This window comes from Pseudoalteromonas sp. R86517 (assembly GCF_042466295.1).
GTDB classification, from domain to species: Bacteria; Pseudomonadota; Gammaproteobacteria; order Enterobacterales; family Alteromonadaceae; genus Pseudoalteromonas; species Pseudoalteromonas atlantica.
This window is the reverse complement of sequence record NZ_JAXHCB010000001.1, coordinates 3,412,844-3,528,186: the sequence shown is the minus strand read 5'-3', so window position 1 is coordinate 3,528,186 and position 115,343 is coordinate 3,412,844. Positions and strand designations below refer to the sequence as shown.

Below are 115,343 nucleotides of genomic sequence, written 5' to 3'. Positions count from 1 at the left end.
ATAATAGCGCGTTGGGTAAGCGGTTTATCTAAATTCTCAATTGGCATAACCGGAAACAACTGCTCAATGCCCCATACATCAGGTAACGACTGAAACAGTGAAAAATTAACAAATAGCTTATCGGCTAGCTTTTCGTGTAAATCGTCAAGTACCTCACGGTGCGCACGCGCGTTATTGCTAAGTGATGCGCGTACTCGGTGCAAAATAGTAAAGTATAATTGCTCTATTTTCGCCCACTCTAGCATGCTTACTAACCCATGCACGTATTGGTCGTGCGCTTCGCTAAATAAATGCATCGCATCGTGGTATATCTCTAGCGCCATACGCGGGTTTAAACGCTGTAAACACTGCCACATTTCATCAAGCACTAACGCACTATTTTGAAGTGGTGGCTCAGGGTTTGGATGATTTGGCGCTTTTTCTACGTCTATTACATCGGTAATTAACACCGCGTGGTGCGCTGTTAAAGCACGCCCTGATTCGGTGATAATGGCTGGGTGCGTAAGTTGATGTTGGTCGCACACCTCAGCAAAAGCATTAACCACATTACGTGCGTATTCTTCAACGGTGTAGTTCATCGAGCAAGCACTGCGTGAGCCTGAGCCTTCGTAATCTACCCCTAAGCCACCGCCTACATCAACTGTATTAAGCGGCACTCCTAGCTGGGTAAGTTCAGCAAAGTGGCGCGCGCATTCACGCAGGGCGCGGTGTATGTCGCGTATATTGGCAATTTGAGAGCCAATATGAAAATGCACCATTTGCATTAAATGTAATTTATTATGCTTTTTAAGCACCTCAACAGCACTAAGTACTTGGCCTGCGGTTAAGCCAAATTTGCCTTTTTCGCCGCCGGTATTTTGCCACTTACCTTTGCCTACTGAGTTTAAGCGAATACGTATACCAATGGCAGGCTCTATGCCTAGGTTATCTATTTCTTCAAGTAAGGTTGTCAGCTCTGAGAGTTTTTCGACGACTATTTTAACGCTGTGTCCCATGGCTTGACCAATACAGGCTAAACGTAAAAATTCACTGTCTTTATAGCCATTGCACACAATAGTAATGGGTTTATCGGCTACCCCTAAAATTGCCATAAGCTCAGGCTTTGAACCAGCTTCGAGGCCAACTAAACCACTTGGGTGCGCCAATAGTTTACTGACCACCGAGCGCTGCTGATTTACTTTTATAGGGTATACACACGTGTACTTGCCTTGGTACTCGCGGCTGCTGCGCGCTAAGGTAAATGCATGGGTGAGTGTATCTACTCTATTTTTTAAAATATCGGTAAAGCGCACCAACACCGGCAATGTTAAACCTTGCTGCTTAAATTGCTCTGTGAGCTGCGTTAAAGAAATCGCATTTTTAGATTGGTCACCATCTGGGTAGGCAACCAGCTCGCCTTGTGCGTTAATATCAAAATAGCCATCGCTCCAATGAGCAACATTATATGTAGCGCGTGCTGTTTCTAAACCCCAAGTCATGGCAACTCTTCTTTAATCAATTAGCTATAAAGGCGCATTTTAATACGTCACTACCCCCTACGCTAACAAAAATTGAACTTTAACTCGATACTGGCTAACTTTATTGGCAAAGCAGTTAAAATTTCATTGAGCAAAACGCGAAGCACTGGCAGAATTGCCCCTTTTTCATACTCAACTTAAAAAGTGTAAAAGCAACTATGGCAAATTTAGATCAAAGTAAGTGGTTTACAGAAATTAGCGACCGCGATGGCAGCGCATTTTCATTACGTATCAACAAAAAGTTGGATGAAAAACAGTCTCCTTTTCAAAAGGTAGAAATGTTCGAAACCACAGACTTTGGTAATTTAATGATCATCGATGGCTGTACTATGGTAACTACCCGCGAAAACTTTTTTTACCATGAGATGATTAGCCACCCTGCACTTTTAGCGCACCCAAACCCTAAAAACGTGGTAATTATTGGCGGCGGCGATTGCGGTACATTACGTGAAGTTTTAAAACACCCAGGTGTAGAAACCGTAACGCAAATAGATATAGACGAAGTAGTCACGCAAATGTCGTTAAAATACTTCCCAGAGCTTTGTGAGTCTAACAACGATGCACGCGCAACTGTTATGTTTGATGATGGTATTAAATACATGCGTGACGCTGCGGGCGAGTCTATTGATGTTGTTATTGTTGATGGTACAGACCCTGTAGGCCCAGGCGAGGGATTATTTAACCACGCGTTTTACACTAGCTGCTTAAATGCATTACGCCCTGGTGGTATTTTAGTGCAGCAAAGCGAATCGCCATTAATGCATATGCCACTGCTAATAGAAATGCGTGAGGCCATGCTAAGTGTGGGCTTTAACGACTTACAAACACTGCCATTTCCACAGCCAATCTACCCAAGCGGTTTATGGTCAGTAACGCTTGCTCGTAAATCACAAGCATTTAATGGCTTTAGAGAAGCCGATGCTGAGCAAGTTGCACAGCAAAGCGAATACTACAACAGCGGTATTCATCACGGCGCACTTGCTACACCAAACTTTATGAAACGCGCATTTGATAAAAAATAATTCACACTTTTTTTGAAACTTAAAGGGAGCTTTAAAAGCTCCCTTTTTTTGTACTTTAAAAGCGCCATTGAGCGTTAGCCATAAGTTGCTGCTGCGATATTCGCTGAGCAAAGCCACTACCCGGCCTATTTTGTACAAAGCTATGCAGCGCCGAGCCTTCAACACCTATTTGTACCGTATCGGTTAATTGGTAACGCCACGTAGCTGTTAAGCCTTCGCCGTGGCTGGCGTTAGGGTCAAATGCGGTGGTGTCATCGTCATCTACTTTAAAATAATCATACCTAAGCGATAACCTATGCTTACCCGCTTTATGGCTGAGCATTAAATAATGGCTATAAAAACGGTTATAAATAAGCTTATTAGCCCCCATTTCGGTTCTACCATCGAGTAGCTGGGCAATCAAACGGGTTTTACCTGTAAATTTATATAACCACGCTAAGCTGCTAAAGCGAGTATGCCAAGCATACTGCCCTGTTGTGCGATTAAAAATGCTGGGATCGGCGTTATTATCGTAATAATAAAACCTAAACTGCGAGCGTTTTAAATAATCCCAATGCACACCGGCATAGTAGCCAAAGCGGCCATCTACTTCTTCAAAAGGCAGCACTTGGTTAGCTTGCCAACGTAATTCGTCACTATTTAATGCCGCAATAGGTGCAAATTGTACACTTTCGTTAAATGTTGTTTGCCTGTCGTGCAGCGCAAAGCCGCGCCACGAAAGCAGCGTCCCTGTTGGGTCGTTCCCTTTATAAATAGCAACGCTCACACTAAAACTATGCTTAGAATTAAAACGTTTACCTGGGCGCTTAATGCTAAGCTCACCACCTATGGTGCGAAGCTCTTCGCCAAGCCAACTGTTTATGGCCGAATTAGTATAATTGTAAGGCGAGGTCCAGCCTATATCGGGGTTTTCTAGCGACATACTAGGGTAAAACCCACCAAGCTTTACATGCCATTTATAACGGCTGTTTACTAACGGCTGATACTGGAAATACGCTTGGCTTAAACCTAATGTGGTTTTCGGCTCTTGATTAGCATTAACAACGGCATGTGCGCTCCACGCACTACTTAAATCGGCCTTAAAGTCTATAATTCCTTGCGATAACAAAATGCTATCACTGCTATCTCCATGGCGATATAAACCAATACCGCCATCTTGAAAGCTTTGTGTATCATCGCTTGTAACCGCACGTACCTGAATAAGCCCTTTAACTTGCGAAAAAGCCGGTAGGCTCATAAAAACTAAGCCAAGTAATACTGTATTTTTGCGCTTAATAGTCATCAAATTCATCCGTAGCAAAGTCTATTTGCTCGGCTATGGCCTGCTTTACGGTGTAGTGTATAGGTGAATCGCTTACATTAACGCTGTGGGTTTCTACGTTGCTTATATCGCTAAAGCCAGAATGCCATACACTCATGCTGTATTGCCCATTAGGGGCAGTTAAATTAACCATACCGTTGTCGTCGGTAATTGCAAAAACGGTGCTATCAACCACCACAATATAGCCCAGCATCCAGTCATGAATATTACAGCCAAGCTCAACCACCCCTGTTTGATCAAACGTTATGGGCGCTTTAGGCTGCTCTTTGTAAAGTTTCAACTCAAAGGTTTTAGCTTTAGAAAACGAATAGACGTGGTGCATGATAGAGTCGGCATTAGGAAACTCTACCTTTGCATTTTGCGGAACAACTAACGTACGCGGCGTAAACTCGCGGTTTTGTTGGCTCATTGCATAGGTTTTACTTTCTTGATTGCCGGCCTGAATTGATGCCCCGCTTAGCCACACTACCGCATTTGCTAAAGGCTGATTATTGGCATTTTTTATAGTTATTGTTGTTGCTGCTGCGCAATTACTCATACATAGCAGTAACACACTTAGTAAGGGTTTTATCATGGGGCTAATCGCTATTATCAATTTGTTTACATTATAGACCGATTAAACCGTTAAATTCTTTCTATTTTTTAAAACATTGAATACGTATGTATACAGTCGTATTAACAACTCACTGCCATTATCCTTAAAGGTCACCACCGACTCATCAAAGGACACACAATGAGAACATCCGCACTTTTACTACTGGCGTTTGCTGGCAATAGCTTTGCACAAACCGCTGTAGTTGAATCACCAAACTCACAAATAAAAGTGACTATTTCAGATGAAAATAGCACACCCAGCTACGCTATTAGCTTTAAAAACAAACCAGCCATAAACGCATCGCGCCTGGGTTTTGAATTTAAAACCCAAGCCGCATTTAGCGATGGTTTTAAAATTACCCATGTTAAGCAGCAAAGCGTAAATACCCAGTGGCAACAACCTTGGGGCGAGCGACAAACGGTTACTGATAAACACAACGAAGTTGCGGTTACATTTACAAAAAGCGAGCCTAATGGTGCAACCTACACAGTGCGCTTTAGAGCTTTTGATAGTGGCGTTGGCTTTAGATACGAAGTACCAAAACAAGCAGGCTTTGAGCAAACACACATTACCAAAGAGCTCACCGAATTTGCCATTAACAATAACAACAATGCCACCGCATGGTGGATCCCCGCCCGCGGCTGGAACCGATACGAATACGTTTACAACACCACCGCATTAAATGACGTCCCCCTTGCACACACGCCGTTTACCTTAAAAACCAATGACGGTACCCATATAAGCATTCATGAAGCAGCCTTAGTTGATTACGCAGGCATGGTGCTTAATCAGCGCCGCCCAGGCACTTTTAATGCCGATTTAACACCGTGGTCAGACGGCATTGCCGTTAAAAAACAAGGTGCGTTTAATACCCCTTGGCGCGCCATTCAAATTGCCGACAGTGCGGTCGGCTTAGTCAATTCAGACATAATATTAAATTTAAACGAGCCGAATAAACTAGGCGATGTGTCGTGGGTAAAACCTGGCAAATACGTGGGTATTTGGTGGGGCATGCATATAAATACGCAAACCTGGGGCAGCGGCGAAAAACACGGTGCCACTACACAAACCACTAAGTACTACATGGACTTTGCCGCAGAATATGGCTTTGATGGCGTACTAGTAGAAGGCTGGAACATAGGCTGGGACGGTGACTGGTTTTTTAATGGCGATGTATTTAGTTTTACACAACCCTACGACGACTTTGATATAGCGGCCCTTACTCAATACGGCAAACAAAAAGGTGTGCAGTTAATTGGCCACCACGAAACATCGGGTAATGTAAGTAACTATCGCGACCAAATGGACGAGGCCTTTGCCCTTTACGAAAAATCAAACGTAAGCCAAGTTAAAACGGGCTATGTAGCGGATGGCGGTAACATAAAACGCATAGACGAAAACGGCATTGCCCGTCATGAGTGGCACGACGGCCAATTTATGGTTAACGAGTACCTTTACAACGTAAAGCTGGCTGCTAAACATAAAATTAGTATTAACACCCACGAGCCAATAAAAGACACAGGCCTGCGTCGTACCTACCCAAATTGGATTGCCCGCGAAGGGGCACGCGGCCAAGAGTTTAATGCATGGGGCACGCCGCCCAACCCACCAGAGCACATTCCTATGCTGGCGTTTACCCGAATGCTGGCAGGGCCTATGGACTTTACCCCTGGTATTTTTGATATGGGCTTTAATGGCTTAGGCGATGATACAAACCGCCCACAAACAACGCTTGCCAAGCAGCTTGCACTTTATGTTGTGCTGTATAGCCCGATTCAAATGGCCGCCGACTTACCTAAAAACTATTTAGCCAAGCCTGATGCATTTCAATTTATTCAAGACGTACCAACCGATTGGCAGCAAAGTATTGCGCTTGATGGCGAAGTGGGCGACTTTATTGTTTTTGCCCGTAAAGAGCGCAAACGCGATAAATACTCAGGAAACGATTGGTACTTAGGCGCCGTAACCGACGAGAAAGCCCGAACTATTGAGGTAAAACTCGACTTTTTAGAAAAGGGTAAAAAGTTTGAAGCGCACATATACCAAGACGGTAAAAGCGCTGAATGGAAAAACAATCCGTACGATTTAGATATCGAAAAGCGCGTAGTTAGCGCAAACGATAAGCTAACTTTAAAACTAGCAACAAGTGGTGGTACAGCAATCCGCTTTAAAGCACTTTAAGTTTTAATACTATTAACGTTATGGAAATAGCCAACTCTGCACAGCTTACTGTGCAGAGTTTTGTATTTTTATAGGTAAATAAATTTGTGCACTTAGGCCGCCTTCTGGGCGGTTTTTTAGCTTAACTTTACCATCGTGCATATCAATAATACGCTTAATAATGGCAAGGCCTAAACCACTCCCCTCACTACCACGCGCAGTGTCACCTTGTTTAAAAGGCTCAAACACCGATTCTAGTTCGCTTTCTGGTATACCGGGGCCGCTATCGTTTACCGCTATCACAACGTATTTTTTGTTTGAATTAAAGTAGCTTAATACTTCTATATCGCCATCTGAATAACGCAGCGCGTTTTCAATCATGTTAGTAATTACACGCTTAATAGCCACACTACTTAACGGAACAAGCCCCACGCTGGGGTTGCCTTTAAAGGTAATAACGCGTTGCTGTTTAAGCTCACAATTAACCACTTCAGTCACTAGCGCGTTTATATCTTCGCAAGCAAGCTCATCTGTTTTGTGGTGGCGTAAATACTCAATAAATTGATCGATAATGCCATTCATATCTTCAATATCGTAAATAATGCCTTCGCGAAGGTAGTCATCTTCATCGTTCATCATTTCGGTGGCAAGGCGGATACGAGTAAGCGGAGTGCGTAAATCGTGAGAAACACCGGCCATGAGTAAACGGCGATCGTTTTCAAGAGCGGCAATACCCCGCGACATTTGGTTAAATGCACGGGTAACTTCTATTACTTCACTGGAGCCTTCTTCTTCAAGCTTGCTACTAAAATCGCCCTTACCCACTTTCACGGCTGCTTGCTGCAACGCCTTTAATGGGCGGTTTAAGTGCCGAGCAAATAGCCAGCCGCCTAACACACTTAAAAAACCAATACTTGATAAGTAAAACGTTAAAAATTCAAGGTTGTTTTCTTGATACCCGCTAAGCGGTACTTTTACCCAATAACCGGGTGCTTGCGGCGCTTCTACCCAATAAATCAGCGGGTCGGTTTGACTAATACGCACCCGAGCAGAACCATTTAATTGCTCAGACATACTACGCGACAGCATCGAGTATTCTCGGGTTTGACCCAGCCCTTGGCGCATTGCCTCGCGCTGCGTCATCACTTCTATACCTGTAATTTCAAAAAACTTTTCAGATACTTCGTCGTTTATTTCTACGCCGTCTTCCCAGTCTATAAATACCGTTTTAATTTGCTTTGCGAGCATTAAATTTACTTGCTCTATGGTTGGTTTTACAACGTAAAAGCTCACCGTTACATACGACACTATTTGGTTAATTAGCAGTAAAGCGGCCACTAAAAATACAGTTTGGCCAAACGCACTACGCGGAAAAAATCCCATATAAACTACTTATCACCGTCAGGAACAAATACATAACCCAAACCCCATACAGTTTGAATATAGCGCGGGTTGGCGGCATCTACTTCTATCATGCGGCGCAGTCGCGATACTTGCACATCAATACTGCGCTCAAGCGCACTGTAATCTCGCCCTCGGGCAAGGTTCATTAGTTTATCGCGGCTAAGTGGCTCGCGCGGGTGCGATACAAGGGCTTTAAGTACGGCAAATTCACCACTGGTGAGCGAAATGGTTTTATCGCCCTCGCTCATTTCGCGCGTGGCTAAATTAAGCGTAAATTGCCCAAAGGCTATTAAGTTTTCTTCCGCTGCGGGTGCGCCCGGCACTTCTTTGGCGCGGCGGCGTAAAATAGCTTTTATGCGAGCCAGTAATTCGCGCGGGTTAAACGGTTTCGGGATGTAGTCGTCTGCGCCTAGTTCAAGGCCTATAATACGGTCGACCTCATCGCCTTTTGCTGTCAGCATCACAATAGGGATTTCGTTTTCTTTTTGGCGTAGCCGGCGGCAAATAGATAAACCATCTTCGCCTGGTAGCATTAAATCAAGCACCATTAAGTGAAAGTTTTCTCGCTCAATAAGTCTATCCATTTGCTCTGAGTTTGCGGCGGTTCTAACAATAAAGCCTTGCTCTACTAAATAACGCTCAAGTAAGCTGCGCAGGCGCATATCGTCATCTACAACTAATACTTTTGTGGTTTCGTGTCCCATTGCGTGTTTCTTATTTTTATTTCCAATTAATAGTTAATATAAATGAAAAACTTAATAATCAAAATCTAATTGCGCGCTTAGATTGTTACTGAACATTTCAAAGTTATAATATTAAATTTTACACTCGACAAATTTTAGCAATTTTAATAACGTGCACAGCATTAGAGTTAATGAATAAAAGCCCATGAAAACAAATTTAATAACCCGCGAAGGTTACTTACAATTACAGCAAGAGCACGACCATTTATGGAACGTTAAACGCCCTGAAGTCACTAAAATAGTGAGCTGGGCAGCAAGCCTTGGCGATCGCTCAGAAAACGCAGACTATCAATATAATAAACGCTTACTGCGCCAAATTGATCGTCGTGTTCGGTATTTGCGCAAACGCCTACCCGATTTAAAAGTTATTGATTACTCGCCGCAGCAAGACGGTAAAGTATTTTTTGGCGCATGGGTAGAAATAGAAAACGAGCAAGGCGAGGTTAAAAAATTTAGAATTGTAGGGCCTGATGAAATATACGACCGTAAAGACTACATATCAATTGACTCACCTATGGCGCGCGCCCTGATAAAAAAACAAGTAGACGATGAGTTTGAGGTACCTACACCGCAAGGTAAAAAAGAATGGTATGTAAATAGTATTGAATATCAAAAATAGTCCCCCATAACATTATTAATAGATAACTACTTTGATTCAGATCAGGTAAATTTTTTATTGTGTAATATATCTCATTAGGATATATATTGGTTTAGCAGGTTTATCTTTAACCTGATTTTTAAGGTAGTGGCTATGTCAAACTTAGTACAGCGCATATGTAGTAATGCCGTATTGTTTGCACTTTTAATGAGTGTGAGTTTGACTCTGCATGCCAATACCACCGAAGTAAGTATAGATAACGCCAGTATATCTAATCATTTTATCGCTTGTGAATTTCCTGACCAAGCAACCCCCGACATTGACTTAGATTCTCATGTTAATGCATTTGCTATTAGGTTGTTTCAACCGCTACCTAATGCTGTTTCATCTTTTTACCAAAGTACAAACCTAAACCGTCCTTTTAGTACGGCATATCAACGTGGTCCACCTAGCTATTTAATTTAATTCACAATTTTACTTTTTGATTAAATTTTATAACTAATAAGGTGACTACTATGTCTAACTTTAAAGAATTACGTACCCAAAATATTTCTCATGGCGTTATTGCAAGCACGTTTGAAGATCAACAAGCCACTATTGATTTAACATCTCCGGCTTTAACCGTAATCAATAACTTTACCCAAAAAACGCCAATTCGCGCTCAATACGACACTCCTATCAGCGAGGCGCTTAAACAAGTACTAGCAGAGCATTCTGACTATGTATTGGTGACTGATGATGCGCAAAAATTAATTGGTATTGTTTCAAGTGCCGACCTACAAAGCGCTAAAATTACGGCCATTGCACAGCGTTTAGATACCAGCCGCAATGAAGTGAGCTTACGCTACATTATGACACCTATTAGCCAACTTAATGGCGTAAGTATGCAAAGCCTAAGCTATGCAAGTATTGGCGATGCACTACAAACAATGGAGCATCAAGGCAGCATGTTTTTATTAGCAACAACCACTAATAACGAAATATGCGGGTTAATTTCGGCGCGTCAAATAGCTAAAACGTTACACATTCCAGTGCATATTACCCCTATTGCTCACACGTTTAGTGATGTTTTAGAAAGCGTAGAGCACCCTCACTAAAGCGCGCTTTTACGCTTTGTAAGCTCAGCCAAGCCAACCATCTTAAAGCAAGCAAAATTGCTTGCTTTAAGAGCTTTTTATTACAACCTGCTGTGATATTATTCAACTAATAAATACCTACCAAACTCATTAAATAGTAACTTTAATAAGCTGGGTATAACAGTACCAGAGGGATTTTCTGGTTTTATTTTTTGTATTAAAAGGTTTATGCATGAGCGATATCTCTGCACGTTTAGCCACTGAGCTAAATGCACAACAGCAACAAGTTGTTGCTGCTACAAAATTACTTGATGAAGGCGCAACGGTTCCTTTTATTGCGCGTTACCGTAAAGAAATTACCGGTGGATTAGACGACACGCAATTACGCCTTTTAGAGCAACGTTTGTCGTACTTGCGCGAGCTTGAAGAGCGCCGCAGCTTTATTTTATCAACCATCGAATCGCAAAATAAATTAACGCCAGCACTTAGTGCCGATATTACCAGCGCACAAAGTAAAACTGAGCTTGAAGATTTATACCTTCCTTATAAAGCTAAGCGTCGTACCAAAGGGCAAATAGCCATTGAAGCAGGCCTTGAGCCACTTGCCAATGCGCTATTTAACGATGCAAACTTAGAGCCAGAGCAACAAGCGCAGCAGTTTATAAATGCCGACAAAGGCATTGCTGATACCAAAGCAGCCCTTGATGGCGCTAAATTTATTTTAATGGAACGCTTTGCAGAAGATGCCAAGTTATTAGCTAAATTTAGAAGCCACATTAGCCAACACGGCGCTATACAAAGCACACTTATTGACGGCCAAGAGCAAGCCGGTAGCAAATACCGCGACTACTTTGACCATCAAGAACCTCTTAAAAAGGTCCCTTCTCACCGCGCGCTTGCTATGTTGCGCGCGCGTAACGAAGGTATTTTACAGCTGAGTATTAACCCAGAGCCAAGCAGCGAAAATGCAGCCCAGCTATGCGCGCAAATGATTGCTGATCACTACCGCTTAGATGTGAAATATAAAGCAGCTAGCGCATGGCTATTAAGTGTTGTGCAGTGGGCATGGAAAATAAAGCTTGGCCTACACCTAGAAAATGAATTTTTAGCAGCTATGCGAGAAAAAGCCGAAACCGGCGCTATAGATGTATTTGCTAAAAACTTAAAAGACTTACTTATGGCCGCCCCTGCTGGGCCACGTACCACGCTTGGTCTAGATCCTGGTTTGCGAACTGGCTGTAAAATTGCCGTAGTTGATGGCACAGGTAAATTGCTTACAACCCAAACTATTTTCCCCCACGCACCACAAAATCACTGGGAAAAATCATTACGAACATTAGAGCAACTATGTCGCCAGCATAAAGTAGAACTTATTGCGATTGGTAACGGAACCGCATCACGCGAGTCTGACAAGCTAGTAGGCGAACTTATTAAGGCCAATGCTGAGCTCAAATTAAACAAAATTATGGTAAGCGAAGCCGGCGCGTCTGTTTACTCTGCGTCTGAATTTGCAGCGAATGAATTTCCTAACTTAGATGTGTCTTTACGTGGCGCGGTATCTATTGCGCGTCGCCTGCAGGACCCACTTGCCGAGCTTGTTAAAATTGAGCCAAAATCAATTGGTGTAGGCCAATACCAGCACGACGTATCGCAAAGCCAATTAGGCCAAACACTAACCGCAGTGGTAGAAGACTGTGTAAACTCTGTGGGTGTTGATTTAAATATGGCCTCGGTACCGCTTCTTACTCGCGTATCGGGGTTAAATAAAACCTTAGCGCAAAATATAGTAAATTACCGCGACACTAACGGCACGTTTACTAAGCGTAGCGAACTTAAAAAAGTTGAGCGTTTAGGACCAAAGGCGTTTGAACAAGCAGCAGGCTTTTTGCGTATTAATCAGGGTAAAGACCCACTTGATAACTCATCAGTTCACCCTGAGGCTTATCCTGTTGTTAAACTTATTTGTGAGCGTAACAACCTTGATGTAAATAGCTTAATAGGCAATAGCGAGTTTTTAAATAAGCTGGTTGCTAATGACTACACCGACGAGAAGTTTGGTTTACCTACCGTTACCGACATCATTAAAGAGCTAGATAAGCCAGGGCGCGATCCTCGTCCTGAGTTTAAAACTGCTGAATTTAAAGCCGGTGTAGAAAAAATCACAGACCTAAAACCCGGTATGATTTTAGAAGGTGTGGTTTCTAACGTTGCTAACTTTGGTGCGTTTGTTGATGTAGGTGTTCACCAAGATGGCCTAGTGCATATTTCGGCAATTACTAATAAGTTTATCTCTGATCCGCGCGAAGTAGTAAAAGCCGGTGACATTGTAAAAGTAAAAGTGGTTGAGGTAGATGCCCCACGTAAACGCATTAGCTTTACTATGCGCTTAGATGATGAAATAGACACAAGCAATAAACCCGCTGCCGCGCCACAAAAGCAACGCAGTAATCAGGGCCAGCAACCGCGTGCAGCAAAACCAAAGCGCGATAACGGTAACGCCATGATGGGTAATGCCTTTGCCGATGCATTTGCTAATGCAAAAGTAAAAAAATAATACCCTTTTGCTTCAGTAAGTGATGTCTCCTCAAACTAAAAAGCCGCTCATTGAGCGGCTTTTTTAATTATGCTTAGCTGGTTTTAACCAAACGCAGAAAAACCACTCTCGTTTTGGGGTGAGCTAGTCATTTGATAAAAATTAGCTATACGGCCAGCTCGTGCGTCTACTTCTGGGTCGCGTGATTGCTCGGTATTAGTATCGTTTTGAGACTCAGCAGTGCTGGTTTCGTTTATTGATAACGCACTTTGTGGCTCTTGTGCTTGCGCTTCATCGTCAGCAGGGGCTGATAATTCAGCTTGCGCTGCGGCCATTTTTTGGGTTGCATCAGCGGCAATAGCTCTATCGGCACTAGAAGGTTCAGCAGGGGCAAGTGCGGCTGCACGTACCGTTTGCATTTTATCTATAGTGGCTTGCGGATCGCCGGGGATTTCAGATACATCAATTTGTACCTCACCGCCAACAGCGTAATTAGTGCCATCTGGTCCACGTTGGTATTCATAACTTGGTGAGCCTGCATACTGACCACCCACCGATGCATGAGCTTGTTCGTGCACACGCACTTCAGTATCGCGCGCTTTAAGCTCTTCGATTTGCTGTTGTTCTAATTCTAGCTGTTGCTGATCTTGCTCTTCTTCGGGGGTGTCTTCGCTTGCTTGTTGGTTTTGTTGCTGTTCGCTATCTGAATCTTCGCTGCCTTGCTGGCGCTGCTCAACAGCTTGCTCATCACTGAGTTTACCGGTTGCATCATAGGTGGCGGCTTCTGCACTGCTTGGCAGTTTTGCTTTATCAGCATCGCTTTGTGCTTTGGTTTCGGTATTACTGGCGCTATTGGGTGCAGGGGCAGGAATAACTTCGCGCAGTTGGTTGTCACGCCGAGCGGTTTCCGTATAAACATTGGCAGTGTTTATATTGATAGACGGAAATGGCGTGACAATATTCATAACGTTTAAACTTTAATATCGATTAGCGTACCAAGCACTTCATCTGCAGTTTGAATAGATTGCGTGTTTGCCTTGGCATTAAACTCTTCAACTTTTAAATTAACAAGCGCTTCGTCAACCCGGGCTGGTTGTGCAACAGGCGCTGTTACAGCCTCTTCAGGTCGCGCAGCTGTTAACTGGCGCTGTTGGGCTAGTTGCGTATCGTCTTGCTCTTCAATGGTGGCACGGTTTATCTCTGCGCTTGCTCGTTCTATACCTTGGCTTGCACGATTAAACCCTTCTACACCACTATTAAATACTGAACCAATAGCCATGCTGTACCTCCAAAAAATAAATATTGTTTAATTATCGCTCACTTCATGGGCAAAATAAAGCTTTAAACAGTACCTTTCTTTAGGCTATTTTAAAGCATTGATTTAACGGCAGATAAAAACTCTTTTTTATGAGAAATAAACGGTGCATGGGAGGCTTTGTCTAGTACTTCGTATTCAAACTCAGTATTTAGTGCTGCCATTTTATTAATTGCTTTGTAAGGTACCAGCGCATCTAAACGGCCAAATATCGCTTTTACAGGCACTGGGCAATGCGCAAATACATTGCGTAAATCATCATTTTGTAAAATATTTAAGCCCGCACTTAATGCCTCACTTTTAGGCGCGCTGTACTGATTTAGCAAGTGCTTTAGCTGCTTTATATCATCGCGTGCCGACTCACTACCCATGGCCTGAATAGCTAAAAAGCGCTCTATAGTTTTTTCTCGGTGATTAACTAATTGCTCTTTAAATTGCTCAAGCACGCTGGTTTTTATTCCGGGCCAATCATCTGCCTCGGCAAAAAAAGGGCTTGAGGCAACTAAAATTACTTTTGCTACTTTATTTGGCCAATGTTTAGCAATATAAAGTGCAAACAATCCTCCTAGCGACCAGCCCATTACAATAGAGCCAGGGCTAAGTTGCTCGCTTACGATTTCAGCCGCATCGTGTAAATTATAAGGGCTTGGGCAGCTATTGCTGTTGCCAAAGCCAGGCAGGTCAATACTGCGCACCGAGCCACTGTATAAAAGCGTTAACTCTGGCTGCACTAATTGCCATACGCCTTGGTTCATGCCCCAACCATGTAATAAAACTAACTCGCTTTGCATATTTGCCTAACCTTAACCAAACTTAGCCACATCATAACGCTTACATTGACGAAAGCAACGCAAGGAGCAGCCAATGCAACACTCATTTTTTAATTGGTTATTTCCCTCTTATTGCGTGCAATGTCAGGGAGTTATTAGTGCTCAAGAGGGGTTGTGCGACTATTGCTTAACGGATTTAGGCGTGTTTGATTTAAATAAACACAGTAATTTATTGCACCGCCCGGATATTGTAGAAATGTTTCCGCATTGCGAATTTGATAAGCTCTTTGCCTGTGCTTTTTATCAGCCCCCTTTTGAGCATTGGCTTAAACGGCTCAAATTTAATAATCAAATTCACTATAAAAAAGCATTGCAACAAGTAATTAAACGCCAGCTAACGGTGTTTTTTGAAAATTTAACTACCCAGCCCGACATAGCGATTATTTTACCTTTGCACCGAGGGCGCTTTTTAACGCGCGGGTTTAATCAGGTAAGCCAAGTGTGGCAACCGTGTTTGGCAAAACATATTTGTATAAGTAATGCGCTAATACGCAATAAAGCCACGCAAGCACAGTCACAATTATCAAGATCCAAGCGGATTAAAAATGTAAAAAATGCCTTTGTATGTACACAAGATATGAGCGGTAAAACGGTGGTTATTGTAGATGATGTAATGACCACAGGCGCCACGCTCAACGCGGCTACCCGAGTATTAAAGCAAGCGGGCGCTAAACAAGTCTGGGCTTTTGCTACATGTTTAACGCCACTTTAAAGGTGTAGTTAATCACCTCTTACTCTAAATGTGTGGCCAAAAAATAAAGCATTACTGAGTAATCGGCTTGTGCCGTACCAGTATCCTCTAAATACAGGGTTATCTGTCATCGCAATAACACTGCCACGCCCGTATGAGTGGGCCATCATGGCTGCTGCACCGGCAATTTGCTGCTCATTTACACCATCGGTAAACCCTGCTAATAGTGGTTTTTGCGGGTAAGTGAGTATGTTTACAAACGGGGCGGATGATTTTTCTAATAACCAGGTACTATTTTTAAATACAGGCAGCGTTTCACGATTAAGTGAAAATGTTAGTGGATGCGTGGTGTCTACATCGGTATTAAAAATAGCGCCGGCTATACGTTGTCGCCCTGCTAAATGGTCTTTATCTGCGTAATTTAGCCCTTGAGTATTAAAAGCGCTGGCTACATCTTGCCTAGATAAATAATTAGCCTTAAGTAATTGCTGATCAGCTAAAAATTTAGCGCCGCCTTTGTGGCCCCAAATTACGCCGCCTTTTCTTACCCAGCTTTTAATAGCAACTTTATCACTATCGGGTAAGCCCGAATAATTGCCATTAGCTAGTACAATGTGGCTGTAATTATTTAAATCTAGGCTACCTAAACGCTCCATTTCTACTATGGTCGGAGAAATACCAACAAAGCGGTCAAGGTAATACCATACTTCACCCGCTTCGTATTGGCTTACGCCTTTACCGCCCACAAGCAGTACTTTTGGCTCGTTTAATACCGCCATAGTGCGCGAGCCTAAATCGGCGCCTTTCCCTGTAAGGCCCGTGGTAATAGGCTTTATCGCAATACCAAACTGGGTTTGAGCATCGTTTAAAATAGCCACCCAATCAGGGTTTGTTTGCAGCCCTGCGGGGACAATAATGCTGCCAGGTGCAAAGTCTATTTCGGTGGTGCTGCTTTTAGCTGTTAAGGCGCTTAACGCGACACGCGCTTTAATGCCTTGCTTTAGCAAGCTATTTAGCATTTTAGGCGCTAAGTAATCGTCCCAGGCAAAGCCAAATGCATAACTTTGCTTTAACGCAGCAAATGATGGTTTAACTGCTCTTTGCCACGCAGTGCTGGCTACTTCTAAGCCCCAACTACTTTTTACTTGTGCAAACTCTAAATTAAAAGCGTGGGCGAGTGTCCAGCCCGACACATCATAAAATGTGTTATCGGCAAAACTTTTTTGCTCACTAAAAATAGCTTTTACTAAACGAAACTGTGGCTGAGCTAACGGCACAAAATAACTCTGGGTGCTAAAGTTTTTGCCATTGGCTTTTAGCGCTTTTGTAAGTGGATAGGCATTAATTTGATGCTGCTTTAACAGGTTTAAAAATAGTTTAATCCGGGTGTTGTCTTTAGCGCCCTCAACCACATAGCCTTCAAAACTTTCATCATGTGCTAAATCAACTGCTTGGTTATAAAATTTAGCCTGATAGGTTAATAGCGCCTCGCGGTTATCTACAGCTGCTTTAAAGGTTGATAGGCTTGTTAATAACTGATTTTTAATAGTAAAAGGAAACGTAAGCGTACCATTTATGGTTTCTTGTACATGCCCACGTGAGCTGGCTTGCTCAAATAAAATACCTATACCGCCGTTTACATCGGGGTAGGTTGAACCCTTGCCGTAATAAAAGTCGTCAAAGCTTTCTTCGGTAAAATAAAGGGCATTATTTTTATCTAAAGTTTTAGCATGGTAATTGGCTATAGCTTTAGTAAGTGTTACGTTTTCATCTGGGGTAATTGGGTGCTTGCGACTGGCAATGCCAGGTTGAAAAAAGTAGCTGCTGTTTGGGCCCATTTCATGAAAGTCAGTAAGAATATTTGGCTTCCATTGATGAAATTTAGCAATGCGTGCACGCGACTCTGGGTGTTGTAGTAACAACCAATCGCGGTTTAAATCAAACCAATAGTGATTTGTACGACTACTTGGCCAGCTTTCTACGTGTTCACGCGTTTTAGGGTCGCTTGATAAGTTCATCCCCCGATTACTATTAGCCCAATTGGCAAAGCGAGCCAAGCCATCGGGGTTGAGTGAAGGGTCGAGCAAAATAACGGTATTATTTAATAGTTTTTCTATTTCTGGGCCTTGCGCTGCAGCAAGGTAATACGCAACCAATAAAGCGGCATTGCTGCCTGATGACTCATTGCCATGCACACTGTATCCCATCCAAACTACAGCAGGCTCATTTTGTGTGTTTTTAGCTTGCTCACTGTTTGTTAAACGGGCTAAGTGCGCTTGGCGAATTTGCTCTAAGTTAGCTAGTTTTTCAGCGCTGCTAATACTTAGCATCACAAGCGGACGTTGCTCGTGTGTGCGCCCTATTACTTCAAAATTTATACGATTACTTTTTTGCGCTAGAATTTCCATGTAACGCACCAGTTGGTCGTGCCTTACATGCCACTCACCTACTTCGTAACCAAGTACGTCTTGTGGGGTGGGTATTGTTTTATCAAACTCTACATCTTGTTCAAAATAATACGAAAGTGGTTTTGCCATACTTGAAAAGCTAAGTATTGCCACCATTATAGTTACTATCCAGCGCATATAAATCACTCTAAAAATGTTTGTTATTTGCACGCTAGCATTGCTTAAAATAGATGCCAACTTTTTACGCTCAACACTAGCCGCAACACGATGAGCGGAGTATGATATGCAGTATCCGAGTAATTTAGTCAAGTATAGACGGTTTTATGATTTCTATTTCCGAAACAGCACAAGCGCATTTTGCTAAACTTTTAGCAGATCAAGCACAACAAACTAATATTCGTGTGTTTGTTGTAAACCCTGGTACATCACAAGCGGAATGTGGTGTTTCTTATTGCCCAGAAGACGCCGTAGAAGACAGCGATATTCGTCTTAACTTTAATGGTTTTGATGCCGTAGTAGATACAGAAAGCGCTCCTTTTTTAGAAGAAGCTGAAATTGATTTTGTTACCGACAAAATGGGCACTCAGTTAACTTTAAAAGCGCCTAATGCAAAGGCACGTAAACTAGGCGATAACGCATCGCTAAATGAGCGTGTTCAACACATGCTAGAAACCGAAGTAAACCCGCAGCTAGCTAACCACGGTGGCCAAGTAAGCCTAGTTGAAGTAACCGCTGAAGGTATTGCAGTACTTCAATTTGGTGGTGGTTGTAATGGCTGTTCTATGATCGATGTAACGCTTAAAGAAGGCATCGAGAAAGAAATGATTGCAAAGTTTGATGAAATCACCGGTGTTGCCGACATTACCGAGCACCAGGCGGGCGATCACTCTTATTACTAAGCAATAATGTTAAAGCCGCTTATTTATCGCTTAGGGAGTAACCCTAAGTTGAGTTTAACGCGCTTTTTTCGCGGCTTAGCACTGTTTGTGCTAGCCGTGATATTTATTGCCCTTGGCTACTACACTCACTTTAGTTTACAAATTATAGGTGTAGTTATTTTAATCCCGGCATTATTTTTTGCTGCATGGGGTTATAGCGGTATTTTTGCCAATCGTTTCTCGCAAGTTTTAAAAGATATGGGGCCAAAAGATCACGACCCCGACCTATGGAAATGACACATTCGCTTAATCTAGCAGCTGATTAGTTGCTTTTAACTGCAAATACTTAATAATTAACGTAACGCCGCGCATAAGCATAAAGCAACTCATAGCCAGCCATAACGCATTATTTTGCCACTCTATAAACACCCAAAACACCCCAAAAAAGCCAACTGCAGCCGAAAGAATCATACTGTTACGCATATTTTTTGCCCGTGTAAGCCCTACAAATACGCCATCAAACAAAAAACAGCTCATTGCTAACATAGGCAATACTATTACCCACGGTAAGTAATTTGTCGCAGCTTCTATCACCTCGGGTACATTGGTTAAAAGCTTAATAATAGCGCTGCCAAACACAGCAAAAAATACGCTGTATAACACGCCAAAAAGCATTCCCCAAAACACACTTATTTTTACCCATAATCTAATGTTATTAACGCTTCGCTGGCCTTTAGCTTGACCAACTTTGGCTTCGCTTGCATAGGCTATTCCATCAAGTGCAAAGCTTACTAACATTAAAAAATTAAGTAACACGGCATTTGCTGCAAGCGTTGTTTCGCCTATGCGGGCGCCATAAAAGGTCATAAAGCTAAAGCATAATTGCAAAATTAAAGAGCGAATAAATATATCTCTATTTAAACTAAGTAGCTCTGCCATTTTGCTAACACTGAGCCAGTTGGGCACGCTTAGCTCCACGCCTTGCTTTTTAGCGAGCTTAATCACTAGTAGCAACGCAAAAGCCAACGCGCTGTAATCTGCAATTAACGACGCCCACGCTGCTCCCGCTACTGCCCAGTCTAAATACACCACAAAATATATATCGAGCACTATGTTGGTAATATTGGTCACTAGCAGCAAGTAAAATGGCCCTCGCCCATAATGTACGCCAAGCATCCAGCCAAGCAGCACTAAATTACAAAGTGCGGCAGGGGCACTAAATATACGAATACTAAAATACTGATATGCTTGAGCAAGAACCTCACTATTTGCGCCTGATAAAAATGCAATGGCTTGTTTTATCAAAGGCGATAAGGCAATAAGCGCTAACGCCACACACACGGCAAGTAATAAGCTGCGTTTTAAAAGCGCTGCTAACTGTGTTAAGTTATTTTGCCCGTATGCTTGGGCCACTAACCCTGTGGTGCTCATACGTAAAAAACCGGCGAGCCAAAATAAAATAGAAATAACAGCTGAGCCAAGTGCGATGCCCGCTAAGTAATGTGCGCTACCTAAGTGGCCAATAACAGCGGTATCAACAATTCCTAACAGTGGGACAGTAATATTTGATAATATCATTGGACCCGCTAGCAACAGCAAGCTTTTATGGTGTGCCTTATTATGTTTAAGAAATTGTTTCATTTAGTTTTAATTACTCTCATTTGTTTATCAGTACGTGCTCATGCGGCGGTTATTTTACAGTATCACCATGTAAGCGAAACCCTTCCGGCTGTGACCAGTGTAAGCGCAAATACGTTTACCAAGCATTTGAGCTACTTAAAAGAGCATAATTTTAATGTTATTGCACTAAATGAGCTAATAAGCGCTATACAACAAGGCAAAACCTTACCTGAGAAAACAGTCGCTATCACCTTTGACGATGGTTACAACAATAACTACGAACAAGCAGCGCCTATTTTAGAAAAATTTGGTTATCCCTATACTATTTTTGTAAACCCTACCCTTATTGATAAAGGCAAAGGCTACGTAATGGGGTGGGATAAATTAAAAGAGCTCGCAGGCAAAGGGGCGTTAATTGCCAATCACACTGCTCAGCATGACTACCTGCCTATTAAGCTAAAAGATGAGAGCGATGCACAGTGGCAAGCACGTATTAAACAAGATATTTTGCATTCTCAACAGCGTATTAAAGAAGAAATAGGCCACGATTATAAATACCTAGCGTACCCGTATGGGGAGTTTAATAACAAACTACAAGCGCTTGTAAAAGAGCTTGGCTTTATTGGCATTGGTCAGCACTCAGGCGCTGTAAATAAAAACGCTAACTTTACCCGCTTACCGCGTTTTCCAGCCTCTGGCTTTTACAGTAAATTAGATACGTTAATTACAAAATTAAACTCTCGGGCGTTTAGTATTAAAAACCTAGATTACCAAGACAGTGTAACCTCACAAAACCCACCAACGCTCAGCATTGAGTTTGAAATGGGTGATTTTCATAAAAGTCAGTTTGCGTGTTATGTATCAAGTGTAGGGCAGGCTAAGTTAACTTGGATAAACGACACAACTGTAAAAATTGATTCGCCAAAGGCGCTAAATAAAGGCCGTTCACGCTTTAATTGTACCGCCCCTTCTATTGAGCACCCTGGTAGTTACTATTGGTTTTCGCAGCCGTGGGTTATTCAGTAGCAATTACACCTTTATAGCCTGATGCAATAAGCGTTGGGTTACTTTATCAAGCGCAACAATTTCGTGAGCGGCGCCTAAATCAACCGCCGCTTTGGGCATTCCCCACACCACAGAAGAAAACTCATCCTGTGCAATGGTGTAACCACCCGCTTGTTTAATGCTAAGTAAGCCCTTTGCTCCATCGCTCCCCATACCGGTTAGTAACGCTGCCACAATGTTTTTTGCGCCGCACTCAAGTAACGAGTTAAATAATACATCTACTGCCGGTTTATGGCGGTTAACAGGCTCAGAATCATCAAGCTCGCAATATAAACTTGCCCCTCTTTTTTTTATGCTTAAGTGCAAACCACCTGGGGCTATATAAGCCCATCCCGCAGTGAGCTTGTCGCCGTGCTGCGCTTCTTTTACGTTAATTGCACAGGTGCGGTCCATACGCTGGGCAAACGAGGTACTAAATACCGGAGGAATATGCTGGGTAATCACAATCGCAGGGCAATTGGTCGGCATTTTTATAAGCACTTCTTTTATTGCTTCTGTGCCCCCTGTTGAAGCCCCTATCGCTATTACCTTGTTTAATAAAAATTGTGCATTGCTAGGTAAAGGCTCGCTCACTGTGCTTACCTTTTTAAAACTTCTTACCCTTGCACCTGCCGCCACACGCACTTTTTGCTGCACAACATATGCATATTGACTCATTTGCTGCTTAACATTCACCGTTGGCTTGGCAATAAAATCCACGGCACCAAGCTCAAGTGCTTCTAAGGTGATAGGCGAGCCTTGCTGGGTTAGTGTAGAAATCATCACAACGGGCATAGGTCTTAAGCGCATTAGGTTTCTTAAAAAGCTAATGCCGTCCATTTTTGGCATTTCTACATCGAGGGTAAGCACATCCGGATTGAGCAATTTAATCATTTCTCGTGCTTGATAAGGGTCTTCAGCACAGCCAACAACCTCGATATCGCTAGCCTGAGATAATATTTCGCTCAGCAAACGCCTTATCAGGGGTGAATCATCTATTATCAGAACTTTAACCATTACGGCTCCTAAAACAGCTCTATGTTAGTCTCGGTGGCTTTATCTTGTTGCTTAAGGTTTTGCAGGTAGCGCACTTCGCGTTTTTCAATTGTATTGTTGTGCAAATTCTTCAGCTTTTTTACGTGGACTTTGCCCGTATGCGGATGAAAAAAAATTTTTCGAGGCCACGGCCCCCCCATATCTTGTGCGACAAGATTGAGCGACTCTTCCTGAATATACGCATTGGCAAAGCTAATATTACCTATCCCTATGTCGGTCATTGCGCTAATTATTTTGCCGCCACCAAAGAGTTTTATTTTTAAATTTTTTCGCGCAGCACCACCTTTGAGTACTTCGTTGATCAGGTATTCCATTGCCCAATTTCCGTAGCGGCAGCTCAAACTATGGGCACTGTTTAATTCTAGGCCTTTTTTTACCGGCAACATAAAATGATTTACGCCACCTATACCGGCTTTTTCATCGTAAACACACGCGGCTATACACGACCCAAGCACTGTAGAAATAAGCTCATCATTTTTTGATACATAAAATTCGCCAGGTAATATTTTTGCCACCACGCTTGTGCGCCCTGCATCCCAGTAACGTTTTATATGTTCAAACCCTGGGAGCACCGGCCTAAACTGTGCGTGCATTGTGTTGCTTTTGATACATGGTTTTCCCTAAATTTTTAAACTCAGAATGCTCTTTTCCCATACTCTCTGAGTGCCCTAAAAACAAATAACCGTCACGATTAAGTGCATTTGCATAACGTTTAAACAAGGTGTCTTTTGTTTCTTTATCAAAATAAATAACCACGTTACGACATAAAATTAAGTCAAACTGCCCTTTCATGGGCCATTCTTGTAAAAGGTTAAGGCGTTTAAAAAAAATGTGCTTATTTAACTGTGGTTTTACTTTATATGTTTGCCCATCTTTGCTTTTTAAAAACCACTTTTTAAGTACATTGTTTTCTAAGCCATTTACATTAGCCGCGGTATAAATACCCGCTTGTGCTTTGGCTAATACATTAGAATCTAAATCGGTTGCTAAAATTTTTACATCCCAAGAACTTGGGAATAAACCGGCAAGGGTTATTGCTAAGCTATAAGGCTCTTCGCCTGTAGAGCAACCCGCTGACCATACGCGTACTCGTTTTGTTACTTTGTTACTGCTAAGTAACTGCGGCACTATGGTGTTTTTTAAAAACTCAAAGTGGTGGGGTTCTCTAAAAAAGGAGGTTAAGTTAGTGGTAATAGCATTAATAAATGCGTCAAACTCAGCCTCTTTATTATTGTGTAAGTACTCTAAGTATTGAGAAAAGTTTTTAAGTTTATGCTCTCTTACCCTTCTTGCTAAGCGGGAATACACCATTTCGCGTTTATGATCGCCAAGCACAATTCCGCACGCGTTATAAACTAAAGTGGCAATGTCTTTAAAATCTTTATCGGTACATAAAAATTCTTTCATTGTCATACCATCCCTTGTAAAGCAGGCTTGCTAGGGTATTAACTAGCAAGCCAGTAATGACTAAAACTCTTCCCATTCATCTGCTGAGTCTATAAAGTTTTCGCCTTTGGGTTGGGTATTTTTTAAATAGCCACTAGGTTGGCGCGCAGGGGGCGCTGAGCGTTCAAAGTGTGTATTTGGCAATGTGTTCATGCCTTGCTGCCCGAGTGAAAAAAAGTGCAATAACTGACGCATCTCGTTTGCTTGCTCAGCCATTGACTCGCCCGCCGCAGACGCTTCTTCTACAAGGGCCGCATTTTGCTGGGTCATTTCATCCATTTGGGCAACCGCTTTATTAACTTGCTCAATACCTGCGCTTTGCTCTTCAGAGGCTTCGGTTATATCCGAAATCATTTGCGTAACACGTTGTACGCTTGAAACAATTTCTCTGAGTGTTTCGCCCGACTCATTTACAAGCACAGAGCCATCGGTCACTTTTGCAACGCTGTCTCTAATAAGCTCTTTAATTTCTTTGGCTGCTCCAGCTGAGCGCTGCGCTAAATTACGCACCTCACCAGCAACAACGGCAAAGCCACGGCCTTGCTCACCCGCTCTAGCTGCTTCAACGGCGGCGTTAAGTGCCAGTAAATTAGTTTGAAAGGCAATTTCATCAATCACGCCAATAATGTCTGCAATTTTTTTACTCGACTCGTTAATGGCCGACATACTCGTTACAGCTCTATTAACTACTTCACCACCTTGAATTGCTTTCTCGCAGGTTTCTTCGGCTAAATCGTTAGCGACTTTTGCGTTATCTGCATTTTGTCTTACGGTACTGGTCATTTCTTCCATACTTGACGCGGTTTCTTCAAGTGATGAAGCTTGTTCTTCGGTACGCTGGCTTAAATCGGCGTTGCCTTGCGAAATTTCCTCTGCGCCACTGGCTACTAACGTGGCCGATGAGTTAATTCGATTAATCACATCGGTCAATTTATCTGCTGTGGTATTAGCATCTTGCTTGAGCTTATCGAACGAGCCTTGATACTCTTTTTCTATGCGTTTTGATAGGTCACCATTGGCCATTGCATCAAGCATTTGCGCGGTATCACTAACGGCATCATCCACAATTTCAACTAAGCTGTTTAAGCCTTGCGCTAAGCGTAAGAAAAAGCCTTCTTTACCTTTTTCATCTACTCGGGTTTCTAAATCGCCATTACCTGCATCGCTGACTAATTGTGCAATTTCTTTTTCTATTGCAACTTCGCCCGTTCTATCTTCCCACTCAACTACGGTGCCTATGCGTTCTTGTTCTGGTGTAAAAATAGGGTTTGCAACTAAACCAAACGTGCGCCCGCCTACTTTTATTTCGGCTCGGTAAGTTGTTGTAAGCTTAGCTAGTAGGTTTTGTTGATGAGCCGGATTTTTATGGAATATATCAATGTTTTGCTGCATTAAATTGGTGCTATCAAAATTTGGCAGCTCCTTTTTCAAATCATCTTCGGCAATACTCATCATCGATTTAACCGCGTTGTTCATGTATACAATTACATTTGAAGCATCGGCTATCATGGTGTTTGTTGCTACGGTATCAAGGGCTTGTTTTACTCGTAAGTTTTCTTGTGCTTCAGCACGTTCTTGCTCTGCTTTTGCTACGCTATCGGTAATATCTTCCCACTCAACAATGGTGCCTAAATGCTTACCTTCATGGTTTATCCACGGTGTAGCAATTAAACTAAAAATAAGCCCCGCTAAACGTAACTCAGTTTTATAAGGTTGTTTTAAGTTTTTTAATAGTTCGCGTTGATGAGCTGGGTGCTTATGAAAATCATCAACACACGTGCCTATTAAATTATCAACAGAAAAACTAGGTAGCACACCTTGCAACTCAGTTTCTCGCGCTTTGAGCATTAACTTAACCTGATCGTTTACAAATACAATATTTAGGTCTTTATCGGCAATCATCACATTGGCTTGGCAAACAGTTAACGCACTTGCTAAATCGGCAGCCTTTTTAGACTCGCGCTCTAGCTGTTTTTGCGCGGTGATATCACTGGCGTATTTAATAACTTTATAAGGCTTGCCGTTTAAATCGAAAATAGGGTTATAAGAGGCTTGAATCCATATTTCTTGCCCTTGTTTGCCTATTCGCATGTACTCGCCCGAGTCGTACTCGCCTCGTCCTAACTTATCCCAAAATTGTTTATACTCGTTTGTTTTAGCGTATTCTGGGTCGACAAATAATTTATGATGCTGGCCTTTTATTTCGCTAAGTTGATAGCCTAAACCATTTAAAAAATTGTCATTGGCAGTAATAATTGTGCCATCAAGATTAAACTCAATCACCGCCTGAGATTTACTAATTGCCTCAAGTTGGCCTTGCGCCTCAGCGGCCTGCTTCTTTTGTTCGGTAATGTCGGTAGCAAATTTAATTACTTTTAGCACTTGCCCTTGGCTATCAATAATTGGGTTATAGGTAGCTTGGATCCATACCTCTCGCCCTCCATTAGCAAGACGCTTAAACTCATTAGAAATAAACTCACCACCGCGCAAGCGTTGCCAAAAATTTTTATACTCGCTGCTTTGTGCTTCGTCTGGTTCAACAAACATAGAGTGGTGCTGCCCTTGCACTTCCTCTAAACGGTATCCCATTGCATTTAAAAAGTTTGAATTAGCCGTAATTATTCTGCCACTGGGTTCAAACTCAATAACCGCTAATGATTTATTTAATGCATTAACGATTAAGTCATTACTTGATTCTGACTGCTTCGGATTACTAAACCATCCCATGCCCATCACCACCTTTATGTTTGTTTTTGTTGCTACATAGCGCTGTGGCTATATATCCATTGTTCTTTGTAAATCTATCAACGAGACCATTTTTTCGCCCACGTTCACCAACCCTGCGACATATTCACAATTACTCGAATCAGACAGGCTAGGGACGGGCTTGGCGTCTTGCTCTGCAATGCTGTAAACATCTGACACCGCATCTACTGCGATGCCCATTATTTTTGAATCGTTTTCAAAAATAACTTTTACAACAATAACAACTGTTAATGGCCCATATTCAGTGCTTGGCAGGCCAAAACGTAAGCGTAAATCTATTATTGGCACTATGGTGCCGCGAAGGTTTATCACTCCTTTAACAAAATCCGGTGCGTTGGGTAGTACGGTAATTTCTTCCCAGCTCCTGATCTCTTGCACGGTTAATATATCTACGCCGTATTCTTCGCCAGCCATAATAAAGGTTAAAAACTGCTTAACGCCTTGCTGTTGCCCTAAATCAATTTTGTTGTTTAGCTCGCTTTGCTCACTAATCATGAAGCCTCCAGAGGTGTTTTAGATTCTATGATTAGCTCTTGGCTACCTGGTTTTTTAAGCCCTGATAATTTTATTAAGCCGCTAATATCAACAATTAACGATACACGCCCGTCGCCTAAAATAGTTGCTCCAGACACCCCATCCACTTTTTGGTAATTGGCCTCTAAACTTTTTATGACTACCTGCTGCTGCGAAAGTAAGTCATCTACCAGCAAACCCACTTTTTGGTTGTCGGTTTCAACAACCACCAGCAAGGTTTTGTCTAATGACTCTATGGCGTTTTGATGATTAAAAATTTGATATAAGCGTAAAATAGGAATGTATTCGTCACGCAGCCTTAGTACATCTAAGTCTTTACCCACTCGGCTTACTTTAGTGATATCAATCTGTAGTGATTCAACAATAGAAATAAGCGGAATAATATAAGTATGCTGGGCAACTTTAACTAATTGACCATCTAAAATGGCAAGCGTAAGGGGCAGCCTAATTGTAAAGGTAGAGCCAACGCCAGGCGCTGATGAAACCTCAACCGAGCCATTTAAAGATTGAATATTGCGCTTAACAACATCCATTCCTACACCACGCCCAGATAAGTCGCTAACCGCATCGGCGGTAGAAAAGCCGGGCATAAAAATAAGCTCGTTAATTTCATCATCTGTTAAATTACAATCAGCGGTGATCAGCTCATTAGCAATGGCTTTTTCTTTAATTTTTTGCGTATTTAAGCCTTGCCCATCGTCCATTATTTCTATCACGATATTGCCGCCTTGATGAAAGGCATTTAAGGTCACAGTACCCACTGGGTCTTTACCTGCGGCAACCCGCTGTTCAATTGTTTCAAGACCATGGTCAAGCGAATTTCTGACAAGGTGCACCATAGGATCAGATATTTTTTCCATTACCGTTTTATCTAGCTCGGTTTGCTCGCCTAATAATTTTAACTCCACCTGCTTATTTAGTTTTTGCGCTATATCGCGCACTAAACGCGGAAACCGGCTAAATACAAAGTTAATCGGTAACATACGAATACGCATAACATTTTCTTGCAGGTCTCGGGTATTGTGCGCCAGTTGTGCCAAACCTTCTTGTAATGACGTAATGGTTGATTCGCTAATTTCTTGCTCGCTCAACTGATTTAACATGGCTTGTGTTATCACCAGCTCACCAACCATGTTTATTAACGAGTCTACTTTGTCTATTCCTACTCTTATGGAGGTAGACTCTGGTGCTGATGTTGGCTTTTTATCGGCTGTGGGTTTGCTTTTAGGTTTGTCGGGTGCTTTTTGAGCATCGCTAATAGGCGGTGTTTGAGCTGTGCTATCGCTGCTCTTTTCATCAGCGTTTGCGGTGTGAGAAGTGTCTTCATCAAATAACCCGCCACAGAGCTCTATTTTTATATCGGCATCATCTTCTACCCATTCAAATACCTCTTTAATGGCGGCTTCTTTTTCGCTGGTATTTAAAAAAAAGCGCCAGTGTAAATAGCACTCGTCACTGCTTAAATCTTTAATATCTGGGATATCGTCTAAAAATGCCTGTGTTTCAAGCTCGCCGAGTTCAGCTAATTCGCTGATCATAAATAAAGGCTCGTTGCCTGTTTTAAAAAGGTGATGATGCGGTTTAAAATCAATTTGAAAGGTATTTACCTCAGCAGCAACCGTGACTTCGCTTGCCTCGCTTGGGGCTGAATCGGCTTGCATTTCCAGTACAATTTCAAACTGTTTTTTTAAGGTTGCAGCGTGTGATAAATCAGGCTCTTGCTCTGCTTGCAGCTCACCGAGTAACCCACGCAAGCAATCAACAGCTTTAAGCAATAAATTAACGTGCTCGGTGGTGAGTTCGCGCTCACCTTGGCGTATTTGATCCAGTAGGGTTTCTAGCACATGGGTAAACTCAGCAACAGAGTTAAAGCCAAAGGTGCCACTGCCCCCTTTAATTGAGTGCGCAGCTCTAAAAATAGTATTTATTGTTTCTAAGTCTTCTTCGCCGGGCTCTAAATTTAATAGCTCGGCCTCCATTGTATCTAGGCCTTCAAAACTTTCTTCAAAGAACACTTCAAAAAATTGACTTAAATCTATACTCACGCCGCACTCCTCAGTTAACGAATTACTTTTTTAAGTACCGCTAGTAACTGATCCGGGTTGAAAGGCTTTACAATCCAGCCTGTTGCGCCAGCTGCTTTACCTTCTACTTTTTTATCTAATCCTGACTCTGTGGTTAGCATAAGTAGCGGCGTAAATTTGTAATCAGGAAGGCCTCTGAGCTCTCTGATAAGTGTAATGCCATCCATAATGGGCATATTTACATCTGAAATTACCGCATCAAAACTTTGCTGCTTGGCAATCGCGAGGGCTTCGCTGCCATCTTTTGCTTCGGTAACATCAAAACCTGCGGTTTTAAGCGTAAAGCTCACCATTTGACGCATTGACGCAGAATCATCAACCGCTAAAATTTTCTTCATATAAACCTCTAACCTTTACTTTCAAGTGTTAAATATTGACTTAAGCCAAGTTGATTAATGGCGTTTTGAAGTGCATCACTGCTGCCTACCCATACAATTTTATGATGTATGGTAAGTAGGTGTTTTTGTAAGGCACACAAAAGTTGAATTGACGCGGTATCGGCTGAAACAACCTCACTGACATCTAAACAAATATCGTTGTTGCTATTGAGTTCTTGTAATAAATCTTGGTGAAGAGTCTCTACTTGCATAATCGCAAGTTCGCTTGGAAGTTTTAGCATTTTTTCAGGACTTTCCCTGTCAATTCAATTCATAACAAAAGCTTAGCCTTAGTTATTAAAATTGCCATAAAAGGCTCAAAAAAATTAATAAAACTTTTAAAAGTGGCGCTAAAAAGCAAAAAAGGAGCCTAAGCTCCTTTTAAAATTCGTGAAAAGTTTAAAACTAGTTTTTATAGTAATCCGCTATTTGTTTAAATTCGCTAATAAGTTGAGTGGTATTAATAAGGGGCACATTTCCTTGTTGGAATTCAGGCTTAAATATGGCTCTTACCGCTCCATTTGCATCAACTAAAGCCACCGAAGCACTATGATCGACCGCATATTCTGATTCTTGCGAGTCACTAATGGCATAAATTAGACCAAGCTCTCTAACCACCGGGAATAGGTTTTTGTGCTCACCCGAAACAGCTAAAAAGTCAGGGTTAAAATAATCAATATACGCTTTGCGTTTTACCGGCGTATCGCGTTGAGGGTCTACCGACATAAACCAAATTTGCAGTGGGTATTCGTTATGTAACTTTTTATACACGCTGTTTAGTTTAGCAAGCGTTAATGGGCAAATATCTGGACAACTGGTATAGCCTAAAAACACTAAGTTCCACTGCCCCAAAAATTGCGCTTTGGTGACTAACTCACCGTTTTGGTCGTTAAGAGTAAAATCAGAAAGAGGCTTTGCTTGCTCATACACTAAGGCTTGCACATCGGGTGCACTATTTTGCTCTGAGCAAGCGACTAATAAAAACGAAAAAATTACAACTAAGCTAATCCGTAACTGCTTCATAAAGGGAGCCATTTATCTATAAATAAGATCACGAAGAGTACCATTAAATGCACAATTGAAAAGCGAAATAAGTCCATTGCGGTGTCATCGCTAGGGGCTAATTTAAGCTTAACTGCTTTATACAAAAAGAGTGCGTTGAGTACACATGCGCCGACTAAATAAATACCGCCCGACATACCAATTAAATAAGGTAATACACATACAAGCGTCAGTAATATGGTGTAAGCCACAACACACGTTTTACAAAAGTCGATACCGTGAGTTACTGGCAACATAGGAATTTTAGCGCGTTCGTAATCGCTTTTGCGTGCTATTGCCAGTGCCCAAAAATGCGGTGGGGTCCACGTAAATATAATCATTACGAGTAACCATGGCGCGGCTGCCATTTGATTGGTTTCAGAAACCCAGCCCAATAAAGGCGGCATTGCCCCAGCTAAGCCACCAATTACAATGTTTTGCGGTGTGGCACGCTTTAAAAAAGAGGTATAAATAAAAGCATACCCAACTAATGCAAACAAAGTAAGTACGGCTGTTAGAGTGTTTGCCCAAAGCATTAGCATTATAAAACCAGCAACCCCTATCACGCCTGCAAAGCTTAGCGCATGGGTTTTACTAAGCCGGCCTTTGGCTACAGGGCGGTGGCGTGTACGCGCCATTTTTGTATCTATTTCGCTATCAACAACATGATTTATTACCGCCGCAGCGCCAGAGAGCAAACCAATGCCTAATAAACTAATAAATTGTACTGCAATGCCTCGCCCTACATCAGGCGCCAGTGCCAAGCCAACCCAAGCAGTAAGTACCAACATAGCCACTACTTTAAACTTGCTAATAGCTAAGTAATCTTGCAATAAATTATAAGCACGTTGAATAAAAGGGTGTGCGCTAATAACCTGTAGTTCTTTTTTGTCGAGTGTGAGTGCCATAATTATTCCCCTTTAAGTGCGTGCTTTTAGGTAGTAACACAACCTAACCATAGTCAATAACAAGATAGCTGCCATTAAATTGTGCGCCAGCGCTACCCCAAGCGGAAAGTGCCAATGCACCACCGCAAGCCCCAAACTAATTTGGCAAAGTAGCGCAACAAGCACGCTGACAGTACAGTGTTTTATTTTTGCAGATTGCGCCTGACTGTATATACGCCACATAATTAGCGCCAACACAATACATGTAACTAGCGCCCAAATTCTGTGTAGTAGATGAATAGACATACGCGCCTGTTGCGATAGCACTCCGTACTCATAATTACTGTGCTCAAGCGGCAGCTGAAACACACTACTGAGTGAAAATGGCTGCGCATAACTACACAGCGGTAAGCCATTACAGTGTGGCGCTGCATAATTTGCTGCAAGCCACCCACCTAATGCAATTTGAATAACCAACACAGCCAATGCAACTAAGCTCAATGAAAAATAGCGTTTAGCGCTACTATCTCCGCCCTCTATGGTTTTACTGGTTAAACGTAAGTATAAAAGAGTGATTAGCGATAAAATACTAAATCCCCCCAGCAAATGCCCCATTACAATGAGCGGTTGTAAGTTCATAGTAACGGTCCACATACCCAGCGCAGCCTGAAATATAACTAACAACAATAAGGCTAGCGGTAATTTAACCGGCGTGTTTGAGTAATGGCGCTTTACAAAAGCCAACACAAATAGCGCTAAAATAAGCAACCCCAGCGCGCCTGCAAAGTAACGGTGGATCATTTCTTTCCACGCTTTGGCGGTTTCAAACATCATATCTGGGTAACTTTGGGTAGCCAGTGCGATATCGGCTTCATGCTTTGGTACAGTTAAAAAGCCATAGCAACCGGGCCAATCAGGGCAACCAAGACCTGCGTCACTTAAACGTGTATAAGCACCTAGCCCTACTACTAACAGCGCAAGTAACCCCGTTGCAAGTACCCAGTTTTTATAATTTTTATACATAGGAATCTCCCATTAACAATGCGCTATTAATTAGCTTGAACGAGAATAATTAAGCAGTTTTTTTAAATCTTTTAATAAACCTTTTTGCACTAAACGGTTTTCTTGTGGTTGCTCTTTAAACGGATACTCAAGCACCACTAAACCCATATGATCGATTAAATATAGGCTAGCGGGCTGCAAATTTTGTTGCGCGTTAAAGGTTTTCCAAGGAATATTTTTAACTTTAGGCGCCCCCATTACAGCCATATCAACTTTGCCCTGATTTTTTCCTAAGGCGATATATAAGTTATCAAGCGCATTGAGCTGCTCATTGCACGAAGCATTACATTTATTGGAGTAATTAAGCGCAATTGTCCATTGCTTAGGGTTGTGCTGCTGCCAGTTTTCAAGCTTTACTTCGTGCTGTAAAAACTCGCCATTATTGGTAATGGCGCTCGGCAACCAGTCTAGTTTTAGCGCACCGTATGCAAGTACTAGCGGTACAGCGCAACATACAACAAACAAAACTAAGGGGTTATTTTTCATTGTTAGTCCTCTTTTTACTGGCAAAAATGGCCACCACTACACAGGCTAAGGCTATTAAAAACCATTGCACTGCATACGCTTGGTGCTTTTGCGGACTCATCACCACCGCTTTATAATGCGGTATAGCTAGCGCATCTCCAGCACCTTGACGATAAGCCATAAAATTAAATAACGATTGATTACTCTGCTCACTTAGCTTTTGTAAATCTATTGATTGAATTCGTCTTTGAAGGTCTTGTTTTGTCGAATTGGTTTGTAAGTTAAAGCTCGTTAAATTTCGCTCTTTTATCTGCGCTTTAAGCGTAATATTACGTTTAGGAAGTTGAATGTTAGGTAGTTCGCTGCGTGAAATAGGTGCTTTTACCCACCCTAAATTAACGAGTAAAGCGTCACTTGCTTGGCTTGGCTTAAATAACACCAATAAATCGTAACCAACTTGCCCTTGGTAAACTTGGTTATCTAAAAGCCAGTATTGCTGATTTATTATTTTTCCGACAAGCTTAACCACTACACCTGTTTTATTCCACTTTGAAGGCATTGCCTGTAATTGCTGCCAGCTCATTACGCCTTGGGTTTGCATGTTAGCTATAGCTGTTAACTGTTGCTGCTTTTGCTCAGCCCTTGCTAATTGCCAATACCCTAAACGTACACATACCAGCACCACAGCTACCACAGCGCAAAGTGCGATAAATGAGCTAAGCTTTTGTTTACGCCTTAAAATTAACTGCATAAAGGGTCAACCCAGTGATTATTAAAATTATTATTGTGCTGCTGTTACTATTTATACTTTTCAACTTGTTTAAAGCGCTATTTATTATGGTGACCGATAAATCTGGCGGTCGACCTATGTCGCATTTTTTAGGCCGTCGCGTGCTGTTTTCTGTGGTGGTTTTGGTGATGGTGATAGCCGCTGTAAAACTTGGTTTTATAAAAGCTAATCACTCACCATTAACCGTTACAACACATACACAAAAACAAATAAACACAGCCACACCACATCAACAAAATGCCAGTACCAAGCCGCTGCTTGAAACGCAAAATGTTTATCTTTCGTAAAGTGGCCTTTTAAAATACGCACAAATACAACAAACAAAATAATGGCGCCAAGGGTCACATGCATGCCATGAAAACCTGTCAGCAAAAAGAATGTATTCCCGTAAATGCCTGCATCTAGTGTTAAGTTTAAGTCGTTGTAGGCATAAATATATTCTTCTACCTGCAATGCTAAAAAGCACACACCCAATAAAATGGTTGCCCCTAGCATCACTTTTAGCGGTTTACGTTTATTGTTTTCAATGGCTACGTGAGCAAAATGCAAAGTAACCGAAGACGCTAATAAAATAAGCGTATTAATAAGGGGTAAGCCTTGCCACCCCATAGCTTGCGTGGTTTCACCTGCTGGTGTGGTTAGTAGTGGCCATACGGCCTCAAAGGTAGGCCAAAGCACCTCGTTGGTCATCGCATTATTCCCAGCGCCGCCAAGCCAAGGCACCGACAGTATGCGGGCGTAAAATAATGCGCCAAAAAAGGCCATAAAAAACATAACTTCAGAGAATATAAACCAGCTCATTCCTTGTCGAAATGAGCGGTCCATTTGCGCTGAATATAAGCCCTGATCAGACTCGCTAATTACATTTTTAAACCAGCTAAAAATCATATACAGCAGCACTGCAATGCCTGCATATAGCAGGTACACACCGCTGCCCCCTTCACTTTCTAAGTTCATGACTGTTAAAGCCGCACCCACTGCAATAAAAAATAACGCCACCGCGCCCACTATGGGCCAAGGACTTTGCTCGGGTACGTAGTAGTTTTCATAATCTTGATTCATGTTACTTGCTCCTAGTTTTACACTAGACATGCAGGCTAGTTATTACTTGCTACTAGCTGCTCACTAATATCAAATACGGTGTACGATAAAGTTAGCTCTTCTACATCGCTCGGCAGTGCAGTATCAACATAAAACAGCAGCTTAAACTCAAGTTCTTCACCCGCTTTTAGCGGTTGTTGATCAAAGCAAAAGCACGCTATTTTATGTAAGTACTTGGCTGCCTTTCCGGGCGATACAGAAGGTACCGCTTGCATTACTTTATCGATATCACTGGTGTTTTTTGCGCTAAACATTACCTCACGCATGGCACCTGGTTTCACATCAACACTGTATTCTTTAGATTTAACAATAAACGGCGCACCACTTTGCGCATGGGTTGTAAAGCTCACACCTATTTCTCGATTTTGTGCAACCTGTGTACTTTGTTTAGCTTGCTCAAGCGACGGCTTGCCATTAAGCCCAGTTATGTCGCAAAACACGTCATATAAGGGCACTAAGGCAAATGCAAAAGCAAACATACCTATACAAATAAGAATTAGGCGCTTTAATAGCGGTGCATGTGTCATTATTTAATTTCCGGCGGCGTAGAAAAAGTATGATACGGCGCAGGAGAGTCCACTTCCCACTCTAAACCTTCAGCACCATCCCATACTTTTGCAGGGACTTTATCGCCCCCTCGGGCACATTTAATTACCACAGCCACAAAGAGTAACTGCGATAAACCAAAGGCAAACCCACCTATGCTTATGATTGCGTTAAAATCAGCAAACTGCAGGGCGTAATCGGGAATACGGCGCGGCATACCTGCCAGCCCTACAAAATGCATAGGGAAAAACAATACATTTACGCTTACCAGCGATAACCAAAAATGCCACTTAGCCAAGGCAATGTTGTACATGTTGCCCGTCCACTTAGGCAGCCAATAATAAGCCCCCGCCATAATCGAAAATATTGCCCCCGTAACTAACACGTAATGAAAGTGCGCCACCACAAAGTAAGTATCGTGATACTGAAAATCAGCAGGCGTTATAGCCAACATCAGCCCCGAAAAGCCCCCTAAAGTAAACAGCACAATAAAGGCAATACTAAATAGCATGGGCACTTCAAAACTTATTGACCCTCGCCACATAGTGGCTACCCAGTTAAATACTTTTACCCCTGTAGGCACCGATATCAGCATGGTCGCGTACATAAAAAATAGCTCGCCAGCAACGGGCATACCGGTCGTAAACATATGATGTGCCCACACTATAAAGCTCAGTAATGCAATAGAGGAGGTTGCGTAAACCATTGAGGCATAACCAAATAGTTTTTTACGTGAAAATGTAGGCACTATGGTCGAAATAATACCAAAGGCGGGTAAAATCATGATGTACACTTCGGGATGGCCAAAAAACCAAAATATGTGCTGAAACATCACCGGATCGCCGCCGCCTGCCGCATCAAAAAAGCTGGTTCCAAAGTATTTATCGGTGAGCACCATAGTGACCGCTCCGGCCAATACGGGCATAACAGCAATTAATAAAAATGCGGTTATTAGCCATGTCCAAACAAATAATGGTAGTTTCATCCATGTCATGCCTGGGGCACGTAAATTAACAATGGTCACAATAACGTTTATTGCGCCCATAATTGAGCTAATCCCCATAATGTGCACTGCAAACACAAACATTGCGGTGTTATCGTTACTGTACGTTGTTGAAAGCGGCGCATAGAACGTCCAGCCAAATGCGGGGCCGCCTCCAGGCATTAATAACGAGGCCAATAAAATTAAAAAAGCGAAGGGTAAAATCCAAAAGCTCCAGTTGTTCATTCTGGGCAGTGCCATATCTGGCGCGCCAATCATGAGCGGTACCATCCAGTTAGCAAGCCCTGTAAAGGCTGGCATTACAGCACCAAACACCATAATTAAACCGTGTACTGTGGTCATTTGGTTAAAAAAGTGTGGGTCTACCAATTGTAATCCTGGCTGAAATAACTCAGCCCGAATAACCATGGCCATTGCACCACCAATTAAAAACATAGTCAGCGAAAAAATTAAGTACATGCTGCCAATATCTTTATGGTTTGTTGTGTATAACCAACGTTTAAAACCTTTGGCTGGGTGGTGGCCGTGGTGAGCGTCATTGGCGTTAGGTTGTTCTACTATGCTACTCATTAGTTCGCCTCCGCATCAAGTGCTGCCTGAATTTCACTAGGTTGGATGACATCACCCGTTTCATTACCCCACGCATTACGTTTATAGGTAATTACCGCTGCAAGTTGTTTAATTGAGAGCTGCTTTGCAAATGCTTGCATTGCAGTTCCTGGGCGGCCATGAATCACTACATCAATGTGATCTTTTATATCACCCAAAACAATGGGGCTGCCTTTTAGCGCAGGAAATACGCCCGGTAAGCCCATACCTGTGGGTTGATGACACGCAGCGCAACTTGCCATATACACTTGCTCACCTAGTGTCATTAGCTCTTCTTTAGGAATTGTTGTCTCAAGCAGTGCTGCATCAGCAAGTGCGGCTTTTTGCTTAGCTTGCTTAGCATCTGCAAGCCATGCGTTAAAGTCCTCTTGCGATTTAGCTTCAACCACCACGGGCATAAAGCCATGATCTTTACCGCACAGCTCTGCACACTGCCCTCGGTAAATACCTTCTTCGTTAATGTTGGTCCACGTTTCGTTGATAAACCCCGGATTGGCATCTTTTTTAACGGCAAAATCGGGGACCCACCAAGAGTGAATAACATCATCAGAGGTCATTAAAAAACGCACCTTTTGATTAATTGGCAGTACTAAAGGTTTATCAACCTCAAGTAAATAATTAGGGTTTTTATTAGCAAGGTTGGCTATTTCGTCTTGAGGGGTAGATAAAATAGAATAAAACTCTACGTCTTCGCCCATATATTCATAATGCCACTTCCACTGTGACCCTGTAATTTTAATGGTTAAGTCGGCCTTACTGGCATCTTCCATCGCAATGAGGGTTTTAGTGGCAGGGATTGCCATGGCAATTAAAATAACAAACGGAATGGCAGTCCAAAGAATTTCTACTTTGGTACTTTCATGAAATTGGGCAGGAACTGCCCCTTTAGATTTACGGTGATGAATCAGTGCCCAAAACATTATTGCGAACACTATCACCCCAATCACACAACATATTAAAAATATGGTCATGTGTAGCTGATATACATTATTACTTATATCGGTTACGCCCTTGCGCATATTGTATTGGCTATTAGCCAGCACTTGCTGCGGGAACATAATCAACACAAGCCACAAGGTAGAGGTCAGTTTACCCATGTGACGGCTCCTTTGATGCTATTGCGAATGCAAAGCGAAGAGGCATACGGCTTAAACGCCAATTCGTTATTTTTATTTTTTAACCAATCTTATTTTTGATTGGTATCGCTAGGACAACAAAAGGTTTGTGTATATTGTGTGTTCTCATAACTAAAAAGCTGTGAGTTATTGTTAGTCCAGCACATTAATGATTAGCTAAAAAACGTACAACAAGCAAGTTTTAGTATAAAAAACAATCAAGTGATATTTTAAAATTGACTAAATGACGACGTATTAAATTGTTATTTAACAGCCAAGATACGAGCAAAATTAAGGGATGTAACACGCCTAGGAAGATAAAAGTATGAGTGAAAAAAAGTTTACAGCCTAAATAATTTTAGGGCGCTTTGAGATGGTGGAAGGTCTGTTTTTAAAACAAAAATGCACACTAAAAAGTGCGCATTTATAGATATTACTTAAAAACAGTTAAAAATTACATCCAGTCGGCATTTCTTATTACGCCAACGGCTAACCCTTCAATATTAAAAGATTCGTTTTCAAGGTCTACTTCAATTGGCGTAAACTCTTCGTTTTCGGCGTGTAATAATACTTTTCGGCCTGCTTTTTCTAGGCGTTTTACGGTTACGTCTTCATCTACTCGTGCAACCACAACTTGGCCGTTTTCTGCTGTTTGAGTACGGTGTACAGCAAGTAAGTCGCCATCCATAATACCTATATCTTTCATACTCATGCCGTTAACACGCAATAAAAAGTCGGCGGCTGGTTTAAACATAAGTGGGTCTATTTTACAGTGACTCTCAACATGTTCTTGCGCCAAAATAGGCGAACCCGCTGCAACTCTACCTATTAATGGTAGACCTAGTTGCTCAGGCTCCTCTTCTTCAACCAATTGAATACCACGGCTTGCGCCTGGTTTCATTTTAATAACACCTTTTTTGGCAAGCGCTTTTAAGTGCTCTTCTGCGGCATTGGCACTTTTAAAACCGAGTGTTTGCGCAATTTCGGCACGTGTAGGAGGCATACCAGTGTCTTTAATAAAAACTTTTATTAGTTCGAGTATTTGAGCTTGGCGTTTAGTTAATGGTCGCATACAACTGGTTTTCCATACAGTACATTTAACTGTGAGTATATACAGTTAAATAAAAATCGCAAATTTAAATTGTGCTTTAAAATAGCTAAATACACCGCACTTGGATAAATTTTAGGTAATTACAGACGTTCAGTATTTAAAATGCTATAAATTTGCTTTCAATATAAAGGAGTAATTATGAGTATTTGGCATCAACCCATCACATTAGAGCTTTGCAAACAGTTAGATGAGGGAATAAACGGCCAAGGCACGCTGATGAAAACCATGGGCATAGAAATAACCGAAATAGGAGATGATTACCTAGTGGCTACCATGCCTGCTATTCCTGAGCATCATAACCCTATTGGTATGGTACATGGTGGCGCAAATGTGGTACTTGCTGAAACCGTAGCAAGCTACGCCGCTAACTTTGTCGTGGACTTTACAAAATTTTATTGTGTTGGACAGGAAATTAGCGCCAGCCACTTAAAGGCCTCTCGAAATGGCACTTTAACCGCCGTTACTCGTGCATTTCATATTGGTAAGCGCAGTTCTGTATGGGAAATAAAAATAACCAATAGCCGCGGCGAGCTTTGCTGCGTATCAAAAATGACCGCAGCGGTTGTCGAGCGCAAATAATTAACTATGGCTACTTTTCGATAGGGTAAATCGTTATTTCCATACCAGCGCCAATGGCAGATATACGTAGCAGTGTATCTGCATGTAGAGCTTGGTTAAAACACTTAGGTGACGTGCCCGACTCAAAGCCTATATCAAACGTTCTGCGCGAACAGCTTAGCCACTGCTTAAGCGCATTACGTGAACACGACTCTATTAATTCACATAAGTGGTTGATTGCTTTGTCTGGCGTGGTTATATCACCTGAGGCTTCAATACGCGCCAATTGACGATATTCGTCTTTGTCATAATGCAAAACCATCGCGTTTTTCTTTAAGTCTGCCACCAGGGCGCTAATATCTTGTTTAGACTCAAGCTCTAGATCTACATTTAAAAATTGAATTTCCGACATTGTCTGCTTTTTACCCTCTTATAGTTTCATCGCAAACTTTAACGCAGTTTTACTTTTATACCAAATCAACTAAGCGCTAAACATGGCTTTATTCATAGAAAATACCTGTTTAAACGCCATTGGCACCTAATTTGCCTTATAAAACGGGTTAGGCTAGTTACGCTTAATTTTACCGTTTATGTATGAAAGTTATACACACACTGTGTAATTAAACGCTTCAGGAGTACAATTATGGCAGATCATGGCCCGCAAATTAAAAACGACGATCAGTACGATGCACTTCGAGATGAAGGCATGAGCAAACAAAAAGCCGCGCGCATTGCTAATAGCAATACTCATAAAACCGCAGTTAAAGGCGGCAAAGCCTCAAAGTATGAGCAGCGCACTAAAAAGCAGCTGTACAATAAAGCTAAAGAGCTCGGCATTAGCGGCCGCTCTAAAATGAGTAAACAAGGGCTAATAAATGCCTTACGTGAGCATTAAACACAGCCTCACTGATTTTTTATCGCTCCTTTTTATTATTTTTATAAAGTTAGAGTAAGCTTATGAATAACTGCGACAAAATGCCGCAGTAAAAGCATGGGCTGCTGTAATACACTAACGCTAAAAATAATAAGAAGCACAAAATGAGAAAACAACTATTTAAGCGCGCTCGAAAACTACATAAGTGGCTAGGCTATTTACTTGCCTTACAAATTTTAGCTTGGCTGTTAGGCGGCTTAGTAATGAGCGCGATACCACTTGAATACGTACACGGTAAGCACCTTGCTAAGCGCACACTTACAAACCCATTTACTCAAGCAGACTACCCCACATCACTCGATAATATTACTGCGCAAGTGCCTAACCCCACGCAAATAGTGTTTGAGCACTTTTTAACGACCCCGCTTATTACTGTTATTAATACTGACGAGCAGCAAAGCTTTAATGGTTTAACGGGGCGCCCTTTTCAGCCACCCACTAAAATACAAATTACCGCTAATGCACAAGCGCATTTACTCATCGACGCTAAGCCAATTAGCACAACGCTTTTAAAACAAGGCACTCGAGAGGTGGGATATAAAACAAATGTGTGGCAAGTACAATTTAACGACACCTTTAATACCACGCTGTATTTAAATGCAATTAACGGCAAAGTTATCACCGTTCGCAGCACACTATGGCGCATATTCGACTTTTTTTGGATGCTACACATAATGGATTACGATGAGCGAGAAGATTTTAACAACCCGCTTCTCATCAGTTTTGCAGCCACCAGCGTACTATTTTGTTTATGCGGTATTATTTTATTAATACAAAACGTTAGGCTAAAAAAACTTACACGTGTTGGTCAATCAAAATAGGGTTGCCGTCTGGGTCGGTAATAATAAAACTTTTATCACCCACAGGCTCAACCTGGATATGAGCGCTTTGAAAATATTCGCTAAGCGCATCAACATCCTTAAACTCTGTAACGGTTTGTGCGTTTTGATCCCAGCCAGGATTGAAGGTCAGCATGTTTTTATCAAACATACCCGAGAACAAGCCAATTAAGTGCTCACCGTTTTTCATCACTAGCCAGTTTTGCTCTATCTCACCTGCAAACTCGCTAAAGCCCAGCTTTTCGTAAAACGCTTTTGAGGCTCTAATATCTTTAACCGTTAAACTTATTGAAAAAGCACCTAGCATAGTCATCTCCTCGCTATTTTTTATATCAGTATAGAGTGTACTAAGCATTGCGGATTAAAATTTGTTCAGGCTTTATCTTTTAGCAGCAAAACTTTAGACTAGCGCCTCCTGTAGTTCACGTATGTGATGGATATGCTTAAATTTATTTTGGCCTTTGTGGCTTGTTGTATTTGTTTTTCTGCATCGAGTGAAGAATTTACCCGTTTTTCAACGGCTAAAAGGCACTTAATTAAAACCCTACCCGAAAACGCCAAAAGCCTTTACTGCGGCTGCGACATTAAAAAACAAGGTAAAAAGCTAATCCCCGACCCTAGCAACTGTGGTTATATTCCACGTAATACGTTAACTTCCTCTGGCAAGGTTAATGTACGTGCACTGCGTATAGAGTGGGAGCATATAGTGCCGGCGTGGGAATTTGGTCACCAGCTACAATGCTGGCAAAACGGTGGTCGTAAAAACTGTCGCAAGGTCAGTGCTAAATTTAGAAAAATGGAAGCCGATATAAACAATTTAGCCCCTGCTATTGGCGAAATTAACGCAGATCGCTCTAACTATCGCTTTGGTATGCTTAGCGAAAACGCCACCCAATATGGCCGTTGCCAAGTAAAGGTTAACTTTAAACAACGCGTTGTAGAGCCTCCTTTTTATGCCCGTAAGCGCATTGCCGACACCTACGCCTATATGCAAAAAACATACGGCTTAAAAATATCAGCTAAACAACAAAAGCTATTTGATGCTTGGCAAAAACAAGCATTTGCAGATAAAAGCAGCGCAAGTAAGCTGTAGCACACCTAAGTGTATACACTCATTTACATAATTTAGGGGTGAATACGTTGAATAAATGAGCGGGTGTTGTAGTATTTTAAACAACTTATTTACAAAAAGTAGTTTTGTATGTTTAAAAATAATAAAGCAACACTCGCTATTATTGCTGCACTTTCAAGCCTAACGCTTGTGGGCTGTGGCGGTGGTAGCAGCATGAATGAAACGCCCGACCCAGTCGTCGCCCCCCCTGCTAGTTCAGCCCCAACTTGGACGGCAGGTGTATTTGAGCCATCGGAGGAGTTAAAAAACTTTTGCGAAAACCCACGCACAGGTAACGATCCGTTTAATAATAATGAGCCCTACCCTGACCAAGCCGGTTCGGCCCTTTACGAAAAGCTTTGGCTTCGCTCGTGGAGCGACGAAACCTACCTTTGGTATGATGAAATAGCCGATAACGACCCTGAAAACTTTGCTACAGTGGCCGATTATTTTGCCCAACTAAAAACCGAAGAACTAACCGATTCTGGCGCTAAAAAAGATAATTTCCATTTTTCAGAGCCTTCTGAGGACTACTTCCAAGAAGCGCAATCAGGTGTAACCTCAGGCTATGGTATAAATTGGGCATTTATTGGCGACCCAGCTGATAGAGTTTTACGTGTTGCCTACCTAGAAGACGACTCACCAGCAAGCCAAATTGGTTTTCAACGTGGCGATACCGTACTTGAAGTTGATGGCGTAAGCATTAATACCAGCACACAAGCAGGCGTAGATACCTTAAACGAAGGCTTATTTAGCCCCACTAATGGCGACTCGCACACCATCGTTGTGCGCAGTAACGATGGCGCTGAAAAAACCTTTAACGTAACTGCCGGCAACATAGAGCAAACACCTGTACAAAACGTAAAAACCATTACCACTGCAAATGGCACTAGCGTAGGGTACATGCAGTTTAATAGCCATATAGGTATTGCCCAAGAAGGCTTAATTGCTGCAGTTAATAAATTTAAAACCGATAACGTAGAAGAGCTTGTTATCGACTTTAGATATAACGGAGGCGGTTTATTAGCGCTTTCTTCGCAGCTGGCTTACATGGTGGCGGGCAGCGCCAACATTCAAAACCGTATTTATTACCAAACTCAGCAGAACGATAAACAACCGGTAGAGTCGCCTTTTCCGTTTATAGATGAAGAAATTGATTACTCAACTTTTTTTAGCACTGGCGAAAGCCTCCCCGATTTAAACCTATCTAAGGTGTATGTGCTTAGTACATCGGGTACGTGTTCAGCCTCAGAAGCCTTTATTAATGGCTTAAAAGGCATTGACGCCGAGGTAGTGCTCATTGGCGACACAACCTGCGGTAAACCATACGGTTTTACCCCAACACATAACTGTGGCACCACCTATTACACCATTCAATTTAGCGGTATTAACAGTAAAGGGTTTGGTGAATATGCAGCAGGCTTTACGCCAACGCCTACACCACAGTTTGATGCTGATGTAAAAGGCTGTGTAGTCAGTGACGACTTTGATAATCAACTAGGCGATCCAAACGAAGGGATACTCTCTACTGCGCTTTATCATATTGATAATAACGGCACGTGCCCTGTTAGCACCGCCTCTGCAAGTATTAAAACGCAAGTACAAAGCGCTGCTGGCGATAGCAAGCAGCTATTACCTTTAAACGCACCTAATAACGTTAACCGTGGCAATATGGATTTAACCTGGCCTACGTTAAATAAGGATAAGTAATGGCTAAACTACTGGCAATATTAACCTTATTATTTATTGGAGGCTGTAACAGTATGAGTAATGCCACTGCTAAGCCTGCACTACTAACCGAGGTAAACCCAGGCGTTATAGCCACGCTCCAGCAAGCGATTATAAAAGCAAAGGGCGGCACACTAGTTACACTGGCCGACACCGTTTTTACTAAACGCAGCGAGCTATTATTAAGCCATGGAAATAGTAAAGACTCAAATGGTATGCCCATAATGGGCGCGCATAATATCAAGCCAGAAAAGTTTGTTTTACAAATAATCGACAAGCAGTGCGTGCTTTATTATCCTAAAAAAGATATATCTATTGAGCTTAAAAACGTAAATTGTAAAGCACGATAAAATACTATTAAAAAGGCACACAGCATTTATGCTGTGTGCCTTTATCATTTTTCACTTGGTGTATAAGTCTTGATGCGGACCAAACACTTCGTAATGAATATGCTCGTTTTTAACACCTAGTGCCAGTAACTGGCTTTTCACAAACGCCATAAACCCAGCGGGGCCACATAAGTAAAAATCGCCATTTTTAAGAGGTAACTGTGTTTTTATGGCAGTTAAGTCCATTAACCCTGTAAAATCAGCCCCTTCACTACTTTGATTAAACCACGTAATAGTTTGCAAGCTGTTATAAGCCGTACTTAATTCATTTAAATAGTGTGCAAACGAGTGCTGCTGCGCATTTTCGCACGCATGTAAATACATAATATTTTGCTTAGGGTTATCGCTTAATAGCGTTTCGAGCATCGCAAGCATTGGGGTTTGCCCTACACCTGCTGAAATAAGTACCGCTGGGTTTTTACTATTTCGTAAAAAGAAATCACCTGCAGGCGGGTATAGTTCAACTATGTCACCTTGAGCTAGTGAGTGTAAATAATTAGACACCATGCCAGGCTTTGGCTGTAGCTCTTTTTTAACGCTAATACGGTAGTTTTTACCATTGGCTTTTTGTGAAATAGAATACTGGCGAATTTCTTCATATTCAGCGCCCGCTGGTTTAACTTTAATCCCTAAATACTGGCCAGGTTTATGGGTAATCACCGCTTTGCCATCTATAGGCGTAAGTGTAAAGCTTGTTACGAGTGCTGATTCAACCTGTTTGTTGGTTATTTCAAATTGGCGCGTGCCCGCCCAACCACCGTGTTTATTTTTACTGTGCTCATATAAAGCCGCTTCTTCGGTAATACAAATATCAGCAAGCAGTGCGTAAGCTTCACGCCAAGCGTATTCTACATCTGGTGTAAACTGCTCTGGTATTAGCTCTTTTAAGGTGCCAATTAAGTGAGCACCAACAATGGGGTAGTGCTCTGGTAAAATATTTAAACTGGTGTGCTTATGGTTAATGCGCGCTAATGCCTCTTTTAACACCGCTAAGTTATCAATATTTTGGGCGTATGCCGCTAAGGCGTTAAACAAAGCAAATTGCTGACGCCCGGTGTTTTGGTTGCTCATATTAAAAATATTTTTAAGCTCTGGGTTATGGCTAAATAGTCGCTTATAAAAATGAGCGGTCACAACCGTGCCGGCCTGTGCTAATAACGGAACAGTGCTTTTAACAATCTCAATGGTTTTATCAGATAACATAATGTAGTCCTGTAGGTAAACTAACCACGGCGCCCATCAACACGACGGCGCGTTAATATAGGTGTGCAGTAAATTAAAAATAACAAAAAAGCCACTAACCACAGCAAAGCACTGATCTGCCAAGCAAAGTGTGGCCCAATAATTAAGGGGAGTATGGAGCGAGTAATAGCTGCCACCAGCACAAGCGCAAAAGCAACAGATATATATTTAGGTGTATTAAGCGTACGCCCTGTATGGCCTAGCGATACACGGGTCATCATGGCTAAAATCATCATCCCTATTGTGCCAATAGTGATAAGGTGGAGCGCATCTTTGAAGGGTATTACGCTTGTGTAAAAGCTCAGTGCAATCATCATTAAGCCAACACCTAAAGCAAAATAAGAAAAATGCAAAGACCATAATAAAGGCACTTTTAGCACGTTTGTATGCCACCAAAGTTTTGCGCGAATTAAGTGAAGCACAGCCACTATTGCAACAATGAATGCAGGGCTAATTGAGCTTAAAAATAATTTACTAATAAAAAATAAAGTAATTGCCAATATTGATAAATACAGCAGTGCTTTATCAATTTTAGGAGTGCGTACTTGCTCGCTAAGCGCTAAGCCTTTAGCAGTAAAAAAAGGAATAACCCGCCCTGCTACAATGCCGACCAGTAAACTGACAACCAGTACCGCAGTGTCAACCACAGCTAATGCAAGCTGCATGTTGTTATTTAAAACAAGGAGTAAATAAAGAGTATTAAGGGCGCACAACACGCTTAAAATAACTAAAAACGGGTAATTATTTTTACTGCGTGCTGTTAATAGCATATTAGCCAGTGCCGTAATTGCCCCAAGCCACCATGCTAGCTGTAGCAAAGTAACAAGCCATAAATTAGCATTAGCAAAATCAGGCAGCTTTATAAAAAATGCTAAACGAGCACTTATCCATACAAAAGTAAGTAGCATAAGTGCTTTGCCACTTATACTTTCAACGCCCGTCCAATTTTGTGCCGCCGTAAGTAAAAAACCGACTGCTACCACTCCTGCAAAGCCAAATAGCATTTCGTGCGCGTGCCAAAGTGTGGCTGGCATGGTTAAGTGCCAACTAGCATAGCCCGTTAAAATAAGTAACCAATACCCTATCGATAAAAATGCCAGCAAACCGCCTGCTAAAAAGTAGGGTCTAAATGCAAGCATCCATAACGGCCATTGTGTTACGTGATGAATAGCTATGTGCGCTGGCATTGGCTCTGTTAAATTTAGTGGGCGCATTAGCGTACTTCCTGCCCTAAACCATGTTGCGCAACACAACGCAGCACATAACTAACTTTTAAAATAGCTGCCACTACAATCGTACTAATATGCGCTGATATTTGTACCTGCATCGAAAAGTGCTCTGCGTACGGGTAACTAATTAAAATGCTCACAACCATACAAATAGCGCTAAGCCCTAATACTGCATTAGCAGTAAATAATAGCGATTTAAAAAATGCGCCTAACTCAACCTGGTTGTTTACATTATTTAGTGTAAGTGTGTTCATAACTACCTCAGCAACCATTAACGTTACTTAGCTATTACACATAGTGTGCCAATAAAATAAAACACTAATATTCAGTAAGTTAAATATAAACACTTTACAAATTGAGTCTTTATGACACACTCTAATTTAAATCATAAAAACACAAATAGGTCATTTTGACATGAACCCACAATTCAACCTTACCCAAGTGGCTTTAGAGCTTGCCCAGAGCACTCTGCACGAGCACAGCTTTGATCAATTATTGGCAACGGTTGAACGTGTAATACCTAGCGATGCCAGTGCATTACTTGTTGTGCAGGGCGAGCGACTTAAGCCCTTAGCCATCAAAGGTCTGATGCCCGACAGCCTTGGCAGGCGCTTTAAAATAGCAGAGCACCCTCGATTAGCGGCCATTTGTAGTGCAAACCACGCATTACAGTTTGCACACGACTGCCCCCTGCCCGACCCATACGACGGCCTGCTGCTGGCCAAAACGGGCGATATTCCTGTGCATGCCTGCTTAGGTTTACCCCTTTACGATAAAAGCACTTTGCTAGGCGTGCTTACATTCGATAGCTTAAACGCAAATGCCTTTTGCAGTATTAGCGCAGATACGCTCAGCACATTACAAACGCTGTGTAGTGCACATTTTAAAACGGCTCTGGAGCTTGCCCACTACAAACACCATGCACAGCATTCAAACGCCCTTGTGCAAGAGTTAACGCGTGATGCGCTTACTCGCGATGGCGGCGAAATTATTGGCCAAAGCCCTGTAATGCAAACGCTTAAAAATGAAATAAAACTCGTAGCGGCCTCTAATTTTAGTGTATTGGTGTTAGGAGAAACGGGCGTAGGAAAAGAGCTAGTAGCGCGTAATATTCACTTAAATTCTGTCCGAAAAGATCAACCGCTGATTCACTTAAATTGTGCTTCACTCCCCGAAAACCTTGCAGAGAGTGAGTTTTTTGGCCACGCCAAAGGCTCATTTACTGGCGCACAAAATGCCCGCCAAGGTAAGTTTCAGCTAGCTGATGGCGGCACGTTATTTTTAGACGAAATTGGCGAGCTACCATTGGCTATGCAAAGTAAATTATTACGTGTGTTACAAAGTGGTGAAATTCAAACCGTTGGTGAAGACACACCAAAATATGTGGATGTAAGGGTAATAGCAGCCACTAATCGTGATTTAAAACATGAGGTAGCGCAAGGCCGCTTTAGAGCCGATTTATATCACCGGCTAAGTGTTTACCCTATTACCGTGCCGCCACTTAATAAACGCGAGCACGACATAACTTTATTGGCTGGTTATTTTATTGAACAAACTGCCCGTAAATTAGGTATTAAACAATTAAAGCTAAGCACTGAAGCGCAAGTATTGCTCAACCAATACAGTTGGCCTGGTAATGTACGCGAGCTTGAACATGTTATTAGCCGCAGCGCATTAAAGGCTAAGCAAAGCCAGTGGCAAAACCCAATAATAACAATTACAAGCGAGCACTGCGATTTAGCCCAACAACCAAACAACAACGCGCACGTTAGCACGCCAATTACCGCCCACACTGCCCATCATCAGCCTTTAAAACAGGCCGTTGAATCTTTGCAATTTACGGTTATTACCGAGCAATTAAAACAGCATAATTATAATTGGGCAGCTACTGCACGAACCCTTGAACTCGACAGAGCCAACCTAGTTAGGCTTGCCAAACGCTTAGGCATTAAAGTTAAAAAAACTATTTAACGTGTGGCATGTTACTAAAGTAGGTTTTTAATAACGCAGCAAAGGCTTGCACTTTGGCCGTGCGGTGTACTAAATGGTGAGTAACCAACCAAGAGTCAAACTCCCAATGTAATTTGTCGTGCAATATAGGCACTACGTCGGGGTTATTTTCTATCGCGCTTTGATGCAACCCCCCTATGCCTAAGCCTTTAATAACCGCGCGCGCCGCTTCTGAGGTTTCTGATACTCTTAATTTAATTTGCGACTGAGGAATAAACTCATCAACCCAGCTAAAGTAAGGTACACGCGCATTAAATCCCGCAATACCCGATATAAAATTATGCTGCTTTAAGTCATCTAAGGTTTTTGGCATGCCGTGTTTAGCAATATAACGTTTGTGGGCATATAGGCCGGCTGATAGCTTAGCTAAGTGCTGCGCTATATAGTCGCCTTCATCAGGTTTGGGGCCTACTCGTATTGCTATATGAGCTTGTCCGTGGTCAAGCCTTAGGCGCTTTTGCTCTAAAATCACTTCTAGCTGCACTTGCGGATGCAATGTTTGAAACTGCTCACACACGTTGCTTAGCATATCCATAAAACCACTCACGGTAGTCAGTAACAAGCTCCCTCTGAGCTCACTATCGGCTGCGGCAATGGCGTTATGTAAACCTTCAAGTGAGTTATCTATTGCTTGAGCGGTTTCAAATAATTTTGCCCCGCTTTCGGTTACTTTATATCCGCGCGCATGGCGATGAAATAACCGTACATTTAAGTTTTTCTCTAAGTTATTTATGCGTCTCAATACTGTGCTATGGTGCACACTTAATGCCTCTGCTGCGGCGGTCAAAGTACCTAGTCTTGCCACTTCAAAGGCAACTTTTACGTCTTGCCAGTCGTCAAATTTTATTGCCACGCTACCCGCCTTCTACTTATGTGCATATACGCACATAAGTGTTGCGTTTATTCGGGTTTTCTACAAGCAAAAATTTGCTACATTAGTGTCATACCCAACCAATAAAAGGTCTAAATTATGTCAGCACCAAAAATTATCGCGCTCGCGGGTAGCCTGCGTAAAGATAGCTTTAACCAAAAACTTATTAACGAAGCAGCTCGTTTTGCTCTGCAAACCGGTGCTGAAGTGGAAGTAATTACACTCGCCGAGTTAAATTTGCCATTATTTAGCGAAGACATTGAAGCGCAAGGCACACCCACCGATGCACAACTATTAAAAGATAAACTGCGTAATGCTGATGGTATTTTACTAGCAAGCCCAGAGTACAACGGCTCAATTACTGCTGCACTTAAAAATGCAATTGATTGGGCATCGCGAACTGAGCAAGGCGCAGTACCCGCATTTCGCAACAAAGTAGTGGCGTTATTTGCTACATCACCGGGTGGTTTGGGTGGTTTGCGCGGCTTAAACCATGTACGCGATATTTTAAGTGGGATTGGCTCGTTAGTACTTGCCGATCAGCTCGCTATCCCATCTGCATTTACTGTATTTGACGAAGATGGAAAAATTAGCGACCCTACCACAGCAGAAAAAGTTAGCGTATTAACGCAGCAGCTCGTTTCTGTTGCTAGTAAATTAAGCTAATTTTTACGATTGTGTCGCTGCTAATTTAGCAGCGATAAAATCGGTGTGCGCTACATATAAAAGCCCAGCCACTTTGCGTATTACATACTCTTCTTGAGGATCTATCTCTCCATCGGCATACGCCAATCGCCATAATAGCTCAATTATTTCAATACGCTGCGCCGCACTGCAGTGATCGTTAATCTGCTTAGAAAATTGAAAGTAATCAATAGCCCCATCTAAGCTACCAGCGGCATTGTTGGTGAGCTCATCAACTTCCGATTCTGTTAAATTAAAGTATTTTTTTAAGGTTACAGTCAGGGTGTGTTGTTCATTATGGTCGAGCTTAGAATCAGCACGCATTACTTCAATAAGCAGCGCAGCAACCGCTGTTTTTAGATCATGCTGCTCTATACTTGGCTGTTGCTCGTCAAAAGCGGCAAACAGTTGTTTTATTTGTTTGAACATCACATATTCTCTTTTTGGGTGTTAGACTTAACTTAAATACATCGCACTTAATGCTTTATTAATGGGTATTAAGTTCGCAAATTAAAGGATACATTTTTATGAAAGGCTTATACACACCGCATTTAGTTGTTGGCGCTGCATTGCTAGCCTTTTCTGGTATAGGGAGCGCCTTTGCAGAAGTGGGCGAAAAAGAAAAGTCATACGACTTTGATAACAAAGTACATTACTACCAAACCAAAATTGGTGAAGACAACTATAAAATAGAAATACAATCAGACGACTACAAACACTTTGCTAATCAAAGTATGTTTTTACTGCGCCACGCAGACAGATTATGCCGCGGCAGAACCTTTATGTTAAAAGTGCTTGAAGGCGTGCAAGAGTACGAACGTTTTCCTACTAAACCACGCGCTTATCAACCACCATTAAACGTTTTACTACAATGTGACGCACCCGAGAAAAAAGAAAAATAGTTTATTTTTCGTAGCCCCACGGCGCTGCTGGTGGAGTAATTGGTTTAGTTAAATCAAAGTCCACCTTAAACTCGCGCCCTTGGCGAATTAACCGATACGTAAATACCTCAGGATAAATATACATTTGCCATGTATTACCTGCCGACTGTGCTATCCCTTGTGCTACAAATAACTCTTTAGAGTATTGATCGGCCGGGAAAGACTGCATTTGTGCAAAACCCGCATCAAGAGTATGACCGCCATACATAGTTGAGGCATCGTCGCTGCCATCTTCATGGCGATGATCGTGCTTTAAGCTCAAACCACTGCCCGTTTTAGTAATGATCCATGTACGCGATGCATCATCTCCCACATGAAATGGGACTTGTAGCTCGCTATCTGTGCATTTACGAACATGCATAATTAGTTTTTTATTCTCAAATGAGCTTGGGCCTTTTGCGTTATCTACGCTTACTTTGCCCTCAAACGCTTTACCACAATGCGCAGCTATATTATTAAAAAACGCATCGTGTGTTGGTATAGATACCAAAGGCGCAGGACGCGCGATAGCCGCTGATGAGGCAAGTAATAACGTTGCTGCCGTTAATAATTTCATAAAGTACTCTTATAATAGTTTTTTAATACCATAGCGGTTTAAGTTAATAATGGGAAATAGCTGCGACAAGTGGCTAAAAACAGCTGAATATAAGTAATTTCTTTGTTATTAGACTAATGACTTATAGTGTAAAAAGCTGCAATAAATTCACTTTTATCTTGCACAGAAAGAACATAATGCCTTGATTAATAATGAGTTTTATTGATTATTTTTAACTACACATAAATGCTTGTTGGTATATTGGCTACCTTTTTCGCCATACACGACCTTTTGCCTATACATTCCTGAGTAAAAGCTGATCTACTCTGCTCCTTCACTATTCATTTGCTTTAACAAAAGCCGTATTAATAAATAAGCAACGAGTAACAGGAGGGACTATGTCAGTAACCCCAAAGGGTAACGAGCCAGAAAAAACATGCGCATCCCACGTAGATGATGCCAACAGCTATCAAAATAAGCATAAAGCTAGTTCAGAGTTTAATACCCGCGACGAATACCTAGAGCACGAGCTGCAAATTATGCAGCCTAAGCGCTGGCGGCCTAATTTACCATTTAGAGACTACCGCTTTGAATTTGAAGACACGATTCCTGCCATGGCGGGCACCATTGGTAAAGTCGTTATGGTGGGTGCTATTGCCGCTACTTTTGCAGCGCCACTAGGTTTAAGCGATGCGTTTGTGTTAGAAAACGTACGCTATGAATTACTGATTGTTTCTATTTTTATTATTTTGTTTTCGGGCTTTATTTTACCCACCGCTAACTTAGCAGGTACTCATGGGCCACTTATTCCTCTTATTCCTATTGTGGTTGCCGCTGGCGGCCATCCTATGGCATTTGGCTTACTGATTGGTGCCTTTGGCTTTATTTTAGCCATAACCAAAGGAGGGAGCTTGCTGGCACGCTTAACCAGTAAAGGCGTGTGCGGGGGCTTACTTATATATTTAGGCTTTATTGGCACAATTTCGCAGGTTAAAAAGCTGTTTGCATGGGCTGAGGCCATAGATATGGCGCACATTGCATTTATTGTTATTTTGGCGACCATTTTATTGTATGCGTTACTTGAGCACTTTAAAAAGCGCTGGTTAGCTGTGCCGCTTAGCTGCCTTATTGGCGGTGTGGTTGCATTTGCACTAGGTGCGCCGTTTGAATTTAATACCGCGCCGGGCTTACCAAATATGAACCCAGCTTATTGGTGGGGCGAGAACACAGGCTGGATGCTTGGCTTACCTACGCTTGAAAGCTTTGTGGTTGTGCTGCCGTTTGCGGTATTGGCTGTGGCTATGTGGTCACCGGATTTTTTAGGGCATCAAGTATTTCAAAAAATTAGTTACCCGCAACGCACTGAAAAAGTTCAAATGAACATAGACGACACCATGCTAAGCGCATCGGTTAGGCAAACCTTTGGCTCGCTGGCCGGTGGTGCTAACTTTACCTCATCCTGGGGGACTTACATTGTCCCTGCCGCTATTGCTAAACGCCCTATCCCGGCGGGCGCCATTTTAACAGCCGTATTTTGTATTATTGCGGGTTTATGGGGCTACCCAATGGATTTAGCCATTTGGCAACCTGTGCTGTGTGTTGCGCTTATTGTAGGTGTGTTTATTCCGCTGCTTGAAGCAGGTATGGAAATGACACGCGAAGGTAAAACAACGCAATCGGCCGCTATTGTAGTATTTGCGTCAAGCTTGGTTAACCCTGCTTTTGGTTGGTCACTGACTATGCTGCTTGATAACTTAGGCTTAATTGGCTGTAAAGAGCGCAGTGCTAATTTAACTAAAATGAGCCGCTGGGTTATTCCGCTAATTATGTTTGTTATTTTAACTACCGTTATGGCTATTGTTGGTATGCTGCCAGGCATACCTGCGCTAATGGCAGATTTTAGACATTAATAATTAGAAGAGTTAAACATAAAAAAAGCGCGGCTTATATACTCAGCCGCGCTTTGTTTTCATATGTAATTAATTGCTTTTCGTTACTGCCAAGGGCGCTCAGCAGCAAGTTGTTTTTCAAACGCATCAATTTGTGGATTTAGCGTTTCGGTCACACCAATAAAATCTAAGCCACTTAATAAACGCTCTTTTACGTCTTTACGAATATCAAAACTAATTGGCGCAAACTTATCGCTTGTTAGTGTTTGGTTTTCAAGATCGATTTGAATGTTTATATCGTCGTGTTGCTCACTAAGTACAAACAATTGCTCAAGCGTATCAGCCGGTAGCGCAATGGCTAGCATTTGGTTGTTGCCACAGTTATTAAAGAAAATATCAGCAAAGCTTTCCGCTAAAATTACTTCAAAACCATATTGCTTAAGTGCCCACGGTGCATGCTCGCGTGATGAGCCACAACCAAAGTTGTCGCGGGTTAATAATATTTGCGCGCCTTGGTAGCATGGGCGATTTAAAATAAAATCAGGATTTGGTTCGCCGTTTTCGAGGTAACGCCAATCGTAAAACAGTGCTGCATCAAAACCATCACGGCTGGTTGATGTTAAAAACTGCTTTGGAATAATTTGGTCTGTATCTACATTGTTTTTATCAAGTGGGGCCATTAAGCCACTAAAAAATACGCTCATTAGGCTTCTCCTCTTATATCAACAAAGTGACCATGTATTGCAGCAGCCGCTGCCATTGCAGGGCTCACTAAGTGCGTACGCCCGCCACGGCCTTGGCGGCCTTCAAAGTTACGGTTAGACGTAGATGCACAGCGTTTGCCCGCTTCTAAGCGGTCGTCGTTCATTGCTAAACACATTGAACAGCCCGGCTCGCGCCACTCAAAACCTGCCGCTTTAAAAATATCGGCTAAGCCTTCGTCTTCGGCTTGCTTTTTAACAAGGCCAGAGCCCGGTACAATAAGTGCTTCAATGCCTGCGACTACTTGCTTGCCTTCAACAATTTTTGCCGCGGCACGTAAATCTTCGATACGACTATTTGTACATGATCCAATAAAGACTGTATCTACTTTCGCGCTTGATAATTTATCGCCGGCTTTTAAGTCCATGTATCTAAGTGCGCTGCGTATAGCATCAGCTTTAATTAAATCTGGTTCTTGGTCAGGATCTGGTATGCATTCATCAACGCCAATTACTTGCTCTGGGCTTGTGCCCCACGTAATTTGCGGCTGAATGTCGTCAGCTTCAAGCTCAACAATCAAGTCAAACTCTGCGCCTTCATCTGATTTTAAGGTTTCCCAGTATTCAACTGCGGCGTCAAAGTCAGCGCCTTTAGGTGCAAATGGGCGACCTTTTAAGTAATCATACGTAATTTGATCTGGTGCTATTAAACCTGCTTTTGCACCCATTTCAATACTCATGTTACATAGCGTCATACGGGCTTCCATTGAAAGTGCTTCAATGCCTTCACCACAAAATTCAGCAACATAACCTGTACCGCCAGCTGTACCTAACTTACCAATAACCGCCATAATTAAATCTTTAGAGGTTACTGTTGGGCGAAGCACACCGTTAATTTGAATTTTTAACGATTTTGCCTTTTTTTGCTGTAGCGTTTGCGTTGCTAATACATGCTCAACCTCAGAAGTACCAATACCGTGCGCTAATGCGCCAAACGCGCCATGCGTAGAAGTATGGCTATCACCACATACAATGGTAGTGCCAGGTAAGGTAATACCTTGTTCAGGCCCCATTACATGCACTATGCCTTGGTTAATTGAGTTTAAATCGTAAAGTACAATGCCAAACTCTTTACAGTTAGCATCAAGTGCCATTAACTGGTTTTTAGATACTTCGCTTGCGGCATCAAGTGATCGGCTTTTAGTCGATACGTTATGATCCATTGTTGCAAAGGTTTTTTCTGGGCAACGTACCGTACGGTTTTTTTCACGTAGGCCTGCAAAAGCCTGCGGTGATGTCACCTCGTGTACTAAATGACGGTCAATATAAAGTAAATCAGTTTGCTCGTTTATGCTGGCAACGGTATGTGCTTGCCAAATTTTGTCGTATAACGTTTGGGCCACTTGCTAATTCCCTACTTTGTTAAGTCGCAGCATAACGGTGCTGCGATTTATATATTAAATACGTGAAACGATGGCAGCTGCCACATCGCTTGTGCTGTATCCACCTTGTGGGTAGATATCTGGCGTGCCAACGCCTGCTTCTACGGCTTCGGCTACGGCTTTTTCAATGGTGCGCGCAGCTTCGTCTTGCCCTAATGAGTAACGTAGCATAAGTGCAGCACTTAAAATTTGCGCAATCGGGTTTGCAACCCCTTTGCCAGCAATATCTGGCGCTGACCCACCGGCTGGTTCGTACAAACCAAAGCCCGATTGATTTAAGCTTGCCGATGGTAATAAGCCCATTGAGCCTGTGATCATTGCACACTCATCTGACAAAATATCACCAAATAAGTTATCGCAAAGTAGCACGTCAAACTGGCTAGGCTGTTTAACTAATTGCATAGCTGCGTTATCTACGTATATGTAATCTAGGCTTACTTCTGGGTAGTCTTTGCTTACTTCGGTAACGACTTCACGCCATAATACGCTTGATGCAAGCACGTTTGCTTTATCAACCGAGGTTACATGGTTACTACGTAATTTTGCTGCCTCAAAGGCAAAGCGGGCAATGCGTTCAATTTCTTTACGCGAGTAAGTTTGTGTATCAAATGCAGCTTCTTCAGCGCCTTCGCCGCTTCGGCCTTTTTCACCAAAGTAAATGCCGCCTGTAAGCTCGCGTACACATAAAATATCAAAGCCTTTTTCGCTAATATCTGCACGTAATGGCGATGCTGCACTAAGTGCGGGTAAAAGTTGCGCTGGGCGTAAGTTACAAAACAAACCAAAATGCTTACGAAGCGGTAAAAGCGATGCACGCTCAGGTTGCTCGTTTGGTGGTAGGTTTTCCCATTTAGGGCCACCTACTGAGCCAAATAAAATGGCATCGGCGTTTTCACATGCGCTTAGCGTTTTTGGTGGTAATGCTTCACCAAATTCGTCAATGGCTGCGCCACCAATAGCATGATGCCGACGGTTCAGGGTAAAACCAAACTTATTGCTTACAGCATCAAGTACTTGCTCTGCTGCTGCCATTACTTCTGGGCCAATACCGTCGCCTGCTAATACGGCAACGCTGTAGTTTGTTTTACTCATCCTGCTTTCCTTTGTTGTTTTAAATCAGACACTTTTTGTGCACGATAAATTAAGTTGTAAACACGGATCATGGCGCGTACCGACGCCTCTACCACATCCGCAGCAATACCCGCACCGTGATAAGGGCGACCATCGTATTTAGCAATAATGTTTACTTGACCAAGCGAGCTTGCGCCTTGGCCAGTGGCTTCTAAATTGTATTCAATCATTTCAACGCTCATACCAGTTAAGCGCTCAATAGCCGCAAATGAGGCTTCAACAGGGCCATTACCTGTAGCAGCTTCTTGTTTTGCTTCGCCATCAATTAACATCCCAATGGTAGAGCTGGCTACCGACTGTGAGTTAGACGCTGAGTTTACAAACTCTAATTGGTATTTTTCGTCTTTGTCGTTAATTTGATTAAAGTAAATCATGGCTTCAAGGTCGTAATCGTATACGGTACCTTTTTGATCAGCTAACGCTAAAAAGCTTTCGTATAAGCTGTCCATATCGTAGTCAGCTTTTTGATAACCTAACTCTTCTAAGCGGTGCTCAATAACATGACGACCCGAACGAGAGGTCATATTTAATTGGTTATTTGGCACACCGACGCTTTCTGGCGACATAATCTCATAAGTATTTTGCGCTTTTAATACGCCATCTTGGTGAATGCCCGAGCTATGTGCAAAGGCGTTTTCGCCCACAATGGCTTTATTTGGTTGTACCGGCATATTGCATATTTTTGCCACTTGGCGAGATGCGCGATAAATTTCTTCGCTTTTAATATCGGTGTGTACGTTTAAGTGGTCTTTGCGCATTTTCATGATCATCGCCACTTCTTCAAGCGAGCAGTTACCCGCACGCTCACCAATACCATTTATTGTACACTCAATTTGGCGAGCACCTGCTTGTACCGCGGCTACCGAGTTAGCTACAGCTAAACCTAAATCGTTATGACAATGTACACTTAAACGCGCTTTATCTATATTCGGCACGTTATTCATTAAATGGCGGATCATTGCGGCGTATTCGTCTGGCGTTACAAAGCCAACGGTATCAGGTAAATTAATAGTAGAGGCACCGGCGTTAATTGCCTGCTCAACAATTTTACATAAATCCCAGTGCGGCGTACGCCCGGCATCTTCACACGAAAACTCAACATCATCAGTGTAGTTACGCGCTAATTTAATTGATTTAACCGCCATGGCCGTTGCATCGTCTAGGCTCATACGTAATTTGTGTTCAAGGTGCAAAGGGCTTGTGGCAATAAAAGTATGAATACGGCTTTGCTGTGCTGTGCGAAGTGCCTCACCACAGGCTTCAATGTCTTTTGCTACTGAACGTGCTAAACCACAAATAATTGGGCCTTTAACTTCGGTTGCTATACGTTGCACCGAGCGAAAATCAGCGGGGCTCGAAACCGGAAAACCCACTTCCATCACATCCACGTTCAAGCGGCTAATAGTATGCGCTAGCTGAATTTTATCGTCTTCTGTAAGGCTTGCTTTAAGTGCCTGCTCGCCATCACGTAAGGTGGTATCAAAAATCCATACTTTATCTTTGTCTTGCATAACTGCCCCTCATTCCTCTGTTACCCAAATTTCAATTTATCCCAGCCGCGAGATAATAAAAAACCCCGCAATTGCGGGGTTTTTAGTGTTTAACTCGATGCAAACACACTAATCCCCGCTCACTGACCATAGCAGTAAGAGGTTAAGTTTTAGTGTAATTAAACGAATATTTTGCATCTTGTTTCTTGTGTGTGTGTTCAGTGAGGCCTATTTTTAACATTACAAAGCAGTTGGTGCAAGCATAAATATTCCAAACAAAGGAATAAAAACCCCACATTAAAGAAATTTATATACCTTAAAATAGCATATTCAGGTTTTATAAATCACACAGCTACACTTTTTAGCTTAAATTAATGTGTTGAGTAAACTTGCGTGCTTAGATTAACTTATTGCTAATTTTTTAAGCTAAACCTGATTATTTGTTTCACGAATATAATTACCTGCACCGCGGGTAATATAACGTAGCTGCCAAATAACCCGCTCAATGAGTTCTTCGCGTTGTTGACCTTCTATATCAAGTGCTTCAGCGCCGGCATTAAATACCAGTGTTACCATGGCTTCGGCCTGAATATAAGCATGGATTGAATCGCACTTGGTTTCGCTTTCTAAATAATGCGCAAGCTCTAAAATAAAGTGTTTTACCTCACGCGCTACGGCGGCTCTAAAGGCTTTTGAGGTGCCAGAACGTTCTCGCAGCAGTAATCTAAATTGGTTGCTTGAGTTATCAATAAACTCCATAAAGGTAACAACCGAAGTATTTATTACGCTGCCGCCACTGGCTATACGTCTGCGGGCTTGGCGCATAAGCTGGCGAAGGGTTAAGCCTGCTTCGTCTACCATGGTTAAACCTAGCTCGTTCATATCTTTAAAGTGGCGATAAAAAGAGGTGGGGGCAATACCTGCTTCGCGGGCAACTTCGCGTAAGCTTAAATTAGAAAAACTATGATCAGCACTAAGCTGATTAAATGCCGCCTCAATTAAGGCTTGTCGTGTTTTTTGTTTCTGTTGTGCTCTAACACCCGACATCCACAGCTCCCTGAGTAATTTTATATGAAGTTTTAATGATAATTAGCCGAATTGTCTAGTCTAATACTTGACGCCAAGAGATTGAAACACTATTTTAGCTTACAGTTGTACGCTGAGAGTGAAAACGATGAATAAACCACCGATTATTTGGACAAACGTCCTATTTTTTAGCCTAACCTTTTTGGCGGCTGTCACACTTGTACCTTGGTACGGCATTAGTTACGGATTTACCAGCGCGCATTGGATTGCATTTGTAGGCTGTATGTTTTACGCAGGCCTATCTATCACTGCCGGATACCACCGATTATGGGCGCATAAAGCCTATAACGTACACCCTGCAATAGAATTTATTTTTGCTCTTGGTGGCGCATTTGCTTTGCAAAACAGTGCGTTGCACTGGAGTAGCGATCACCGTATACACCACGGCCAAGTAGATGACCCAGTAAAAGACCCTTACGCCGCAACTAACGGCTTTTGGTACAGCCATATTGGCTGGATGCTCCGTGATTACCAAGGCGATAGTTATAACGATTACAGTAATTGTCGCGATTTACAGCGCAATAAAGTTGTTATGTGGCAACATAAACACTACTTAAAGCTTGTTATAGCCATGAATGTCGGTTTACCGCTTGTGCTTGGTTTATTAGTAGGCGATGTGTGGGGTATGCTACTACTTGCAGGTTTATTACGCTTAGTATTGAGCCAGCACTTTACCTTTTTCATTAATTCATTGGCTCATATTTGGGGCTCACGCCCATACACTGAAAAAAACACCGCACGCGATAATGGCTTTTTAGCGTTATTTACTTATGGCGAGGGTTACCATAACTTCCACCATATTTTTGCAAGCGATTACCGTAACGGTATTAAGTGGTTTCATTACGACCCAACAAAATGGATGATCCGCTCTTTAGCAGCGCTCGGTTTAGCCAGTAAATTAAAGCGCACCCCGGTTGAGCGCATAGAAAAAGCCAAAGCCGAAACGCTAATGAGTAAAACGCAAACGCGCCTTTCAAAATTGCCTTTAGCGCAAGATAAGCTTACATTATTACAACAAGAGTACGATTTACTGCTGAAAAAGCTGCAAAATTACTGTTCACTACAAAAACAAGTGTTAGAAGCTAAAAAAAATAACATGGCAAAGCAGTGTGAACAATCAGCATTAATGACACAATACCATGAGCTGGAAGCCGCCTGGGAGAATCAAAAACAGGCATGGCTAGCACTTAATGCGAGGTTATTAAAAGCCTCTTTTAATTAATTTAGGAGTGGCTGTGGCCAAACAACCAGAACAAAAAAAAGCACCCGTAGTTTACCAATATGACGCAATAATTATTGGTACGGGCCCTGGCGGTGAAGGCACCGCCATGAACCTATCTAAAAACGATAAAAAAGTAGCGGTTATTGAGCGCCAACAAGCTGTTGGCGGTGGCTGTGTACATTGGGGAACAATTCCTTCAAAAGCATTACGCCACTCGGTTAGCCGCTATATTGAATACAAAGCAAACCCACTTTTTAATGTTGGCGAGCGCCCTAGCCGCTTAACGTTTCCTGATATTTTAAGTCATGCAAGTTCTGTTATTTCTAAGCAGTCAAACTTACGTAGCAGCTTTTACGACCGTAACCGCATTCATATGTACCAAGGCGATGCGAGCTTTGTAGATAAACACACGGTTGAAATTAAGCGCCTTGATGGCTCAGCAGAGCGTATTACCGCTAAAACCATTGTAATTGCTACTGGCTCACGCCCATACCGCCCACCTGAGGTCGACTTTAGCCATTCACGTATTTACGACAGCGATACTATTTTAGGCCTAGAGCACGACCCACAACGTGTACTTATATACGGTGCGGGTGTTATTGGCTGTGAATACGCTTCAATCTTTAAAGGCTTAGGCGCTAAGGTAGATTTAGTAAACACACGCGACCGCTTATTAGCCTTTATGGATGCAGAAATTTCTGACGCGCTTAGCTACCACTTTTGGAACAGCGGTATTGTTATTCGTCACAACGAAGAGTTTGACCGTATAGAAACGCGCTCAGATTGCGTTGTAATGCATTTAAAATCGGGCAAGCGTGTAAAAGCCGACTGTATTTTATTTGCTAACGGGCGCACAGGTAATACCGATACGCTAAACCTTGAAGCTATTGGTTTAAAAGCCGATGGTCGAGGCCAGCTTAAAGTCAACGAAATGTACCAAACTGAGGTAGACAACGTTTACGCAGTAGGTGATGTAATTGGCTACCCAAGCTTAGCTAGTGCAGCATTTGATCAAGGCCGTATAGCTGCCGATGCTATTGCCTGCGGTAATTGCGAAGATAAGCTAATTATAGATATACCGGCCGGTATTTATACTATTCCTGAAATGAGTTCGGTAGGTAAAACAGAGCAACAGCTAACCGCTGCAAAAGTACCGTATGAAGTTGGTCGTGCTCAGTTTAAGCACTTAGCTCGTGCGCAAATTGCGGGTACAGAAGTTGGTAGTTTAAAAATATTGTTTCACAGTGAAACAAAAGAAGTACTTGGCGTGCATTGCTTTGGTGAGCGTGCCTCAGAAATTGTTCACATTGGCCAAGCCATCATGGAACAAAAAGGGGCAGGCAACACTGTTGACTACTTTGTAAATACCACATTTAACTACCCAACGATGGCAGAAGCCTACCGTGTTGCGGCGTTAAATGGATTAAATAGATTATTTACTTAACCCGATTACTACACAGCAAAAAGCCCGCTAATTAGCGGGCTTTTTAATAGCTATTAATACTACGGTTGTTATTTGTGGTATTGCGCGCTTAGCTCATGTACTGCATTAATAAATACACCGGCGTTTTCTGGGTCTACATCTGGTGTAATACCGTGGCCTAAGTTAAATACGTGGCCATCACCTGTGCCAAAGTCTTCTAAAATAGTGCCTACTTCTTGGCGGATACGATCAGGCGTACCGTGAAGCATTGACGGGTCCATATTACCTTGCAATGCAACTTTATCGCCTACACGACGTTTAGCGTCGCCAATATTAATAGTCCAATCAAGACCTACTGCATCACAGCCTGTTGCTGCAATTGCTTCAATCCACTGGCCACCATTTTTGGTAAATAGCGTTACCGGCACTTTACGGCCGTCGTATTCGCGAATTAAACCATCAACAATTTTATGCATGTATTGCAGTGAGAATTCGTTGTAATCGCGCGGGCTTAATACGCCGCCCCACGAGTCAAATACCATTAACGATTGCGCACCAGCTTTTACTTGTGCGTTTAAGTAATCAATGACTGAATCAGCTAATTTATCTAGTAATAAATGTAGTGTTTGCGGCTCTGCAAAGGCCATTTTTTTAATTTTACCAAATACTTTACTGCTTCCGCCTTCAACCATGTAAGTTGCTAGTGTCCACGGTGAACCCGAAAAGCCAATTAGTGGCACTTCGCCTTTAAGTTCACGGCGAATAGTACTTACTGCGTTCATTACATAGCCAAGCTCGTCAGTTGGGTCTAGCTTAGGAATCTTTTTAACATCAGCAAGTGACGAAATAGGGTTTTCAAATTTAGGGCCTTCACCGGTTTCAAAGTACAAACCTAAACCCATAGCATCGGGAATAGTTAAAATGTCACTAAATAAAATAGCAGCATCTAACGGGTAACGGCGAAGTGGTTGTAGTGTTACTTCACATGCAAGCTCAGCATTACGGCACAGGCTCATAAAATCGCCCGCTTGTGCACGTGTAGCACGGTACTCTGGTAAATAGCGTCCTGCTTGGCGCATCATCCATACCGGTGTTACATCAACGGGTTGTTTTGCAAGTGCACGTAAATAACGGTCGTTTTTTAATTCGCTCATAGCGTAAATAATCCTGAGGCTTATAGAAATTGTTCAAGATTGTACCACCATATTCTCCGGCTCTCTATCGCTAAGCTCGTAAAACATGTGTTACAGCTAACAGAACCTATTTTGTTGCTTATTTAGTCACATTTGAGTGTTAAATAACCAAAAAGAACTAACAATAAAAACTTTTTGTTAATATGTTTGCAACATAACAAAAACCTTGGTATTGTTTGTCCCGCGTTAACAAGAACAATAATAAAAATCTTAAACAACAATAACAAAAATATTTATAATAAAAATAACAAAAATCTTCTATAACAATAAGAAAGCTTGTATTAACAGGCCAAAACAAGAAATTAAGCCACCTTAACCGGTGGTTTTTTCTTGCCTGCAATAAAATAATAATTTACCTACAATAAATACACACATGCACCAGCTCATACCTTTTACTTGTTGATATACACTTAAATAAAATATATCTTGATGTATAAGAAAATTTAAATTTAACCATAAAAGTGACCCAGCTTAGGAGAACAGTAATGCTGACGCGCGTAGAGAAAGCTCAACAAAAATGGGGTGGTAGCCATACTGTCATTGATAAATGGTTAAACGAGCGCCAAGAGTTAATTGTACTTTATTGTAAAATGGCTGGGTTTTCGCCATACGACAAAAAAGATCACGCCTTACCAGAGCCAGAACAAATTCAATCATTTTGCCAAATTTTAATGGATTACTTATCTGCCGGCCATTTTGAAGTGTACGATGACATTGCAAAAGCCTGTGAAAGCAAAGGCCTTGAAAGCCAAGAGCTGGCAAATACAATTTACCCGCGCATTTCTAGCACAACAGATATTGCTTTAGATTTTAACGATAAATACGCAGAAGTAGATAAAGAGGACTTATTAGCAGAGTTTGACAACGATTTGTCGGTACTTGGCGAAACGTTAGAAGCGCGTTTTGAACTAGAAGATGAGCTAATAGATAATTTGTTTTCTAACCACACAGATTAATAAAATAGCCAACAAAAAAGGGACCGTTATGGTCCCTTTTTGCGTTATAAGCTACCGCTTATTGCGCAGGTGCTTCGTCATCTTGTATTTCAAGTAGTTCTACTTCAAAAACAAGCGTTGAGTTAGCTGGAATTTTACCTAGGTCACGATCGCCGTAAGCAAGTTCAGAAGGAATAGTGAACTTGTACTTAGACCCTACTGACATAAGCTGTAAACCTTCAGTCCAACCCGCAATTACACGGTTAAGAGGGAAAGTAGTTGGCTCGTTACGCGCATAAGAGCTATCAAACTCAGTGCCGTCTAATAAAGTACCTTTGTAATGTACTTTAACTACGTCTGTTGCTGCTGGCTTTTCGCCTTCGCCTTCGCTAAGTACTTCGTACTGTAGACCTGACTCAGTTACTGTTACGCCTTCTTTTTTAGCATTTTCTTCTAGGTATTTTTTACCTGCTTCTTTGCTTTTTTCAGACTCAACTTTAGCTTTAGCTTCTTGCTTTGCACGCACTGATGTATCTAGCTCAGTTAGCACTTCACGGATTTTTTCTTCATCGATTTTTGCATTACCTGCAAGCGCGTCTTCAAAACCACGAATTAATAGTGCTTGGTCTAGTTCAATACCAATCTCTGATTTATCAGCTAGGTCTTTATTTAAAAAGTTACCTACTGATGCACCAATACCGTATGCTTGTTGCTGCTCTACAGTGTCTAATTTAACTTCAGCTTGTTCTTGTTTTGCTTCTTGATTACAAGCTGTAAGCGCTAAAACCGACGCTGCAATCAATGACAATCTAATCGTCTTTTTCATTTTAAATCTCCGACACACTTTGCAGTTGTCATTTATTGTATTATTACTAGTTAAAGATTAACGGCCTACATGATAGGCTGCTTGTTTAATAACTAACTAAATTAAAACCTAACCTATTATAGTGATTAGACAAACACCCTAGGCCTTCAACGTGACCTAGTCTAACCTCTCAGTCACTAAGAGTTAAGAGGAAATACCTGTAATATGTCGATATTTCGTACTTTTTTAATCGCTTTTAGCTGTTTATTAGCCCTAGCTTGTAGCGATCAAAAACAGCAAGCTGCACAACGCTTTGAACACGCAGCACAGGGTGCGTTTTCCTCGGCAGTATCTAACGATGGTAAATACAGCCTAGTCTCCTCCATTCACCATGGGGTCGCCCTGTGGGATAATCAACAGCAGGTGCTAAAATATCAATGGTTTCAACAGCAATCACAAGAAAGCCTAGTGTATGCTGTGGCTATTGCGTTTGATAATAGCGTGGCCGTTACCGCCGAAAAAACCACCTTTGCCGTGTGGGATATTAGCAGCGGCGAAAACCGCGGCTATTATAAAATTCAACAAGCCACTATTCGCGATATTGCGATAAGTAACCAAGGCCGCAGTGTTTTATACGGCAGAAGCGACGGCGTAGTGGTATTTTTAAACCTAGAAACCGGACGCCGCATTGAGTTTTTAGGCCACCAAGACAAAGTAAACACCGTTGATTTATCGCCTAATGGGCGCTACGCCTTAAGCGGCTCAAACGATTACGTTGCTTATTTTTGGGATACACGTACGGGGCAAGTAATTCATCGCTTTAATCACCCGACTCGTGTTACCCAAGTAACCCTAGACCCACAAGGTCGCTACGCATTTACCGCAGATAGTATGAAGCAAGCACATGTATGGAAGCTGACTACAGGTGATCTTGTGAGTAAACTGGCGTATATTGCGCGTCAGAAAATTTTTACTGCGGTACGCTTTAACGAACAAGGCACATTGCTGGCCACAGGCTCGCCCAATAAGCGCGTTGACTTATGGCAGTTACCCAGCGGAGAAAAAATTCAAACTTGGCAAGTCACACCACGAGAAGGCAGTAAGCCTAAATCGGCTGTGGTGCTAGATGTAACGTTTATAGATAACGGCAAGTCGTTGTTAACCGAGAGCTCGAGCGGAATTGCAGAGCACTTTACAATACGAGAAGCAAATGAACACAATTGAAAATCGTTTAATGGAGCTTGAGGCAAAAGTTGCTTTTCAAGACGAAACAATAGAAATATTAAATGACGAGCTAAAAGCACACCAACAGCAGCTAGCAAAAATGAAGCGCCAAACTGAGTTACTAGCAGAAAAACTTAAAGAAGCGCAGCAGCCGTCGCTAATGTCGCAAATGCAAGAGCCGCCTCCGCCACATTACTAAGCACACGGCAAAATAAAACCGGGTTAATCGCCCGGTTTAAATACACCAATTACTTGTTCAAATTGGCGAGTAGATGCCTGAACAGCGTTATCGGGTTGCGCCATTTTGTGGCCACACTCTACACACTCTACTTTTTCAACATCATGTTCTCTGTATAGCATCATGGTATCCATGGCTTTACACTCAGGGCACGATGCACCAGCAATAAATCGCTTCTTTTGTCTCACAACATTTTTCCTGTGGTTTGAACTACACATATTTTATCGTATAACTTCCTACGTTGATACGCTTGATAAGAGCAATACGTTCTATGGTATGATAGCGCCAACTTAACCAAGGCATAGTAAAGTAACGCATTCATGATCCAAATCTCAGAAATAGAACTACTTCGTGGCGGAAAAGCCTTATTAAAAAATGCCTCGGCTACTTTATTTCCACAGCACAAAGTGGGCTTAGTTGGCGCTAATGGCTGTGGTAAATCTACCTTATTTAGTTTATTAAAATCTGAGCTGCAACTCGATGCGGGTGATTGCAATATACCTAAAGATTGGTCTATTGCCTCTGTAAAACAAGAAACCCCAGCCCTTGAAATAAGCGCCATTGATTATGTACTTCAAGGTCACCCTGAATACTATGCATTGCGCATTGCCCTGCGTGAAGCTGAGCAAACAAACGATGGTGACACCCAAGCCAAAGTACATATTCAGCTTGAAAATATTAAAGGCTACAGCATAGAGTCAAAAGCAGGCGAATTGCTGCACGGCTTAGGCTTTGCTAATCACCAAATAGAAAACCCTGTAAGCGCGTTTTCTGGTGGTTGGCGTATGCGTTTAAACCTTGCACAAGCACTTATTCGCGATGCCGACTTACTATTACTCGATGAGCCTACCAACCACCTTGATTTAGACGCCGTTTACTGGCTTGAGCGCTTTTTACGCGCCTACACAGGCACCTTGGTACTTATATCTCATGACCGCGAGTTTTTAGACGCCGTGGTTGATCAAATTTGGCATGTCGATAAACAGCTTATTAATGTGTACAAAGGTAACTACTCACAGTTTGAACGCCAAAAAGCAGAGCGCTTATTGCAACAACAAGCAATGTTTGAAAAACAACAAGAGCAAATTGCCCATCTTGAGCAGTTTATAACTCGCTTTAAAGCCAAAGCCAGTAAGGCCAAACAGGCACAAAGCCGTGTTAAAGCGCTCGAACGTATGGAAAAACTGGCACCTGCGCATGCCGACTCACCGTTTGACTTTGAATTTTCCGAGCCAACAGCCCTGCCTAACCCGCTAATGACCCTAGATAAAGCAAAAGCAGGTTATGGCGATGTCACTATTTTAAATAATATCGCGCTAAACCTAGTTCCTGGCAGCCGTATTGCGTTACTCGGCCGTAACGGCGCGGGTAAATCAACGCTTATAAAGCTATTAGCGGGCGAGCTTGAGCCTCAAGCAGGTAAAGTGGTTCAGCACCATGGCTTAAATATAGGTTACTTTGCGCAGCACCAACTTGAATCGCTTGATTTAAAAGCCAGCGCAGTGACCCATATTCAACGCTTAAACCCACAAGCCACAGAGCAATCATTGCGTGACTTTTTAGGTGGCTTTGCATTTATTGGCGATAAAGCACTTGAACCCGTGGCGCCGTTTTCGGGCGGTGAAAAAGCCCGCTTAGTGCTAGCCATGTTGGTGTATCAAAAGCCCAATTTACTACTACTTGATGAGCCAACTAACCACCTTGATTTAGAAATGCGCCACGCGCTAGTAATGGCACTACAAGGCTTTGAAGGCGCCATGGTTACCGTATCGCACGATCGCCACATGCTTAAAAACACCGCCGATGAATTTTATTTAGTGGATGATGGCAAAGTCACTCAATTTGGTTACGACTTAGATGCGTATTACCAATGGTTACTCAATGCAAATAAAGAAGCCGCTAAAAGCCATCAACCTGACGAGCCAAAAGCAAATCCAAGCGTTAACCGTAAAGAGCAAAAGCGCCTAGAAGCTGAGTTTAGAAAAGCCATTCAACCACTTAAAAAACAAATTGAAAAGCTTGAAAAGCAGCTCGATAAATTTACTGCAGAGCTTAGCGAAGTTGAAGTAGCCCTTGGCGACAACACCCTCTACAACGACGATAACAAAGCTCAGTTAAAAGAGCTAATCACTAAGCAAGCCACGCTTACCCCTAAAGTAAACGACACTGAAGAAGAGTTACTAATGGCGCTTGAAGAAATGGAAGAAAAAGAACAGGCCTTTGCCGATGAACTTGCTCAATAAAAACGACTTTTGGCAATTTGCCTGCGCTTTGTACGCAAAGCCTGGGCAACAACAAACCTTGCTGACACTGCAAAACCAGCAAGGTAAAAACGTTAATTTGTGCCTATTTTTGCTTTATTTAGACTCACTTAAGCTAAGCATTAACACCGATCAGCTCAGTGTTTTAATAGACTCAGTTAATGAGTTTGATACGCAAGTACTTAAGCCACTGCGCGCCACGCGCAAGTATTTAAAAGCCAATCAAGAAAGTATCAGCAACTATGCAAAAATACGCCAAGAGCTATTAAGCGCCGAGTTAAAGCTTGAAAAGCAACAACAGCAAATACTGATTGATACAGCGAATAAACTTAGCTTTTTAGAAGCTGTAAAGCCAAACAATATTGAGCTGTATATGAAAGCCTCTTAGGCTGGCAGTTTTTACACCCTCTTCTAAATGTTCATTCTTTTCTCTTTGTGCAAAAAAACCTTTAAGTAATTTATTCACAAAGAGGTTAAGAGGCGCTGCGCTTTTAGAGGAAAATAAAAGCCAAGCTAATATCACTAGAAATATAAGCCTAGCCTCTGTTGGCTCGTGGCTATCTTTTCTCATTTACTTCTCATTCTTTTCTCTTTGTGCAAAAAATCTTTAAGCCAATTAATCACAAAGAGGGTTAGAGACGCAGCGCTTTTAGAGGAAAATAAAAACCAAGTTATTATCGCTAGAAATATAAGCCTAGCCGCTGTTAGCTCGTGGCTATCTTTTCTCATTTACTTCTCATTCTTTTCTCTTTGTGCAAAAAATCTTTAAGACAATTAATCACAAAGAGGGAGAGGCGCTGCGCTTTTAGAGGAAAATAAAAACCAAGTTATTATTGCTAAAAATATAAGCCTAGCCGCTACTGGCTTGTGGCTATATTTTCTCATTTACTTCTCATTTTTTTGTCTTTGTGCAAAAAATCTTTAAGCCGATTGATTCTTCAAAGCCTATAGGCGCTGCAGTAGAAACTGAATAACCCCTAAAACATGATCTACATCAACTTTACTTGGTTACTTTTTTCACGCAGGGAAATAGTTTGATCTCGATCACATTATGCTTTGCAAAGTCACTTTATGATGTCTCCATCAACTGAACGAGGAGATTAATCATGAACGTATTCTTTAGAGACTTTTTTAGCGACCCTGTTTTATTTATGTCTTTTGGGATTTTAGGCGTCGTGATTTCTCTTTGCCTATTTTACGCTTTTTACTTTATTAAAAAAATTAGCGAGGCTGAAGTTCCCGAGCATCATTAAGCACGACGCACAAAGCGCCTACTCAGGTTACTGATTAGGCGCTTTTTATTTTATAAAGCGAAAAATTTGGTACACTAACGTTTCGTTTTTTTCATAGTGCGTAGTACAAACATGATCAATAAGTTTAAACCAGCATGGTGGATGACCAATCGTCACGTTCAAACCATAATGCCGCGTTTTTTCCGTCCATTTCACAATACGTCCTACGAACTTGAGCAACTTGATACGCCCGACGGCGATTTTATTGAACTTGCATGGTCGCTGCCTCATAACGAAAACGCTCCCCTTGCTGTGGTTTTACATGGCCTTGAAGGCAACATAAATAGCTTTTATGCCAAAGGCATGATGAAAGCCTTAAAAAAGCAAGGTTATGCCGTAGTACTTATGCACTTTAGAAACTGCTCAAGTGAAGTTAACCGCTTACCGCGTGCTTATCATAGTGGCGATACCGCCGACTTAGCTTTTTTTATAAATCATTTAAGGGAGCAATTCCCCAGCCGCCCTATTATGGCTGTTGGTTTTTCGTTAGGGGGCAATGTACTGGCTAAATACCTAGGCGAAGAGCGCGAAAACTGCCCCTTAAGTGCTGCAGCCGTGGTTTCGGCTCCTTATGATTTATCATCATCAAGCGATGTTATTCGCAAAAGCTTAGGCAAGATTTATCAAAAGTACTTGCTCGATAGAATGAAAAAATCAATGCAGCGTAAATTGCCACAAATTAAGCAGCAAATACCTATTACCTCTGAGCAGTTAATGAAAATTGACGATTTGCTAGAGTTTGATAATCAACTAACCGCTCCACTGCATGGCTTTGAAAACGCACACGATTACTATCGTCAAGCCAGCGCAATGCCCTACTTAAAACATATTGCGATTCCTACGTTAATAATTCATGCCAAGGACGATCCAATGTTGTCGATTAAAGCCGTGCCAAGTAGGCAAGATGTGAGTGAGCATGTTACCCTGAGTGTCTCTGAAAAAGGCGGCCACGTAGGGTTTATTAGCGGTAATAATCCGTTTAGGCCGGTATTTTGGCTTGAACAAGCCGTCCCTCATTATTTTGGCCAGCACGTCCCCACTAAAGCGAGCAGTAAGCAGTTATGATTATCCCTTTTGAACAACTTGATAAAGACACCCTCTATAACCTAATTGAAAGCTACGTGCTTCGTGAAGGCACCGATTACGGTGAGCAAGAAGTGAGTATTCAAAGTAAAGTAGCGCAGGTTAATCAGCAGCTTAGAAATGGTGAAGCGATGGTGTTTTTTTCTGAGCTACATGAGTCGGTCACTATTATTTCAAAAAATGAATTTAAAGCACTGCAAAGCGAAGAGCATGAAGCACAGTCGTTTGATTAACGCCTAACACTTGTAACTTTTGAGCTGAACGTACACAATGGCTTTTTACCCAAAGAGCCAAAACATGATAAAACTCAGCACTCTAGTGGTAGCCATATCACTAGCTTTAACACCACAAGCCTTTGCAGAGCAAGTAAAAAGCCCGTCAGACAAAGCAGTAAAATTAGCAAAGGACACTATTTTAATCGACACCCATATTGATGTACCTTATCGTATCCACGAAAAATGGGTTGATGTAACTAAAGCCACCGACGGCGGCGACTTTGACTACCCTCGCGCAGTAACGGGCGGTCTAAACGCACCTTTTATGTCGATTTATATTCCTGCTCACTTAGAATTTGAAGGCAAAGGTAAAAGCTACCAGCTAGCCAATCAAATGATTGATAGCATGGAAGCGATTGCACAGCGTGCTCCTGAAAAATTTGCTATTGCTAGCTCAACAGCGGATATAGAAGCGCAATTTGAGCAAGGTAAACTGTCAATTGCGATGGGGATGGAAAATGGCTCGCCAATTGAAGGAAAAATAGAAAACCTTCAGCACTTTTTTGACCGCGGTGTACGCTACATCACACTTGCGCACTCGCAAAGCAACCATATTTCTGACTCGTCATACGATATTCGCCGTAAATGGAAAGGTTTAAGCCCATTTGGTAAAAAGCTAATTACTGAAATGAACAACGTCGGTATGCTAATTGACGTATCACATATATCAGATGATGCGTTTTATCAGGTAATGGAGCTATCTAAAACGCCGGTTATTGCTTCACACTCTTCACTGCGCAAATACACGCCAGGCTTTGAGCGTAATATGAATGATGACATGTTATTAGCGCTTAAAAAGAATGGCGGGGTTATTCAAATTAACTTTGGCTCAAGCTTTGTAACCTCTAAAGCAGGTGCGTGGTACAAAGACCTTAAAAGCACTAAAGAGACCGTTAAAAAAGAAGGCACTAAGCCAAGTAAAGACTTTGATGCAGCGTACCGCGCTAAAAACCCATTCCCGTTTGCAAGCCTTGAGCAAGTACTTGATCATATTGATCACGTTGTAGAGCTTATTGGCATTGATTACGTGGGCATTGGCTCTGACTACGATGGTGTAGGCGATTCGTTACCGATTGGCTTAAAGGATGTATCTAGCTATCCTAACCTAGTGCAAGGCTTAATGGACAGAGGTTACAGCGATTCAGACATTAAAAAGATTTTAAGCGAAAATACGCTAAGGGTTTGGAAGCAAGCCGAAGCATATGCGAAAAAGCACTAAGCTGTAAGCTGTAAGCTGTCAGCTGTCAGCTGTCAGCTGTCAGCTGTCAGCTGTCAGCTGTCAGTTGTCAGTTGTCAGTTGTCAGTTGTCAGTTGTCAGTTGTCAAAAAGTTTAATTAATAGCACGGCTTAAAGTCGTGCTTTTTTATGTGTTAAGTATAATTTAACACCAAGCGACTAATAGCTGATAGCTGATAGCTGAAATTAAACACTTTTCTTCAGGCATTAAAAAAGGCCACCGTAGTGACCTCTTTTTAGTATTAATTAGCTAGGCTAATTATTACTCTACGATAGTTGCTACAACACCAGCACCTACAGTACGGCCACCTTCACGGATAGCGAAACGAAGACCTTCGTCCATCGCGATTGGCGCGATTAGAGTTACTGTCATCTTAACGTTATCACCAGGCATTACCATTTCTACGCCTTCTGGTAACTGTACGTCACCTGTTACGTCAGTTGTACGGAAGTAGAACTGTGGACGGTAACCTTTGAAGAAAGGAGTATGACGACCACCTTCATCTTTAGAAAGTACGTATACTTCTGAAGTGAATGTAGTGTGTGGGTTGATTGAACCAGGCTTAGCAAGTACTTGACCACGTTCAACGTCTTCACGCTTAGTACCACGTAGAAGTGCACCAATGTTCTCACCAGCACGACCTTCGTCAAGAAGCTTACGGAACATTTCAACACCAGTACAAGTAGACTTAGTAGTCTCTTTGATACCAACGATTTCAACTTCGTCGTTCACGTTGATGATACCAGCTTCAACACGACCAGTTACTACTGTACCACGGCCTTGGATTGAGAAAACGTCTTCGATAGGCATGATGAATGGCTTATCGATGTCACGCTCTGGCTCTGGGATGTAAGAATCTAGTGCTTCTGCAAGCTCAACGATCTTGTCTTCCCACTGCTTTTCGCCTTCAAGTGCTTTAAGAGCAGAACCTTGAATTAGTGGTAAGTCATCACCTGGGAAGTCGTATTCAGAAAGAAGTTCACGAACTTCCATTTCTACTAGCTCAAGTAGCTCTTCGTCGTCAACCATGTCACATTTGTTCATGAATACAACGATGTAAGGTACGCCAACCTGACGAGAAAGTAGGATGTGCTCACGCGTTTGTGGCATAGGGCCGTCAGTCGCAGCTACTACTAAGATAGCGCCGTCCATTTGAGCAGCACCAGTGATCATGTTTTTAACATAATCGGCGTGTCCAGGACAATCTACGTGTGCGTAGTGACGAGTTGGTGTATCGTACTCAACGTGAGAAGTTGAGATTGTGATACCACGCTCGCGCTCTTCTGGAGCGTTATCGATTGATGCGAAATCTTTAGCAACACCGCCGTATACTTTTGCAAGTACGTTAGTGATTGCTGCAGTTAGTGTAGTTTTACCGTGGTCAACGTGGCCGATTGTACCAACGTTTACGTGCGGTTTTACGCGTTCAAACTTTTCTTTTGCCATGACGGAACCTATCAGTTTTGTGTATCTAGATTACATATGAAAATAATCCACCAGAGGTAGATTAATTTAATTTTTTCAAATTTCAAATAGTTTTTTCTGACAGATAAAGGAAGTATTCAAGGAGATTCATATGACTGGTGCTGATAGGCAGATTTGAACTGCCGACCTCACCCTTACCAAGGGTGCGCTCTACCAACTGAGCTATATCAGCAACACCATAATTGGAGCGGGCAGCGGGAATCGAACCCGCATCATCAGCTTGGAAGGCTGAGGTAATAGCCATTATACGATGCCCGCTTTAGGAACCTGTTCTTAAACTACCTCTAACCGTCAAGAATAAAGTGGTGGAGGGAGCTGGATTCGAACCAGCGAAGGCTGAGCCGTCAGATTTACAGTCTGATCCCTTTGGCCGCTCGGGAACCCCTCCACGATAATTCTTTACTAATTCACTTTCGGTAAAAGGAAAGTGGTGCCGACTAACCGAGTCGAACGGTTGACCTACTGATTACAAGTCAGTTGCTCTACCAGCTGAGCTAAGTCGGCACTGCTTTAGTACGGGGCGAGATATTAGAGTAAGGTTTATTATGATGCAACTATAAAATTAAAAAAAATGTAATTTTTTAGCTTAAATGCTCACAATTCATGCAAAAGTGCTTAATTTTGCTGTTTTTCGTCGTTTTTACTTAGCTCATGCCAATAATTTAATCCTTTCATAACCAATAAAGAATCAAAAATACTGCCACTTATTTGTTGCTGTAACAGCAAACCGTAACCACCGGCGCACAAAATTTGTGGTTTTTGTTCGCCTGTTACGTGTTTAAGTTGGTATTTGGCCTGTTCAATAGCGCCTAATGTTGCCACCAGCGCGCCATTTTTTAATCCGTTGGGTGTGTTTTTACCTAGCTCGTTTAAAAAGGGGGTATTGGCATCATCAAACACGCGCTGAGTATTTTGTGTTAATGAGCGAGTCATTAAATCAAGGCCGGGCAATATCCAGCCCCCTAAGTGCTCGCCTTCGCCGCTCAATACATCAATAGTGGTTGCAGTGCCAGCATCAACAATAATGCATGGTGTGTTAGGGTAAAGTGTAAAACCTGCCACCAGCGCAAGCCAGCGATCAATACCTAAATTGCTAACCTGTTCATATGCGCAGCTTAAGCCACTGAGATTTTTACTAACATGCGCCTCAAAACACGGAATGCTTTTTTTGGCGGCTAATGTGAGCGCGTCATTTAATAATTCACTGTTACCTACACAAGCATACACAACCTCAGTTATTGCTTGCCACGGCACGTCGCTCATAGAAACGGGCTTTGCTTGTTGCTCGCGCCATAAGGCCGCTTTTAATGACGTATTACCTACATCTATTAGCAGTTTCATAATTCGGCCTTTCTTAACGAGATTTCGCCGCCATAGTAACTTTTAACTTCGCCGTCTTGGCGAATACGTATTCCGCCGTGCTGATCAATACCCTCACAAATACCCCGCCAGCTTCTGTGCCCCGTATTTAGCTCTACGCATTCTCCTGCAAAGGCGTTTAGGGCGTTCCACTGTGCGTACATGCTGTTTAGCCCGTCTTGCTGGTAATCTGCCAAACGCTGCTCTAAATAAAAGGTAAGCGAAGCAACTAACTGGTTTTTATCAAGCGCGGTGGTGTGTTGGCTTAAATCAGTCCATGCTTGGTCAATGTGTTCGCTGGTGTTTTGCGGCATTTGTAGATTTATGCCAATACCAATAACTAGCTGACAAGGGCCTTGCGGTTGCCCATCTAGCTCAACTAATACTCCGGCTAGTTTTTGCTTATTTATGTATATGTCGTTTGGCCATTTAAGTTCAATGTCTATATCGTAAAGTGCTTTTATAGCATCATATACCGCAAGCCCTACTGCAATTGATACGCCCATAGCAGCTTGCAGGCCATCATCTAAGCGCCAAAAATAACTGTAATATAAATTAGCGCCAAATGGAGATTGCCATACCCGCCCTCGCCTTCCGCGCCCGGCTTGCTGCATTTCGGCAACCACAACAGTGCCAGACTCAAGCGCGACTTTATTTTGAATACGGCGCATTAGTTCGCTGTTGGTTGAATCTATAATAGGGTGTACTTCTACTTGGGCTGTATTGGCACCTAATGCATGGTAATGTTTGGTTATATCGGCTTGGTTTAGCAAACCCACCGCATTGTTTAAACTGTAACCTTTACCCGTCACTTTAAATATATCGAGCCCCATGTCTTGCAGTGTTTGAATATGTTTACTCACTGCAGCACGGCTTATACCTAGTTGCTCGCCAAGGACTTGGCCCGATACAAAGCCACCTTGGTTAAGTGCATTTAATATAGCTAGTTTATTTCCATCTGGTGCTTTCATTACGCGTGCTCCGTAGTAATATGGCATTCACTATTTGTGTTTATAAGCCTTACTTCGTGCTCTAGCATTATGCCGTAACGTGCAAACACCGTATTTTGTATATGCGTGATCATAGTGATTAAATCGCTTCCTTTACTATCACCATGATTAACTAATACCAGCGCCTGCTGCTGATGCACCTCAATCCCTGCTACTGTAAAGCCCTTCAAGCCCGCTTGGTCAATTAGCCAACCTGCCGCCACTTTGTGATGGCTTTCCCCATAGGGGTAATGCGGTAAATCACCAAACCGCACAAGCAGCGCTTCTAAACGCGCATTGCTAATAATCGGATTTTTAAAAAAACTACCCGCATTGGCTAAAGTGTATGGGTTTGGCAGCTTAGCGTTACGAATTTCAATTACCTGCTCAAATACCATTTTAGGGGTGGGATTTTGCAATACTTTGAGTGGGCCATAACTTAAAACTGGCTGCCACTTTTTAGGGAGCGCTAAATTAACTTGAGTGATCACCGCCTTGTTTTTTAAAGCATGTTTAAAAATAGAGTCACGATAAGCAAACTCACACTGTGCGTTAGTTAAAGTCACCTTAGTTTTTGTGGCTATATCAATGTATTCAACCGACTCTACAAATTGGGCAAGCTCAACACCATAAGCACCAATATTTTGTACCGGCGACGCCCCAACAGTGCCCGGAATAAGCGCTAGGTTTTCAAGCCCTGCAATATTTTTATCAAGTAAATAGCTTACTAGGTTATGCCAGTTCTCGCCCGCAGCTGCACTCACTAATACGTCATTTTCACGCTCGGTAATAGTAATGCCCTTAGTGGCCATTTTAATTACGGTGCCTGCGTAGTTTTCTAAAAATATTGTGTTGCTACCTTCCCCTAATAAACAAAACGGAGCACTGAAACGGTGTGCTTTAAGTTGCTCAACCGAGGTTATTTCAACAAAATGCTGGCATTGATTGTTTAGTGCAAAGGTATGTAAAGGTTTTAATGAGTGCGCCACAAAGGTCTCTGAGTGTACTGGTAACTAATCGCAGTAGTTTACCTTATTGTCGCAAAGAATGTAAAAATCACTCAACCCGCTGTATCAATCATGATATAAAACCTGCACTTATTATTAGTGTTCAGGGTATTTTATGAAAATTAAACCTCTTTTTTTAAGCCTCGCTATGGCCGGTATGTGCTCGCAAGCAATGGCAAACGCGATTGATCAAAACTCATACGCCAACCTAGATGATGTGGTAACAACACACTTAAACCTTGATTTAGATGTCGATTTTGCCGACAAGCAATTAGAAGGTTTTGTTGAGCACACGCTAAAGTGGAACAATGACACAAGTAAAAAGCTGGTACTTGATACCCGCGACTTAGACATTGATAAAGTAATGTACCAAGACACCTCGGGCGATTGGCACAAAGCTAAATTTACACTGGCAGATCGCGATGATGTTAAAGGCTCAAAACTAACAATTACTTTAAAAAGCCAAGCGCCAAAAGTACGTATTTACTACAACAGCCGCCCAGAAGCATCTGGCCTGCAATGGTTAACACCAGAGCAAACAGCCAGCAAAACGCACCCGTTTATGTACAGCCAATCGCAGGCTATTCACGCTCGTAGCTGGTTACCAGTACAAGATACCCCTGCCATGCGCGTTACTTACTCTGCCCGTATTCATACACCAAAAGATATACGTGCCGTAATGAGCGCTGATAACAAAGACGCACTATACAAAGATGGCGACTACCACTTTGAGATGCCTCAAGCTATTTCGCCGTACTTAATTGCGATTGGTGCAGGTAATTTAGAATTTAAAGCCATGTCAAAACAAACTGGTATATTTGCCGAGCCTGAAATTTTAGACGCTTCGGTTGCCGAGTTTAACGACACCCAAGCCATGATCGACAAAACCAACGAAATGTATGGTGAGTATGCATGGGGCCGTTACGATTTATTAATGCTACCGCCTAGCTTTCCGTTTGGTGGTATGGAAAACCCGCGTCTTTCGTTTATTACCCCTACCGTAGTTGCTGGCGATAAAAGCTTAGTAAACCTTATTGCGCATGAGCTTGCACACTCTTGGTCTGGTAACTTAGTTACCAACGCTACGTGGGAAGATTTATGGTTAAACGAAGGTTTTACCTCTTACGTTGAAAACCGCATCATGGAAGAAGTGTTTGGCCGCGACCGCGCCGTAATGGAGCAAGCTTTAGATGCAGCAGGCTTACGTGCTCAGCTTAAAACCATTGATGCACCCGATACGCGCCTTAATTTAAAACTTAATGGCCGCGATCCAGATGATGCATTTAGCTCAGTGCCATACACTAAAGGTCAGCTATTTTTAATCTACCTAGAAGAAAAATACGGCCGTGATAAGTTTGATGACTTTGTTAAGACCTACTTTAATGAGTTTGCATTTAAATCGCTGACTACTGCGCAATTTGTTACTTATTTAAAAGCTAACTTAATTGAAAAATATCCAGGCGTTGTAAGCATGGATAAAGTGAATGAGTGGATTTTTGAGCCAGGTTTACCAAGCGATGCACCTAACCCAACATCGGATGCGTTTGATAAAGTAGATACAGCAAGCGCAGCATGGTTAAAAGGTGAAACAAGCGCAGCACAATTACCTACGGCTCAATGGACAGTGCACGAGTGGTTACACTTTTTAAATAACCTACCACGTGATTTAAGCTTAGATAAGATGAGCGAGCTTGATAAGCAATTTAACTTAACGCAATCAACCAATGCAGAGCGCGCGTTTGCATGGTTTATGTTAGCCGTAGGTAATGGTTACCAACCTATTTACCCAGCGCTTGATAAGCACTTATCAGGTATAGGCCGCCGTAAATTAATTGTGCCGTTATACAAAGCACTTATTAAAAATGGTAAGCGTGAGTGGGCACATGATGTATACATCAAAGCACGCCCAGGCTACCACCCGCTTGCACAAGGCACCATTGACGCTTTATTTGATAAATAAGCAACCTGTGCCACCCCTAAAGGTGTTCACACCTTTAGGGTAAAACAACAAAACCATTAAAAAAGGCCGATTTATCGGCCTTTTTTAATACTGTAATTTTCTCAAGCTAAAAACTATAACTAAGTTCAGCGCAGTTAGCGCTTAAAATCAGTAGCTTGAGATAAGTTTATTATTCAGCGCCTTGGTTCGTTACCTTTTCTAAAAAGGCCTTTCGCTCAGCAATCGTGGCTTGCTGCCACCAAAATTCTAGCATTTGCGGTGCACTTGGCATGCCTTTGCCATTAATAGGCGCAATAGGCTTTATAGGTTGGCTTGGACGCGTTGGACCCGCTGGCACCGTATTTTGTAAAGCAGGCTTTTGACTTGCAAGCTGTGTATTTGAAATAACACTAAGCGGCTGTGCCACAGACGCGCCCTTTGCTTTTAAACTTACCTGTGGTGCCTCAGCAAATATTTTCGCTGATACCGCGTTATCGGCACGATTAAACACCATGTCGTAGTCTTTGTTATCGTCAATAGTAATATCGACCCAAAACGGTTCAGACTCTATTACCTCATGGTCGTCAAAGCCTAGCTCGTATAAATCGGTGTATTTTAATTTTAATCGATAAGAGCCTGGATCAAGTTCAATGTCGTCAACCCGGCTAAATAGAGAACTTTCAATCACTCTTTCGCCGACTTGTAAAGGCACTAACTCTTCAGGAAAGTGAATATTTCCGGCACTTACTGACATACTCATCAATAGCGCCGCAGCTGCAGTTATTAACATTGGTTTACGCATAAAAACTCCTTTATTTGTTTTGAGTTTGACACTGCAAACAAAATTTGTCATTAGTGACTTTAAATTCAAACCTTACACTGAAACGATTATGAGCACAGAAACAATATTTACAAAAATTATTAACCGCGAAATTCCTGCCGACATTATTTACGAAGACGACACTACCCTTGCATTTAAAGATATAAACCCGCAAGCTCCTTTTCATGTGTTAATTATTCCAAAAAAAGCAATTGCCACTATCAATGATATTAATAGCGAAAACTCACATTTAGTTGGAAATTTATACGAGGTTGCTGCTAAATTAGCCAAGCAATTTAACTTTAGTGACGATGGCTACAGAGTAGTAATGAACTGCAATAAACACGGCGGGCAAACCGTGTATCACATACATTTACATATGCTTGCAGGCAAAGAAATGGGCTGGCCTCCGTATCAAGAAGCTAAAAAATTAAAAATTTAATAATAAAAATTCACTGGAATTATTAGTATTTAGCTAGTTACAAATGTTATGGTTTATCATGTATATAAAGTGAAAAATAATTACTTATTTGCAACATTTTATGTTTAAATAATCGTAAAATCGTACTTGTTCACAAGGCGAAACCCGACTTTCTAATACAAAAGGTGTGGAAGTCGTGATAAACTTAACTAGTCAGCTTTATAAAAAGAGTATAAAAACATGAGCAGTTCAGCCTTTTTGTTATTAGATCAAGAGCCAATTAACACCATTGGCATTAACGTTTTAGAACCTTTGTTAAAAACGCAAGGCCTTGACGTAACCACGGGTACAAATATTTTAGATGTACCAGAAGGGACTCGATTACTGTTCATTGAAACATCAAGTAACGATGCATGGGGTAAACTAAAAGAACAGCTAGTTAACCTGCGCACCAAGTGCGATATCGTATTATTTAACCTAGACGAAAACCCAGAGCTCGCTAACCGCGCGCTTTTGAGCGGTATTCGTGGCGTGTTTTATACGACAGATAACGCTGATGTATTAATGAAAGGTATTCGCTTACTTTTAGAAGATCAGCTTTGGTACAGACGTGACATTATGTGTAATGCATTAAACCGCATGCTGCAGTTTAATAAAGACGCACTACACAAGCTGACCGAAGGTGACATAGAGCCAATTAAACTCACTAAACGAGAAAAAGCAATAATCTCGTTAATGAGTAAGGGTTCTAAAAACAAAGAAATTGCTGAAGATTTAAGCATCAGCCCGCACACAGTTAAAACACATTTATACAGCGCATTTAGAAAAACTAAATGTCGTAACCGTATTGAGCTACTATCTTGGGCTCAACAAAACATTCCAGACGAAATTCGTTAATCAATTTCGTAATTAAAAACAGGCACTTATGGTGCCTGTTTTTGTTTATGCTGCATGCTTGTTAAATTAATCGCTTTTTATTACTCTATTTAAAGTACCCATTGCTGGAACCTCTATGCTCGACTCATTCACCCTCTTTTTTGCCAGCATTGCCGTTATTATTGTAATGACTCTTCTTAACTTTTTAACATGGCGTACCAACAAAAGTACCCCAGGTACTCTGCTTTATATTTTTTATCCAGTTTTATTACTAGGCGCAGTAATTGGCTTTACGCTTATTGGTAAAACGCACAACCTTATTGTGATTAGTATTGCCAGCAGTATGATGTTTGGCGCATCAATTGTGCACAGCTTGGCTATATGCCAATTTTTAGATTATCGGGGTATTGGCTTTAAGCTACTGTGCTCCTTTACCGCGTTTAGCGCAGTAATGCTGGGGTATTATTCTTTTATTGACCCTTCTTTACGCGAGCGAATTTACGTCTCGGATGTACAGCACATTGCAGAAGCCGCTTTTTTGCTGTTTTTATTTATTAAATATGCCCGAAAACCCTACCCAAATGGCACCATTGTTTACATTTTAATATTAACTTTAGTTGGCCTGAGCTTTATTAGCCGCTCACTATTTATGGTTAATATTGAACAACCCCTGCTATTGCAAAGCCCATGGTTTAGCAGCTTACTGTTTTTAAATGGCGTTATTGCACCTATGTTTTATGCCGCCGGTATGGCGCTTTTGTGTAATGAACGCAGAGAAAAAAACCTTAACAAGCTGGCCGACAAAGCCCAAAAAGATTTAGAAATTAGAGGCCTGTTTTTATCAACTATTAGCCATGAAATTCGCACCCCCCTTAATGGCATATTAGGCAGCGCCCAATTAGTTATGAACCAAAGCACCGACACCCGCAATAAAGCCTATTGTGAGGCCATTATTAATTCGGCCGAGTCATTAAATTTACTGGTTGATAAAGTGCTCGACTACGCAAGCCTAGATCAAAGTGATGAAGCACTTTACGAAGAAGACATTGAATTTAAAACCTGGTTAAACAATTTATGTTTATTGCTCAGCCCATTAGCGGAGCAAAAACAACTTAAGTTTGAACTGGTATGTAATATCCCTGAACAAGCCTGTTACTACTGCGATCAGCAAAAATTAAGGCAAATTATTATTAACCTTGTTGGTAACGCCATTAAGTTTACCGACCACGGTATAGTAAAAATTCAGGTTGATTTAATAAGCGATAGGCAGCTTGAGCACACCATAAAAATTAGCGTTAAAGACTCAGGCCCTGGTATCGAAAAAGACGAAATAGCCTACTTAACCGAACCCTACGTACAAAGTAGCGCCGGCAAAGAAAAAGGCGGCACCGGCCTTGGGCTTGCCATCACCAGCCGCTTACTAGAAAAGCTAGGCAGCCGTTTAGAAATAACCAGTCAACTAGGCACTGGTAGCGTATTTAGCTTTACTACCACCTTTACGCTAGGGGAGCTTAGTTTGGTAGAGCAGCGACATCAAAACAAAGACTACTTAACTGGCCTTGAAGTACTGCTAGTAGAAGATTTAGATTTAAATCAAAAAATTGCCATTGAGTTTATGGCCGAAGATGAGCATAAAATAAAGCTCGCCAAAGATGGCAAAAGCGCTATTGAACTGCTGCAAACGCATCACTTTGACGTTATTTTACTGGATATGAACCTGCCAGACTTTACCGGCCAAGAAGTATTAAAACGTTTGCAGCGTTTGGAGCATAAAAACCAGCGCACGCCCGTACTGGCCTTTACAGCAAGCTTAAGCCCTGATGAGGTAAAAGAATACTTAGCCCTGGGAATAAAAGACATAGTAGGCAAACCAATTAAGCAGCAAAAGCTTCGCCAAGCACTGAGTGATTCACAATCCAATCAAACTGCAAATATAGCTGTAGAGCTAGTAGACACCTTATACGACGAAACCGCAGCAGAAACGCTAACCAGCTCATTTAGTGAGGATGAAGTGTCGTCGATTTACAATGAATTTGTACTCTCAGCACGGACTAAACTAACCCGATGCCAAGAACTTATTGACCAGCAACCAGAGCAGTGCATTAAATTATTGCACCGCCAAGCAAGCACCGCGCTGCAATTAGGCTTTAACCGTTACGGTATTGAGCTTAAAAAAATAGAGCGCCGCTTGCTTGATAACAAACCTCATAACAACCTGCTAGATGAGGCGTTAGAGCTATGGCAGCGCAGCCTAGAACAATACTTAAAGTACGTGCGCGGGCAGTTGGGTTAGCATTGAAAAGCATATACCTTGGATGCTTTAGTTTATTTATTCAAACCTGGCAACTTCTTCAAAGCTTAGCCCAGTAAAGCCGTGCGCTTGCAAAGCACAAAATAGATTTAGAGAAATGTCTCTATCACTTACACGAGAGTCAAGAACATAAGTACCTTCAAATCAATCCTCTGGAATTTTAAATATACAACTATGCTTTGGTAGTTTTTCTTTTTTGAATACCGCTTTTTGTAATCCAATATTTAAACCTGGTAGCATAAAAGTACTCATTTCAACATCCAAAAATCCCCTTATTGTTCTAGTGACATTATAAAAGTACCAGTTTTCATCACCTACATAGAAAGGTAGTAACTCTCCCGAATCTTCAAAAATATCTGCCAGTTCATTTGCTACGTGCTCTTTTATAGCAAGGCCTTGTAAATTTATTGCTGTAATATCACCTATAGGTGTCTTTTTTTCTTGATTGTAATGCGCACTAAAATTTATTAATGTTGACTCTTTTGATGAACCATCAGGCTTCCATAGGTCAGGCTCACATAAAGATTCGCTATCAGGAAATATGACTCTGTAATGGTTAACGTTTGGCGTGATTTTATAAATAACTTTACTCATTAGTACCCATAAACTCCATTTTGTAGCGATATAGCAATTGATTGTAAAATCGCTGCACATTCACTACGTGTATTTGCTAACGATAGTTGATTAGTAATATTTAGATAATATAACTCTGTATGAATTTTTGCATGATTAGAAGCGTCAGGCATAGCTGGGTGAGGAACGTAGTTTTCGTTCTTTGGCAAAAAGACTCCATTACTTGGATCATCTATTCGAATTTTAAATTTAGCAAGTATCTTTCTAGCAGCTCGCGCCAGCTCATGAGTACCAGATACAATCGCATGGGTAGCCGTATTTGGTGGCTTTTTACCAGCTCCTGTTGCAGACATATATCTTGCCATTCTTTGCGGCCGGTGTTTTTCTTTCAAAAGAGCTTCTGTTGTTGTTCTATTTGCCATCTCTGCATAACGAGAATATGCTAATAAACCAAACTTAACACTCCGAGTAGCTATCTTATTATAAAGGCGAGCAGCATGTTGAGCAATTTCAGCTTCAGTAAGTTTACGTTCGGTCTCTTTTAAAGTTTTCTCCAACTCGTTTGAAATAAGTGTTTCTGAGTCTCTAAACTTATAAATAACACCTGACTCTCTTATACTTTGGCGTAACCCTTGAAGGAGTTCACCAGGTTCTACTTGAACAGCTGTAATCAAAGATTTATCCATGTAACGTCCCTATAATTTTAACTGACAACATAGTATTTTAAATAACTTTTTATTTCAATCAACATCCTCGCTACTTAAGTTTATCACTAGAAAACCACTTTATTTAAATACCTAACCTTCCATACTTATCATCAAAACGCTCTATGTCACTTTCATCTAGTACGGCGCCAGTTTGCACTTCAATGACAATTAGCGCCTCTTTTTGATTGTTCGCTAAGCTGTGTATTTGTTTTACTGCAATGTAGCAAGATTGGTCGTGGCTAAGTGTTAATGCTTGCTTATCAATACGTACATCGGCAACCCCCGATACCACCACCCAATGCTCTGCACGATACTGATGGCGCTGCGTTGAAAGTTTAGCCCCGCTGTTTACGGTTATTTTTTTAACTTTAAACCCTGTCCCTGTTACTAAAGTGCGGTAGTTACCCCATGGACGATACACAACCTGATGGTGATTGAGTTTATCACTTTGGCTAACCGCTAATTGCTTGAGCAATAAAGGCAGACCATCGAGCTTGTTTTTATTGGCAACGAGGGTGGCATCGTGGGTATGAATAATAGCTAAGTCGCTAACCCCAAGGGTAGCAACGCTGTGATCGTCTTCGCTTAAAACAAAATTATTAGTACTATTTTGCGCGGTATGGCTGTCGTTTTCATTATTGCCATGTGCATCTTTTTTAATAAGGCTAGCCAAAGCACCAAAGCTGCCTACATCACTCCAATTAAGAGCAACAGGCAGCACTGCTACATTATTACTGCGCTCTAAAATGGCGTAATCGATAGAGTCACTTGGGCAGGTTTTAAGTGGCTCACTTATCGGCCTTGTAAACCCTAAATCGTCAGAGAAATTAGCCGCCGCGCTTACACTGAGTGCAATTTTTGGTGCAAAGCGTTCTAGCTCATTTAAATAGGCTTGTGGTGTAAATAAAAACATGCCGCTATTCCAGCTATAACCGCCTTGAGTTAAATAATGCTCAGCGGTAGCCAAGCTTGGCTTCTCTTTAAATTCAGCCACTTTATAGCAATTTGAGCCCGCTATTTTACTACCTTGTTTAATGTAGCCAAACCCAGTGTGGGGCTGTGTTGGTGTAATTGAAAACGTGACCAACATACCTTGCTGGGCTAATTCAATTGCATCGTTTAATTTAAGTGTGAGCTCAGTAAAGTTGGATATATGATGATCGGCAGGCATCACCAGTATTGGCCCAGTTATGCCTTGCTGTAAAGCGTAGTGTGCTGCCAGCGCAATAGCCGGCGCGGTATTTTTACCCTGGGGCTCTAACAAAAGTGCATGAGGAGCGGCCTGTGCACTTTGCTCAGCAGCAATAAAGCGGTGCTGCTCGTTACAAACAAGTATTGGCTTTGCAAACTCCTTGCCCGATACACGCGCTAACGTACTTTGTAATAGTGAGTGTTTGTTATCAAGCAGAGGTAAAAATTGCTTAGGCATAGCTTGGCGAGAAAGCGGCCATAACCGTGTGCCAATGCCGCCCGCTAAAATTACCGGTGTTATAAGGGTTGTATTCATAAAGCCGCCAATAAACATATCAGCGGCTATTTTAGCACTTTATTGGCTAGGCGCTAATGCTTAGCGATTTATACCAAGGTAAACGCGTCGGCATCTAAATAAGCAGGAAATGAGGCTTTAAAATCATCGAGCGGTGCTTTTTCAAGTGTTACGGTAAGTAACTCTTGTGAATTGTCTTTTGCTTTGGCGATCGTATCGCCTTTAAAGTCGTACACAGCCGTGCCGCCATTGTGCGCAACACCATTGCCATCGTCGCCAACACGGTTAACGGCTACTACATAACATAGGTTTTCCATAGCGCGCGCCATTAATAGCGTATCCCAAATATGACGACGAACTGCAGGCCAGTTTGCAACGTTTATCATTACATCGTAATCATTATTGTTGCGCTGAAAAACCGGAAAGCGCAAGTCGTAACACACTTGCGGCAGTAACTTAAAACCGTTAATTTCAAACGTTTTACGTGCTTGCCCTGCGACAACGTAATCGCCCTCACTGCCTAAGCGAAATAAATGACGTTTATCGTAATAATTTACCTCGCCACTTGGCGTCACCCAATAAAAGCGATTCGCTTTTTTATCGCCTTGAGCAACCAAAACCGAACCTGCAATAACGGCTTTATGTTTATGTGCTTGGGTTTTTAGCCAGCTCAACACTTTGCCATTTTCGGGCTCTGCGCAATCAAGATTAATAGCAAAGCCTGTGGCGAAGGTTTCGGGTAGTAAAATTAAATCAGGTTGAGCGCTCATCGCTGCTAATTTTTTATCAAACATGGCTAAATTGGCGTCTTTATCAAGCCAATGCAGCGCACTTTGAACGAGTGTAAGCGTTAAAGTTGACATAATATTTGCGCGGCCTCTATTAAGGTTTCATCGTTTTTAGCAAAACACAGTCGAATCACTTTATCATTTGAAGGTTGCTTATAAAACACACTTAAAGGAATAGCAGCAACCCCAGCTTGCTCTACTAACCAGTGGCAAAAATCCACATCATTAAGATCAGACACCTCACTGTAATCGAGCAATAAAAAGTACGTACCTTGGCTTGGTAAAATATTAAAACGGCTGTCACTTAAGTGCTGTGCCAGTAAGTCGCGCTTTTGCTGATAAAAATTACTCAGCTCATCGACATGTTCGCCTTGTTGTTCAAGCATGTCGGCCAATGCGTGTTGTGCAGGTGTAAAGCTTGAAAAAGTAACATACTGGTGTATTTTTCTAAATTCAATAGCAAGCGGTGCAGGCGCAATACAGTACCCCATTTTCCAGCCGGTACTGTGAAACGTTTTGCCAAAGCTTGATATAACAAAGCTTTTTTCACGTAGTTGCTCATCACAAAGCATGCTTAAGTGCTTATCGCCATCAAAGGTAATGTGTTCGTAAACTTCATCACTTATTACATATAAATCGTGGTCGCTTACTAACGATTTGAGCGCGTTTATATCATGGCTTTTAAGTATTTTTCCGCTTGGATTGTGTGGCGTATTAATAATTATAGCGCGCGTGCTTTTGCTCACTGCACTGCGAACAGCTTGCCAATCAATAGCGTAATCGGGGGCATGCAATGCAATATGAACTGTTTTACCGCCAGCAAGCTCAATGGCAGGCTGGTAAGAGTCATAAGCGGGGTCAAACACAATGACTTCATCATCGGGGCGTACTATAGTTTGAATAGCCACAAATAATGCTTCGGTGGCGCCCGACGTTACCGTAACTTGCTCAGCTGCATCAATGTTAGCCGCGTATTTACGCGAAACTAAATTTGCTATTTGTTGATGTAAACGGGGCACACCACTGGATGGCGAGTATTGATTAACCCCTTGCTGAACATAAAAATTTAGCTGGTTTTTCAGTAGTTCTGGCGCATCAAACTCAGGAAAACCCTGCGATAAATTTATTGCCGAATGCTGACTTGCCAAGCCACTCATTTGGCTAAATATACTAACACTTAAATTTGGTAATTTACTTTCAAACACGACAGGCCCTTAATGATGGTTTTGCGCTTAAAGCGATGCTATCATTGCTTAAAACAGAAGTATAGCCGTCTAAAATTAAATAGCTTTATATCAATTTGCTTAATTAACTGAGTTATTTTGAGGTAGCAAAAACGCAGCTCGCGTTTGGTTTAGCGCCTCAAACGCATTAAGTATTATTACGCATTGGTATTACACTCATTGGTGAGGAATGTATGCACAACAATACCGCTATTTCGCAACTTATTGAAGCCGGAAAATGGATCAGTCAAAAAGGCTGGGTTCCCGCCACCGGCGGAAATTTTTCGGCGCGCACCGCAACAGGGTATGTGGTTACCGCTAGCGGCTTTGATAAAGGTCAGCTCGGTACACACACATTCATTGAGCTTGATCATCAAGGTAATCGCACTAAAGGTGCTGGCAACCCATCGGCCGAAACGCAATTGCACTTAGGCATGTATAAGCTTATTCCGCACGCAAACGTGGTACTGCATACTCACTCAGTAGCAGCCACCGTACTATCGCGTGTAATTAAAAGCCATGCATTAAATTTAAGCGGTTACGAAATGCAAAAGTCACTCAGTGGGGTAACCTCGCATTTAGATACGCTCAGCATTCCTATTTTTGAAAACGACCAAGACATAGACCGCTTAAGCTTGCTGCTTAGTGATCACCACTTACATACACCCATTGAGCATGCAGTGTTAATTCGTGGGCATGGCGTTTATGTAGTAGGGCGTAATTACAAGCAAGCACTTCGCCATTTAGAAGGGTTAGAGTTTTTATTTAGTTGCGAGCTGGAACGGTTAAAAATAGAAGGTATTGGGGCACAGCTATAATGATAAAAGCAATTTTAACTGATATTGAAGGCACCATAACACGTATCTCATTTGTAAAAGAGGTGCTGTTTCCGTATGCAGCCAAGCAACTAGCAACGTTTATGCGCTTAAACGAAAATAAACCCCATGTCGCTGAGCAAATAGCGGCTGTTAAAGCCATTATTAATGAGCCAGATGCCGATATAGAAAATGCCATTAGCGTGTTACTAAAGTGGATTGAAGAAGATAAAAAAATTACCCCTTTAAAGCAAATACAAGGGCTAATTTGGCAAACGGGCTACGAGCACGGTGATTTTAAAGGCCACCTATACGCAGATGCGTTTGAGTTTTTACAAGCTCAGCATGCTCAAGGCACCGCACTCTATGTGTATTCATCAGGCTCAGTGAGGGCGCAGCAGTTACTCTTTAAATACAGTGACTATGGCGATATTCGCCCCCTGTTTAACGATTTTTTTGATACCAAAGTCGGCGCAAAGCAAGAGCAAGCCGCCTATAACACTATAGTTAATCAGCTCCCTTTTAGTGCAAACGAAATCTTGTTTTTAAGTGATGTGGCAGGTGAGCTTGATGCAGCCAAAGCCGCAGGGCTTAAAACCTTGCACTTGATACGTGATGGCCAAGCACATAGCGCGCACCCATACGTACATGACTTTAGCACAGTTAAATTGGAGCAATTTGCATGAGCCAATTAACAATTTATGCTAACAACAATCCAATTAATGCGCTGGTAAACACTTGTGATTTAAGCGAAATTACTCAGCAATTAGCAAAGGTAAATGTACGTTTTGAACAATGGCAAACAACCGCACCCATTAATGAGCACACCACAAATGAGCAAATTATCGCAGCGTATAAAAATGATATAGCACGCTTAAAAGCGCAAAATGGCTACCAAACGGTGGATGTTATTTCGCTTGCAAAAGGTAATCCTGCAGCGGCACAAATGCGAGAAAAGTTTTTATTTGAGCACACTCATAGTGAAGACGAAGTTCGTTTTTTTGTAAAAGGCCAAGGGTTATTTTGCCTACATATTGATGCCAAAATTTACCAAGTATTATGCCAGCAAGGTGACTTAATTTCGGTCCCAACCCTTACCCCACATTGGTTTGATATGGGGAGCGACCCAGAATTTACCGCCATTCGATTATTTAATAATACCGAGGGCTGGGTTGCAAAAAGCACCGAGTCTGAAATAGCGAAGCAGTTTCCGTTGCTCGCATAGCAAAAGTAATACGCTCCACAAAGGGATAAGTGGAGCGCTGTTTAAAAACTACTTAAGCGCTGTTAACGCGCCACTCTCTACATCACTTTTATTGTAAACACCGGTATCTAACACCCAAGCTGTTATTAGTTTTGCAGGTGTTACATCAAATGCGGGATTATACACATTGGCATTAGTGGGTGCCCACAGCGCCTCACCAAAACTGCCACTTACGCCGCGTACCTCTGCGCTATTTCGCTGCTCTATTGCTATATCGCTACCGCAAGCTGTTTGTGTATCAAGCGTAGTTAAAGGCGCGACAACATAAAAAGGAATATCATGAAAATGCGCCAATACAGCTAAATTATAAGTTCCCACTTTATTAGCAAAGTCGCCATTAGCAGCAATACGATCGGCGCCTACCACTATTTTATCTACCTTGCCTGCGGCCATTAAGCTTGCTGCCATATTATCGCAAATAAGCGTATACGGTACTTGCCAGCGCTCAAGTTCGAACGCGGTTAAACGCCCGCCTTGCAACAAGGGCCGCGTTTCATCAACCCACACATGTATATTGCCGTGTTGTTGCTGCGCTTTGTAAATAACGCCTAATGCTGTACCAATACCAGCAGTCGCTAATGCGCCGGTATTACAATGGGTTAAAATATTGTCGCCGCTGTTTATAAGCTCAGCTCCGCGCGTTGCCATGCGCTCACATAGGGCAATGTCTTCAATAAAAAGGCGCTCTGCGCTGCACACCACAGCTGCTACAAAATCATCGCTTTTAAGGGCCTCTCTTAATGTAGCCATACAATGCATTAAATTAACAGCGGTTGGCCTTGTGGCTTCAAGCTCATCAATTGCTTTTGCAAGCGCCGCTTGAGTTCCCCCCTGCTGCGCTAAATGAGCAACCAGCAAACTCGCACCTAAGCCTATTAATGGTGCGCCACGAATTTTTAAACTGATGATCAGCTCCTTCATCGTCTCAACACTATGGCATTCGTGCCATACCTGCTGATGAGGAAGTAAATACTGGTCAAGCACACTTAATGTGCCGTTTTCATATTTTAAACTGCTTGCGATTAGGTTTTGCATGGTAAGGCTGCTTAAATAAAATGCGTAAGGGTATTTTACATCAGTTTGAATAACTCTCAAGTTAGACTTGTAGACATCTAAACATTTAAAGGTATAGAATGCCCAAAAAGGTTATTTGAGAACTCACTATGGCTAACTATGTCGCGTTTGATGCGCAGCGCGCAATTGAATATGTAAACTCGCTAATTGACTCTAAGCAGTATGATTTTTTTAATGCTGACGCCAGCTTAACTGCGTACGAATTTGGTGACGGTAACCTTAATTTAGTATTTAGAATTAGCGATGAGCACCATAACGGCATTATTTTAAAGCAAGCACTGCCTTATGCTCGTTGTGTAGGTGAATCATGGCCGCTCACGCTTGATAGAGCCCGTATAGAGGCGCAAGTGTTACTTAACCATGGCGCTATTTGCCCACAAAACACCGCTAAAGTACTGCACTATAACCAAACTTACGCACTTACTATTTTAGAAGATTTAGGTCACTTAAAAATATTGCGCACTGCGCAAAATAACGCGGAGCAATTTCCTAAGTTAGCCGAGCACGTAGCTACGTATTTAAGCCATACCGGGTTTTATAATTCAGATTTTTACCTAACCGCCCAGCATAAAAAGGCCCTCGTACAGCAATTTACTAATCCTGAGCTTTGCCAAATTACAGAAGATTTATTTTTTAGCGATCCGTATACAGATCACGAACGCAATCACTTTGACGAGCTACTTACTACACATGTACACGCTTTGCGTGATAACACGGCACTTAAGTTAGAAGTTGCGAAATTAAAAGCTAATTTTTTATCTAACCCGCAAACATTGCTGCACGGCGATATGCACAGCGGCAGTATTTTTGTAGATACCAATACCACTAAAGTGATTGACCCCGAGTTTGGCTTTTTTGGCCCTGTTGGCTTTGATATAGGCTCTTTTATTGGCAATTTACTATTAAATTACTGCGCACAAGCAGGACATATTGAAGAGTTTGTAGCACGACGAAACTATCAAACGCATTTACTTAGCTGCATTGTTGAAAGCTATAATTTATTTGAGCAACAATGGTTAGCTTTAATTGCCAACCACAGCACAGATCACACCCTTAATAACGACGGCTACCCACAGTACTTTATGAAAACCGTATTACAAGACGCCATAGGTTATTGTGGAACAGAACTAATTAGGCGCACCATAGGGCTCGCGCATGTGGTAGATATTGACAGCATTGAAGATGAAAATACGCGCCTTGCAGTACAAAAACAAACGCTGAGCTTAGGTGAGCAACTTATTTTAAATGCCAAAAGCTGCGACAACAAAGATGCCTTTTTTAGTTTATTAATAAGCCAGCTAAATTAAAAAAGGCGCCTAAGCGCCTTTTTTATACTAATACCGTTATTGGTAGTTTTCGTAAATTTTATCGAGCGGCTCCGACAGCCCACTTTCTTGCACTATACGCACGTGTTTACGCCTTAATTCCCGCGCACTCGTTACACCACATGAGTGGGCAATTAAGCCAGCGCCGTAATGAATATATTTATTATAATTGGCAACCCGCTGAGCTTTATCTGCAACATTTAAACCACGCTGTAGCCGCTCGTTATGGGTAGTTACACCGGTTGGGCAGGTGTCTTTATTACATTGCATGGCCTGTATACAGCCTAACGCAAACATATGACCACGCGCAGAAACAACAAAATCGGCACCCAAAGCAAGCGCCCATGCCACCTTAGAGGGTACAATTAACTTACCCGAAACAATGACTTTAACCCGCCCTGTTAAGCCGTGTTTTTCAAGCATATTAACAACCAGCGGTAAGCTTTCGCGCAGCGGTAAACCTACCGAATCTAATAAGGGTTGTGGCGCTGCGCCCGTACCACCATCGGCACTATCAATAGTGATAAAATCCGGTGCTGATTCAAGCCCGCGATGGTTTATTTCTGCAAATAGTGTTTCTAGCCAAGTGTAATCACCAATAACGGCTTTAAAGCCGGTAGGTTTGCCTGTGGCGTTTCGCACTGTAGCAATCATATCTAATATGTCGCTTGGCTTTTTGATCTCTGGGTGCCCATTTGGGCTAATTGAACCTTTACCCTCAGGGATGCCCCTTATTTTAGCAATTTCAGCATTAACTTTTTTACCTGGTAACATACCGCCTTTACCTGGTTTGGCGCCTTGGCTTAATTTAAGCTCAAACATTTTTACGTTTTTATGCGCCGCAATTTCTTTAAGTTTATCGATACTTAAATTTCCAAGCTCGTCACGTACACCATATTTAGCCGTACCAATTTGAAACACCAAATCGGCTCCGCCCTCTAAGTGATAAGGGCTTAACCCGCCTTCACCGGTATTCATCCAGCAGCCGGCCAATTTTGCTCCTTTTGATAGCGCTCTAACAGCCGGTTTTGAGAGCGCACCAAAGCTCATTCCCGATATATTAAACAAGGAGTTAGTGGTGTACGGCGTTTTACAATAAGGGCCTAAAGTTACATTACTTGGGTCCAGCGCCTCTTCATCTAAGGTAGGAAAAGCACAGTTCATAAACATCACTGTACCTGTTACCTCTAAGCTTTGCGTGGAGCCAAATGCAGCGGTACGATCGACATCTTTTGCAGCACGATACACCCAACTACGCTCTGCTCGGTTAAACGGCATTTCTTCTCTATCGAGAGCAAAAAAGTACTGCCTAAAAAACTCGCCTTGGCGCTCAAAAAAGTACCTAAAGCGACCAATAACCGGGTAATTTCGCCTAATTGCATGCTTTGTTTGAGTAATATCACGAAAATAGAAAACAATAACGGTAAGTACAATTAATCCTAATGCAACAATAAAAATACTCGCAAATACATCAATACTAAAAATAATAAAATCGCTCATCCAAGGCCCCTTGATGGCTGTTTTTAAAAATAAAAAAGGTGTTGCGTCAAAATGACACAACACCTTTCGTTGTTCAAGGTTTATACCTTTAGATAATTAGCTTTGCGTGTTTTCAAGCTCAGCTTTTATATACAAACGAACTTGCTCTTCAAGCACTGATAACGGCACAGAACCATGACGCAATACTTGATGATGAAACTCACGAATATCAAAACGTGGCCCAAGCGCTTGCTCGGCCTCTGTGCGTAAACGCTTGATAGTCAGCTCGCCAATTTTGTACGACAAAGCTTGCCCCGGCCACGAAATATAGCGGTCGGTTTCGGTTTTAACATTGTGTAATGAAAGCGCCGTGTTTTCGCTCATAAAGTTCATAGCGCGCTCTCGGCTCCAGCCGTACATGTGCATACCGGTATCAACCACTAAACGAGCTGCACGCCACATTTCATAGGTTAAACGGCCAAATCGGCTGTATGGGTCTTGGTAAAAGCCTGCTTCTATACCTAAGTATTCAGAATAAAGCCCCCACCCTTCACCAAAAGCCGAAAGGTAGGCATCACGTCGGTAGCTTGGTAAGTTTTCAAGCTCTGCATTAAGCGATATTTGTAAATGATGCCCCGGTACGGCTTCGTGTAAGGTCAGCGCCTCTAATACATACAATGGGCGCTTATCTAGCGCATATGTATTTACCCAATAATAACCTGCTTGATCGCTTCGGCTTGAGCCAACATAGCGACCGGTTGTATATTTAGGGGCTATATTTGCAGGTACAGGTGCAACGCCATAGGGCATACGTGGCAATGTATGAAATAACTTAGGCAGCTGCGCGTCCATTTTTTTAGCTATATAAGCAGCTTCTTTTAATAGCTGCTCTGGAGTGGTGGCGTAAAATTGCGGATCGGTACGTAAAAAGTGGATAAAATCGGCAAACGTGCCTTCAAAGCCTACTTCTTTAATTATTGTCTGCATTTCACTGCGGATACGCGCCACTTCAGATAACCCCAGCTGATGGATTTCATCAATGCTCATATTTGTGGTGGTGTAATACTGTGCGCGGTTTTTATAAAACGCCTTGCCATTAGGGGTTTGCGAAATACCAATCGAAGTACGTGCACCCGGCTGATATTGCGTAGTAAAAAATGTTAAATACGCTTTGTAAGAGGCAATAACATCGTTTTTTATGATGCGTTTGGCTTTTTGCTGCAACGCTTTAAAGTCGTTTTCACTTAGCCCTGCTGTGTTCGTTTTAAACGGGGAGTAAAAGTCTGACTGCGTTACATCATCCACTATGTAAGCGCTTATTGAGTCTTCATACCCGGCTAATACCGCTTGTGGTTGAGTAAGCCCCGTTTCGAGCCCCTTTTTCATCCAATGTATATTTTGCTCAAAAAAGCGCTGCACTTGTTCAAGGCGGGCTAAATACGTTTCTAACTGTTGCGGTTGCTTGTACTGCGAACTATTAATCATATAAGACAAGCTAGAATGGAACCCATACTCAGAAGTTAGCGGCATGTAGTGCGCATTAAATACGTATTCATCAACACTGTTTTGTACTTGCGCACGAATAATACTGAGGTTAATACTGTTTTCACTTGAAAGCTCATCGCTATCAATTGCATCTAAACGACTTAATAATGCTGTTTTTTCCTCATATTGTTGCTTTAAAAATTCGGCCGATAAATTAGGTAGTAAATAGCCATCAACCCCTTCAGGCTGAGTGTAGGGATTAACACGTTTGCGGTAATCAACAATACTTTGCGCCACTTGTTCAAATTGTGTGTTTGCGTTGGGGCTTGTTAATGTACATGCGCTTAGCGTGCCAAAAAGTGATAGCACAAGCAGTGTGCGGCAAATTCGCGGGGGTAAGGAATAATTCATTTTAGTTTTACTTAACCATACAATAGATTTCACAAAACTATCGTAGGCTGAGTAAATAGCAAGACAAATGCGATTAATCTCAATAACACACGCTTAATTGGAGCGGGTAAAATAAGCTGAACCCGCCTAAATTAAGCTAAATACGTGCTCTTTGATGATAAAATCAGCTATTAGGCAGCAAAAGTAAAAAATTAAGTTCACTAATACTGGTTTTTACTTTTAAATAGCCTGCTTAACGATTATTGTAGTAAAAAAATAATAAAGCTTGGATGCATTGCCGCCTCATTGAAGAGTTATTTTAATGTGTAATTTAATGCGTACTTAGTTGGTAGTTAAAATGATGTTCCATGATTCCATGGCTGTAGCTCAAGAAAAAATGACGAATGTATGCCTGTTTTTAGAACGTCATACGCTGCCTCCCTCTCCGTTAAATTACCACGTTGCCTATACCTATATTAGTAAAGTAAATCCTCAGCTGAATAACGCCATAGACGAGGCCATTACTAATAAAGCCCAAATTGATAGTATTTTGATTGAGCAGCTCTACTTTGAGTTTTTAAACGAAGGGCATACCACGCAAGTGGCAATGATTAATAACGTAAATGGGGTTATTGATTCACTGTCGCGCAATGCGCAATCAACCGAAAAACAAATTGTTAGCTTTGCCGGCCAAGTAAGTGAGTGCATGCACACGCTTGATGAGAATAATAAAGAGCAAAGCCGCCAAGCACTCGATACGTTAAACACGCAATCAGCCACGTTACTTGAGCAACACAAGCACTTTAAACACGAGCTATATAAAGCTAAAAAGTTACACGAAAAAACCCAAAAACAGCTGGCGCAATTACGTAAGCAGCACATTATTGACTCACAAACGGGGCTGTATAAACGTCATTATTTAACGCAGCAAACCCAACTATGGAGCAACCAAGACAAATCAATTTGCGCAATTGCTATTCAAATAGATAATTTAGATCATTTTGTAGATAATTACGGCGATATAATTGGCGAAGTTATTTTGAACAAAGTAGCTAAACAAGTAAAAAAATATGTCTTTCAAAGTGGTTTACCTGGGCGCACAGCAAAGAACCAATTTACTGTATTACTGCCAGATATAGACCCCGAAACCGCCAATGTTATTGCTGAAAAAGTGCGTAATGGCGTAGAAAAACTTCGTTTTGTTAGCTCAAAAAGCGGCACTAAGCTGCCTGGCATTAACTTATCTTTAGGCATAGCGCAGCAACTCAAAAATGATGACTTTAACCAGTTAGCTAAAAAAGCCTCGCAAGCGGCATTTAAAGCACGCTCACTGGGGCAAAGTAGCTTTACAGCTGGCCACTAGGTTTTACGCTAAATTACCTGATAAATCATATTCAAATTGCACCTGCAGTATACAATCAAGTACACTAGTCTTTATTGCCACGATAGAGACTAACCATGAACGAAACAGAGCAAAAGACCACGCATTTTGGCTATAAAACCGTAGCCGAAAACGATAAAGCCTCAATGGTTGCAGACGTATTTCACTCGGTTGCAGCAAAGTACGATGTAATGAACGATTTAATGTCTTTTGGTGTACATCGATTATGGAAACGTCAAACTATAGCCAGCTCAGGTGTGCGCAAAGGCCACCACGTCCTTGATTTAGCAGGCGGCACTGGCGACCTAACAGCAAAATTTAGCCAACTAGTCGGTGACACCGGCCAAGTAGTTTTAGGTGACATTAACTCATCAATGTTAAAAGTGGGCCGCGAAAAGCTGCACAACTTGGGTTTAGTCGGCAATATCGACTACGTGCAAATGAATGCCGAAATGCTGCCATTTCCAGATAACAGCTTTGATGTGATCACGATTGCCTTTGGCCTACGTAATGTAACCGATAAAGACAAAGCTCTTCGCTCTATGTACCGTATTTTAAAGCCAGGTGGACGTTTACTAGTATTAGAGTTTTCGAAGCCTGAGCATGAAATTTTAAGTAAAGCGTACGATTTTTACTCGTTCAATCTATTACCAACTATGGGTAAAGTAGTGGCGAACGATAGCGAGTCATACCAATACTTAGCTGAGTCGATTCGTATGCACCCAGACCAAGAAACCTTAAAAGCAATGATGGAAGAAGCAGGCTTTGAACAAACAACGTATCAAAACCTAACCGGTGGTATTGTTGCACTGCACCGTGGTTTTAAATATTAAGGCAGGCAGTTATGGCGTTTGAGCAAAAAAGCGAGCAAGTGGTCGCAGCAAAACCCGATTCGCAGTTTTTTATGTTACCTAATTTTGTACTTTCGCTTATAGAGCGAGTGCTTAATAAGGTACTGCAACTCGACGCCACCTTAATAGATAAGCTCAGTGCCGTTAAGCACAAACCATTAAAGGTCGAAATCCGCAATTGGCAGCAGCAAATAGTATTAACCTTTGATGGTAAACTATTACACCTTTACAGTGCCAGCGATGAAGATAGCGCAGAGTGTATGATCAGCGCAGATATAGATACTCTTATGGCGCTTAAAGACCCAGCCATGCTTACACAGCTCATTCGTCAAGATAAGCTAGACCTGCAAGGCGACTTAAACGTCGCTCAGGCGTACAGCGCCGCATTTTCTGGGCTAGATATAGATTGGCCTGAGCAACTATCGCACTATATTGGCGATGCGCCCGCGCAACAACTTTACATACAGCTAAACGCTTTACGCAGTAAAGAGCGTAAAGCGCGTCAGCAAATTAGCACCACATTAACCAGCCTATGCCAAGATGAGCTCGCTGTAACTATTCACCCTTTAGAGCTTGAACAATTTAAACAACAAAACCGAGTGCTAAAAGGGCAAGTGGCCGCTATTGAGCAACGCATAAATGCATTAATCAACTCTTCTAACACCAACAGCCGCTAAGGATTTTTTGTGTCGACTGCTCGATTGTATTACATCACTAAAACATTACTTAGCTACGGATTAGATGAGTTAATACCAAAACAAAAAATACCTTGGTACGCTAAAATTGCGCGTGGTAGCTTGTTTTGGTTACGTAACCAGCACAAAAATAAACCAGCGGGCTTGCGCCTGCGCTTAGCCTTGCAAGAGCTTGGCCCAGTGTGGATTAAGTTTGGCCAAATGCTTTCTACCCGCCGAGACTTACTTCCTCACGACATTGCGTTAGAGCTTGCTTTTTTGCAAGACCAAGTCGAGCCTTTTGAGGGCGAACTTGCCCAAAAAATAATTGAAAAAGCGCTCGAAATTAGCGATATAAGCCAGTTATTTAGTGAGTTTTCGCAAACCCCATTGGCCTCAGCGTCTATTGCGCAAGTGCATACTGCTAAGCTAGTTGATGCCCATAACAATACCCAAGATGTTGTTATAAAAGTGATTAGGCCAAACATAAAAACACAAATTAATGCCGACTTAGCACTTATGGAAAAGCTCGCTAAAGTGCTTGCCAATGTACACAGCGAAGCAAAAAGGTTACGCCCTGTCGAGGTGGTCAAAGAGTATAAAAAAACCTTGCTAGATGAGCTCGATTTAATGCGCGAAGGCGCAAATGGCATACAACTTAAGCGTAACTTTGAAGGCTCTGATTCGTTATATATCCCGGCTGTTTATAGCGACTATAGCCGCAGTAACGTTTTGGTTATGGAGCGTATTTACGGAATTCCGGTCTCAGATACCGAGTCGTTAATTGCGCAAAATACCAATATGAAATTACTCGCTGAGCGCGGTGTAGAAGTGTTTTTTACCCAAGTATTTAGAGACAGTTTTTTTCATGCTGATATGCACCCTGGCAATATATTTGTCTCTCGCGAGCACCCTGAAAACCCCATGTATATTGGTATCGACTGTGGCATTGTTGGCACATTAAACAAAGAAGATAAACGCTATCTCGCAGAAAACTTTATCGCCTTTTTTAATCGTGACTATCGCCAAGTTGCTCAGCTACATGTTGACTCGGGCTGGGTTCCGCCCGATACCAGCATAGAAGAGTTTGAATTTGCAATTCGTACCGTGTGCGAACCTATATTTAATAAGCCACTGGCTGAGATATCGTTTGGTCATGTACTCGTTAATTTATTTAACACCGCACGCCGCTTTAACATGCAAGTACAGCCGCAGTTAGTATTATTACAAAAAACGTTATTATACGTTGAGGGCTTAGGGCGTCAGCTTTATCCTCAGCTTGATTTGTGGAAAACCGCTAAGCCATTTTTAGAAGATTGGGTAAAACAACAAGTTGGACCGTTATCAGTAATGAAACAAATGTATGCTAACTTGCCATTTTGGGCTGAAAAAATGCCAGAACTACCTGATTTAATTTATCAAAATTTAAAACGTAGTCCGCAAATGCAGCATTCTCAGCCAAGTAAAGTGTCACACAAAGCGCTAGTACTTAGCCTATTTGGCAGTGCTACACTGATTGTATCGGCACTGTGTTATCTGCAGCACGACCTCATAGCGGCAGGCGTAACATTAGCAGCGTCTGCAATTAGCTTTATTGTGGCGTGGCGTAACACATAAACTAAGTGCTATTTATGCCACAGGGCGTATAATTAGTACTTAAAATAAACATTTAAGCATTTATCAGTTGGAGATAACCATGGGTTTAGGTGGCATTAGTATTTGGCAATTATTGATTGTTTTAGCGATTATCGTACTTCTTTTTGGTACTAAAAAACTACGCGGCATGGGTGGTGATTTAGGCGGTGCAGTAAAAGGGTTTAAAAAAGCCATGTCTGATGACCAAACTAAAGAGACTGAAAGCGAAAAAGCTGAGCAAATCCAAGAGTCTCAAAAAGCAGCGCCAACACAGACACAAAGCACTGAAAAAACCAAAGACGATACTAAGGTTTAAGCAATATGGGAATGTGGGAGCTCGTTGTTGTTTTTATTGTTGGCCTAGTGGTACTTGGCCCTGAGCGGTTACCGGTTGCCATTCGCACCGTAATGCGCTGGGTAAAAACCGTTAAGTCGATGGCCAACTCAGTTAAAGCAGAAGTGAGTGAAGAGCTACGCATACACGAGCTTCACGAAAACCTAAAAAAAGCAGAGCAACAAGAGCTTAAAGATTTAAGCCCTGAGCTACAACAATCGGTTGATGAACTGCAAAAAGCAGCGCAGTCGGTTACTCATAGCTATAAAAACACTTCAAGCACGTCATCTAACGAACAACTCGATGAAAAAAAGTGAAATTAATTCCCCTATTTGTGGTCAACTTATTACGTGGTATAAAAAATAATGTCTGAACAAGCTAAATCAGGGTTCGTCGCTCACTTAATTGAGCTGCGCGATCGGCTTATTAAATCACTTTTTAGTATTTTAGTGATATTTATTGGCCTAGTGTATTTTGCCAATGATATATATGAGTTTGTAGCCGCCCCTTTAGTCGCACATTTACCAAGCACTGCCACTATGATAGCTACCGATGTTACGGCACCGTTTTTTGCACCGTTTAAGCTAACGCTATTTGTTGCCTTGTTTGGCGCTATTCCGTGGATATTGCATCAAATTTGGGGATTTATAGCACCTGGCTTATACCAACACGAAAAACGCATGCTAATGCCAATTTTGGCCTCGAGTATTTTGCTATTTTATGGCGGTATCGCTTTTTGCTACTTTATAGTGCTTCCTATTATATTAGGCTTTTTTACTAGTGTAGGGCCGCAAATGATGACCCTAGCACCGGATATTAGTAGCTATTTAGGATTTGTACTTAAGCTATTTTTTGCATTTGGTGTGGCGTTTGAAATACCCGTAGCCATAATGTTGCTATGTTGGAGTGGCGCTACAACCACGCAGAGTTTAAAGCAAAAACGCCCTTATATTGTGGTTGCTGTATTTGTTGTGGCGATGTTTTTAACACCGCCCGATGTGTTATCACAAACACTATTAGCACTTCCTATGCTGCTTTTATTTGAGCTAGGGTTAATTTTAGCGAAATTTTATAGCGCTAAAGAACAACAGGAATCTGAGGAATAAAATGAAAAAACAACTACTCTCACTACTGGTTTTACTAAGCGCACCGACGTTTGCAGCGCAAGAAATTAACGTGCAAGCTTTGCAAGCATGTAGCTTTATTGAAAACGACTTTAACCGTTTACTATGTTATGACAACACAGTGGCAGGTAAACCACTTACTAAGCCTAGTGAGAAAAAAACCCTTACCCCACCAAAAGCCGTAACCAATGTATCGCCAAACGTAAGCGCACCTGTTGCAGCTGTTTCTAAAGCGGCGCCTGCTGCTAAAGCAGATGATTTTGGCCTTGAGCATAAAGAGAGCACTAAAGATAAAGACGAAAATATCACAGCATTAGTATCATCAGTTAGAAAAGCCCCTTATGGCGAGCTCATTATTACCCTTGATAACGATCAGCAATGGCGTCAAATTGGCTCTGACAGTCTTAAATTAAAAGAGTCAGACACAGTGGTTATTAGCCGCGGTGTATTTAATTCTTTTTTACTTCGTAAAGATGGTCAAAACCGCTCAATCCGTGTGAAGCGCACTCAGTAATGACCTACACGTTAGTTGATGCCGGCGTTAATTTAACCAATCACCAGTTTGAAGGTGAGCATCAGGCCATTATTGCCCGCGCAAATGCCGCGGGCGTGCAAGCTATGCTACTAATTGGCTGCGATGTGCCTAGTAGCGAACAATCGCTTACATTAGCAAAACAATATAATCAGTTTTCTACTGCTGGCGTGCATCCACATGACGCTAAAGACGCCACCGATGAACTTGAAACCACTTTAACGCAGCTCGCTAGTAACGATTGCGTTGTGGCCATTGGTGAGTGTGGGCTTGATTATAATCGCGATTTTTCTCCTCGCGATATTCAGCGCAGCGTATTAAAACGCCAGTTAGCGTTAGCTGAAAAACTAAACTTACCTGTTTATTTACACGAACGTGACGCAAGCGAAGATATGCTAAATATTTTGGCTAACTATAACGTACGTGGTGTGCTGCATTGCTTTACAGGCAATGCCCAAGCACTTAAAGACTATTTAGAATTAGGCCTTTATATTGGCATTACTGGGTGGGTGTGTGATGAGCGCCGCGGTAAAGCATTGCAACAATTGGTGCCAAGTATCCCGCTTGAGCGGTTATTAATAGAAACCGATGCGCCTTTTTTAATTCCACGCACAATAACCCCTAAACCAAAATCACGTAAAAATGAGCCCGCCTATCTTAGCTATGTGTGTGAAACACTCGCTAAGCTTTATAACGTTGAACCAAGTACTATTGCCACCCATAGTACGGCTAACTTTTATAGCTTATTTGATATAGCAGGTCGCTAATGACAAGCCCAAAGGCGCTATTTAGCCTATTTATGCTCCTTTGTTCATTTTGCAGTGTTGCAAACCCCGTAATTTCTGAAAATTTTAAATCAATAAAAATAGACACCCTGAGCTATTCGTTTACGCCCACCACAGCAAACAATGCCTACCATGAGGTTAGCGACTGGCAAATAGTAAGTGATAAGCCATTAAATTTAGGGTTTGAACAACGCCCTGTATGGGTCAAGTTTACGGTTAAAAATACCTTAAATAACAATATAAGCCCTATTTTATCGCTCGATAACCCGCTGTTAAATGAAGCGCAAATTTTTCATTTTTATAATTCAGCACTGCTCTCACACATGCAAACTGGCGATAACTTTAAGCTCTCATCACGGCTAATAAAAAGTGAATCTTTATTAGCAACCTTGAGGCTGCCGGCAAATAGTATTAGCACCGTAATAATGAAGGTTAACAACAGTGCTGGGCTACGCATCCCGCTGACTTTATGGCAACCAGATGCCTACCTAGCGCATAAAGGTAAACTTAATTTAATTTATGGCTTACTCATTGGTTTTTTATTTTCATTGGCCATAAGTTGCTTGGTTTTGTATGGGTTTTCGCGCAAGTTGTATTTTGCTTATGCAGGCATTATTACGCTGACCTTAGGTGTGCTACTGGCTTATTTATGCGGTTTTGGCGCTCGTTATTTTCATCCAAATTCGCCTTCATTACAGCAAGTAATGATACCTGTTTTACTAATGCTCACTACGCTTGCTTTTGTGCCACTACAAAAACAACTGTGCCAACCTAAAGCCTCTAAACTACTAAAATGGCAGACCATTGTTGCTAATATTTACGCAATTAGCCTGCTGTTTATGTGGGCTTTACCTAGCACAGTGTTTACCCCATTTAGCTTACTGGCGAGCCCGATTGTTATTGTTTATTGCTTGGTAAGCGCCTACATCTGCCAGCAAAACGCGCCTTCAAAACCAATTCAAGCACTGCTAATTGCACTCATGCTATTTTTACTTGTTATGGTGTACCTTATTATTGCTGTATTTGGCTTATATCCTTTAGGTAGAAGTAGCTTAGCTTTTGTTTTTATATGCTTTTTTGGTAGTACATTTTGCCTATGTTATGGCGTTATGAAGCGCTTTATTTTAGAGCGTGATGAACAAGTTATTGCTCAACAAACCTTGATTGCTGAAAATGCAGCCCAAGATACACTATTAAATGAGCGACTCGCGCTGCAAGCCCAAACACAAAAAGAATTAGAGTCGTTAGTTGATGAGCGCACCTTTGAGTTACAAGTCACTTTGCGTGAACTAGAAGATAAAAACCGCGAGCTTGAGCTACTTAATATGGAAGACGCGCTGAGTGGCGTTAAAAATCGTCGCTTTTTTGATAAAAAATTAGTGATGGAACTGCGTCGCTCTCGGCGTGAACAAACGCCTTTGAGTATGATTATGCTCGATATAGACCGGTTTAAACGCGTAAATGATAACTACGGGCACTTAACCGGCGACCAAGTAATACGCGCTGTAGCCGACATTATAAAACAGCATTTAAAACGCCCGTTGGATGAAGTGGCTCGCTACGGCGGCGAAGAGTTTGTTGTTTTGCTACCTAACACTCCAAAAGAGGGGGCTGTTGATATTGCTGAAAAAATTCGCCAAGCCGTAGAGAGTAATACCGTAAACGTAGCCGGAACATCCGTAAAAGTAACCATTAGTGCTGGCGTAAACAGCGCTGTAGTAAACGATATTAGTAACCCTGAGCTATTTACAGACGACGCAGATAAAGCGCTCTATTTCGCTAAACAACATGGCCGAAATCAAGTAATTAGTTTTCCAATTCCACAGTAGGAGCTTAGTAACATGGCCCAATCAGGACTCGACCTTTTCCCATATACCCGCATGCGTAGAATGCGCCGCAGTGATTTTTCTCGCCGTTTAATGGCCGAAAACCAACTATCGGTAAACGATTTAATTTTTCCGGTATTTGTACTTGAAGGTAAAAACCGCCGCGAAGCAATTGAATCAATGCCAGGAATTGAGCGTTTATCAATTGATTTATTGCTTGAAGAAGCTAAAGAGCTTGTAGATTTAGGTGTACCTGCCGTCGCTATTTTTCCGGTAACCCCTGCTGACAAAAAATCTTTGATGGCCGAAGAAGCCTACAGTGAAGATGGCTTAGCACAACGCACAGTTCGTGCTTTAAAAGAAGCTTTTCCTGAGCTTGGGGTTATTACCGATGTAGCCCTTGACCCATTCACTACTCATGGCCAAGACGGCATTATTGATGATGAAGGTTATGTAATTAATGACATAACCACTGAAATTCTTGTTAAGCAGGCGCTTTCTCACGCCGAGGCAGGCGCAGATGTGGTTGCACCCTCTGACATGATGGATGGCCGTATTGGTGCTATTCGCGAAGCACTTGAAGCAGATGGACATATTCACACACGCATAATGGCTTACTCAGCTAAATATGCCTCTAGCTATTACGGGCCGTTTAGAGACGCTGTTGGCTCTGCAGGTAACTTGAAAGGGGCCGACAAAAAAACGTATCAAATGGATCCTGCCAACTCTGATGAGGCAATTCGTGAAGTGGCACTTGATTTACAAGAAGGCGCCGACATGGTGATGGTGAAACCCGGTATGCCGTACCTTGATATTGTTCGTCGTGTTAAAGATGAATTTGGTGTACCTACTTTCGCATATCAGGTCAGTGGCGAATATGCAATGCACAAAGCGGCAATCGATAACGGCTGGTTGAGTGAAGAAGCCACAATTATGGAATCATTACTGGCATTTAAACGCGCCGGAGCGGATGGTATTTTAACGTATTTTGCCAAGCAGGCCGCGCAATGGCTGCAAAATAAGTAAACATGTTATCAAAGGCGGTACGCCGCCTTAATTTTTTTACAATCATTAACATATTTGTATTCTTTTTGTCATTTAGATTGCCTAAACTGGTGTCCCATTTTGGGATTTAAATACACGGGAATAATAAAAAATGTTAAAAACGAAAATAACGCCACTGGCGCTTGTATTAGCAAGCCTCAGTGCACCAGCCTCCGCCGATCTAATCATTTCTGAATACATCGAAGGCAGCAGCAACAATAAAGCGATTGAGCTTTATAACAATGCTGATACAGAGCTTTCTCTTGAAGGTTATACTTTAGGACTTTATTCAAATGGTAGTAGTTCGGTAGGTAACTCAATTGATTTATCAGGCACATTGGCTGCCAATACCACCTATATAATTTCAAACCCTAGTGCTGACGCTGCCATTCTTGATATTGCAGATGAAACCAGCACAGTAACTTACTACAACGGTGACGATGCCCTTGTTTTAACTAAAGATGGTGTGGTGGTTGATAGCTTTGGCCAAGTGGGTGTTGATCCTGGCTCTTTTTGGTCTGATGATACCGTACAAACTCAAAATAAAACCTTACGAAGAAAAAATAGCATCACAACGGGTCGAACTGACTCAACTGCAACTTTTAATCCTAGCGATGAATGGGAACAGTTTGATATTGACACCTTTGACGGCTTAGGCTCGCATGCTGGCGATGGTGGTACGGCTCCTGCGCCAGACCCTGAGCCAGAACCATTAGAACCGCTTGTATGTGGCGCAGATAAAACGCTAATTAGCGCTGTGCAAGGTTCTGGTGAAGCAAGCCCGTTAGTAGATACCCTTGTTGAAATTGAAGGTATTGTCACTGCCGATTTTCAAGGTGAAGATGGCTTAGATGGTTTCTTTGTGACCTCGCTTGCTGCAGATGTAGATAACGACCCAATGACCTCTGAAGGTCTATTTGTATACTTTACTGATACCGATGTAAATGTAGGTGACCACGTGCGCGTACAAGGTACGGTTGATGAATACTATGATTCAACACAACTTGCAGATGTAACACAAATTGCAGTATGTGGTACTGACGAAGTGGCCTCTGCAACCTCAATAAGCTTACCTTTAGAGAGCCAAGCTGACCTAGAAGCTTATGAAGGTATGCTAGTAAGCCTAGATCAAACACTTGTAGTTACTAACAACTACGGCTTAGGTCGCTATGGTGAAGTAGAGCTAGCCACTGAGCGTTTATACCAAGGTACTCAAGTTGCATTGCCAGGTGATGCAGCCAATGCTGTTGAAGCGGCTAACTTGACTAAAAAAATCTTATTAGATGATGGCTCTACAGCTCAAAACTCAGATCCAACGGCTTACCCAGCGCCAGGCCTATCGGCAGAAAATACTCTACGTACCGGCGATACTGTAAATGCGGTAACAGGGGTAGTTACATACAGCTTTAGCACGTATCGCATTCACCCAACAGTTACACCACAGTTTATAGCGACTAATGCGCGTGAAGATGCGCCTGAGCAAAGTGAAGAAGCCGATTTACGAATCGCCAGCTTTAACGTACTTAACTACTTTAACGGTGATGGCCAAGGCGGTGGTTTCCCTACTAGCCGTGGTGCAGACTCAGAAGAAGAGTTTGTACGTCAAGAAGCAAAACTTGTAAGTGCTATTAGTGCAATGCAAGCTGATGTTGTTGGCTTAATGGAAATTGAAAATGATGGCTTTGGTGAGTTCAGTGCTATAGCAAGTTTAGTAAATGCATTAAACGATGCTGACAGCGCTAACAACTACGCGTTTGTAGATTTTAACGTAGCCCAAATTGGTACCGACGAAATCACCACTGCCCTTATTTACCGCGCAGATAAAGTAGAAGAAGTAGGCACAGCCGCTATTACTACTGATTACCCGTTTGATTACAGCAACCGTGCCCCAATTGCACAAAGCTTTAAGTCACTTTCAACAGATGAAGTATTTACTGTTTCTGTAGCCCACCTTAAATCTAAAGGGAGCTGTGGTGATGATAACAACGACGACCTAGGTGATGGCCAAGGCTGTTGGAATGAAATTCGTACCGAAGCTGCTGATGCGTTTACTGATTGGTTAGACAACAAACCTACTGGCGTAGATGACGAAGATATCATTCTTGTTGGTGATATGAACGCTTATGCAATGGAAGATCCAATCCGTAAGTTTGATGAAAAAGGCTATAAAAACGTAGTCGCAGAGCTTGATGGCGATACACTAAGCTACTCTTATAGCTTCTCTGGTCGTGCAGGTAGCCTTGACCATGCTTTAGCAACCGAGTCTTTACTAAGCAAAGTTGTTGCAGCAAATGATTGGCATATCAATGCTGATGAGCCTATCGTGCTTGATTACAACCTAGAGTATAAAAGCGAAGGTCATCAATCTACGCTATACGCAGAAGGGCCATACCGTGCATCTGATCACGACCCAGTTATTGTTGATATAAAATCTGAAGTAGTACTTACCCCTGAAGAGCAAACACCGGTAATTGCACCTGATCAAATATTCACAGTAGATGAAAACAGCGCTGTAGGCACTGTGATTGGCACACTTGATTTTAGTGACCCTAACGCTGATGTATCACCTGTGGTTAAATTTATCGTATCAGGTAACGATTCTGTATCAATTAACGAGCAAGGTCAGTTAATTGTTGCAAGCGAAGTAGACTACGAGTTTGAAAATCGTATTACCCTTACAGTACAAGCAGAGGATACTGTAGGTAACGTATCTGAAGCACAAACGGTTGTAGTAAGAGTAAACAACCTACGTGGTGATGACGATAACGACTCAGGCTCATTGCTTTGGTTATCTCTTTTATTAGCACCACTTTCATTAGTGCGCAGATTTAAGAAAAAATAACGAGTGATTTGTTTTAAAGCCGCATTTTTGCGGCTTTTTTTATGCTTATAAAAATGTAATTCAGACAAGCTTCAGTAAACAACCCTTAATATCTTCCATACCGTTTATTAACTATTAATAGAATTAGCCGCGCAACAAATACATTAAATGAGTATTTTTTACACATAAGCCGTAGTTAAAACCCTTTTTAATAAATTTAACTGTTGAAATGTAAACACTTTATTTACGGATTAAAAGTTGCACTATAAGTTCGTCACCCTTGTGTAGTAGTTAAGTAACAAACCCTAAGCGTAAAAATAAGTCGTGTTTTTATAAAGGAATGGAAATGAAACAATTAACCCAAACACCTCCTACTTGGCAGAAAAAAGCAACGCCATTATTGGGTCTACTTTTTATTTTTTCTGGCTGGGGCTATAGCACGCAGGCAATAGCAGCAAGTGTTGATGCAGCAATTCCGCAAGAAAGCCTATTTGAAGTAATAAGCGCCCGCGCTAAAAAACTAGCCGAACAAGAATATGCACCTCCAAAAAATATAGAGCTAGAAGCATTAAATAACATTGATTACCAAGATTACCGCTCAATTCGATTTAAGCAGGACAAATCAGTGTGGAAAGATGAAGGCCTGTATGAGCTACAACTCTTTCACCCTGGTTTTTTATATAAAACACCGGTAACAATTAATACCGTAGAAGGCGACTCAAAACGTAACCGCCTACCTTTTAGTACTGATTTTTATCAATACGATGGCACAGCCGCCCCTTTAAAAGACGAAATAGCAAAAAGCGTAGCCGGCACACAACTAGGCCATGCAGGCTTTCGCTTACATTACCCAATTAACACAAACGAATACAAAGATGAGGTAATGGTGTTTCAAGGGGCCTCTTATTTTAGAGTTGTTGGTCCTAATCAAGTATATGGTTTATCAGCACGCGGATTAGCAATCGATACCGCGGAAACATCGGGTGAAGAGTTCCCTATGTTTAAAGAGTTTTGGCTTGTTAAGCCCCAGGCTGAGCAAACTAACATCACTATTTTTGCATTGCTTGATAGCCCTTCGGTATCAGGCGCTTACAAATTTGATATTGACCCAACAACCAGCATGTTAGTTGAAGTTGATATGCAAATTTTTGCCCGTAAAGATATTAAAAAGCTAGGCGTAGCCCCTTTAACAAGTATGTTTTACCACGGTGAAAACAGCACTAAGTTTTTTGATGACTACCGCCCAGAAGTGCATGACTCAGACGGCTTGTTAACACAGTCAGCCGATAACAAATGGGTATGGCGCCCGCTTAACAACCCAACACAGTTAAGCGTTACTTCGTTTTCGTACACCAACCCTAAGGGGTTTGGTTTAGCACAGCGTGACCGTGACTTTAACAATTACCTAGACACTGAAGCGCACTACCACGACCGTCCAAGTCTGTGGATAGAGCCAAAAGGTGAATGGGGAAATGGCCGGGTTGAGCTAGTAGAAATACCAACAGACACAGAAACAAACGACAATATAGTGAGTTACTGGGTGCCTGAAAAGCCAATGAAAGCTGGTGATTCATTAAAGCTAAGCTACAAAATGAGCACCTTTAACGCCCATTTAACTCAACACCAAAAGGCGCGTGTAACACGCACACGTATTGGTAGCGCAGCACTGCCAGGTGAAGATAATCCACCACCGCAAAGCCATCGCCAGTTTACCGTTGACTTTGCAGGCCCCGATTTAAACAACCTGTCTGAAAAGCTAACACTTGAAGCCGACATTCAGCTTACAACAGGTGAAGTAAGGGATGTAACAGTGCAAAAACTTCCTAAATCTCTTGGTTGGCGAGTAGCGTTTAAAATTGCACCACAGGACGATCAACCCGTAGATATGCGTTTATCGTTAAAACTTCGTGATAAAGAAATTAGTGAGGTATGGAGCTATGTTTGGTACCCAAATGACATCAAGTAATAAAGTAAAGGGCACACCCATGCCATTCAAAACACTGCGCGTATGGTTATTTGCTATTGCTGCACTCACTGTTTCAGGGTACGGCATCTCCATTATGTTTGAAATTTTAAGCTCAAACGGAATGACCTTGCTTGAATACGCGCTATTGGTTTTATTTTCAATAACCTTTGCATGGATTGTTACGGCATTTTGTAGCGGCACGATAGGATTTGTACTGCAATTATTTCGTATTGACCCGCTCACCCTAAGACGCATTAAGCCTATTGAGTTTGACAATACCGCGCTTGCACAGCAAAAAACCGCGGTAGTTATGCCTATCTATAACGAAGACACGCACCGTGTTATTGCCGGCTTTGAAGTGAGCTTACAATCGCTAAAAGAGACTGGGCAACTTGCCAATTTTGACTTTTATTTACTTAGCGACACGCAAGATCCTGAAATAGCACAAAACGAGCTAAGCGCATGGCATGCTTTATGTGAGCGTTTAGGCGATACTGCAAAACAGGTTTTCTATCGTCGCCGCGAAGATAATAAACACCGTAAAGTAGGTAACTTAACCGACTTTTGCGAGCGCTGGGGCAGCCAATACGATCACATGATTGTACTTGATGCCGACAGCGTAATGACGGGCAAATGTATGCTAGAGCTGACCACAAGCATGATCAACAACCCGCAAGCTGGCTTAATTCAAACTATCCCTATTCCAGTTCGTCAAGACACCTACTTTGGTCGTTTTTTACAATTTGCCTCTGTGCTTTACAGCCCAATGCTGGCAACGGGGTCTGCTTTTTGGCAAACCGACAAAGCTAATTATTGGGGCCACAATGCCATTATTCGTGTTGAAGCATTTATTAACTATTGTGGTTTACCTACGCTTGAAGGCAATGCCCCCTTTGGTGGCGAAATTTTAAGTCATGACTTTGTAGAAGCTTCACTACTGCACAGTGCAGGCTGGGATGTTCTATTACTTAGCGATATTGAAGGTAGCTACGAAGAAGTACCAAGTAACATTTTAGATTATGCCATACGCGACAGACGTTGGGTGCAAGGTAACATTCAGCATCTTGGTTTATTAGGCTCGTCTAAATTAAAGTTAATGAGTAAGTTTCACTTTTTATTAGGCGCAACCGCTTATATTTCATCGCTTATTTGGTTATCTATGCTGGCACTAAGCACCATAGATGCGGTAACACGTGCATTAAATAGCGATGTGTACTTTAATCGGGTTTATCAGTTATTCCCAACGTGGCAAATAGCTAAAACAGACCTAATTGATTCACTACTTTATTTAACCATTATTATATTATTGGTGCCTAAATTAATGGGTGTAATTGTTACGCTAGTGCACAGAAATAAGCGCTTTGGCGGCTCGTTTAAATTAATATTAGGCTCAATAATAGAGACTGTATTTGCCATTATTGTGGCACCACTTATGATGGTGTTTCATGCTTACTTTGTAGTGTGTGTATTTTTGGGTAAAAAAGTTAAGTGGGATGCACAACCGCGCGAAGGCCGCATGGTACCGTGGAAAGAAGCGTTTAATTACACACTATTTTCTACCTTGGTTGCCATAGTATGGGGCGCTACAGCCTATTACTTTACGCCAGTGTTCTTTTGGTGGTTATCGCCTATATTACTCGGTCTATTACTTGGAGCGCCAATAATACGCTACACCAGTAGCATTAAGTTAGGTGTGCAACTGCGTAAAATGGGAATATTTATTTGCCCTAGCGAAGTTGATAACGACCCTATGCTAAACAACCTTAAAGTGCATTTAAAAGAGATTTCGGTACCAGAGCCTGGGCAATACCCTAAAACGGTGCCAGCCCTGCCACAAGAGCATTTAGTGGTTATGCCAATACAAAGCTTTAATAAGCCTCGCTTGCCAAAGATGAAAGCGCTAAGAGCTAAAGCAATTAAGAAGTTTAATTAGCGCAATGGGCACGCACTAAATACAAAAAGGAGCATAATTGCTCCTTTTTTTATACCTAAAATAAGCCGCTATACAACTTCCCTTTCATAACTGCGCCTCACTAACCCATGTGTAACTTACTGTATTAAGTGAGCGCTCTTACGCACTCTGTGCGAAGCTAAGCAGCCATTGCTCCTACGGTCACTTCAGCTTTAAATACCATATATTGCGCACCGCTTTAAGCAGCCTTTTATTTAGGCTTCTAATGTTGGTATTACTGTTTTTGAGAGACGCTAACTCAAAGAGTAATTAAATCGTAGGCAATAAAAAACCCGCAACATGTGCGGGTTTTTTTAAAGAGTTACAGAGCTAATTACTTAGCTGCTTTTTTCTCTTTTTCTGCAGCGATTACAGTGTCAGCTACGTTTTGTGGACATGCTGCGTAGTGTGAGAACTCCATAGAGAACTGACCACGACCTGATGTCATTGTACGTAGTGAACCGATGTAACCAAACATTTCTGATAACGGAACGTCTGCTTTAATGCGAACGCCAGTTAAACCAGCTTCTTGGTCGCTTAGCATACCACGACGACGGTTAAGGTCACCGATTACGTCACCAACGTGATCTTCTGGAGTGAACACGTCAACTTTCATGATTGGCTCAAGAAGTTGTGCGCCCGCTTTAGGGATCGATTGACGGAAAGCGCCTTTAGCAGCGATTTCGAATGCGATTGCAGATGAATCCACGGCGTGGAAGCCACCGTCGAAAAGTTCGACTTCAACGTCAAGTACTGGGAAGCCAGCTAGAACACCTTCGTTCATCATTGACTTGAAGCCTTTCTCAACTGCAGGCCAGAATTCTTTCGGTACGTTACCACCAACAACTGATGAAGTG

Annotated in this window: 112 protein-coding genes and 4 tRNA genes (2 of these 116 running past the window's edge); 54 read left to right on the top strand and 62 right to left on the bottom strand. The window is 42.1% G+C overall.

The genetic code is table 11. The features are described 5' to 3' along the window. Nucleotides 1–1,478: the 5' portion of a biosynthetic arginine decarboxylase gene (gene speA / locus SJY38_RS15965; RefSeq protein WP_248533032.1), read on the bottom strand. 403 nt of this gene lie to the left of the window's left edge; the window shows 1,478 of its 1,881 coding nt (coding positions 1–1,478); its start codon is at nt 1,476–1,478; its stop codon lies beyond the left edge, outside the window. A gap of 197 nt (nt 1,479–1,675) precedes the next feature. On the opposite strand from speA, the gene speE reads away from it, so the two are divergent. Next, entirely contained in the window at nt 1,676–2,539 is an 864-nt protein-coding gene (speE, locus tag SJY38_RS15960; protein ID WP_064384607.1) for a polyamine aminopropyltransferase, read from the top strand. A gap of 55 nt (nt 2,540–2,594) precedes the next feature. On the opposite strand, the gene SJY38_RS15955 is transcribed toward speE, so the two are convergent. Both SJY38_RS15955 and SJY38_RS15950 read right to left on the bottom strand, forming a co-directional pair. Beyond that, a complete protein-coding gene (locus SJY38_RS15955; protein WP_377110178.1) occupies nt 2,595–3,821 on the bottom strand; it encodes a hypothetical protein in 1,227 nt (408 codons plus the stop codon). After that, nucleotides 3,811–4,434 (bottom strand): methylamine utilization protein, encoded by a 624-nt coding sequence (locus SJY38_RS15950; protein ID WP_377110177.1) that lies wholly within the window; start codon nt 4,432–4,434, stop codon nt 3,811–3,813. Before SJY38_RS15950 ends, SJY38_RS15955 begins: the two co-directional genes overlap by 11 nt. Before the next feature lie 159 nt (nt 4,435–4,593). Between SJY38_RS15950 and SJY38_RS15945 the strand changes: the two genes are divergently transcribed. After that, the gene (locus tag SJY38_RS15945) at nt 4,594–6,636 is read left to right on the top strand and encodes a glycoside hydrolase family 97 protein (protein ID WP_377110176.1); all 2,043 of its coding nucleotides are present in this window, start codon (nt 4,594–4,596) and stop codon (nt 6,634–6,636) included. Between the two features lie 45 nt (nt 6,637–6,681). Here the strand turns inward: SJY38_RS15945 and envZ are convergent, their stop codons facing one another. Then, nucleotides 6,682–7,998 (bottom strand): two-component system sensor histidine kinase EnvZ, encoded by a 1,317-nt coding sequence (envZ, locus tag SJY38_RS15940; RefSeq protein ID WP_273606543.1) that lies wholly within the window; start codon nt 7,996–7,998, stop codon nt 6,682–6,684. 5 nt (nt 7,999–8,003) lie between these two features. Next, complete coding sequence (gene ompR, locus SJY38_RS15935; protein WP_004587537.1) at nt 8,004–8,723, bottom strand: two-component system response regulator OmpR; 720 nt, start codon at nt 8,721–8,723, stop codon at nt 8,004–8,006. Nucleotides 8,724–8,907: 184 nt separating this feature from the next. On the opposite strand from ompR, the gene greB reads away from it, so the two are divergent. The 4 genes from greB (at nt 8,908) to SJY38_RS15915 (ending at nt 12,990) form a co-directional block, all read left to right on the top strand. Next, the gene (greB, locus tag SJY38_RS15930; protein ID WP_024033892.1) at nt 8,908–9,381 is read left to right on the top strand and encodes a transcription elongation factor GreB; all 474 of its coding nucleotides are present in this window, start codon (nt 8,908–8,910) and stop codon (nt 9,379–9,381) included. Between the two features lie 132 nt (nt 9,382–9,513). Further along, nucleotides 9,514–9,825: a hypothetical protein gene (locus tag SJY38_RS15925; RefSeq protein WP_064384617.1), complete on the top strand. Its 312-nt coding sequence runs from the start codon at nt 9,514–9,516 to the stop codon at nt 9,823–9,825. A 50-nt stretch (nt 9,826–9,875) separates the two neighbouring features. Continuing rightward, a complete protein-coding gene (locus SJY38_RS15920; protein WP_377110174.1) occupies nt 9,876–10,457 on the top strand; it encodes a CBS domain-containing protein in 582 nt (193 codons plus the stop codon). Nucleotides 10,458–10,668: 211 nt separating this feature from the next. Further along, nucleotides 10,669–12,990, top strand: a complete 2,322-nt coding sequence (locus SJY38_RS15915; RefSeq protein WP_377110173.1) for a Tex family protein — start codon at nt 10,669–10,671, stop codon at nt 12,988–12,990. Nucleotides 12,991–13,073: 83 nt separating this feature from the next. Here SJY38_RS15915 and SJY38_RS15910 read toward each other — a convergent pair whose 3' ends face one another. From SJY38_RS15910 to bioH, 3 genes are all read right to left on the bottom strand, one after another. Then, nucleotides 13,074–13,934: a putative metalloprotease CJM1_0395 family protein gene (locus tag SJY38_RS15910; protein WP_138579309.1), complete on the bottom strand. Its 861-nt coding sequence runs from the start codon at nt 13,932–13,934 to the stop codon at nt 13,074–13,076. A gap of 5 nt (nt 13,935–13,939) precedes the next feature. Beyond that, nucleotides 13,940–14,248: a hypothetical protein gene (locus tag SJY38_RS15905; protein WP_004588240.1), complete on the bottom strand. Its 309-nt coding sequence runs from the start codon at nt 14,246–14,248 to the stop codon at nt 13,940–13,942. An 89-nt stretch (nt 14,249–14,337) separates the two neighbouring features. Then, nucleotides 14,338–15,075 (bottom strand): pimeloyl-ACP methyl ester esterase BioH, encoded by a 738-nt coding sequence (gene bioH, locus SJY38_RS15900; RefSeq protein ID WP_377110171.1) that lies wholly within the window; start codon nt 15,073–15,075, stop codon nt 14,338–14,340. Between the two features lie 73 nt (nt 15,076–15,148). Here bioH and SJY38_RS15895 point away from each other — a divergent pair, with 73 nt between their 5' ends. Beyond that, complete coding sequence (locus SJY38_RS15895) at nt 15,149–15,826, top strand: ComF family protein (protein WP_377110170.1); 678 nt, start codon at nt 15,149–15,151, stop codon at nt 15,824–15,826. A gap of 8 nt (nt 15,827–15,834) precedes the next feature. Here SJY38_RS15895 and SJY38_RS15890 read toward each other — a convergent pair whose 3' ends face one another. Beyond that, nucleotides 15,835–18,390 carry a M14 metallopeptidase family protein gene (locus SJY38_RS15890; RefSeq protein ID WP_377110169.1) on the bottom strand — a complete coding sequence of 852 codons (2,556 nt, stop codon included), beginning with the start codon at nt 18,388–18,390 and terminating at the stop codon, nt 15,835–15,837. 146 nt (nt 18,391–18,536) lie between these two features. Between SJY38_RS15890 and nfuA the strand changes: the two genes are divergently transcribed. Beyond that, nucleotides 18,537–19,112, top strand: coding sequence for a Fe-S biogenesis protein NfuA (nfuA, locus tag SJY38_RS15885; RefSeq protein WP_096042447.1), 576 nt, complete (start codon nt 18,537–18,539; stop codon nt 19,110–19,112). A 6-nt stretch (nt 19,113–19,118) separates the two neighbouring features. Then, complete coding sequence (locus tag SJY38_RS15880) at nt 19,119–19,388, top strand: hypothetical protein (RefSeq protein WP_029774191.1); 270 nt, start codon at nt 19,119–19,121, stop codon at nt 19,386–19,388. Nucleotides 19,389–19,397: 9 nt separating this feature from the next. On the opposite strand, the gene SJY38_RS15875 is transcribed toward SJY38_RS15880, so the two are convergent. Next, complete coding sequence (locus SJY38_RS15875) at nt 19,398–20,669, bottom strand: MATE family efflux transporter (protein ID WP_054983329.1); 1,272 nt, start codon at nt 20,667–20,669, stop codon at nt 19,398–19,400. A gap of 42 nt (nt 20,670–20,711) precedes the next feature. On the opposite strand from SJY38_RS15875, the gene SJY38_RS15870 reads away from it, so the two are divergent. Continuing rightward, nucleotides 20,712–21,737: a polysaccharide deacetylase family protein gene (locus tag SJY38_RS15870; protein WP_286741747.1), complete on the top strand. Its 1,026-nt coding sequence runs from the start codon at nt 20,712–20,714 to the stop codon at nt 21,735–21,737. Nucleotides 21,738–21,740: 3 nt separating this feature from the next. On the opposite strand, the gene SJY38_RS15865 is transcribed toward SJY38_RS15870, so the two are convergent. The 13 genes from SJY38_RS15865 to SJY38_RS15805 all read right to left on the bottom strand — a co-directional run bounded on the left by SJY38_RS15865 (nt 21,741) and on the right by SJY38_RS15805 (nt 34,224). Then, nucleotides 21,741–22,772, bottom strand: a complete 1,032-nt coding sequence (locus SJY38_RS15865) for a chemotaxis response regulator protein-glutamate methylesterase (RefSeq protein ID WP_055255281.1) — start codon at nt 22,770–22,772, stop codon at nt 21,741–21,743. 8 nt (nt 22,773–22,780) lie between these two features. Further along, nucleotides 22,781–23,404 carry a chemoreceptor glutamine deamidase CheD gene (cheD, locus tag SJY38_RS15860; protein WP_029774194.1) on the bottom strand — a complete coding sequence of 208 codons (624 nt, stop codon included), beginning with the start codon at nt 23,402–23,404 and terminating at the stop codon, nt 22,781–22,783. Beyond that, a complete protein-coding gene (locus SJY38_RS15855; RefSeq protein ID WP_286741748.1) occupies nt 23,388–24,218 on the bottom strand; it encodes a protein-glutamate O-methyltransferase CheR in 831 nt (276 codons plus the stop codon). Before SJY38_RS15855 ends, cheD begins: the two co-directional genes overlap by 17 nt. A gap of 60 nt (nt 24,219–24,278) precedes the next feature. Then, entirely contained in the window at nt 24,279–26,984 is a 2,706-nt protein-coding gene (locus tag SJY38_RS15850) for a methyl-accepting chemotaxis protein (protein WP_121638242.1), read from the bottom strand. A gap of 48 nt (nt 26,985–27,032) precedes the next feature. Then, nucleotides 27,033–27,518 (bottom strand): chemotaxis protein CheW, encoded by a 486-nt coding sequence (locus tag SJY38_RS15845; protein WP_004588228.1) that lies wholly within the window; start codon nt 27,516–27,518, stop codon nt 27,033–27,035. Beyond that, nucleotides 27,515–29,602: a chemotaxis protein CheA gene (locus tag SJY38_RS15840; RefSeq protein ID WP_377110167.1), complete on the bottom strand. Its 2,088-nt coding sequence runs from the start codon at nt 29,600–29,602 to the stop codon at nt 27,515–27,517. Before SJY38_RS15840 ends, SJY38_RS15845 begins: the two co-directional genes overlap by 4 nt. 14 nt (nt 29,603–29,616) lie before the next feature. Further along, nucleotides 29,617–29,979, bottom strand: coding sequence for a response regulator (locus SJY38_RS15835; RefSeq protein WP_029773320.1), 363 nt, complete (start codon nt 29,977–29,979; stop codon nt 29,617–29,619). A gap of 8 nt (nt 29,980–29,987) precedes the next feature. Further along, on the bottom strand, nt 29,988–30,260 hold the full coding sequence (locus SJY38_RS15830) for an STAS domain-containing protein (RefSeq protein WP_004588224.1): 273 nt from the start codon (nt 30,258–30,260) through the stop codon (nt 29,988–29,990). A gap of 163 nt (nt 30,261–30,423) precedes the next feature. Beyond that, a complete protein-coding gene (locus SJY38_RS15825) occupies nt 30,424–31,041 on the bottom strand; it encodes an SCO family protein (RefSeq protein WP_024033911.1) in 618 nt (205 codons plus the stop codon). Then, on the bottom strand, nt 31,038–31,967 hold the full coding sequence (gene cyoE, locus SJY38_RS15820) for a heme o synthase (RefSeq protein ID WP_289076102.1): 930 nt from the start codon (nt 31,965–31,967) through the stop codon (nt 31,038–31,040). The genes SJY38_RS15825 and cyoE overlap by 4 nt, the downstream gene beginning before the upstream one ends. Nucleotides 31,968–31,979: 12 nt before the next feature. Further along, on the bottom strand, nt 31,980–32,969 hold the full coding sequence (locus SJY38_RS15815; protein ID WP_121638114.1) for a heme A synthase: 990 nt from the start codon (nt 32,967–32,969) through the stop codon (nt 31,980–31,982). Nucleotides 32,970–32,999: 30 nt separating this feature from the next. Continuing rightward, on the bottom strand, nt 33,000–33,494 hold the full coding sequence (locus tag SJY38_RS15810; protein WP_004588220.1) for a hypothetical protein: 495 nt from the start codon (nt 33,492–33,494) through the stop codon (nt 33,000–33,002). After that, the gene (locus SJY38_RS15805) at nt 33,484–34,224 is read right to left on the bottom strand and encodes an SURF1 family protein (protein ID WP_286741752.1); all 741 of its coding nucleotides are present in this window, start codon (nt 34,222–34,224) and stop codon (nt 33,484–33,486) included. The genes SJY38_RS15810 and SJY38_RS15805 overlap by 11 nt, the downstream gene beginning before the upstream one ends. A gap of 14 nt (nt 34,225–34,238) precedes the next feature. Between SJY38_RS15805 and SJY38_RS15800 the strand changes: the two genes are divergently transcribed. After that, nucleotides 34,239–34,550 carry a DUF2909 domain-containing protein gene (locus tag SJY38_RS15800; protein ID WP_348735554.1) on the top strand — a complete coding sequence of 104 codons (312 nt, stop codon included), beginning with the start codon at nt 34,239–34,241 and terminating at the stop codon, nt 34,548–34,550. Here the strand turns inward: SJY38_RS15800 and SJY38_RS15795 are convergent. The 5 genes from SJY38_RS15795 to lexA all read right to left on the bottom strand — a co-directional run bounded on the left by SJY38_RS15795 (nt 34,450) and on the right by lexA (nt 39,709). Beyond that, nucleotides 34,450–35,325, bottom strand: a complete 876-nt coding sequence (locus SJY38_RS15795) for a cytochrome c oxidase subunit 3 (RefSeq protein ID WP_004588217.1) — start codon at nt 35,323–35,325, stop codon at nt 34,450–34,452. The two genes, SJY38_RS15800 and SJY38_RS15795, sit on opposite strands and share 101 nt — an antisense overlap. Nucleotides 35,326–35,360: 35 nt before the next feature. After that, a complete protein-coding gene (locus SJY38_RS15790; protein ID WP_004588216.1) occupies nt 35,361–35,891 on the bottom strand; it encodes a cytochrome c oxidase assembly protein in 531 nt (176 codons plus the stop codon). After that, nucleotides 35,891–37,483, bottom strand: coding sequence for a cytochrome c oxidase subunit I (gene ctaD / locus SJY38_RS15785; protein ID WP_004588215.1), 1,593 nt, complete (start codon nt 37,481–37,483; stop codon nt 35,891–35,893). The genes SJY38_RS15790 and ctaD overlap by 1 nt, the downstream gene beginning before the upstream one ends. Beyond that, nucleotides 37,483–38,619 (bottom strand): cytochrome c oxidase subunit II, encoded by a 1,137-nt coding sequence (coxB, locus tag SJY38_RS15780; protein ID WP_004588214.1) that lies wholly within the window; start codon nt 38,617–38,619, stop codon nt 37,483–37,485. Before coxB ends, ctaD begins: the two co-directional genes overlap by 1 nt. Before the next feature lie 472 nt (nt 38,620–39,091). Continuing rightward, entirely contained in the window at nt 39,092–39,709 is a 618-nt protein-coding gene (gene lexA, locus SJY38_RS15775; protein WP_004588213.1) for a transcriptional repressor LexA, read from the bottom strand. A gap of 177 nt (nt 39,710–39,886) precedes the next feature. Here lexA and SJY38_RS15770 point away from each other — a divergent pair, with 177 nt between their 5' ends. Next, a complete protein-coding gene (locus SJY38_RS15770) occupies nt 39,887–40,327 on the top strand; it encodes a PaaI family thioesterase (protein ID WP_004589367.1) in 441 nt (146 codons plus the stop codon). 10 nt (nt 40,328–40,337) lie between these two features. On the opposite strand, the gene SJY38_RS15765 is transcribed toward SJY38_RS15770, so the two are convergent. Then, entirely contained in the window at nt 40,338–40,718 is a 381-nt protein-coding gene (locus SJY38_RS15765; protein WP_004589368.1) for a hypothetical protein, read from the bottom strand. A 231-nt stretch (nt 40,719–40,949) separates the two neighbouring features. On the opposite strand from SJY38_RS15765, the gene SJY38_RS15760 reads away from it, so the two are divergent. Then, on the top strand, nt 40,950–41,201 hold the full coding sequence (locus SJY38_RS15760; protein WP_241232283.1) for a Rho termination factor N-terminal domain-containing protein: 252 nt from the start codon (nt 40,950–40,952) through the stop codon (nt 41,199–41,201). 143 nt (nt 41,202–41,344) lie between these two features. Then, nucleotides 41,345–42,061, top strand: coding sequence for a hypothetical protein (locus SJY38_RS15755; protein ID WP_121638119.1), 717 nt, complete (start codon nt 41,345–41,347; stop codon nt 42,059–42,061). Here the strand turns inward: SJY38_RS15755 and SJY38_RS15750 are convergent. Next, nucleotides 42,036–42,386: a VOC family protein gene (locus SJY38_RS15750; RefSeq protein ID WP_029773327.1), complete on the bottom strand. Its 351-nt coding sequence runs from the start codon at nt 42,384–42,386 to the stop codon at nt 42,036–42,038. The genes SJY38_RS15755 and SJY38_RS15750 overlap by 26 nt on opposite strands. 126 nt (nt 42,387–42,512) lie before the next feature. Here SJY38_RS15750 and SJY38_RS15745 point away from each other — a divergent pair, with 126 nt between their 5' ends. From SJY38_RS15745 to SJY38_RS15735, 3 genes are all read left to right on the top strand, one after another. Then, entirely contained in the window at nt 42,513–43,172 is a 660-nt protein-coding gene (locus tag SJY38_RS15745; protein WP_256851684.1) for an endonuclease, read from the top strand. A gap of 108 nt (nt 43,173–43,280) precedes the next feature. Next, nucleotides 43,281–44,900, top strand: a complete 1,620-nt coding sequence (locus SJY38_RS15740; RefSeq protein ID WP_377110165.1) for a S41 family peptidase — start codon at nt 43,281–43,283, stop codon at nt 44,898–44,900. Next, nucleotides 44,900–45,268, top strand: coding sequence for a hypothetical protein (locus SJY38_RS15735; RefSeq protein ID WP_055255272.1), 369 nt, complete (start codon nt 44,900–44,902; stop codon nt 45,266–45,268). The genes SJY38_RS15740 and SJY38_RS15735 overlap by 1 nt, the downstream gene beginning before the upstream one ends. Before the next feature lie 51 nt (nt 45,269–45,319). Here SJY38_RS15735 and hmpA read toward each other — a convergent pair whose 3' ends face one another. From hmpA to SJY38_RS15720, 3 genes are read right to left on the bottom strand one after another with little or no spacing between them, the layout of a single operon-like run. Beyond that, nucleotides 45,320–46,510 (bottom strand): NO-inducible flavohemoprotein, encoded by a 1,191-nt coding sequence (hmpA, locus tag SJY38_RS15730; RefSeq protein WP_055255271.1) that lies wholly within the window; start codon nt 46,508–46,510, stop codon nt 45,320–45,322. Between the two features lie 20 nt (nt 46,511–46,530). Next, complete coding sequence (locus SJY38_RS15725; protein WP_377110164.1) at nt 46,531–47,763, bottom strand: NnrS family protein; 1,233 nt, start codon at nt 47,761–47,763, stop codon at nt 46,531–46,533. After that, nucleotides 47,763–48,032, bottom strand: coding sequence for a hypothetical protein (locus SJY38_RS15720; RefSeq protein WP_054983355.1), 270 nt, complete (start codon nt 48,030–48,032; stop codon nt 47,763–47,765). The genes SJY38_RS15725 and SJY38_RS15720 overlap by 1 nt, the downstream gene beginning before the upstream one ends. 160 nt (nt 48,033–48,192) lie before the next feature. Here SJY38_RS15720 and norR point away from each other — a divergent pair, with 160 nt between their 5' ends. Next, nucleotides 48,193–49,749, top strand: coding sequence for a nitric oxide reductase transcriptional regulator NorR (gene norR / locus SJY38_RS15715; RefSeq protein WP_377110163.1), 1,557 nt, complete (start codon nt 48,193–48,195; stop codon nt 49,747–49,749). On the opposite strand, the gene SJY38_RS15710 is transcribed toward norR, so the two are convergent. After that, nucleotides 49,742–50,641, bottom strand: coding sequence for a LysR family transcriptional regulator (locus SJY38_RS15710; RefSeq protein ID WP_004589379.1), 900 nt, complete (start codon nt 50,639–50,641; stop codon nt 49,742–49,744). The genes norR and SJY38_RS15710 overlap by 8 nt on opposite strands. Before the next feature lie 117 nt (nt 50,642–50,758). Between SJY38_RS15710 and SJY38_RS15705 the strand changes: the two genes are divergently transcribed. Next, on the top strand, nt 50,759–51,325 hold the full coding sequence (locus SJY38_RS15705) for an NADPH-dependent FMN reductase (protein ID WP_029773331.1): 567 nt from the start codon (nt 50,759–50,761) through the stop codon (nt 51,323–51,325). 3 nt (nt 51,326–51,328) lie between these two features. Here the strand turns inward: SJY38_RS15705 and SJY38_RS15700 are convergent, their stop codons facing one another. Next, nucleotides 51,329–51,772, bottom strand: a complete 444-nt coding sequence (locus tag SJY38_RS15700; RefSeq protein ID WP_024033928.1) for a TerB family tellurite resistance protein — start codon at nt 51,770–51,772, stop codon at nt 51,329–51,331. A gap of 98 nt (nt 51,773–51,870) precedes the next feature. On the opposite strand from SJY38_RS15700, the gene SJY38_RS15695 reads away from it, so the two are divergent. Then, nucleotides 51,871–52,245, top strand: coding sequence for a hypothetical protein (locus tag SJY38_RS15695; protein WP_004589382.1), 375 nt, complete (start codon nt 51,871–51,873; stop codon nt 52,243–52,245). Between the two features lies 1 nt (nt 52,246). Here the strand turns inward: SJY38_RS15695 and SJY38_RS15690 are convergent, their stop codons facing one another. Continuing rightward, the gene (locus SJY38_RS15690) at nt 52,247–52,840 is read right to left on the bottom strand and encodes a hypothetical protein (RefSeq protein ID WP_029773333.1); all 594 of its coding nucleotides are present in this window, start codon (nt 52,838–52,840) and stop codon (nt 52,247–52,249) included. Nucleotides 52,841–53,217: 377 nt separating this feature from the next. Between SJY38_RS15690 and SJY38_RS15685 the strand changes: the two genes are divergently transcribed. Next, the gene (locus SJY38_RS15685) at nt 53,218–54,729 is read left to right on the top strand and encodes a DUF3360 family protein (RefSeq protein ID WP_377110162.1); all 1,512 of its coding nucleotides are present in this window, start codon (nt 53,218–53,220) and stop codon (nt 54,727–54,729) included. Between the two features lie 83 nt (nt 54,730–54,812). Here the strand turns inward: SJY38_RS15685 and leuD are convergent, their stop codons facing one another. The 5 genes from leuD to fabR all read right to left on the bottom strand — a co-directional run bounded on the left by leuD (nt 54,813) and on the right by fabR (nt 60,519). Continuing rightward, complete coding sequence (gene leuD / locus SJY38_RS15680) at nt 54,813–55,412, bottom strand: 3-isopropylmalate dehydratase small subunit (protein WP_004589386.1); 600 nt, start codon at nt 55,410–55,412, stop codon at nt 54,813–54,815. Continuing rightward, nucleotides 55,412–56,812, bottom strand: a complete 1,401-nt coding sequence (gene leuC / locus SJY38_RS15675) for a 3-isopropylmalate dehydratase large subunit (RefSeq protein WP_126008556.1) — start codon at nt 56,810–56,812, stop codon at nt 55,412–55,414. Before leuC ends, leuD begins: the two co-directional genes overlap by 1 nt. A 54-nt stretch (nt 56,813–56,866) precedes the next feature. Beyond that, on the bottom strand, nt 56,867–57,943 hold the full coding sequence (gene leuB / locus SJY38_RS15670; RefSeq protein ID WP_377110161.1) for a 3-isopropylmalate dehydrogenase: 1,077 nt from the start codon (nt 57,941–57,943) through the stop codon (nt 56,867–56,869). Further along, entirely contained in the window at nt 57,940–59,493 is a 1,554-nt protein-coding gene (leuA, locus tag SJY38_RS15665) for a 2-isopropylmalate synthase (protein ID WP_004589389.1), read from the bottom strand. The genes leuB and leuA overlap by 4 nt, the downstream gene beginning before the upstream one ends. Nucleotides 59,494–59,898: 405 nt before the next feature. Continuing rightward, the gene (gene fabR / locus SJY38_RS15660) at nt 59,899–60,519 is read right to left on the bottom strand and encodes an HTH-type transcriptional repressor FabR (RefSeq protein WP_248451793.1); all 621 of its coding nucleotides are present in this window, start codon (nt 60,517–60,519) and stop codon (nt 59,899–59,901) included. A gap of 127 nt (nt 60,520–60,646) precedes the next feature. On the opposite strand from fabR, the gene SJY38_RS15655 reads away from it, so the two are divergent. Beyond that, on the top strand, nt 60,647–61,780 hold the full coding sequence (locus SJY38_RS15655; RefSeq protein WP_377110159.1) for an acyl-CoA desaturase: 1,134 nt from the start codon (nt 60,647–60,649) through the stop codon (nt 61,778–61,780). A gap of 13 nt (nt 61,781–61,793) precedes the next feature. Beyond that, entirely contained in the window at nt 61,794–63,224 is a 1,431-nt protein-coding gene (gene sthA / locus SJY38_RS15650; RefSeq protein ID WP_029774151.1) for a Si-specific NAD(P)(+) transhydrogenase, read from the top strand. A gap of 68 nt (nt 63,225–63,292) precedes the next feature. Here the strand turns inward: sthA and hemE are convergent, their stop codons facing one another. Next, nucleotides 63,293–64,357: a uroporphyrinogen decarboxylase gene (hemE, locus tag SJY38_RS15645; RefSeq protein WP_024033935.1), complete on the bottom strand. Its 1,065-nt coding sequence runs from the start codon at nt 64,355–64,357 to the stop codon at nt 63,293–63,295. Between the two features lie 524 nt (nt 64,358–64,881). Here hemE and SJY38_RS15640 point away from each other — a divergent pair. Continuing rightward, a complete protein-coding gene (locus SJY38_RS15640; protein ID WP_004589394.1) occupies nt 64,882–65,352 on the top strand; it encodes an Rsd/AlgQ family anti-sigma factor in 471 nt (156 codons plus the stop codon). 58 nt (nt 65,353–65,410) lie between these two features. Here the strand turns inward: SJY38_RS15640 and fkpA are convergent, their stop codons facing one another. After that, nucleotides 65,411–66,157 (bottom strand): FKBP-type peptidyl-prolyl cis-trans isomerase, encoded by a 747-nt coding sequence (gene fkpA, locus SJY38_RS15635; RefSeq protein WP_004589617.1) that lies wholly within the window; start codon nt 66,155–66,157, stop codon nt 65,411–65,413. 204 nt (nt 66,158–66,361) lie between these two features. Between fkpA and SJY38_RS15630 the strand changes: the two genes are divergently transcribed. Continuing rightward, a complete protein-coding gene (locus tag SJY38_RS15630) occupies nt 66,362–67,360 on the top strand; it encodes a WD40 repeat domain-containing protein (RefSeq protein WP_024033936.1) in 999 nt (332 codons plus the stop codon). Continuing rightward, nucleotides 67,347–67,559: a SlyX family protein gene (locus SJY38_RS15625; protein ID WP_004589619.1), complete on the top strand. Its 213-nt coding sequence runs from the start codon at nt 67,347–67,349 to the stop codon at nt 67,557–67,559. Before SJY38_RS15630 ends, SJY38_RS15625 begins: the two co-directional genes overlap by 14 nt. Nucleotides 67,560–67,582: 23 nt before the next feature. On the opposite strand, the gene SJY38_RS15620 is transcribed toward SJY38_RS15625, so the two are convergent. Beyond that, nucleotides 67,583–67,786 carry a YheV family putative zinc ribbon protein gene (locus SJY38_RS15620; protein ID WP_004589620.1) on the bottom strand — a complete coding sequence of 68 codons (204 nt, stop codon included), beginning with the start codon at nt 67,784–67,786 and terminating at the stop codon, nt 67,583–67,585. Nucleotides 67,787–67,918: 132 nt separating this feature from the next. On the opposite strand from SJY38_RS15620, the gene SJY38_RS15615 reads away from it, so the two are divergent. The 6 genes from SJY38_RS15615 to SJY38_RS15590 all read left to right on the top strand — a co-directional run bounded on the left by SJY38_RS15615 (nt 67,919) and on the right by SJY38_RS15590 (nt 73,728). After that, entirely contained in the window at nt 67,919–69,841 is a 1,923-nt protein-coding gene (locus SJY38_RS15615; protein WP_377110158.1) for an ATP-binding cassette domain-containing protein, read from the top strand. Then, nucleotides 69,825–70,247, top strand: coding sequence for a TIGR02444 family protein (locus tag SJY38_RS15610; protein ID WP_377110157.1), 423 nt, complete (start codon nt 69,825–69,827; stop codon nt 70,245–70,247). The genes SJY38_RS15615 and SJY38_RS15610 overlap by 17 nt, the downstream gene beginning before the upstream one ends. A gap of 718 nt (nt 70,248–70,965) precedes the next feature. Continuing rightward, nucleotides 70,966–71,112 carry a hypothetical protein gene (locus SJY38_RS15605; protein WP_004589623.1) on the top strand — a complete coding sequence of 49 codons (147 nt, stop codon included), beginning with the start codon at nt 70,966–70,968 and terminating at the stop codon, nt 71,110–71,112. Nucleotides 71,113–71,223: 111 nt separating this feature from the next. Then, complete coding sequence (locus tag SJY38_RS15600; protein WP_024033940.1) at nt 71,224–72,216, top strand: hydrolase; 993 nt, start codon at nt 71,224–71,226, stop codon at nt 72,214–72,216. Further along, a complete protein-coding gene (locus SJY38_RS15595; RefSeq protein ID WP_004589625.1) occupies nt 72,213–72,467 on the top strand; it encodes a YheU family protein in 255 nt (84 codons plus the stop codon). The genes SJY38_RS15600 and SJY38_RS15595 overlap by 4 nt, the downstream gene beginning before the upstream one ends. Nucleotides 72,468–72,531: 64 nt before the next feature. After that, nucleotides 72,532–73,728 carry a dipeptidase gene (locus SJY38_RS15590; RefSeq protein WP_377110156.1) on the top strand — a complete coding sequence of 399 codons (1,197 nt, stop codon included), beginning with the start codon at nt 72,532–72,534 and terminating at the stop codon, nt 73,726–73,728. 279 nt (nt 73,729–74,007) lie between these two features. Here the strand turns inward: SJY38_RS15590 and tuf are convergent, their stop codons facing one another. The 8 genes from tuf to murB all read right to left on the bottom strand — a co-directional run bounded on the left by tuf (nt 74,008) and on the right by murB (nt 78,568). After that, a complete protein-coding gene (gene tuf, locus SJY38_RS15585) occupies nt 74,008–75,192 on the bottom strand; it encodes an elongation factor Tu (RefSeq protein ID WP_004589660.1) in 1,185 nt (394 codons plus the stop codon). A gap of 135 nt (nt 75,193–75,327) precedes the next feature. Beyond that, nucleotides 75,328–75,403: transfer RNA gene (locus tag SJY38_RS15580), tRNA-Thr, on the bottom strand. Nucleotides 75,404–75,414: 11 nt separating this feature from the next. Next, a tRNA-Gly gene (locus SJY38_RS15575) sits at nt 75,415–75,489 on the bottom strand. Between the two features lie 45 nt (nt 75,490–75,534). Next, nucleotides 75,535–75,619: transfer RNA gene (locus SJY38_RS15570), tRNA-Tyr, on the bottom strand. 40 nt (nt 75,620–75,659) lie between these two features. Then, a tRNA-Thr gene (locus SJY38_RS15565) sits at nt 75,660–75,735 on the bottom strand. A 111-nt stretch (nt 75,736–75,846) separates the two neighbouring features. Then, on the bottom strand, nt 75,847–76,572 hold the full coding sequence (locus SJY38_RS15560) for a type III pantothenate kinase (RefSeq protein WP_377110155.1): 726 nt from the start codon (nt 76,570–76,572) through the stop codon (nt 75,847–75,849). Further along, nucleotides 76,569–77,561 (bottom strand): bifunctional biotin--[acetyl-CoA-carboxylase] ligase/biotin operon repressor BirA, encoded by a 993-nt coding sequence (gene birA / locus SJY38_RS15555; protein ID WP_121638134.1) that lies wholly within the window; start codon nt 77,559–77,561, stop codon nt 76,569–76,571. The genes SJY38_RS15560 and birA overlap by 4 nt, the downstream gene beginning before the upstream one ends. Then, the gene (gene murB / locus SJY38_RS15550) at nt 77,561–78,568 is read right to left on the bottom strand and encodes a UDP-N-acetylmuramate dehydrogenase (RefSeq protein WP_377110154.1); all 1,008 of its coding nucleotides are present in this window, start codon (nt 78,566–78,568) and stop codon (nt 77,561–77,563) included. Before murB ends, birA begins: the two co-directional genes overlap by 1 nt. A gap of 133 nt (nt 78,569–78,701) precedes the next feature. On the opposite strand from murB, the gene SJY38_RS15545 reads away from it, so the two are divergent. Further along, on the top strand, nt 78,702–80,546 hold the full coding sequence (locus SJY38_RS15545) for a M1 family metallopeptidase (RefSeq protein ID WP_029774313.1): 1,845 nt from the start codon (nt 78,702–78,704) through the stop codon (nt 80,544–80,546). A gap of 169 nt (nt 80,547–80,715) precedes the next feature. Here the strand turns inward: SJY38_RS15545 and SJY38_RS15540 are convergent, their stop codons facing one another. After that, a complete protein-coding gene (locus SJY38_RS15540; RefSeq protein WP_096042477.1) occupies nt 80,716–81,327 on the bottom strand; it encodes a DUF2057 domain-containing protein in 612 nt (203 codons plus the stop codon). Between the two features lie 88 nt (nt 81,328–81,415). Here SJY38_RS15540 and SJY38_RS15535 point away from each other — a divergent pair, with 88 nt between their 5' ends. The 3 genes from SJY38_RS15535 (at nt 81,416) to SJY38_RS15525 (ending at nt 84,935) form a co-directional block, all read left to right on the top strand. Next, the gene (locus SJY38_RS15535; RefSeq protein ID WP_004587493.1) at nt 81,416–81,787 is read left to right on the top strand and encodes a histidine triad nucleotide-binding protein; all 372 of its coding nucleotides are present in this window, start codon (nt 81,416–81,418) and stop codon (nt 81,785–81,787) included. A 219-nt stretch (nt 81,788–82,006) separates the two neighbouring features. After that, complete coding sequence (locus SJY38_RS15530; protein WP_004587492.1) at nt 82,007–82,663, top strand: response regulator transcription factor; 657 nt, start codon at nt 82,007–82,009, stop codon at nt 82,661–82,663. A 115-nt stretch (nt 82,664–82,778) separates the two neighbouring features. Next, complete coding sequence (locus tag SJY38_RS15525; protein ID WP_256851607.1) at nt 82,779–84,935, top strand: ATP-binding protein; 2,157 nt, start codon at nt 82,779–82,781, stop codon at nt 84,933–84,935. 162 nt (nt 84,936–85,097) lie between these two features. Here SJY38_RS15525 and SJY38_RS15520 read toward each other — a convergent pair whose 3' ends face one another. The 5 genes from SJY38_RS15520 to SJY38_RS15500 all read right to left on the bottom strand — a co-directional run bounded on the left by SJY38_RS15520 (nt 85,098) and on the right by SJY38_RS15500 (nt 89,712). Then, nucleotides 85,098–85,547 (bottom strand): hypothetical protein, encoded by a 450-nt coding sequence (locus tag SJY38_RS15520; protein WP_377110152.1) that lies wholly within the window; start codon nt 85,545–85,547, stop codon nt 85,098–85,100. Then, nucleotides 85,547–86,212 carry an AHH domain-containing protein gene (locus SJY38_RS15515; RefSeq protein WP_096740310.1) on the bottom strand — a complete coding sequence of 222 codons (666 nt, stop codon included), beginning with the start codon at nt 86,210–86,212 and terminating at the stop codon, nt 85,547–85,549. Before SJY38_RS15515 ends, SJY38_RS15520 begins: the two co-directional genes overlap by 1 nt. A gap of 103 nt (nt 86,213–86,315) precedes the next feature. Continuing rightward, a complete protein-coding gene (locus SJY38_RS15510; RefSeq protein ID WP_286741293.1) occupies nt 86,316–87,740 on the bottom strand; it encodes a mannose-1-phosphate guanylyltransferase/mannose-6-phosphate isomerase in 1,425 nt (474 codons plus the stop codon). 68 nt (nt 87,741–87,808) lie between these two features. Beyond that, entirely contained in the window at nt 87,809–88,582 is a 774-nt protein-coding gene (locus SJY38_RS15505; protein ID WP_024033950.1) for an amidohydrolase, read from the bottom strand. Continuing rightward, the gene (locus SJY38_RS15500) at nt 88,570–89,712 is read right to left on the bottom strand and encodes a methionine aminotransferase (protein ID WP_286741294.1); all 1,143 of its coding nucleotides are present in this window, start codon (nt 89,710–89,712) and stop codon (nt 88,570–88,572) included. Before SJY38_RS15500 ends, SJY38_RS15505 begins: the two co-directional genes overlap by 13 nt. 212 nt (nt 89,713–89,924) lie before the next feature. Here SJY38_RS15500 and SJY38_RS15495 point away from each other — a divergent pair, with 212 nt between their 5' ends. From SJY38_RS15495 to SJY38_RS15485, 3 genes are read left to right on the top strand one after another with little or no spacing between them, the layout of a single operon-like run. Then, the gene (locus tag SJY38_RS15495; RefSeq protein ID WP_004587487.1) at nt 89,925–90,548 is read left to right on the top strand and encodes a methylthioribulose 1-phosphate dehydratase; all 624 of its coding nucleotides are present in this window, start codon (nt 89,925–89,927) and stop codon (nt 90,546–90,548) included. Further along, complete coding sequence (gene mtnC, locus SJY38_RS15490; protein WP_377110151.1) at nt 90,548–91,231, top strand: acireductone synthase; 684 nt, start codon at nt 90,548–90,550, stop codon at nt 91,229–91,231. Before SJY38_RS15495 ends, mtnC begins: the two co-directional genes overlap by 1 nt. After that, on the top strand, nt 91,228–91,770 hold the full coding sequence (locus SJY38_RS15485; RefSeq protein ID WP_377110149.1) for an acireductone dioxygenase: 543 nt from the start codon (nt 91,228–91,230) through the stop codon (nt 91,768–91,770). Before mtnC ends, SJY38_RS15485 begins: the two co-directional genes overlap by 4 nt. A 48-nt stretch (nt 91,771–91,818) precedes the next feature. Here SJY38_RS15485 and mtnA read toward each other — a convergent pair whose 3' ends face one another. Then, entirely contained in the window at nt 91,819–92,844 is a 1,026-nt protein-coding gene (mtnA, locus tag SJY38_RS15480; RefSeq protein WP_054983619.1) for an S-methyl-5-thioribose-1-phosphate isomerase, read from the bottom strand. 128 nt (nt 92,845–92,972) lie between these two features. Here mtnA and mtnK point away from each other — a divergent pair, with 128 nt between their 5' ends. Further along, complete coding sequence (gene mtnK / locus SJY38_RS15475; RefSeq protein ID WP_377110147.1) at nt 92,973–94,190, top strand: S-methyl-5-thioribose kinase; 1,218 nt, start codon at nt 92,973–92,975, stop codon at nt 94,188–94,190. A gap of 36 nt (nt 94,191–94,226) precedes the next feature. Here mtnK and SJY38_RS15470 read toward each other — a convergent pair whose 3' ends face one another. Next, on the bottom strand, nt 94,227–95,708 hold the full coding sequence (locus SJY38_RS15470) for an FMN-binding glutamate synthase family protein (RefSeq protein WP_377110146.1): 1,482 nt from the start codon (nt 95,706–95,708) through the stop codon (nt 94,227–94,229). A 96-nt stretch (nt 95,709–95,804) separates the two neighbouring features. Then, complete coding sequence (locus SJY38_RS15465) at nt 95,805–97,583, bottom strand: DUF885 domain-containing protein (RefSeq protein WP_377110145.1); 1,779 nt, start codon at nt 97,581–97,583, stop codon at nt 95,805–95,807. A 355-nt stretch (nt 97,584–97,938) separates the two neighbouring features. On the opposite strand from SJY38_RS15465, the gene SJY38_RS15460 reads away from it, so the two are divergent. The 14 genes from SJY38_RS15460 (at nt 97,939) to mdoH (ending at nt 114,468) form a co-directional block, all read left to right on the top strand. Further along, nucleotides 97,939–98,925, top strand: coding sequence for a GGDEF domain-containing protein (locus SJY38_RS15460; RefSeq protein ID WP_377110222.1), 987 nt, complete (start codon nt 97,939–97,941; stop codon nt 98,923–98,925). Between the two features lie 95 nt (nt 98,926–99,020). Beyond that, a complete protein-coding gene (gene ubiE, locus SJY38_RS15455; RefSeq protein ID WP_004587478.1) occupies nt 99,021–99,776 on the top strand; it encodes a bifunctional demethylmenaquinone methyltransferase/2-methoxy-6-polyprenyl-1,4-benzoquinol methylase UbiE in 756 nt (251 codons plus the stop codon). Between the two features lie 11 nt (nt 99,777–99,787). Further along, a complete protein-coding gene (locus tag SJY38_RS15450; protein WP_126008587.1) occupies nt 99,788–100,471 on the top strand; it encodes an SCP2 domain-containing protein in 684 nt (227 codons plus the stop codon). 9 nt (nt 100,472–100,480) lie between these two features. Then, the gene (gene ubiB, locus SJY38_RS15445; protein WP_377110144.1) at nt 100,481–102,085 is read left to right on the top strand and encodes a ubiquinone biosynthesis regulatory protein kinase UbiB; all 1,605 of its coding nucleotides are present in this window, start codon (nt 100,481–100,483) and stop codon (nt 102,083–102,085) included. A 79-nt stretch (nt 102,086–102,164) separates the two neighbouring features. Next, entirely contained in the window at nt 102,165–102,419 is a 255-nt protein-coding gene (gene tatA, locus SJY38_RS15440) for a Sec-independent protein translocase subunit TatA (RefSeq protein WP_004587475.1), read from the top strand. 11 nt (nt 102,420–102,430) lie between these two features. After that, a complete protein-coding gene (tatB, locus tag SJY38_RS15435) occupies nt 102,431–102,754 on the top strand; it encodes a Sec-independent protein translocase protein TatB (protein ID WP_232423994.1) in 324 nt (107 codons plus the stop codon). A gap of 48 nt (nt 102,755–102,802) precedes the next feature. Further along, nucleotides 102,803–103,543 (top strand): twin-arginine translocase subunit TatC, encoded by a 741-nt coding sequence (gene tatC, locus SJY38_RS15430; protein WP_377110143.1) that lies wholly within the window; start codon nt 102,803–102,805, stop codon nt 103,541–103,543. A gap of 1 nt (nt 103,544) precedes the next feature. Next, the gene (locus SJY38_RS15425) at nt 103,545–104,075 is read left to right on the top strand and encodes a hypothetical protein (protein ID WP_377110142.1); all 531 of its coding nucleotides are present in this window, start codon (nt 103,545–103,547) and stop codon (nt 104,073–104,075) included. After that, on the top strand, nt 104,075–104,860 hold the full coding sequence (locus SJY38_RS15420) for a TatD family hydrolase (RefSeq protein WP_055255450.1): 786 nt from the start codon (nt 104,075–104,077) through the stop codon (nt 104,858–104,860). The genes SJY38_RS15425 and SJY38_RS15420 overlap by 1 nt, the downstream gene beginning before the upstream one ends. After that, nucleotides 104,860–106,707, top strand: a complete 1,848-nt coding sequence (locus tag SJY38_RS15415; protein WP_377110140.1) for a diguanylate cyclase — start codon at nt 104,860–104,862, stop codon at nt 106,705–106,707. Before SJY38_RS15420 ends, SJY38_RS15415 begins: the two co-directional genes overlap by 1 nt. A gap of 12 nt (nt 106,708–106,719) precedes the next feature. Continuing rightward, nucleotides 106,720–107,730 (top strand): porphobilinogen synthase, encoded by a 1,011-nt coding sequence (gene hemB, locus SJY38_RS15410; RefSeq protein ID WP_029772896.1) that lies wholly within the window; start codon nt 106,720–106,722, stop codon nt 107,728–107,730. A 130-nt stretch (nt 107,731–107,860) separates the two neighbouring features. Next, the gene (locus SJY38_RS15405) at nt 107,861–110,590 is read left to right on the top strand and encodes an ExeM/NucH family extracellular endonuclease (RefSeq protein WP_377110138.1); all 2,730 of its coding nucleotides are present in this window, start codon (nt 107,861–107,863) and stop codon (nt 110,588–110,590) included. A 325-nt stretch (nt 110,591–110,915) separates the two neighbouring features. Then, complete coding sequence (locus SJY38_RS15400) at nt 110,916–112,535, top strand: glucan biosynthesis protein (protein ID WP_286741311.1); 1,620 nt, start codon at nt 110,916–110,918, stop codon at nt 112,533–112,535. Then, entirely contained in the window at nt 112,507–114,468 is a 1,962-nt protein-coding gene (mdoH, locus tag SJY38_RS15395; protein WP_286741312.1) for a glucans biosynthesis glucosyltransferase MdoH, read from the top strand. Before SJY38_RS15400 ends, mdoH begins: the two co-directional genes overlap by 29 nt. Nucleotides 114,469–114,820: 352 nt before the next feature. Here mdoH and fusA read toward each other — a convergent pair whose 3' ends face one another. Then, nucleotides 114,821–115,343 carry the end of an elongation factor G gene (fusA, locus tag SJY38_RS15390; protein ID WP_377110136.1) on the bottom strand. 1,562 nt of this gene lie beyond the right edge of the window, so 523 of the gene's 2,085 nt are visible here — the last part of the coding sequence; its start codon lies off the right edge, out of view; its stop codon occupies nt 114,821–114,823.

Bases quoted from the DNA above. Each gene is read 5' to 3' on its own strand.
- SJY38_RS15850 (WP_121638242.1), bottom strand. From the start codon at position 26,984: ATGGGATGGTTTAGTAATCCGAAGCAGTCAGAATCAAGTAATGACTTA.
- SJY38_RS15830 (WP_004588224.1), bottom strand. From the start codon at position 30,260: ATGCTAAAACTTCCAAGCGAACTTGCGATTATGCAAGTAGAGACTCTT.
- mtnC (WP_377110151.1), top strand. From the start codon at position 90,548: ATGATAAAAGCAATTTTAACTGATATTGAAGGCACCATAACACGTATC.
- hemE (WP_024033935.1), bottom strand. From the start codon at position 64,357: ATGAGCGAATTAAAAAACGACCGTTATTTACGTGCACTTGCAAAACAA.
- SJY38_RS15510 (WP_286741293.1), bottom strand. From the start codon at position 87,740: ATGAATACAACCCTTATAACACCGGTAATTTTAGCGGGCGGCATTGGC.
- SJY38_RS15760 (WP_241232283.1), top strand. From the start codon at position 40,950: ATGGCAGATCATGGCCCGCAAATTAAAAACGACGATCAGTACGATGCA.
- SJY38_RS15825 (WP_024033911.1), bottom strand. From the start codon at position 31,041: ATGAAGCAGTTACGGATTAGCTTAGTTGTAATTTTTTCGTTTTTATTA.
- SJY38_RS15750 (WP_029773327.1), bottom strand. From the start codon at position 42,386: ATGCTAGGTGCTTTTTCAATAAGTTTAACGGTTAAAGATATTAGAGCC.
- SJY38_RS15505 (WP_024033950.1), bottom strand. From the start codon at position 88,582: ATGTCAACTTTAACGCTTACACTCGTTCAAAGTGCGCTGCATTGGCTT.
- SJY38_RS15920 (WP_377110174.1), top strand. From the start codon at position 9,876: ATGTCTAACTTTAAAGAATTACGTACCCAAAATATTTCTCATGGCGTT.
- SJY38_RS15890 (WP_377110169.1), bottom strand. From the start codon at position 18,390: ATGCGCTGGATAGTAACTATAATGGTGGCAATACTTAGCTTTTCAAGT.
- SJY38_RS15485 (WP_377110149.1), top strand. From the start codon at position 91,228: ATGAGCCAATTAACAATTTATGCTAACAACAATCCAATTAATGCGCTG.
- SJY38_RS15495 (WP_004587487.1), top strand. From the start codon at position 89,925: ATGCACAACAATACCGCTATTTCGCAACTTATTGAAGCCGGAAAATGG.
- SJY38_RS15950 (WP_377110177.1), bottom strand. From the start codon at position 4,434: ATGATAAAACCCTTACTAAGTGTGTTACTGCTATGTATGAGTAATTGC.
- SJY38_RS15765 (WP_004589368.1), bottom strand. From the start codon at position 40,718: ATGTCGGAAATTCAATTTTTAAATGTAGATCTAGAGCTTGAGTCTAAA.
- greB (WP_024033892.1), top strand. From the start codon at position 8,908: ATGAAAACAAATTTAATAACCCGCGAAGGTTACTTACAATTACAGCAA.
- SJY38_RS15955 (WP_377110178.1), bottom strand. From the start codon at position 3,821: ATGACTATTAAGCGCAAAAATACAGTATTACTTGGCTTAGTTTTTATG.
- fabR (WP_248451793.1), bottom strand. From the start codon at position 60,519: ATGTCGGGTGTTAGAGCACAACAGAAACAAAAAACACGACAAGCCTTA.
- SJY38_RS15590 (WP_377110156.1), top strand. From the start codon at position 72,532: ATGATAAAACTCAGCACTCTAGTGGTAGCCATATCACTAGCTTTAACA.
- lexA (WP_004588213.1), bottom strand. From the start codon at position 39,709: ATGCGACCATTAACTAAACGCCAAGCTCAAATACTCGAACTAATAAAA.
- SJY38_RS15770 (WP_004589367.1), top strand. From the start codon at position 39,887: ATGAGTATTTGGCATCAACCCATCACATTAGAGCTTTGCAAACAGTTA.
- cyoE (WP_289076102.1), bottom strand. From the start codon at position 31,967: ATGGCACTCACACTCGACAAAAAAGAACTACAGGTTATTAGCGCACAC.
- SJY38_RS15540 (WP_096042477.1), bottom strand. From the start codon at position 81,327: ATGCGTAAACCAATGTTAATAACTGCAGCTGCGGCGCTATTGATGAGT.
- nfuA (WP_096042447.1), top strand. From the start codon at position 18,537: ATGATTTCTATTTCCGAAACAGCACAAGCGCATTTTGCTAAACTTTTA.
- SJY38_RS15735 (WP_055255272.1), top strand. From the start codon at position 44,900: ATGGCTAAACTACTGGCAATATTAACCTTATTATTTATTGGAGGCTGT.
- SJY38_RS15855 (WP_286741748.1), bottom strand. From the start codon at position 24,218: ATGAAAGAATTTTTATGTACCGATAAAGATTTTAAAGACATTGCCACT.
- SJY38_RS15895 (WP_377110170.1), top strand. From the start codon at position 15,149: ATGCAACACTCATTTTTTAATTGGTTATTTCCCTCTTATTGCGTGCAA.
- SJY38_RS15460 (WP_377110222.1), top strand. From the start codon at position 97,939: ATGGCTGTAGCTCAAGAAAAAATGACGAATGTATGCCTGTTTTTAGAA.
- SJY38_RS15815 (WP_121638114.1), bottom strand. From the start codon at position 32,969: ATGTATAAAAATTATAAAAACTGGGTACTTGCAACGGGGTTACTTGCG.
- SJY38_RS15405 (WP_377110138.1), top strand. From the start codon at position 107,861: ATGTTAAAAACGAAAATAACGCCACTGGCGCTTGTATTAGCAAGCCTC.
- SJY38_RS15655 (WP_377110159.1), top strand. From the start codon at position 60,647: ATGAATAAACCACCGATTATTTGGACAAACGTCCTATTTTTTAGCCTA.
- SJY38_RS15945 (WP_377110176.1), top strand. From the start codon at position 4,594: ATGAGAACATCCGCACTTTTACTACTGGCGTTTGCTGGCAATAGCTTT.
- tatB (WP_232423994.1), top strand. From the start codon at position 102,431: ATGTGGGAGCTCGTTGTTGTTTTTATTGTTGGCCTAGTGGTACTTGGC.
- SJY38_RS15425 (WP_377110142.1), top strand. From the start codon at position 103,545: ATGAAAAAACAACTACTCTCACTACTGGTTTTACTAAGCGCACCGACG.
- envZ (WP_273606543.1), bottom strand. From the start codon at position 7,998: ATGGGATTTTTTCCGCGTAGTGCGTTTGGCCAAACTGTATTTTTAGTG.
- SJY38_RS15870 (WP_286741747.1), top strand. From the start codon at position 20,712: ATGTTTAAGAAATTGTTTCATTTAGTTTTAATTACTCTCATTTGTTTA.
- SJY38_RS15810 (WP_004588220.1), bottom strand. From the start codon at position 33,494: ATGAAAAATAACCCCTTAGTTTTGTTTGTTGTATGTTGCGCTGTACCG.
- SJY38_RS15685 (WP_377110162.1), top strand. From the start codon at position 53,218: ATGTCAGTAACCCCAAAGGGTAACGAGCCAGAAAAAACATGCGCATCC.
- mtnA (WP_054983619.1), bottom strand. From the start codon at position 92,844: ATGCAAAACCTAATCGCAAGCAGTTTAAAATATGAAAACGGCACATTA.
- SJY38_RS15595 (WP_004589625.1), top strand. From the start codon at position 72,213: ATGATTATCCCTTTTGAACAACTTGATAAAGACACCCTCTATAACCTA.
- SJY38_RS15470 (WP_377110146.1), bottom strand. From the start codon at position 95,708: ATGAGCGATTTTATTATTTTTAGTATTGATGTATTTGCGAGTATTTTT.
- SJY38_RS15875 (WP_054983329.1), bottom strand. From the start codon at position 20,669: ATGATATTATCAAATATTACTGTCCCACTGTTAGGAATTGTTGATACC.
- leuD (WP_004589386.1), bottom strand. From the start codon at position 55,412: ATGAGCGTATTTTTTAGTGGCTTAATGGCCCCACTTGATAAAAACAAT.
- speE (WP_064384607.1), top strand. From the start codon at position 1,676: ATGGCAAATTTAGATCAAAGTAAGTGGTTTACAGAAATTAGCGACCGC.
- SJY38_RS15530 (WP_004587492.1), top strand. From the start codon at position 82,007: ATGAGCAGTTCAGCCTTTTTGTTATTAGATCAAGAGCCAATTAACACC.
- SJY38_RS15845 (WP_004588228.1), bottom strand. From the start codon at position 27,518: ATGATTAGTGAGCAAAGCGAGCTAAACAACAAAATTGATTTAGGGCAA.
- SJY38_RS15835 (WP_029773320.1), bottom strand. From the start codon at position 29,979: ATGAAGAAAATTTTAGCGGTTGATGATTCTGCGTCAATGCGTCAAATG.
- mdoH (WP_286741312.1), top strand. From the start codon at position 112,507: ATGTTTGGTACCCAAATGACATCAAGTAATAAAGTAAAGGGCACACCC.
- SJY38_RS15415 (WP_377110140.1), top strand. From the start codon at position 104,860: ATGACAAGCCCAAAGGCGCTATTTAGCCTATTTATGCTCCTTTGTTCA.
- SJY38_RS15745 (WP_256851684.1), top strand. From the start codon at position 42,513: ATGGATATGCTTAAATTTATTTTGGCCTTTGTGGCTTGTTGTATTTGT.
- SJY38_RS15695 (WP_004589382.1), top strand. From the start codon at position 51,871: ATGAAAGGCTTATACACACCGCATTTAGTTGTTGGCGCTGCATTGCTA.
- SJY38_RS15915 (WP_377110173.1), top strand. From the start codon at position 10,669: ATGAGCGATATCTCTGCACGTTTAGCCACTGAGCTAAATGCACAACAG.
- SJY38_RS15615 (WP_377110158.1), top strand. From the start codon at position 67,919: ATGATCCAAATCTCAGAAATAGAACTACTTCGTGGCGGAAAAGCCTTA.
- SJY38_RS15740 (WP_377110165.1), top strand. From the start codon at position 43,281: ATGTTTAAAAATAATAAAGCAACACTCGCTATTATTGCTGCACTTTCA.
- leuB (WP_377110161.1), bottom strand. From the start codon at position 57,943: ATGAGTAAAACAAACTACAGCGTTGCCGTATTAGCAGGCGACGGTATT.
- SJY38_RS15910 (WP_138579309.1), bottom strand. From the start codon at position 13,934: ATGAATATTGTCACGCCATTTCCGTCTATCAATATAAACACTGCCAAT.
- tuf (WP_004589660.1), bottom strand. From the start codon at position 75,192: ATGGCAAAAGAAAAGTTTGAACGCGTAAAACCGCACGTAAACGTTGGT.
- tatC (WP_377110143.1), top strand. From the start codon at position 102,803: ATGTCTGAACAAGCTAAATCAGGGTTCGTCGCTCACTTAATTGAGCTG.
- SJY38_RS15720 (WP_054983355.1), bottom strand. From the start codon at position 48,032: ATGAACACACTTACACTAAATAATGTAAACAACCAGGTTGAGTTAGGC.
- mtnK (WP_377110147.1), top strand. From the start codon at position 92,973: ATGGCTAACTATGTCGCGTTTGATGCGCAGCGCGCAATTGAATATGTA.
- SJY38_RS15690 (WP_029773333.1), bottom strand. From the start codon at position 52,840: ATGAAATTATTAACGGCAGCAACGTTATTACTTGCCTCATCAGCGGCT.
- SJY38_RS15705 (WP_029773331.1), top strand. From the start codon at position 50,759: ATGTCAGCACCAAAAATTATCGCGCTCGCGGGTAGCCTGCGTAAAGAT.
- hemB (WP_029772896.1), top strand. From the start codon at position 106,720: ATGGCCCAATCAGGACTCGACCTTTTCCCATATACCCGCATGCGTAGA.
- SJY38_RS15400 (WP_286741311.1), top strand. From the start codon at position 110,916: ATGAAACAATTAACCCAAACACCTCCTACTTGGCAGAAAAAAGCAACG.
- tatA (WP_004587475.1), top strand. From the start codon at position 102,165: ATGGGTTTAGGTGGCATTAGTATTTGGCAATTATTGATTGTTTTAGCG.
- SJY38_RS15865 (WP_055255281.1), bottom strand. From the start codon at position 22,772: ATGGTTAAAGTTCTGATAATAGATGATTCACCCCTGATAAGGCGTTTG.
- SJY38_RS15625 (WP_004589619.1), top strand. From the start codon at position 67,347: ATGAACACAATTGAAAATCGTTTAATGGAGCTTGAGGCAAAAGTTGCT.
- SJY38_RS15805 (WP_286741752.1), bottom strand. From the start codon at position 34,224: ATGCAGTTAATTTTAAGGCGTAAACAAAAGCTTAGCTCATTTATCGCA.
- SJY38_RS15525 (WP_256851607.1), top strand. From the start codon at position 82,779: ATGCTCGACTCATTCACCCTCTTTTTTGCCAGCATTGCCGTTATTATT.
- SJY38_RS15465 (WP_377110145.1), bottom strand. From the start codon at position 97,583: ATGAATTATTCCTTACCCCCGCGAATTTGCCGCACACTGCTTGTGCTA.
- birA (WP_121638134.1), bottom strand. From the start codon at position 77,561: ATGAAAGCACCAGATGGAAATAAACTAGCTATATTAAATGCACTTAAC.
- SJY38_RS15925 (WP_064384617.1), top strand. From the start codon at position 9,514: ATGTCAAACTTAGTACAGCGCATATGTAGTAATGCCGTATTGTTTGCA.
- SJY38_RS15560 (WP_377110155.1), bottom strand. From the start codon at position 76,572: ATGAAACTGCTAATAGATGTAGGTAATACGTCATTAAAAGCGGCCTTA.
- norR (WP_377110163.1), top strand. From the start codon at position 48,193: ATGAACCCACAATTCAACCTTACCCAAGTGGCTTTAGAGCTTGCCCAG.
- bioH (WP_377110171.1), bottom strand. From the start codon at position 15,075: ATGCAAAGCGAGTTAGTTTTATTACATGGTTGGGGCATGAACCAAGGC.
- SJY38_RS15630 (WP_024033936.1), top strand. From the start codon at position 66,362: ATGTCGATATTTCGTACTTTTTTAATCGCTTTTAGCTGTTTATTAGCC.
- SJY38_RS15880 (WP_029774191.1), top strand. From the start codon at position 19,119: ATGTTAAAGCCGCTTATTTATCGCTTAGGGAGTAACCCTAAGTTGAGT.
- coxB (WP_004588214.1), bottom strand. From the start codon at position 38,619: ATGGGTAAACTGACCTCTACCTTGTGGCTTGTGTTGATTATGTTCCCG.
- SJY38_RS15640 (WP_004589394.1), top strand. From the start codon at position 64,882: ATGCTGACGCGCGTAGAGAAAGCTCAACAAAAATGGGGTGGTAGCCAT.
- SJY38_RS15600 (WP_024033940.1), top strand. From the start codon at position 71,224: ATGATCAATAAGTTTAAACCAGCATGGTGGATGACCAATCGTCACGTT.
- SJY38_RS15790 (WP_004588216.1), bottom strand. From the start codon at position 35,891: ATGACACATGCACCGCTATTAAAGCGCCTAATTCTTATTTGTATAGGT.
- SJY38_RS15545 (WP_029774313.1), top strand. From the start codon at position 78,702: ATGAAAATTAAACCTCTTTTTTTAAGCCTCGCTATGGCCGGTATGTGC.
- SJY38_RS15795 (WP_004588217.1), bottom strand. From the start codon at position 35,325: ATGAATCAAGATTATGAAAACTACTACGTACCCGAGCAAAGTCCTTGG.
- ubiE (WP_004587478.1), top strand. From the start codon at position 99,021: ATGAACGAAACAGAGCAAAAGACCACGCATTTTGGCTATAAAACCGTA.
- SJY38_RS15725 (WP_377110164.1), bottom strand. From the start codon at position 47,763: ATGCGCCCACTAAATTTAACAGAGCCAATGCCAGCGCACATAGCTATT.
- SJY38_RS15610 (WP_377110157.1), top strand. From the start codon at position 69,825: ATGAACTTGCTCAATAAAAACGACTTTTGGCAATTTGCCTGCGCTTTG.
- fkpA (WP_004589617.1), bottom strand. From the start codon at position 66,157: ATGAAAAAGACGATTAGATTGTCATTGATTGCAGCGTCGGTTTTAGCG.
- SJY38_RS15755 (WP_121638119.1), top strand. From the start codon at position 41,345: ATGAGAAAACAACTATTTAAGCGCGCTCGAAAACTACATAAGTGGCTA.
- ompR (WP_004587537.1), bottom strand. From the start codon at position 8,723: ATGGGACACGAAACCACAAAAGTATTAGTTGTAGATGACGATATGCGC.
- hmpA (WP_055255271.1), bottom strand. From the start codon at position 46,510: ATGTTATCTGATAAAACCATTGAGATTGTTAAAAGCACTGTTCCGTTA.
- SJY38_RS15515 (WP_096740310.1), bottom strand. From the start codon at position 86,212: ATGGATAAATCTTTGATTACAGCTGTTCAAGTAGAACCTGGTGAACTC.
- SJY38_RS15605 (WP_004589623.1), top strand. From the start codon at position 70,966: ATGAACGTATTCTTTAGAGACTTTTTTAGCGACCCTGTTTTATTTATG.
- SJY38_RS15535 (WP_004587493.1), top strand. From the start codon at position 81,416: ATGAGCACAGAAACAATATTTACAAAAATTATTAACCGCGAAATTCCT.
- SJY38_RS15450 (WP_126008587.1), top strand. From the start codon at position 99,788: ATGGCGTTTGAGCAAAAAAGCGAGCAAGTGGTCGCAGCAAAACCCGAT.
- SJY38_RS15520 (WP_377110152.1), bottom strand. From the start codon at position 85,547: ATGAGTAAAGTTATTTATAAAATCACGCCAAACGTTAACCATTACAGA.
- leuA (WP_004589389.1), bottom strand. From the start codon at position 59,493: ATGCAAGACAAAGATAAAGTATGGATTTTTGATACCACCTTACGTGAT.
- ctaD (WP_004588215.1), bottom strand. From the start codon at position 37,483: ATGAGTAGCATAGTAGAACAACCTAACGCCAATGACGCTCACCACGGC.
- SJY38_RS15905 (WP_004588240.1), bottom strand. From the start codon at position 14,248: ATGGCTATTGGTTCAGTATTTAATAGTGGTGTAGAAGGGTTTAATCGT.
- cheD (WP_029774194.1), bottom strand. From the start codon at position 23,404: ATGCACGCACAGTTTAGGCCGGTGCTCCCAGGGTTTGAACATATAAAA.
- SJY38_RS15420 (WP_055255450.1), top strand. From the start codon at position 104,075: ATGACCTACACGTTAGTTGATGCCGGCGTTAATTTAACCAATCACCAG.
- SJY38_RS15700 (WP_024033928.1), bottom strand. From the start codon at position 51,772: ATGTTCAAACAAATAAAACAACTGTTTGCCGCTTTTGACGAGCAACAG.